At 60.2% G+C, this 112,595-nt stretch carries 107 protein-coding genes (2 of these 107 only partly in view); 40 read left to right on the top strand and 67 right to left on the bottom strand.

Annotation, left to right across the window (positions count from 1 at the left end; all coding sequences use genetic code 11):
- From AC5YUO_RS11345 to petA, 4 genes are all read right to left on the bottom strand, one after another.
- Positions 1 to 243 carry the start of an adenine phosphoribosyltransferase gene (locus AC5YUO_RS11345; protein WP_496153369.1) on the bottom strand. The gene continues 300 nt to the left of window position 1, outside the view, so 243 of the gene's 543 nt are visible here — the first part of the coding sequence; its start codon is at positions 241 to 243; its stop codon lies beyond the left edge, outside the window.
- Between the two features lie 206 nt (positions 244 to 449).
- Positions 450 to 1,337 (bottom strand): cytochrome c1, encoded by an 888-nt coding sequence (locus AC5YUO_RS11340; protein WP_496153368.1) that lies wholly within the window; start codon positions 1,335 to 1,337, stop codon positions 450 to 452.
- A gap of 22 nt (positions 1,338 to 1,359) precedes the next feature.
- Positions 1,360 to 2,682: a cytochrome b gene (locus AC5YUO_RS11335; protein WP_496153367.1), complete on the bottom strand. Its 1,323-nt coding sequence runs from the start codon at positions 2,680 to 2,682 to the stop codon at positions 1,360 to 1,362.
- Between the two features lie 14 nt (positions 2,683 to 2,696).
- Positions 2,697 to 3,275: a ubiquinol-cytochrome c reductase iron-sulfur subunit gene (petA, locus tag AC5YUO_RS11330; protein ID WP_196379203.1), complete on the bottom strand. Its 579-nt coding sequence runs from the start codon at positions 3,273 to 3,275 to the stop codon at positions 2,697 to 2,699.
- 309 nt (positions 3,276 to 3,584) lie between these two features.
- Here petA and AC5YUO_RS11325 point away from each other — a divergent pair, with 309 nt between their 5' ends.
- Positions 3,585 to 4,517: an endonuclease/exonuclease/phosphatase family protein gene (locus AC5YUO_RS11325; protein WP_496153366.1), complete on the top strand. Its 933-nt coding sequence runs from the start codon at positions 3,585 to 3,587 to the stop codon at positions 4,515 to 4,517.
- A gap of 176 nt (positions 4,518 to 4,693) precedes the next feature.
- Here AC5YUO_RS11325 and AC5YUO_RS11320 read toward each other — a convergent pair whose 3' ends face one another.
- The 4 genes from AC5YUO_RS11320 to AC5YUO_RS11305 form a co-directional block, all read right to left on the bottom strand.
- Positions 4,694 to 6,607, bottom strand: coding sequence for a methyl-accepting chemotaxis protein (locus AC5YUO_RS11320; RefSeq protein ID WP_496153365.1), 1,914 nt, complete (start codon positions 6,605 to 6,607; stop codon positions 4,694 to 4,696).
- 193 nt (positions 6,608 to 6,800) lie between these two features.
- Entirely contained in the window at positions 6,801 to 8,741 is a 1,941-nt protein-coding gene (locus AC5YUO_RS11315; protein WP_496153364.1) for an ABC transporter ATP-binding protein, read from the bottom strand.
- Positions 8,742 to 9,018: 277 nt separating this feature from the next.
- Positions 9,019 to 10,869, bottom strand: a complete 1,851-nt coding sequence (locus tag AC5YUO_RS11310) for an ABC transporter ATP-binding protein (RefSeq protein ID WP_496153363.1) — start codon at positions 10,867 to 10,869, stop codon at positions 9,019 to 9,021.
- Between the two features lie 382 nt (positions 10,870 to 11,251).
- Complete coding sequence (locus AC5YUO_RS11305) at positions 11,252 to 12,127, bottom strand: phosphodiesterase (RefSeq protein ID WP_400813155.1); 876 nt, start codon at positions 12,125 to 12,127, stop codon at positions 11,252 to 11,254.
- A gap of 236 nt (positions 12,128 to 12,363) precedes the next feature.
- Here AC5YUO_RS11305 and AC5YUO_RS11300 point away from each other — a divergent pair, with 236 nt between their 5' ends.
- Together AC5YUO_RS11300 and AC5YUO_RS11295 are read left to right on the top strand one after the other, a co-directional pair.
- A complete protein-coding gene (locus AC5YUO_RS11300) occupies positions 12,364 to 12,849 on the top strand; it encodes a tRNA (cytidine(34)-2'-O)-methyltransferase (RefSeq protein ID WP_496153362.1) in 486 nt (161 codons plus the stop codon).
- 173 nt (positions 12,850 to 13,022) lie between these two features.
- Positions 13,023 to 14,675: a Na/Pi cotransporter family protein gene (locus AC5YUO_RS11295; RefSeq protein WP_496153361.1), complete on the top strand. Its 1,653-nt coding sequence runs from the start codon at positions 13,023 to 13,025 to the stop codon at positions 14,673 to 14,675.
- Positions 14,676 to 14,778: 103 nt separating this feature from the next.
- Here the strand turns inward: AC5YUO_RS11295 and AC5YUO_RS11290 are convergent, their stop codons facing one another.
- Positions 14,779 to 15,054: a hypothetical protein gene (locus tag AC5YUO_RS11290; protein ID WP_004430221.1), complete on the bottom strand. Its 276-nt coding sequence runs from the start codon at positions 15,052 to 15,054 to the stop codon at positions 14,779 to 14,781.
- 131 nt (positions 15,055 to 15,185) lie between these two features.
- Between AC5YUO_RS11290 and hemF the strand changes: the two genes are divergently transcribed.
- From hemF to AC5YUO_RS11275, 3 genes are all read left to right on the top strand, one after another.
- Complete coding sequence (gene hemF / locus AC5YUO_RS11285; RefSeq protein WP_496153360.1) at positions 15,186 to 16,097, top strand: oxygen-dependent coproporphyrinogen oxidase; 912 nt, start codon at positions 15,186 to 15,188, stop codon at positions 16,095 to 16,097.
- A gap of 122 nt (positions 16,098 to 16,219) precedes the next feature.
- Positions 16,220 to 16,486 (top strand): hypothetical protein, encoded by a 267-nt coding sequence (locus AC5YUO_RS11280; protein ID WP_400813150.1) that lies wholly within the window; start codon positions 16,220 to 16,222, stop codon positions 16,484 to 16,486.
- 118 nt (positions 16,487 to 16,604) lie between these two features.
- Positions 16,605 to 16,790, top strand: a complete 186-nt coding sequence (locus AC5YUO_RS11275; protein WP_004442982.1) for a DUF1059 domain-containing protein — start codon at positions 16,605 to 16,607, stop codon at positions 16,788 to 16,790.
- A gap of 84 nt (positions 16,791 to 16,874) precedes the next feature.
- Here AC5YUO_RS11275 and AC5YUO_RS11270 read toward each other — a convergent pair whose 3' ends face one another.
- The 3 genes from AC5YUO_RS11270 to AC5YUO_RS11260 are packed head-to-tail and all read right to left on the bottom strand — an operon-like array spanning position 16,875 to position 19,410.
- Positions 16,875 to 18,131: a CCA tRNA nucleotidyltransferase gene (locus AC5YUO_RS11270; RefSeq protein WP_496153359.1), complete on the bottom strand. Its 1,257-nt coding sequence runs from the start codon at positions 18,129 to 18,131 to the stop codon at positions 16,875 to 16,877.
- Positions 18,128 to 18,784 (bottom strand): NUDIX hydrolase, encoded by a 657-nt coding sequence (locus tag AC5YUO_RS11265; protein WP_496153358.1) that lies wholly within the window; start codon positions 18,782 to 18,784, stop codon positions 18,128 to 18,130. Before AC5YUO_RS11265 ends, AC5YUO_RS11270 begins: the two co-directional genes overlap by 4 nt.
- Positions 18,781 to 19,410 carry a DUF1285 domain-containing protein gene (locus AC5YUO_RS11260; RefSeq protein ID WP_496153357.1) on the bottom strand — a complete coding sequence of 210 codons (630 nt, stop codon included), beginning with the start codon at positions 19,408 to 19,410 and terminating at the stop codon, positions 18,781 to 18,783. Before AC5YUO_RS11260 ends, AC5YUO_RS11265 begins: the two co-directional genes overlap by 4 nt.
- A 175-nt stretch (positions 19,411 to 19,585) precedes the next feature.
- On the opposite strand from AC5YUO_RS11260, the gene AC5YUO_RS11255 reads away from it, so the two are divergent.
- The 5 genes from AC5YUO_RS11255 to AC5YUO_RS11235 all read left to right on the top strand — a co-directional run bounded on the left by AC5YUO_RS11255 (position 19,586) and on the right by AC5YUO_RS11235 (position 26,943).
- Entirely contained in the window at positions 19,586 to 20,596 is a 1,011-nt protein-coding gene (locus tag AC5YUO_RS11255; protein WP_065655696.1) for an AAA family ATPase, read from the top strand.
- A gap of 36 nt (positions 20,597 to 20,632) precedes the next feature.
- Complete coding sequence (locus AC5YUO_RS11250; protein WP_496153356.1) at positions 20,633 to 21,547, top strand: DUF58 domain-containing protein; 915 nt, start codon at positions 20,633 to 20,635, stop codon at positions 21,545 to 21,547.
- A complete protein-coding gene (locus AC5YUO_RS11245; RefSeq protein ID WP_496153355.1) occupies positions 21,544 to 24,354 on the top strand; it encodes a DUF4159 domain-containing protein in 2,811 nt (936 codons plus the stop codon). Before AC5YUO_RS11250 ends, AC5YUO_RS11245 begins: the two co-directional genes overlap by 4 nt.
- 1 nt (position 24,355) lies before the next feature.
- Positions 24,356 to 26,440, top strand: coding sequence for a hypothetical protein (locus AC5YUO_RS11240; RefSeq protein ID WP_496153354.1), 2,085 nt, complete (start codon positions 24,356 to 24,358; stop codon positions 26,438 to 26,440).
- A gap of 89 nt (positions 26,441 to 26,529) precedes the next feature.
- Positions 26,530 to 26,943 carry a GNAT family N-acetyltransferase gene (locus AC5YUO_RS11235; protein ID WP_400813138.1) on the top strand — a complete coding sequence of 138 codons (414 nt, stop codon included), beginning with the start codon at positions 26,530 to 26,532 and terminating at the stop codon, positions 26,941 to 26,943.
- A 10-nt stretch (positions 26,944 to 26,953) separates the two neighbouring features.
- Here AC5YUO_RS11235 and AC5YUO_RS11230 read toward each other — a convergent pair whose 3' ends face one another.
- Together AC5YUO_RS11230 and AC5YUO_RS11225 are read right to left on the bottom strand one after the other, a co-directional pair.
- Complete coding sequence (locus tag AC5YUO_RS11230; RefSeq protein ID WP_496153353.1) at positions 26,954 to 28,267, bottom strand: MFS transporter; 1,314 nt, start codon at positions 28,265 to 28,267, stop codon at positions 26,954 to 26,956.
- Between the two features lie 302 nt (positions 28,268 to 28,569).
- Positions 28,570 to 29,139: a GNAT family N-acetyltransferase gene (locus AC5YUO_RS11225; protein WP_496153352.1), complete on the bottom strand. Its 570-nt coding sequence runs from the start codon at positions 29,137 to 29,139 to the stop codon at positions 28,570 to 28,572.
- Between the two features lie 296 nt (positions 29,140 to 29,435).
- Between AC5YUO_RS11225 and AC5YUO_RS11220 the strand changes: the two genes are divergently transcribed.
- A complete protein-coding gene (locus tag AC5YUO_RS11220; protein ID WP_496153351.1) occupies positions 29,436 to 30,428 on the top strand; it encodes a glutathione S-transferase family protein in 993 nt (330 codons plus the stop codon).
- Positions 30,429 to 30,445: 17 nt separating this feature from the next.
- On the opposite strand, the gene AC5YUO_RS11215 is transcribed toward AC5YUO_RS11220, so the two are convergent.
- On the bottom strand, positions 30,446 to 30,937 hold the full coding sequence (locus tag AC5YUO_RS11215) for an NUDIX domain-containing protein (RefSeq protein ID WP_496153350.1): 492 nt from the start codon (positions 30,935 to 30,937) through the stop codon (positions 30,446 to 30,448).
- A 66-nt stretch (positions 30,938 to 31,003) separates the two neighbouring features.
- On the opposite strand from AC5YUO_RS11215, the gene AC5YUO_RS11210 reads away from it, so the two are divergent.
- A complete protein-coding gene (locus AC5YUO_RS11210) occupies positions 31,004 to 31,954 on the top strand; it encodes a metallophosphoesterase family protein (RefSeq protein ID WP_496153349.1) in 951 nt (316 codons plus the stop codon).
- A gap of 213 nt (positions 31,955 to 32,167) precedes the next feature.
- Here AC5YUO_RS11210 and leuA read toward each other — a convergent pair whose 3' ends face one another.
- The 4 genes from leuA to AC5YUO_RS11190 form a co-directional block, all read right to left on the bottom strand.
- Positions 32,168 to 33,877 (bottom strand): 2-isopropylmalate synthase, encoded by a 1,710-nt coding sequence (gene leuA / locus AC5YUO_RS11205; protein ID WP_496153348.1) that lies wholly within the window; start codon positions 33,875 to 33,877, stop codon positions 32,168 to 32,170.
- Between the two features lie 318 nt (positions 33,878 to 34,195).
- Positions 34,196 to 34,438 carry a type II toxin-antitoxin system BrnA family antitoxin gene (gene brnA / locus AC5YUO_RS11200; protein WP_496153347.1) on the bottom strand — a complete coding sequence of 81 codons (243 nt, stop codon included), beginning with the start codon at positions 34,436 to 34,438 and terminating at the stop codon, positions 34,196 to 34,198.
- Positions 34,395 to 34,688, bottom strand: a complete 294-nt coding sequence (locus tag AC5YUO_RS11195) for a BrnT family toxin (protein ID WP_496153346.1) — start codon at positions 34,686 to 34,688, stop codon at positions 34,395 to 34,397. Before AC5YUO_RS11195 ends, brnA begins: the two co-directional genes overlap by 44 nt.
- Before the next feature lie 36 nt (positions 34,689 to 34,724).
- Entirely contained in the window at positions 34,725 to 35,903 is a 1,179-nt protein-coding gene (locus AC5YUO_RS11190) for a benzoate/H(+) symporter BenE family transporter (protein ID WP_496153345.1), read from the bottom strand.
- A gap of 277 nt (positions 35,904 to 36,180) precedes the next feature.
- Between AC5YUO_RS11190 and AC5YUO_RS11185 the strand changes: the two genes are divergently transcribed.
- Positions 36,181 to 37,266: an esterase-like activity of phytase family protein gene (locus AC5YUO_RS11185; protein WP_496153344.1), complete on the top strand. Its 1,086-nt coding sequence runs from the start codon at positions 36,181 to 36,183 to the stop codon at positions 37,264 to 37,266.
- Between the two features lie 72 nt (positions 37,267 to 37,338).
- On the opposite strand, the gene AC5YUO_RS11180 is transcribed toward AC5YUO_RS11185, so the two are convergent.
- Positions 37,339 to 37,983 (bottom strand): NrsF family protein, encoded by a 645-nt coding sequence (locus AC5YUO_RS11180; RefSeq protein WP_496153343.1) that lies wholly within the window; start codon positions 37,981 to 37,983, stop codon positions 37,339 to 37,341.
- Positions 37,980 to 38,528 (bottom strand): sigma-70 family RNA polymerase sigma factor, encoded by a 549-nt coding sequence (locus AC5YUO_RS11175; protein WP_400813110.1) that lies wholly within the window; start codon positions 38,526 to 38,528, stop codon positions 37,980 to 37,982. Before AC5YUO_RS11175 ends, AC5YUO_RS11180 begins: the two co-directional genes overlap by 4 nt.
- Before the next feature lie 185 nt (positions 38,529 to 38,713).
- Between AC5YUO_RS11175 and AC5YUO_RS11170 the strand changes: the two genes are divergently transcribed.
- Positions 38,714 to 38,971 carry a pentapeptide MXKDX repeat protein gene (locus tag AC5YUO_RS11170; protein ID WP_400813109.1) on the top strand — a complete coding sequence of 86 codons (258 nt, stop codon included), beginning with the start codon at positions 38,714 to 38,716 and terminating at the stop codon, positions 38,969 to 38,971.
- Positions 38,972 to 39,043: 72 nt separating this feature from the next.
- On the opposite strand, the gene AC5YUO_RS11165 is transcribed toward AC5YUO_RS11170, so the two are convergent.
- Entirely contained in the window at positions 39,044 to 39,625 is a 582-nt protein-coding gene (locus tag AC5YUO_RS11165) for an ATP-dependent Clp protease proteolytic subunit (RefSeq protein ID WP_003523060.1), read from the bottom strand.
- A 236-nt stretch (positions 39,626 to 39,861) separates the two neighbouring features.
- Between AC5YUO_RS11165 and AC5YUO_RS11160 the strand changes: the two genes are divergently transcribed.
- The gene (locus tag AC5YUO_RS11160; protein WP_496153342.1) at positions 39,862 to 40,452 is read left to right on the top strand and encodes a HupE/UreJ family protein; all 591 of its coding nucleotides are present in this window, start codon (positions 39,862 to 39,864) and stop codon (positions 40,450 to 40,452) included.
- A 100-nt stretch (positions 40,453 to 40,552) separates the two neighbouring features.
- Positions 40,553 to 41,302 carry a DUF2076 domain-containing protein gene (locus AC5YUO_RS11155; protein ID WP_496153341.1) on the top strand — a complete coding sequence of 250 codons (750 nt, stop codon included), beginning with the start codon at positions 40,553 to 40,555 and terminating at the stop codon, positions 41,300 to 41,302.
- 25 nt (positions 41,303 to 41,327) lie between these two features.
- On the opposite strand, the gene queF is transcribed toward AC5YUO_RS11155, so the two are convergent.
- The 4 genes from queF to AC5YUO_RS11135 form a co-directional block, all read right to left on the bottom strand.
- Positions 41,328 to 41,792 (bottom strand): preQ(1) synthase, encoded by a 465-nt coding sequence (gene queF, locus AC5YUO_RS11150; protein WP_400813101.1) that lies wholly within the window; start codon positions 41,790 to 41,792, stop codon positions 41,328 to 41,330.
- 15 nt (positions 41,793 to 41,807) lie between these two features.
- Positions 41,808 to 42,710: a cation diffusion facilitator family transporter gene (locus AC5YUO_RS11145; protein WP_400813098.1), complete on the bottom strand. Its 903-nt coding sequence runs from the start codon at positions 42,708 to 42,710 to the stop codon at positions 41,808 to 41,810.
- A 154-nt stretch (positions 42,711 to 42,864) separates the two neighbouring features.
- Entirely contained in the window at positions 42,865 to 43,266 is a 402-nt protein-coding gene (locus AC5YUO_RS11140; protein WP_496153340.1) for a glyoxalase superfamily protein, read from the bottom strand.
- A gap of 68 nt (positions 43,267 to 43,334) precedes the next feature.
- Positions 43,335 to 44,441 (bottom strand): branched-chain amino acid ABC transporter substrate-binding protein, encoded by a 1,107-nt coding sequence (locus tag AC5YUO_RS11135; protein WP_400813093.1) that lies wholly within the window; start codon positions 44,439 to 44,441, stop codon positions 43,335 to 43,337.
- A gap of 284 nt (positions 44,442 to 44,725) precedes the next feature.
- Between AC5YUO_RS11135 and AC5YUO_RS11130 the strand changes: the two genes are divergently transcribed.
- Entirely contained in the window at positions 44,726 to 45,901 is a 1,176-nt protein-coding gene (locus tag AC5YUO_RS11130) for a DUF3095 domain-containing protein (RefSeq protein ID WP_496153339.1), read from the top strand.
- 130 nt (positions 45,902 to 46,031) lie between these two features.
- Here the strand turns inward: AC5YUO_RS11130 and AC5YUO_RS11125 are convergent, their stop codons facing one another.
- The 4 genes from AC5YUO_RS11125 to AC5YUO_RS11110 form a co-directional block, all read right to left on the bottom strand.
- The gene (locus AC5YUO_RS11125; protein ID WP_400813088.1) at positions 46,032 to 46,352 is read right to left on the bottom strand and encodes an ArsR/SmtB family transcription factor; all 321 of its coding nucleotides are present in this window, start codon (positions 46,350 to 46,352) and stop codon (positions 46,032 to 46,034) included.
- A gap of 542 nt (positions 46,353 to 46,894) precedes the next feature.
- A complete protein-coding gene (choV, locus tag AC5YUO_RS11120) occupies positions 46,895 to 47,941 on the bottom strand; it encodes a choline ABC transporter ATP-binding protein (protein ID WP_496153338.1) in 1,047 nt (348 codons plus the stop codon).
- Positions 47,938 to 48,789 carry a choline ABC transporter permease subunit gene (gene choW, locus AC5YUO_RS11115; RefSeq protein ID WP_496153337.1) on the bottom strand — a complete coding sequence of 284 codons (852 nt, stop codon included), beginning with the start codon at positions 48,787 to 48,789 and terminating at the stop codon, positions 47,938 to 47,940. The genes choV and choW overlap by 4 nt, the downstream gene beginning before the upstream one ends.
- Positions 48,790 to 49,074: 285 nt before the next feature.
- The gene (locus AC5YUO_RS11110; RefSeq protein ID WP_400156389.1) at positions 49,075 to 49,977 is read right to left on the bottom strand and encodes a choline ABC transporter substrate-binding protein; all 903 of its coding nucleotides are present in this window, start codon (positions 49,975 to 49,977) and stop codon (positions 49,075 to 49,077) included.
- Positions 49,978 to 50,361: 384 nt separating this feature from the next.
- On the opposite strand from AC5YUO_RS11110, the gene AC5YUO_RS11105 reads away from it, so the two are divergent.
- From AC5YUO_RS11105 to AC5YUO_RS11095, 3 genes are all read left to right on the top strand, one after another.
- Positions 50,362 to 50,943, top strand: a complete 582-nt coding sequence (locus AC5YUO_RS11105; RefSeq protein WP_400813081.1) for a thymidine kinase — start codon at positions 50,362 to 50,364, stop codon at positions 50,941 to 50,943.
- A 113-nt stretch (positions 50,944 to 51,056) separates the two neighbouring features.
- Complete coding sequence (locus AC5YUO_RS11100) at positions 51,057 to 51,509, top strand: pseudoazurin (RefSeq protein WP_400813078.1); 453 nt, start codon at positions 51,057 to 51,059, stop codon at positions 51,507 to 51,509.
- A 235-nt stretch (positions 51,510 to 51,744) separates the two neighbouring features.
- On the top strand, positions 51,745 to 52,896 hold the full coding sequence (locus tag AC5YUO_RS11095) for a DUF2333 family protein (RefSeq protein WP_496153336.1): 1,152 nt from the start codon (positions 51,745 to 51,747) through the stop codon (positions 52,894 to 52,896).
- Positions 52,897 to 52,926: 30 nt separating this feature from the next.
- Here AC5YUO_RS11095 and AC5YUO_RS11090 read toward each other — a convergent pair whose 3' ends face one another.
- Together AC5YUO_RS11090 and AC5YUO_RS11085 are read right to left on the bottom strand one after the other, a co-directional pair.
- Positions 52,927 to 53,643 carry a helix-turn-helix transcriptional regulator gene (locus AC5YUO_RS11090; RefSeq protein WP_496153335.1) on the bottom strand — a complete coding sequence of 239 codons (717 nt, stop codon included), beginning with the start codon at positions 53,641 to 53,643 and terminating at the stop codon, positions 52,927 to 52,929.
- Between the two features lie 99 nt (positions 53,644 to 53,742).
- On the bottom strand, positions 53,743 to 54,264 hold the full coding sequence (locus AC5YUO_RS11085; protein ID WP_003524933.1) for a TIGR00645 family protein: 522 nt from the start codon (positions 54,262 to 54,264) through the stop codon (positions 53,743 to 53,745).
- A gap of 356 nt (positions 54,265 to 54,620) precedes the next feature.
- On the opposite strand from AC5YUO_RS11085, the gene AC5YUO_RS11080 reads away from it, so the two are divergent.
- Positions 54,621 to 56,861 carry a TonB-dependent hemoglobin/transferrin/lactoferrin family receptor gene (locus tag AC5YUO_RS11080; RefSeq protein WP_496153334.1) on the top strand — a complete coding sequence of 747 codons (2,241 nt, stop codon included), beginning with the start codon at positions 54,621 to 54,623 and terminating at the stop codon, positions 56,859 to 56,861.
- A gap of 57 nt (positions 56,862 to 56,918) precedes the next feature.
- Here AC5YUO_RS11080 and AC5YUO_RS11075 read toward each other — a convergent pair whose 3' ends face one another.
- The gene (locus AC5YUO_RS11075) at positions 56,919 to 57,899 is read right to left on the bottom strand and encodes an extensin-like domain-containing protein (RefSeq protein ID WP_496153333.1); all 981 of its coding nucleotides are present in this window, start codon (positions 57,897 to 57,899) and stop codon (positions 56,919 to 56,921) included.
- A 336-nt stretch (positions 57,900 to 58,235) separates the two neighbouring features.
- Here AC5YUO_RS11075 and AC5YUO_RS11070 point away from each other — a divergent pair, with 336 nt between their 5' ends.
- Positions 58,236 to 60,425 (top strand): anthranilate synthase, encoded by a 2,190-nt coding sequence (locus AC5YUO_RS11070; RefSeq protein WP_496154850.1) that lies wholly within the window; start codon positions 58,236 to 58,238, stop codon positions 60,423 to 60,425.
- Positions 60,422 to 60,934 carry a GNAT family N-acetyltransferase gene (locus AC5YUO_RS11065; protein WP_496153332.1) on the top strand — a complete coding sequence of 171 codons (513 nt, stop codon included), beginning with the start codon at positions 60,422 to 60,424 and terminating at the stop codon, positions 60,932 to 60,934. Before AC5YUO_RS11070 ends, AC5YUO_RS11065 begins: the two co-directional genes overlap by 4 nt.
- A 100-nt stretch (positions 60,935 to 61,034) precedes the next feature.
- Here the strand turns inward: AC5YUO_RS11065 and AC5YUO_RS11060 are convergent, their stop codons facing one another.
- The gene (locus AC5YUO_RS11060) at positions 61,035 to 61,979 is read right to left on the bottom strand and encodes an HD-GYP domain-containing protein (RefSeq protein WP_496153331.1); all 945 of its coding nucleotides are present in this window, start codon (positions 61,977 to 61,979) and stop codon (positions 61,035 to 61,037) included.
- 278 nt (positions 61,980 to 62,257) lie between these two features.
- On the opposite strand from AC5YUO_RS11060, the gene ade reads away from it, so the two are divergent.
- Complete coding sequence (gene ade, locus AC5YUO_RS11055) at positions 62,258 to 63,952, top strand: adenine deaminase (RefSeq protein ID WP_496153330.1); 1,695 nt, start codon at positions 62,258 to 62,260, stop codon at positions 63,950 to 63,952.
- A 60-nt stretch (positions 63,953 to 64,012) separates the two neighbouring features.
- On the opposite strand, the gene AC5YUO_RS11050 is transcribed toward ade, so the two are convergent.
- The 3 genes from AC5YUO_RS11050 to bglA all read right to left on the bottom strand — a co-directional run bounded on the left by AC5YUO_RS11050 (position 64,013) and on the right by bglA (position 66,930).
- Positions 64,013 to 64,564: a hypothetical protein gene (locus AC5YUO_RS11050; RefSeq protein ID WP_496153329.1), complete on the bottom strand. Its 552-nt coding sequence runs from the start codon at positions 64,562 to 64,564 to the stop codon at positions 64,013 to 64,015.
- A gap of 249 nt (positions 64,565 to 64,813) precedes the next feature.
- Complete coding sequence (gene aac(6'), locus AC5YUO_RS11045; RefSeq protein WP_496153328.1) at positions 64,814 to 65,269, bottom strand: aminoglycoside 6'-N-acetyltransferase; 456 nt, start codon at positions 65,267 to 65,269, stop codon at positions 64,814 to 64,816.
- The gene (gene bglA, locus AC5YUO_RS11040) at positions 65,266 to 66,930 is read right to left on the bottom strand and encodes a beta-galactosidase BglA (RefSeq protein ID WP_496153327.1); all 1,665 of its coding nucleotides are present in this window, start codon (positions 66,928 to 66,930) and stop codon (positions 65,266 to 65,268) included. The genes aac(6') and bglA overlap by 4 nt, the downstream gene beginning before the upstream one ends.
- A 155-nt stretch (positions 66,931 to 67,085) precedes the next feature.
- Here bglA and AC5YUO_RS11035 point away from each other — a divergent pair, with 155 nt between their 5' ends.
- The gene (locus tag AC5YUO_RS11035) at positions 67,086 to 68,006 is read left to right on the top strand and encodes a sugar kinase (RefSeq protein WP_496154849.1); all 921 of its coding nucleotides are present in this window, start codon (positions 67,086 to 67,088) and stop codon (positions 68,004 to 68,006) included.
- Positions 68,007 to 68,355: 349 nt separating this feature from the next.
- Positions 68,356 to 69,405, top strand: a complete 1,050-nt coding sequence (locus AC5YUO_RS11030) for a bifunctional monoglucosyl/glucuronosyl diacylglycerol synthase (protein WP_400813062.1) — start codon at positions 68,356 to 68,358, stop codon at positions 69,403 to 69,405.
- 194 nt (positions 69,406 to 69,599) lie between these two features.
- Here the strand turns inward: AC5YUO_RS11030 and AC5YUO_RS11025 are convergent, their stop codons facing one another.
- The 5 genes from AC5YUO_RS11025 to AC5YUO_RS11005 all read right to left on the bottom strand — a co-directional run bounded on the left by AC5YUO_RS11025 (position 69,600) and on the right by AC5YUO_RS11005 (position 74,120).
- Positions 69,600 to 70,262: a hypothetical protein gene (locus AC5YUO_RS11025; protein ID WP_496153326.1), complete on the bottom strand. Its 663-nt coding sequence runs from the start codon at positions 70,260 to 70,262 to the stop codon at positions 69,600 to 69,602.
- Positions 70,263 to 70,333: 71 nt separating this feature from the next.
- Positions 70,334 to 70,942 (bottom strand): DUF2026 domain-containing protein, encoded by a 609-nt coding sequence (locus AC5YUO_RS11020; protein ID WP_496153325.1) that lies wholly within the window; start codon positions 70,940 to 70,942, stop codon positions 70,334 to 70,336.
- 203 nt (positions 70,943 to 71,145) lie between these two features.
- On the bottom strand, positions 71,146 to 72,576 hold the full coding sequence (gene der, locus AC5YUO_RS11015; RefSeq protein WP_496153324.1) for a ribosome biogenesis GTPase Der: 1,431 nt from the start codon (positions 72,574 to 72,576) through the stop codon (positions 71,146 to 71,148).
- Positions 72,577 to 72,708: 132 nt separating this feature from the next.
- Positions 72,709 to 73,380: a tetratricopeptide repeat protein gene (locus AC5YUO_RS11010; RefSeq protein ID WP_496153323.1), complete on the bottom strand. Its 672-nt coding sequence runs from the start codon at positions 73,378 to 73,380 to the stop codon at positions 72,709 to 72,711.
- 155 nt (positions 73,381 to 73,535) lie between these two features.
- Entirely contained in the window at positions 73,536 to 74,120 is a 585-nt protein-coding gene (locus AC5YUO_RS11005; protein WP_496153322.1) for an NnrU family protein, read from the bottom strand.
- Between the two features lie 149 nt (positions 74,121 to 74,269).
- Here AC5YUO_RS11005 and AC5YUO_RS11000 point away from each other — a divergent pair, with 149 nt between their 5' ends.
- Complete coding sequence (locus AC5YUO_RS11000; protein ID WP_496153321.1) at positions 74,270 to 75,253, top strand: polysaccharide deacetylase family protein; 984 nt, start codon at positions 74,270 to 74,272, stop codon at positions 75,251 to 75,253.
- Positions 75,254 to 75,306: 53 nt separating this feature from the next.
- Here the strand turns inward: AC5YUO_RS11000 and sbmA are convergent, their stop codons facing one another.
- The 4 genes from sbmA to AC5YUO_RS10980 form a co-directional block, all read right to left on the bottom strand.
- Positions 75,307 to 76,575: a peptide antibiotic transporter SbmA gene (sbmA, locus tag AC5YUO_RS10995; protein ID WP_269701989.1), complete on the bottom strand. Its 1,269-nt coding sequence runs from the start codon at positions 76,573 to 76,575 to the stop codon at positions 75,307 to 75,309.
- A gap of 182 nt (positions 76,576 to 76,757) precedes the next feature.
- Positions 76,758 to 77,948, bottom strand: a complete 1,191-nt coding sequence (locus AC5YUO_RS10990) for an MFS transporter (protein WP_496153320.1) — start codon at positions 77,946 to 77,948, stop codon at positions 76,758 to 76,760.
- A 300-nt stretch (positions 77,949 to 78,248) separates the two neighbouring features.
- Positions 78,249 to 79,001 carry a type I methionyl aminopeptidase gene (map, locus tag AC5YUO_RS10985; RefSeq protein ID WP_496153319.1) on the bottom strand — a complete coding sequence of 251 codons (753 nt, stop codon included), beginning with the start codon at positions 78,999 to 79,001 and terminating at the stop codon, positions 78,249 to 78,251.
- A 54-nt stretch (positions 79,002 to 79,055) separates the two neighbouring features.
- Positions 79,056 to 80,117, bottom strand: coding sequence for an LLM class flavin-dependent oxidoreductase (locus AC5YUO_RS10980; RefSeq protein WP_003524232.1), 1,062 nt, complete (start codon positions 80,115 to 80,117; stop codon positions 79,056 to 79,058).
- Positions 80,118 to 80,325: 208 nt separating this feature from the next.
- Here AC5YUO_RS10980 and AC5YUO_RS10975 point away from each other — a divergent pair, with 208 nt between their 5' ends.
- The 5 genes from AC5YUO_RS10975 (at position 80,326) to AC5YUO_RS10955 (ending at position 87,474) form a co-directional block, all read left to right on the top strand.
- A complete protein-coding gene (locus AC5YUO_RS10975) occupies positions 80,326 to 81,102 on the top strand; it encodes a 3-hydroxybutyrate dehydrogenase (protein ID WP_400813052.1) in 777 nt (258 codons plus the stop codon).
- 136 nt (positions 81,103 to 81,238) lie between these two features.
- Positions 81,239 to 82,708: a xanthine dehydrogenase small subunit gene (xdhA, locus tag AC5YUO_RS10970; protein ID WP_496153318.1), complete on the top strand. Its 1,470-nt coding sequence runs from the start codon at positions 81,239 to 81,241 to the stop codon at positions 82,706 to 82,708.
- 212 nt (positions 82,709 to 82,920) lie between these two features.
- Positions 82,921 to 85,260 (top strand): xanthine dehydrogenase molybdopterin binding subunit, encoded by a 2,340-nt coding sequence (gene xdhB, locus AC5YUO_RS10965; protein ID WP_496153317.1) that lies wholly within the window; start codon positions 82,921 to 82,923, stop codon positions 85,258 to 85,260.
- Between the two features lie 195 nt (positions 85,261 to 85,455).
- On the top strand, positions 85,456 to 86,307 hold the full coding sequence (xdhC, locus tag AC5YUO_RS10960) for a xanthine dehydrogenase accessory protein XdhC (RefSeq protein ID WP_496153316.1): 852 nt from the start codon (positions 85,456 to 85,458) through the stop codon (positions 86,305 to 86,307).
- A gap of 237 nt (positions 86,308 to 86,544) precedes the next feature.
- Positions 86,545 to 87,474, top strand: coding sequence for a LysR substrate-binding domain-containing protein (locus tag AC5YUO_RS10955; RefSeq protein ID WP_496153315.1), 930 nt, complete (start codon positions 86,545 to 86,547; stop codon positions 87,472 to 87,474).
- Here AC5YUO_RS10955 and AC5YUO_RS10950 read toward each other — a convergent pair.
- The gene (locus AC5YUO_RS10950) at positions 87,450 to 87,788 is read right to left on the bottom strand and encodes a hypothetical protein (RefSeq protein ID WP_400813047.1); all 339 of its coding nucleotides are present in this window, start codon (positions 87,786 to 87,788) and stop codon (positions 87,450 to 87,452) included. The two genes, AC5YUO_RS10955 and AC5YUO_RS10950, sit on opposite strands and share 25 nt — an antisense overlap.
- 505 nt (positions 87,789 to 88,293) lie before the next feature.
- On the opposite strand from AC5YUO_RS10950, the gene puuD reads away from it, so the two are divergent.
- The 4 genes from puuD to AC5YUO_RS10930 all read left to right on the top strand — a co-directional run bounded on the left by puuD (position 88,294) and on the right by AC5YUO_RS10930 (position 93,099).
- Complete coding sequence (gene puuD / locus AC5YUO_RS10945; protein ID WP_496153314.1) at positions 88,294 to 89,556, top strand: urate hydroxylase PuuD; 1,263 nt, start codon at positions 88,294 to 88,296, stop codon at positions 89,554 to 89,556.
- Positions 89,553 to 90,863 carry a guanine deaminase gene (gene guaD, locus AC5YUO_RS10940; RefSeq protein WP_496153313.1) on the top strand — a complete coding sequence of 437 codons (1,311 nt, stop codon included), beginning with the start codon at positions 89,553 to 89,555 and terminating at the stop codon, positions 90,861 to 90,863. The genes puuD and guaD overlap by 4 nt, the downstream gene beginning before the upstream one ends.
- A gap of 302 nt (positions 90,864 to 91,165) precedes the next feature.
- Entirely contained in the window at positions 91,166 to 91,885 is a 720-nt protein-coding gene (locus tag AC5YUO_RS10935; RefSeq protein ID WP_496154848.1) for a sulfite exporter TauE/SafE family protein, read from the top strand.
- A gap of 80 nt (positions 91,886 to 91,965) precedes the next feature.
- Positions 91,966 to 93,099: an alpha-hydroxy acid oxidase gene (locus AC5YUO_RS10930; protein WP_496153312.1), complete on the top strand. Its 1,134-nt coding sequence runs from the start codon at positions 91,966 to 91,968 to the stop codon at positions 93,097 to 93,099.
- 184 nt (positions 93,100 to 93,283) lie between these two features.
- Here AC5YUO_RS10930 and AC5YUO_RS10925 read toward each other — a convergent pair whose 3' ends face one another.
- Together AC5YUO_RS10925 and AC5YUO_RS10920 are read right to left on the bottom strand one after the other, a co-directional pair.
- Complete coding sequence (locus tag AC5YUO_RS10925; protein ID WP_003509523.1) at positions 93,284 to 93,628, bottom strand: DMT family transporter; 345 nt, start codon at positions 93,626 to 93,628, stop codon at positions 93,284 to 93,286.
- Positions 93,625 to 94,197, bottom strand: a complete 573-nt coding sequence (locus AC5YUO_RS10920; protein WP_496153311.1) for a TetR/AcrR family transcriptional regulator — start codon at positions 94,195 to 94,197, stop codon at positions 93,625 to 93,627. Before AC5YUO_RS10920 ends, AC5YUO_RS10925 begins: the two co-directional genes overlap by 4 nt.
- A 201-nt stretch (positions 94,198 to 94,398) precedes the next feature.
- Here AC5YUO_RS10920 and AC5YUO_RS10915 point away from each other — a divergent pair, with 201 nt between their 5' ends.
- The gene (locus AC5YUO_RS10915; protein WP_496154847.1) at positions 94,399 to 95,703 is read left to right on the top strand and encodes a serine hydrolase; all 1,305 of its coding nucleotides are present in this window, start codon (positions 94,399 to 94,401) and stop codon (positions 95,701 to 95,703) included.
- A 3-nt stretch (positions 95,704 to 95,706) separates the two neighbouring features.
- On the opposite strand, the gene AC5YUO_RS10910 is transcribed toward AC5YUO_RS10915, so the two are convergent.
- The 13 genes from AC5YUO_RS10910 to AC5YUO_RS10850 form a co-directional block, all read right to left on the bottom strand.
- Complete coding sequence (locus tag AC5YUO_RS10910) at positions 95,707 to 95,991, bottom strand: Txe/YoeB family addiction module toxin (protein WP_496153310.1); 285 nt, start codon at positions 95,989 to 95,991, stop codon at positions 95,707 to 95,709.
- 51 nt (positions 95,992 to 96,042) lie between these two features.
- The gene (locus AC5YUO_RS10905) at positions 96,043 to 96,294 is read right to left on the bottom strand and encodes a type II toxin-antitoxin system Phd/YefM family antitoxin (protein ID WP_035220091.1); all 252 of its coding nucleotides are present in this window, start codon (positions 96,292 to 96,294) and stop codon (positions 96,043 to 96,045) included.
- A 52-nt stretch (positions 96,295 to 96,346) separates the two neighbouring features.
- A complete protein-coding gene (locus tag AC5YUO_RS10900) occupies positions 96,347 to 97,096 on the bottom strand; it encodes a metallophosphoesterase family protein (RefSeq protein WP_496154846.1) in 750 nt (249 codons plus the stop codon).
- 5 nt (positions 97,097 to 97,101) lie between these two features.
- The gene (uraH, locus tag AC5YUO_RS10895; RefSeq protein ID WP_496153309.1) at positions 97,102 to 97,458 is read right to left on the bottom strand and encodes a hydroxyisourate hydrolase; all 357 of its coding nucleotides are present in this window, start codon (positions 97,456 to 97,458) and stop codon (positions 97,102 to 97,104) included.
- Positions 97,455 to 97,955, bottom strand: coding sequence for an ureidoglycolate lyase (locus AC5YUO_RS10890; RefSeq protein ID WP_496153308.1), 501 nt, complete (start codon positions 97,953 to 97,955; stop codon positions 97,455 to 97,457). The genes uraH and AC5YUO_RS10890 overlap by 4 nt, the downstream gene beginning before the upstream one ends.
- 3 nt (positions 97,956 to 97,958) lie before the next feature.
- Positions 97,959 to 98,321, bottom strand: a complete 363-nt coding sequence (locus AC5YUO_RS10885; RefSeq protein WP_496153307.1) for a HepT-like ribonuclease domain-containing protein — start codon at positions 98,319 to 98,321, stop codon at positions 97,959 to 97,961.
- Entirely contained in the window at positions 98,318 to 98,611 is a 294-nt protein-coding gene (locus AC5YUO_RS10880; RefSeq protein ID WP_003509513.1) for a nucleotidyltransferase family protein, read from the bottom strand. Before AC5YUO_RS10880 ends, AC5YUO_RS10885 begins: the two co-directional genes overlap by 4 nt.
- A gap of 68 nt (positions 98,612 to 98,679) precedes the next feature.
- Entirely contained in the window at positions 98,680 to 99,042 is a 363-nt protein-coding gene (locus AC5YUO_RS10875) for a HepT-like ribonuclease domain-containing protein (RefSeq protein WP_496153306.1), read from the bottom strand.
- Positions 99,039 to 99,329, bottom strand: a complete 291-nt coding sequence (locus tag AC5YUO_RS10870; RefSeq protein ID WP_035220685.1) for a nucleotidyltransferase family protein — start codon at positions 99,327 to 99,329, stop codon at positions 99,039 to 99,041. The genes AC5YUO_RS10875 and AC5YUO_RS10870 overlap by 4 nt, the downstream gene beginning before the upstream one ends.
- A gap of 53 nt (positions 99,330 to 99,382) precedes the next feature.
- Complete coding sequence (gene uraD / locus AC5YUO_RS10865) at positions 99,383 to 99,880, bottom strand: 2-oxo-4-hydroxy-4-carboxy-5-ureidoimidazoline decarboxylase (protein WP_496153305.1); 498 nt, start codon at positions 99,878 to 99,880, stop codon at positions 99,383 to 99,385.
- Entirely contained in the window at positions 99,880 to 100,803 is a 924-nt protein-coding gene (gene puuE / locus AC5YUO_RS10860) for an allantoinase PuuE (RefSeq protein ID WP_496153304.1), read from the bottom strand. The genes uraD and puuE overlap by 1 nt, the downstream gene beginning before the upstream one ends.
- Positions 100,804 to 101,007: 204 nt before the next feature.
- Entirely contained in the window at positions 101,008 to 101,715 is a 708-nt protein-coding gene (locus AC5YUO_RS10855; RefSeq protein WP_400813035.1) for a DUF1045 domain-containing protein, read from the bottom strand.
- A gap of 96 nt (positions 101,716 to 101,811) precedes the next feature.
- Positions 101,812 to 103,020, bottom strand: a complete 1,209-nt coding sequence (locus AC5YUO_RS10850) for an NAD(P)/FAD-dependent oxidoreductase (protein ID WP_496153303.1) — start codon at positions 103,018 to 103,020, stop codon at positions 101,812 to 101,814.
- On the opposite strand from AC5YUO_RS10850, the gene mnmC2 reads away from it, so the two are divergent.
- Positions 103,019 to 103,807, top strand: a complete 789-nt coding sequence (gene mnmC2 / locus AC5YUO_RS10845; RefSeq protein WP_496153302.1) for a tRNA (5-methylaminomethyl-2-thiouridine)(34)-methyltransferase MnmC2 — start codon at positions 103,019 to 103,021, stop codon at positions 103,805 to 103,807. The two genes, AC5YUO_RS10850 and mnmC2, sit on opposite strands and share 2 nt — an antisense overlap.
- An 82-nt stretch (positions 103,808 to 103,889) precedes the next feature.
- On the opposite strand, the gene AC5YUO_RS10840 is transcribed toward mnmC2, so the two are convergent.
- The gene (locus AC5YUO_RS10840) at positions 103,890 to 107,564 is read right to left on the bottom strand and encodes a response regulator (protein WP_496153301.1); all 3,675 of its coding nucleotides are present in this window, start codon (positions 107,562 to 107,564) and stop codon (positions 103,890 to 103,892) included.
- Between the two features lie 504 nt (positions 107,565 to 108,068).
- Here AC5YUO_RS10840 and AC5YUO_RS10835 point away from each other — a divergent pair.
- Entirely contained in the window at positions 108,069 to 109,541 is a 1,473-nt protein-coding gene (locus tag AC5YUO_RS10835; RefSeq protein WP_400813031.1) for a DEAD/DEAH box helicase, read from the top strand.
- 223 nt (positions 109,542 to 109,764) lie between these two features.
- On the opposite strand, the gene AC5YUO_RS10830 is transcribed toward AC5YUO_RS10835, so the two are convergent.
- The 4 genes from AC5YUO_RS10830 to AC5YUO_RS10815 form a co-directional block, all read right to left on the bottom strand.
- Positions 109,765 to 110,673, bottom strand: a complete 909-nt coding sequence (locus AC5YUO_RS10830) for a DMT family transporter (RefSeq protein WP_496153300.1) — start codon at positions 110,671 to 110,673, stop codon at positions 109,765 to 109,767.
- A 164-nt stretch (positions 110,674 to 110,837) separates the two neighbouring features.
- Complete coding sequence (locus AC5YUO_RS10825; protein WP_031234117.1) at positions 110,838 to 111,227, bottom strand: DoxX family protein; 390 nt, start codon at positions 111,225 to 111,227, stop codon at positions 110,838 to 110,840.
- Between the two features lie 241 nt (positions 111,228 to 111,468).
- Positions 111,469 to 112,086, bottom strand: a complete 618-nt coding sequence (locus AC5YUO_RS10820) for a L,D-transpeptidase (RefSeq protein WP_003520529.1) — start codon at positions 112,084 to 112,086, stop codon at positions 111,469 to 111,471.
- Positions 112,087 to 112,265: 179 nt separating this feature from the next.
- On the bottom strand, positions 112,266 to 112,595 hold the 3' end of the coding sequence (locus AC5YUO_RS10815) for a DMT family transporter (protein ID WP_496153299.1). 567 nt of this gene lie beyond the right edge of the window; the window shows 330 of its 897 coding nt (coding positions 568-897); its start codon lies beyond the right edge, outside the window — the gene reads right to left on this strand; its stop codon occupies positions 112,266 to 112,268.

Here is a 112,595-nt window from a genome sequence, read left to right as displayed (position 1 = left end):
CGGCACGAAACCGGCCGATAGCTGGTGCGCCACCGCGCCACCCAGGATGAAGCCGCGTGCTTCCATGCCGGCGATCTTGTCGATCTTCGTTCCCGCATAGGGCTGCACGAGTTCGTCGACAGCACGACGAAAGGCGCGGGGATTGCCGAGCAGCGTCGTGATGTCCCGGAAAATGATGCCCGGCTTCGGATAGTCGGGAATGGAACGGATGGCGGCAGAAAGCTCCGAAGCAATAACGGTCATGGTATTTCCAGTTGAGACAAGGGAAATGGATGAGATGGTTCGGGCCACCCTACCAATTTGACGGCGGCTGACCAACAAAAAAGGACCGGCACCCTTGCCCGCGCCTCTCCTGTCCTGCGGTGGACCGCTGGGTGGCCACACGACTAAATAAAAAAGCCCCCACGGAGACCGTGGGGGCCAATGACTGCCGGCAACGGGATTGCCGATCAATGTTCCTTGTTGGCGTAGACCGATTTCTTGGTGAGATAGATCAGCGCCGTAAAGATGAACAGGAACACCATGACCATGAAGCCGGTGCGCTTGCGCTGTTCCAGATGCGGTTCTGCGGCCCACATCAGGAACGCAGCCACGTCCTTGGAATATTGGTCCACGGTCTGCGGTGCGCCGTCGTCGTAAGTCACCTGATCGGCACTGATCGGCGGCGCCATCTTCAGCGCGACCGCGCTGACGAAATATGGGTTGAAATGTGTGCCTTCGGCCACTTCAACACCGGCCGGCGGGTCCTGATAACCAGTCAGCAGCGCATGGATGTAATCCGGACCGCCTTCCTGGTAACCGCCGACGATCGGGATCATGTCGATGAGGAATTGCGGGAAACCACGCTCCACACCGCGCGCCTTGGCCAGCAGCGACATGTCAGGCGGCGCGGCGCCACCATTGGCAGCGGCGGCCGCCTCATGGTTCGGGAATGGCGAGGGGAAATGATCTGATGGTACCGCCTTGCGATTATACATTTCGCCGTCGGCATTCGGGCCATCCTGCACTTCGTATTCGGCAGCGAAAGCCTTTACCTGCTCGTCCGAATAGCCAAGGTCCCCGAGCGTGCGGAAGGAAACGAGGCTCATGGAATGGCAGGCGGAGCAGACTTCCTTATAGACCTTCAGACCGCGCTGCAGCTGGCCCTTGTCGTATTTGCCGAAGGGTCCGGCAAAGGACCAGCTCTGCTCCTCGGGCTTGATGACCGGGAAGTGTCCCCCGGCAACCGCGTGCTCCGTCTGGGCGGCGAGATCATGGCTCTCCTCCGCCGCCGAGGCGACGGTGAAGGAACAGCCCATGGCGGCGATAAACGCGATGCTCGTTACAAGCTTCTTCATTGTCGTCATCCTTCCTTCGCGCTCAGACTTCGGCAGCCGCAGATGCGGCACCCGTCTTGGCGGCGTTCTTTTCGAGAACGGCCTCGGTAATCGAATTCGGAATACGCCGGGGCGTTTCGACCAGACCGAGGATCGGCATGATGACGAGGAAGAAACCGAAGTAATAAAGCGTGCCGAGCTGAGAATAGCCGACATAATTGCCTTTCAGATCGCCGGTGAGCAGGCCGATCAGGCCGGTCCCTTCCGCCGGGCGCGAACCCAGCCAGCCGAGCATGATGGCATTCACCACGAACAGCCAGAAGAACATCTTGTACCAGGGACGATAGACGGCGGAACGAACCTTCGACGTATCGAGCCAGGGCAGGAAGAACAGCACCACGATCGCGCCGAACATCACGAGAACGCCACCGAGCTTGGAATCGATGATCCAGATATTGAAGGTGATGGCGCGCAGCATGGCGTAGAACGGCAGGAAGTACCATTCCGGAACGATATGCGCCGGCGTCTTCAGCGGATCGGCCATGATGTAGTTGTCGGGATGGCCGAGGAAGTTCGGCATGTAGAAGACGAACCAGGCATAACCGATCAGGAACACGGAGACACCGAGCGCATCCTTCAGCGTCGCATAGGGCGTAAACGGCACGGTGTCGGTCTTGCTCTTCACTTCAACGCCGGTCGGATTGGTCTGGCCGGTCACATGCAGTGCCCAGATGTGCAGGATCACGACGCCCGCGATCATGAAGGGCAGAAGATAGTGAAGCGCAAAGAAGCGGTTCAGGGTCGGCTGGTCGACGGCAAAGCCGCCAAGCAGGAACTGCTGGATCCATTCGCCGACGGCGGGGAACGCCGTGAAGAAACCGGTGATGACGGTTGCACCCCAGAAGGACATCTGGCCCCAGGGCAGAACGTAGCCCATGAAGCCCGTCGCCATCATCAGCAGGAAGATCACACAGCCGAGAATCCAGAGGATTTCGCGCGGTGCTTTGTAGGAGCCGTAATAAAGGCCACGGGCGATGTGCAGATAAACCGCGATGAAGAAGAACGACGCGCCGTTGGCATGCATGTAGCGCAGCAGCCAACCGTGATTGACGTCGCGCATGATCTTTTCGACGGAATTGAAGGCGACCGTCGTTTCGGCCGCATAATGCATGGCCAGCACGACGCCGGTGAGGATCTGCACCAGCAGCATGACGGAAAGCATCGCGCCGAAGGTGTAGGCGTAGTTCAGGTTACGCGGGACAGGATAGGCAACGAAGCTGTCATAGATCATGCGCGGCAAGGGAAGCCGCGAATCGATCCACCTCTCGATGCCGGTGGACGGCTGATAACTGGAATGGCCACTCATGAATATCTGTCCCCTTATCCGATCTTGATCACGGTATCGGATGTGAATGCAAATGTCGGGATGGCGAGGTTCTGCGGCGCCGGACCCTTACGTATGCGGCCCGCCGTATCGTAGTGCGAGCCATGGCAGGGACAGAACCAGCCGCCGAAATCGCCGGCCTGGCCGAGCGGAATGCAACCGAGATGGGTACAGGAACCGACCATGACGATCCAGTTTTCCTTGCCCTCGCCGGCGGAGCGGTCGATATCCGTCGCCTGCGCGTCGGCGGCGATGTTGGCATTGCGTGCCACGGGATCTTTCAGATCGCCGAGAGCGACAGCCTTGGCTTCCTCGATTTCCTTTTCCGTGCGGTTGCGGATGAAAATCGGCTTGCCGCGCCACTTGACGGTGAGCGACATGCCCGGCTCGACGGCCGCGACATCCACCTCGATGGAGGCGAGCGCCAGCGTCGATGCATCGGGACGCATCTGGTCAATAAAAGGCCATGCAACGGCTGCGGCACCGACGGCGCCCGCCATTCCCGTCACTAGATAAAGAAAATCGCGACGGGTCGGTTCACCCGAAGCGTCGTGATTGGTTACGTGCTCGCTCACCGCTACACCATCCTCTGCGCTGTTTTTGCCGTAAATCGCATGAGTCCTCCCGCTATGATTTGATCCAGGACAAACTCCGTCCCATCGTCCTGGACACAACTGCGGCATTAAGAAACCGCGTCACTCTGTGTGATCGCAAAATATTGACTGACTTGGCAAGAGCAAAGCACACAAAGCTGCCGTAATTCTGCCTGAGGGGGCCGATTTGGTCGTCATTTTTTCGCCGTCCTTGGCAGGCGGGCAACATTGTGCGCATCCATGCACCATGTTAGGAGACTTCAAGGGAGAGCTTGGAAAGCAGGGATTCGGATGACGGCGAAGCTCTCTTGCATGGTCTCCACGGCGGTGGCTGCCGTTCTTGTCATCGCCAGCCTGCGCTACCTCACCGATTTCTGGCTTCTCGCCTTCGTCACCAGCTTCCAGCTGCACATCGCCATCGCCTGTATACTGCTGTCCTGCCTCGTCTTCTGGCTGACGCGTGATGCGATTTCAGCCGCGCTTCTCGTCTGGTCGTTCGCGCTCGCCATCCATGCCGTTGCGATGCTGATGGAATTTTCCACATCCACCACCGCTGCGCCAGGCGCAAAGCCATTTCGGCTGCTGTCTTTCAATATATTGATGGATAATGCCGCCAATGCGGATGCGATTGCCGACGCCATTGTCGAATCGGGCGCGGATGCCGTCTATCTCTTCGAAGCGGCGGCGTTGCAATCGGCCCTGCCGCGCCTTCAGGAAACCTATCCGCACAGGCTCGGCTGTTATACCGGGACACCGACCTGCGATCTCGTAATCCTGTCGAAGCGGCCATTGCTGGAAGGCCGTTTCCACAGCCTCAGCGATCTTCGGCGGGATCGGTTTGCCATAGCCCATATCGACTTCGACGGCACGGAACTGACGCTCGCCGCAGGCCATATCACCAAGCCCTATTTCGACGATTATCATCGCGATGAGCTGGATGAAGTGAGCGAAATTCTCTTTCGCGTCACCGGCCCGCTCATTCTCGCCGGAGATTTCAATTCGGCCAGTATCGCCCCCGACATGCGCGCCTTTCTCTCCGCCAACGATCTGAAGAAAGCGACCTTCGAACCCGCCACATGGCCAACGGAGGCCGGCCGCTTCGGCATCGCCATCGACCACATCTTCGCCCGCGCACCGGCGACGCTGATGAAAACCACCAGACTGCCCGACAGCCTCGGCTCCAATCATTATGGCCTGATGGCTGATTTCATGATCGGCCGCTAGCGTATTTCCAGCAAAGCAAAAACGCTCCAAGGGCTCATGCCCGGCGCCGACGGGGCGGGCCTGCGGAAACGGCGGCCCGAAAGCCGCCGTTGCCAGTGTATTTTTTTAAAAAACAGCTCCGATGTGCCATCCGGCACGCGATGAAACACGTCAACGTCCGGGCGGCGAAGCGTCCCTCAGGCCTCGGACCATTCCTTTATCGCCGCGGCCTGTCGGCTGCCCCCGAAGGCGGCGGCAATTTTCTGGCCCATGGCGCGCGCCGGTGAGACCCGCGGAATGGCCGTCGGATCGGCGATGGCGACGGCACCGGACTTTTCCTGCAGGATGAATTGCGAAAGAAGCACGTTGAGAGCGCTTGCCTGCGAGGCCAGACTGTCGCTGGCCGCCGTGGTCTGTTCCACCATGGCCGCGTTTTTCTGGGTGCCCTGGTCCATCAGATTCACCGCCGAGCTGATTTCCGAAAGCCCGGTCGACTGTTCCCGCGTGGAGACGACGATGGAGGAGACATGACGGTTGATTTCCCGCACCTCCTCGACGATTCCCGCAAGCGCCTCCCCGGTCTTGCCAACCAGCGTGACACCCTCGCGCACCTGCTCGCCAGAGCGATGGATGAGAACCTTGATCTCCTTGGCGGCATTGGCCGAGCGCTGCGCCAGTTCGCGCACCTCCTGCGCCACCACCGCAAAACCCTTGCCGGCGGCACCCGCACGTGCGGCTTCCACGCCGGCATTCAGCGCAAGAAGATTGGTCTGGAAGGCGATTTCATCGATGACGCTGATGATATTGCTGATTTCATTGGCGGATTTCTCGATATCCTGCACCGCCAGCACCGTTTGCGAGACGATGTGACCGGACATTTCCGCACTTTCGCGCGCCCGCTCCACGATCCGGCCGGCCTCGGCGGCACGATGGGCCGAATCCTTCACCGCGGTCGTTACCTGTTCGAGCGCGGCTGCGGTTTCCTCGACCGACGAAGCCTGCTGCTCGGTGCGGCGGGAAAGATCGCCCGCCGCCATCAGGATTTCGCCCGCGCCGGCATCGATCGCCCGGGCGTTTTCACCCACCGAGCGCAGCGCCGCCTGCAGCGTGGCGAGCGATTCGTTGAAATCGCCGCGAAGACCGTCGAGCCGGGGCGCGAAGGCCGCGTCGAGACGAAAGGTCATGTCACCCTGCGAAAGCCTCCGCAGTCCCGCGCCGAGGTTTTCGACCACAAAACGAACCTCCTCGGCCTCACGCGCCTTTTCTGCCTCATGCACCAGCCGCTCTCGCTCGCCAAGGCTGCGATTGGCCTCGGTTTCCCGTTCCAGTCGCTCGCGTTCGATGGCATTGTCACGGAAGACGGCAACGGCGGCGGCCATGTCGCCGATCTCGTCCCGGCGGCCGGAATGCGGAATGGCGCTGCCATTGTCGCCTGCGGCCAGACCATTCATGGCGCGGGTAATTTCGTCGATCGGACGCGAAATCCGCAGGAAGCTGAAGAGCGCCGCGGCAAGTGCGACCACGGTGGCGATTAACATTGCGCCAAGCGAGATGAAAAAGGCGAATTGTCCGGCGGCTTCCGCCGCTTGATTGTCCGCAAGGCCCCGCTGGCGATTGTCTTCAATCATGTCCTTCATCAGCGCGCCGGCGGCGTTGCCCACCGGCGTCATGCGGGCGGCCAGCGCCCGCACCGTGTCCGCATCGGCGGCGACGATGGCTTTTTTCAGCTCCGCGCCCATGGTCTCGTAATTCGTGACCATACCGGTCAGACGCTGGAATTTTTCAATTGTGGCAGGTAGCCGTATCTGCGCGGCATAGGCGTCGAAAGCTTCCGTGCGCTCCTGCTGGGCTTTGAGGATACGCTGGAAAAGGGCGTTCCTGGCCTCCGGTGTTTCGGTGCTCATGACCGCCAGATAGTTGCGGCGGATATCATTGAGCCTGTCGCCGAGATCGGCGATGACGAGCGACCGTTCCATGCGGCGAACGATATTGCTGGCCTGCTGCTCCATTTCCCCGACCGATCGCATGCTCGCAATACCCTGAGCGAGAGAAAAGAGAATGGTGACGCCGAACAAAGCCGGCAAAAGAAAACGAATTCTGACAATATGCATTGTTTTCGACCCAGAGATTGAGCGGCATGTCCACCGCGGTCCTTTGCACGCGTTCACGAACAGGTAACTACCGGGAAATCATGAATTTAAGGTTGAATAATATGACATATAACCGTCATATTTGGCAATATTACAACTTTTGATTTTACTTATATAGCAAGCTCGGGAGTTTCCGCCTGTCGCCGCCGCGCGCTCAGACGGGCTCGTCCGCAGCGAGAAAACCGCCCGATTGCCGCGCCCAGAGCTCGGAGTAGAGGCCGCCCCGCGAGACCAGCTCGGAATGGCTGCCCTGTTCGACAATGCGGCCCTGATCCATCACGATCAGCCGGTCGAGAGCCGCGATGGTCGACAGGCGGTGGGCGATGGCCAGCACCGTCTTGCCGTGCATCAGCTCGTCCAGATTGCTCTGGATCGCCGCCTCTACCTCCGAATCGAGCGCCGACGTCGCCTCGTCGAGCACGAGGATGGGTGCATCCTTCAACATCACACGGGCAATGGCGATGCGCTGGCGCTGGCCGCCGGAAAGTTTCACGCCGCGTTCACCCACATGCGCATCGAACCCCTTGCGGCCGCGCTGATCCTCGAGCCTGGCGATGAAATCATCCGCCTTGGCGCGGCGTGTCGCCTCCTGCAATTGCGCTTCGGTGGCGTCGGTGCGGCCGAACAGGATGTTGTCTCTGATAGAACGGTGCAGCAGCGACGTATCCTGCGTGACCATGCCGATATGGGCGCGCAACGATTCCTGGCTGACAAGGGCGATATCCTGCCCATCGATCAGAATACGGCCTTTTTCGACATCGTAAAAACGCAGGAGCAGATTGACGAGGGTGGATTTTCCCGCCCCGGAGCGTCCGACGATACCCACCTTTTCACCCGCTCTGATATCGAGATTGAGATGGTCGATGACACCATTCGTCCGCCCGTAATGGAAGCTGACATTTTCGAAACGAATGCTCGGCTTTTTGACCTCCAGCACCGACGACGCCGGCGCATCGACGAGACCGATCGGCTGCGAGATCAGCTCGGCGGCATTCTGCACCGTGCCGAAATTGCGCATGATGCCGTTGAACTGCGTCATCAACCGGCCGAGCAGGAAATTGAGCCGCAGCACCAGCGCCAGCGTGAAAGCCACCGCACCCGAACTGATTTTTCCGGATAGCCACAGATCGATGCAGAGCGCCGCCATGGAGGTGATCATCACGCCTGACAGCAGCGCCATGGAGGCGCGCACGCCGGTGATGAACCGGGTGAATGTCATGGTCGCATGCTGGAAAATGTCAAAGCCCTGCCGCATGTAGCGGTCATTGGCATCATCGCGCCCGAACAGCCGCAGCGTCTGGATATTGCTATAGGCATCCACCATGCGGCCCGACAGCATCGAGGCGGCTTCCGCCGTCTCCTTGGAATGGTAGCGGATGCGCGGCACGAAATACCGCGCCAGCAGCGAAAAGATCGCCACCCAGAGGACAACGACGACCGCAAGCCGCCAGTCCAGCCCGCCGATCAGGAACAGCATGGAAACCGAGTAGATACCGACGAACCAGACACTTTCCATCAGCGAGGTGACGAGATCGCCCGCTGCCTGGCCGCCGGACCAGACCTTGGTGACGATGCGGCCGGAAAAATCATTCTGAAAGAAGGTCAGCGATTGCCGCGCCACATGCATATAGGATTGCCAGCGCACCAGATTGTAAAAACCGGGCGTAATGATCTGCTGATCCACCAGCGCCGTGATCATGGTGACGATAAACCGCACGATGCCGATCAGCACCAACATGCCGACGAGTTCACCGCCATGGGCGGCAAGCAGGCCCGCCCAGCCCTCTTCCGGTTTCACGGTGGAGAGAATATCCACCAGCCGCCCGACGAACCAGAACAACGCCGCCTCGATGGCCGCCGTCAACCCGCCAAGCACCAGCATGGCGAAAAACGGCGCCTTGGCCTGCGCGATATAAAACCAGATGAAAGCGAATGTGCTTTCAGGCGGCCGCAAATCGTCCTTGCGGGCGAAGGGCTTTATCCAGTTCTCGAAATACTCGAAGATGCGGGTAATGACCATGATCCGGATATAGGCGGATTCCCGGAGCGGGAACAGCCGCGGAGGCTTCGGGAAGAGATTATATTTCGGTAACATTCGGGGAATGCAGGAGGGCGGGGAATGTTCCTCCCGCGCTTAAATCGACCCAACCAGATTTTACGCACTCGTAGCATCCTGATTCCGTCACCCCGGACTAGATCCGGGGTCCAGCGCGATCAAGTCTTTGATCGCAATAGACTCCTTTCACGGCGCAGACGCGCCGTGGCTGGATGCCGGCTCATCCTCGGACTTGTTCCGGGGACCGGCATGACGGAAGGTGAGGCTTTGGCCAATAAGCAAAAAGGGCGGGATCACTCCCGCCCTCTCGCTTTCCTTACTCCGCCGCCACTTCCGCCTCGTGGTCGGCGATGAAGCCGCCGGACTGGCGCCGCCACAGATCGGCATAGATGCCGCCCATCGCCACCAGTTCCGCATGGCTGCCCGCTTCCACGATCCGGCCTTTGTCGAGAATGATGAGCCGGTCCATTTCGGTCAGCGTCGAAAGGCGGTGGGCGATCGCGATCACCGTCTTGCCTTCCATCAGCGAGAACAGGTTCTCCTGGATCGCTGCCTCGACTTCGCTATCAAGCGCCGAGGTCGCCTCATCAAGCACCAGAATCGGCGCGTTCTTGAGGAAGACGCGGGCAATCGCAATGCGCTGGCGCTGACCGCCCGAAAGCTTGACACCACGCTCACCCACCTGGGCATCGAGGCCCTGGCGACCGTGCATGTCGACAAGCGCTTCGATGAAGTCCCAGGCATTCGCTCGCTTCGCCGCCGCGATCACCTGCTCGTCGGTCGCCTCGGGATGACCATAGGCGATGTTGTCGCGGATCGAACGGTGCAGCAGCGAGGTATCCTGCGTCACGACGCCGATGAGCTCGCGCAGGCTATCCTGCGACACCCTGGAAATGTCCTGCCCGTCAATGGTGATCCTGCCGCCTTCCAGATCATAGAAGCGCAAAAGCAGGTTCATCAGCGTCGTCTTGCCCGCACCGGAGCGGCCGACAAGGCCGACCTTCTCGCCCGGCTTGATGTCGAGCGTCAGCCCGTCGATCACGCCCTTGTTCTTGCCATAGTGGAAGCGGACGTTGTCATAGTGGATGGCGCCCTGCGGGGCGGCAAGCTCAGGTGCCTTCGGAACGTCGACGATATCGTGCGGCTTCGTCATCATCGACATGCCGTCATAGACCGTGCCGATATTTTCGAACAGCGACGTGACTTCCCACATGATCCACTGCGACATGCCATTGACGCGCATGGCAAGGCTGATGGCGATGGCAACCGAACCGGCCGTCACCGAACCCTGCATCCAGAAATAGAGACCGAGCGCCGCCGTGGAAAACAGAACCACGGCATTGTTGAGATCGATCAGGATGTTGAAGCCGGAAATCTTGCGCATCTGGCGGTGAACCGTGCCGAGAAACACGTTCATGCCCTCACGCGCATATCTCTCCTCGCGTCCCGCATGGGAAAACAGCTTGATCGTCGAGATATTGGTGTAACTGTCGACGATCCGGCCCGTCATCATCGAACGTGCGTCGGCCTGTTCCTGCGCCAGCCGGCCGAGCTTCGGCACGAAATAAGCGAGAATTCCCATATAGATGCCGAGCCAGGCCAGCAGCGGAATGACCAGCCGCCAGTCCGCCGCCGCGACCATGAACAGCATCGAAACGACGAAGCTGATGGCGTAGACGAAGACGTCGATAACCTTCAGCGCCACTTCGCGGATCGCCAGCGCCGTCTGCATCACCTTGGTGGAAACCCGGCCGGCAAACTCGTTGGCGAAGAAGTTCATGGAATGGCGCAGCAGGAAGCGGTGCATTTTCCAGCGCGCGATCATGCCGAAATTGCCGGCAAGCGTCTGGTGCATCGTCATGGTGTGGATCGCACCCATCAGCGGCAGCAGGAACAGCACCAGCCCCGCCATGACGATCAGGTGCCAGCCCTCATCGGCAAAAAACGTCTCGCGATTGGCCGTGGACAACCAGTCGACGATATTGCCGAGGAATTTGTAGAGCATGGCTTCCGCAATGGCGATGCCCATCGACATCAGGCCGAGCAGCAGCAGCCACGGCCAGGCGGGCTTTACATAATGCCACAGGAACGGCAGCAATTTCTTCGGCGGCACGGAAGGCGCCGAAGAGGGAAAAGGATCGAGGCGTTTTTCAAACCAGCCAAACATAGGCCAAGCTCCGGCAATCGATCGCTCCATCGTGACATGGTGAGCGGACACAAATATGGCTCACGACGGAACGGAAAAGTCTTTGAACATGGCCGCAACAGCCACATGGTGAATCAAACTATGGGAAACGCGGCCAGGCCGCGGAGGTATCACCTAAGCCAGCAGACGAACCGCTGGGGCCGGGAGGCGAATACGAATGTCATTTGGCATGAGAACCTCCCTTGGCTGGTGTTGAAGATATGGCCTTGTAGCGCAAAAATTAAGCAATGACCAGCCGGAAAGACACCGATGTTCGCGAAAACTCAAGATTGTGCCGAGTAGTGCAAAAAGGGCGGATTTACCCGCAAAGGTTTCCGCCCGCCTCTGACCGTGAGGTATCGCCTTATTCGGCTGCGTCCTGCGCCCCGGCGCTCTCATATTCCGTGATCAGCTCGGCCATGCCAGCCTGCGTATGACGCTTCAATTCCCGGCGATCGCTGGGCTGCGGCGCGAAGGTGACGGTGAGGCCCGTATCCCTTATCGTGCCGATGGCGAAGGATGCGCCGGACAACATGCGCACGCCTTCATGCAGCCACAGCGGATCGGTGGCGAAATGCTGGCCGATGCCGACCACCACGGGAATGCCCTGCCAGTGCGACATGCGGTCATAATGGATATGACCCGCCAGAATGCCGATGACATCATGTTCGAACAACAGTTCGTCCAGCGCTTCGGTATCGTCAAAGGACAGGGATTCCCACTCCGCCTCTGGACGGTCGAAATCGAGCGCCGGCGCATGGTGCATCACCAGAAGCTTGGGCAGTTCAGGGTGGTTTTCCAGTTCATCCTCGAGCCACTCGATCTGACCGGGTTCGAAAGCGCCACCGACCTTGCCCGGAACGCTGGTGTCCATGACGATGACATGGATGCCGGCAACGACCTCGGCATGGTCATAGGGCTCGTCCATATCCTCATGACGGTCGAGCATGACAGGGTAGAACCCGTCGCGGCGGTCATGATTGCCAAGCGCGAAAAGCACCGGCACATCCAGTTCCGCCTCGGCCATCAGCCGCTTGAGTTCCTCATAGCTGCCGGCATCGCCGCGATTGGTCAGGTCGCCGCTGACGACGATGAATTCGGGCGGCGGCACCAGCGCCTTGATCTGCGCGAGCGTTTCGGACAGCGTGGCCGAAGTCTCGGAATAGAGATCATCATCCTGCACCTGCGGATTGCCGATATGCAGATCGGTCAGATGGACGAAATTGACCCGTTCGGACATGGCTTGCTTCCTGTTTTGCTGCGCGCAGAAATCCCGCCCGAAACCGCCCCGTCGGCGCTTCCGGACCTTTTGATTTATCTGACGATAGGTTGGTTATTGGGTAGCCTGCCTATGTGTCATGCGAATGAAGATCCGGTGGCCAACCGTCTTAAAAAGGGACTTTTCCCAGCCGCATCTGTCACAGGTCATTCACCCGTGATAATCGGTCCGGCATTGCCGAATGCGAAGAGAAGACCATGCCCGATATTTTGCCTGAAACAGGGTCCAACATCCGGATCGCCCTCTACCAGCCGGATATTCCCGGCAATACGGGGACCATCCTGCGGCTGGCCGCCTGTCTCGGCCTTGGCGTCGACATCATCGAACCGGCCGGCTTCGATATTTCCGACCGCAACCTGAAACGGGCGGGCATGGATTATATCGCGGCGGCGGCGCTGACGCGCCATGTCAGCTGGGACCGTTTCGAGGAATGGCGGGCAAGCACCGGCCGCCGCCTCGTTCTCGCCTCCACCAAGGCCGCCCTCCCCTATACTGATATCACCTATCGCGCCGATGACATCCTGCTTTTCGGTCGTGAAAGCGCCGGCGTGCCTGATCATGTGCATGACAAGGCGGATGAACGAATCATCATCCCGATGGTGGCCGGACAGCGCTCCATCAACGTCGCCATGTCAGCCGCGATGGTCACCGGCGAGGCCCTGCGCCAGACGGTATGGTCGTGACCTGCCATCTTTGCAGCCAATTTTTCAGGCAAATATGAAAATTGACTGCTTTTACCGCGAAACTGTCGCAACCCGGCCTGTACGGTGAGCGTTCGCGCTCCTATACTGATTAGCCGGACAATAAAAATCGCTCTCGCCGGGACCGTGCGCCGGCGGGTGTGAGGAGACGTCGCATGCAATCCACAATTGTCATCGTCAACCTTCTCGGCGCCGTCGCGCTGCTGCTCTTCGGGCTTGCCCAGGTGAAGGACGGCGTCACCCGCGCTTTCGGCATGAAACTCCGAAGCGTGCTGGCCACCGGCACCCAGAACAGACCGCGCTCCTTCTTTTCCGGCTTCTTCGCCACCGTCGCCCTGCAAAGTTCGACGGCGACGGCGCTGACGGTCGCCTCCTTCGCCGAACGGGACCTCATCAAGCCGCGCATGGCGCAGGTGGTGTTGCTCGGCGCCAATGTCGGTACCGCCGTTACCGCCTGGATCGTCGCGGCTGGCGTCGAATGGCTGTCGCCGCTGCTGATACTGGCGGGCATCATCCTCAAAAAAGGCAGTTCCAATGCCAGACAGGGCGGCGGAACCGCCGTCATCGGCATCGGCCTGATGCTTCTGTCGCTGCATCTCCTAAGCGGCGCGACCGAACCCATGCGCGCCTCGCCGGCACTCGGCGTCTTCATTGGATTGCTGGATGGCGCATGGCCCGTCGCGCTGATCTTTTCCGCCGTGCTGGCCTTCGTCTCTTCTTCCAGTCTCGCCGTCGTGGTGCTCATCCTGTCGCTGGCCGCCACCGGCACGCTGTCCACCGGACTCATCATCGTCCTTATTCTCGGCGCCAATCTCGGCGGCGCCATCCCGCCCGTCATCGCCACGCTCTCCGGCCCGGCATCGGCGCGGCGCATCACCATCGGCAATCTTGTCGTTCGCACCATCGGCTGCCTGATTGCCATGCCGCTCGCCTCCTATGGCGCAACGTATTTGCAGCAATTGCCGCTTTCGCCCGCCAAACTGCCTGTTGATGCGCATCTCATCTTCAACGTCATTCTGGCGGCGCTGGCGTGGCCCTTCTCCGGCCTGATATCCGATTTGATGGCAAAGCTCGTGCCGGGCGATCCGAAGGCTGAAGACGGCCCGAATTTCCTCGACCAGCAGGCGCTGGACATGCCGGTCGTGGCGCTTGCCAACGCCACCCGCGAAGTCCTGAGCGTCGGCGACAGCATCGAGCGGATGCTGATCCGCGCCGAAAACGCCTTCAAGCACAATGATCTGGCGCCGCTTCAGGAAGTGTCCCTGCTGGAAAAGAAGGTCGACCGCCGCCAGCAGGAGGTGAAGGTCTATCTTTCCCAACTGGGCCGCAAGGGGCTGACTGACGAGGAAGCGCGCCGTTCGATCGCCATCATCGATTATGCGATCAATCTCGAACATATCGGCGACATCATCGAAAAGGGCATCTGCGAACAGATCCGCAAGAAGGTGCTGAACAGCTTCAAATTTTCCGATGACGGTTATGAGGAACTGAAGACCCTGTTCGACATGACCATCGAGAACCTGCGCGCCGCCCAGAGCATTCTGGTGACCGGCGATTTCGAGCTTGCCCGCCGGCTGATGGAGAGCAAGGTGGATATACGCCGCCTCGAAAAACAATCCTCCAACCGCCATCTGGAGCGGCTGCGCGACGGGCTGGCGGAAAGCATGCAGACCAGCTCGCTGCATCTCGACATGCTGCGGGACTTAAAGCGCATCAACGCCCATATCGTGACGGTGGCGCACCCCATTCTGGATGAGAGCGGCGTGCTGATCGAAAGCCGCCTGCGTTACGCCGAACCGCGCGCCTAAAGCATTTCCAGGAAAAGTGGCCCCGGTTTTCCGTCCGGAAATGCGACAAACAAAAAATTAGAGCGTTTTCGCGATTCGAAGAAAAGCGAAGACGCTCTAAAATTCAATCGGCAGAGGGCAGACGCCGCATGGTGAATTCGATGCGGTCGCCTTCGAGCTGCCGCCAGCTTTCCACTTCCGTCCAATAGGCGGCCTTGGGAAAGCTGTCGAACCATTCGCGCGCCTTGGCGCGGGCCTCTTCGCGGCCGAGACAGAAGGTCTGGCGCACGAACATGCCGTCGCGCTTTTGTTCACCGCCGGCGCTTTCGCGCTCCTTGCGGTGATTGGCGATCCTGCGCTTCAGCCCGTCAAGGGGCGGCGGTCCGGCAAATTTCGTCATGATATTCACCTCTGGCACCTACATCGATAAAGATAGTGTCGGCGCGCCGCCTTGGCGAGTCGAATTTGTGCGCGGCGCAAACACCTGCTAGACGCGGCAGGAAACAGACTTCACCGCAGGAGAAAGACGATATGGAACGGCCAATCTTGCCGAAGGGCTTGCCCGAGGACATCGAAGACAAGAAGGCCGCAGCTGAAGCCTGGTTCCAGCATCTGCGCGACACCATCGTCACCTCTTTCGAAACCCTTGAAAATGAGCTCAGCGGCCCTCTTTCGGATCAGGAGCCCGGCCGTTTCGTGCAGACGGACTGGCTGCGCGACAATGGCGAAGGCGGCGGCGGTAAGATGTCGATGATGGAAGGTCGCGTCTTCGAGAAGGTCGGCGTCCACACCTCCACCGTCTATGGCGAATTCTCGCCCGAGTTCCGCAAGCAGATACCGGGTGCGGAAGAAGACCCGCGTTTCTGGGCGTCGGGCATTTCGCTCATCGCCCATCCCGTCAACCCCAATGTGCCGGCGGTGCACATGAACACCCGCATGGTCGTCACCACCAGCCACTGGTTCGGCGGCGGTGCCGATCTGACACCGGTGCTGGGCCGCAGGCGGACGCAGCAGGACCCGGATACCCAGCTGTTCCATCGCGCTTTCGAGATCACCTGCAACCGCCATCCGGTTGCGGATTATCCGCGATACAAGACGTGGTGCGACGAGTATTTTTTCCTGAAGCACCGCAACGAACCGCGCGGCACCGGCGGAATCTTCTTCGACTGGCTGCATCCGCAAGAGGAAAAAGGCGGCTGGGACGCCAATTTCACCTTCGTGCAGGATGTCGGCCGCGCCTTCAATCTGGTCTATCCGAAGATCGTCCGCGCCAATTTCAGCCAGAACTGGACGGAAGAGGACCGTGACGAGCAGCTCATCCGCCGTGGCCGCTATGTGGAATTCAACCTGCTTTATGACCGCGGCACAATCTTCGGCCTGAAGACCGGCGGCAATGTCGAATCGATTCTCTCCTCCCTGCCGCCGGTGGTGCGCTGGCCTTAAAAAACCTCACGCAAATTTGACGCTCATCAGCCATTTCGTCGCAAATAGCGCAAATTAGGACTTATGGAAAAACCAAGGCAGTGGTAGTCTCCTCCCGCAGACGTACTGGAGGAGCTATCGTCATGATTACTTCGAACAGCATGCCTATTTCTGCTTCCCCCGAGGCAGCACCGCAATCCATCGATACCCCCGAATTGATCGACCGCCTGGCAGCTGAAATGCGCGCCACGGGCGATCGCGAACTGCCGCATTCCTTTTATGTCGAACAGGTAAAACGCACGCTGGCCGGAAAGACGGTAAAGCGCGCCGACAATGACGAAATGCCTCGTACAAAAATCCCGGCAGCCGGCACATCCTCTGTTTTCCAGTGCTGGGCAATGCCCGAATAGGGACCTGAACAGGCTCGGCGGACGCCGCTCGGGAACATAAGCGGCGAACGTTCGTTTCCAGTCGGAGGGACAGCATTCACATCAATGCTGTCCCCCGCTTGAACAGGGAGGCAAGACCATGAGACTGTTTGAATGTGGAACGCTCGTGCCCGGCTGCGCCTGGCACACCCGCGCAGACGACGATGCAGAAGTCGTGCGCCGCACCGTCGAACATATGCGCTCGGCCCATGGCGAAACCGTCATCCGCGAAAACATGATCGAAAACATCAAGGCCCGCATCCGCGACGAGGCGAATGCGGCTTAGCGCATTTGCCCAAAGGCGCCATTTCGGGTGCTACCACCAACCCTCATCCCTGTGCTTGTCACAGGAATGAGGTGGAACACGGCTTCAATTCCCCAGCAAATCCTTCAGCCGGGCGGTCAGCGCTGCCCGATCCAGCGAGAAATTGACATCGATCCACTTCTCCTCGAGGCTTTTCAGCACCTCGCCGACCCTCGGACCGGCCTCGATCCCAGCGGCCATCACATCGGCGCCGCTCAACGGGAAGCCGGGCTTCTGGAATTTCTCCGCCCTCGCCAGCAGCGTCGAAAAACGCGCAACCCTCTGCATGGCCACATCACCGGCCGAAAGATCGGCACGGGCGGCGGCAAGCGCGAGTTTCAGCCGCGCCTTCACGCCTTCAACGCCCTGACGGTAAAGCAACCGGTCAAGCGCCGTTTCCTTCATGTCGGGGTCGGCGGCGGGCGCGGAGGCCCAATGGGTCAGATACCCCGCTTCGGCCTTCGACAGCCTCAGCCTTGTGGCAAGGGCAGCCAGCCTGTCCCGGTCCGGCGGCACGATGGCGGCAAGCCGCAGCATCGGGTCCACCGCCCAGCCGAGTGCCTGTTCCGTCGCCACCAGCCCGTGAATGGCGTCGATACCCCATTTTTCCGTTTCGGGAAGAATTTCGGCGAGCACACCCGATTGCCGCATCCAGAGAAGAGCGCGCGAGGGATCACGCGCGGAAAGCAGCTTCTTTACCTCGCTCCACACCCGTTCGGCCGAAAGCGTCGCCAGCTTGTCCTTGGCGCGGGCGCTTGCCCTCAGGCCATCCGCATCCGGACGGCCGGAACCGTAATGGGCAAAGAAACGGAAAAAGCGGAGAATCCGCAGGTAATCTTCCGAAATCCGCGTCGCGGCATCACCGATGAAGCGCACGGTTCCGGTTTCGATATCGGGCAACCCATTGATGAGATCGATGATCTCGCCCGTCTGATCGGCATAAAGGGCATTGATGGTGAGGTCGCGCCGCTCGGCATCGGTCTGCCAGTCGGTGCCGAAGGCCACCTGCGCGTGGCGGCCATTGGTCTCGACATCACGGCGAAGCGTCGTGACTTCAAAACCTTCGCCGTCGATCACCAGCGTCACCGTGCCATGATCGATGCCGGTCGGCACCACCTTGATACCCGCCGCCTTGGCCCGCGCAACAACGACATCAGGGGTCAGCGTCGTCGCCATGTCGACATCGACCACCGGCAGGTCCATCAGCGCATTGCGCACTGCGCCGCCGACGATCCGCACCTCGCCGCCCTCCGCATTCAAAAGTGCGAAGATGCGCTTCAGCGCCGGTTTTTCAAACCAGTCCCGCCCGGCAAGGCTGCTCATGAATAAAACCTCTCGTAAATCGTCCTGACGATGCCCGCCGTAATGCCCCAAATGTAGCGCTCGCCATAGGGCATTTCGTAGAAAAACCGCTCCTTCCCCTGAAAGATGCGGCTGCCGCGCCCATGGTTCGCCGGGTCCATCAGGAAGGACAGCGGCACCTCGAAAACCTCATCCACCTCCGTCGGATTGAGCGTCAGGTCAAAGCCCGGACGGACGACCGACAGCACCGGCTTGATGCGAAAACCCGTCCCGGAAATATAATCCGGCAGGCGGCCGACCGTTTCAACGAAAGACCGCGAAAGCCCGATTTCCTCTTCCGTCTCGCGCAGAGCCGCTTCCTCCGGCGTGCGGTCTTCCGCATCGATGCCACCGCCCGGGAATGAAATCTGGCCGGAATGCTTGCGCAGGGTTGCGGTACGCTGCGTAAAGATCACCCGCGCATCATTGCCGTCATCGATAACGGGCACCAGCACGGCGGCATCCTTCAGCTTAATGCCGTTTCCAGACAGCACCACGCCCGGATTGAGCACATGGTCGCCATGCTCCCTCTCGGCCACGCCCTCGCCTTCCTGCAACACCCGGCGGCGGAAGTCGGCGGCAGTAAAAGTCTTGAACCCTGTTGTCGTCACATTCCCGATTGTCGTCATTGTCATTGCGAAAGCCGTTCCAATTCATTGGCGGGCATGACCGGAAAAGTCACCCCGCCCGAGCGCACGGCGAACATGTCGACGCCATCCACGTCGATCACCTCGCCCAGTGCGACAAGATCATACATCACCGCCCGCGAGATGAGCGCCTCCAGCCTGCCGCGTACCAGAAGATAGGGTTTCAATTCGCGGTTCTCACCGAAAATCTCAAACCGTAGCGGATGTTCCGGTCCCGCCTCCACCACATCGCCAACATTGGTGCGGAAGGTCAGCAGCGGCTCGCCACCTTCCTCCCCCGCAGTCACCTTCATTTCCACGGCGACGAAAGGCGCATCCACCACGCGGATGCCGACTTTTTCCACAGGAGTTACGAGATAGGTCCTACCGTCCTCATCCTTGCGCAGAACGGTGGAAAACAGCCGCACCAAAGGTGCCCTTCCGATGGGTGTCCCGAGGTAGAACCATGTGCCGTCGGCACGGATTTCCATGTCGAGATCGCCGCAAAAGGGTGGATTCCAGCGCTCCACCGGGGCCGGCCCGCGCTTGGCGTCACCGGTCTGCTCGGAGGCACGCGAAATCATCGCCGCAAGCCCCGCCGCATCATCAGCCGAATTTATCGTCTCCGCTGCCATATTCGAGTCTCGCTTTGCCGATAAGGAAATACTAAGTCACGACATAGTCATTCGAATGGCGCTTGTCAGCGGCCAAGAGAGCAATAAGCTAGATGCAGCGCAAAATCCGCCCCGGTTGGCAACCAGCAAAACCGGGATGCGACTGTGACAGCGGCGAAGGTATGAGGAGAGCGACATGGGCGTGATGAATACCGGCGAAACCCTCGATGAAAAGGCCATCGTCGCCTCGGCCGAAAAGGCGCTTTCCGACATTGCGGCCATCCGCACGGAGGTCTCCAAGGTCATTTTCGGCCAGGAAAAAGTGGTGCAGAACACGCTTCTCGCCATCCTCTCCGGCGGCCATGCGCTGCTCGTTGGCGTTCCAGGCCTTGCCAAGACCAAGCTCGTCACCACGCTCGGCACCGTGCTCGGCCTCGATGCCAACCGCATCCAGTTCACACCGGACCTGATGCCGTCGGACATTCTCGGTTCCGAAGTCATGGATCAGGACGAGAACGGCCGCCGTTCCTTCCGTTTCATCAAGGGTCCGATTTTCGGCCAGCTGCTGATGGCCGACGAAATCAACCGCGCCAGCCCGCGCACGCAGTCCGCACTTTTGCAGGCCATGCAGGAATATCACATCACCATGGCCGGCCAGACCTATGAGCTGCCGAAGCCGTTCCACGTTCTCGCCACCCAGAACCCGCTGGAACAGGAAGGCACCTATCCGCTGCCAGAAGCCCAGCTCGACCGTTTCCTGCTGCAGGTCGATGTCGGTTATCCCGAGCTTGCCGCCGAACGCCAGATCCTGCTCGACACGACGGGCACCGCCTCCGGCGAAGCACGCGGCGTGATCGATGCCGGGCGCCTGATGGAAATCCAGGCCCTCATCCGCCAGATGCCGGTCAGCGACAAGGTCGTGGATGCGATCCTCTCGCTCGTCCGCTCCGCCCGCCCCGGCCATGGCAACAAATTGACCGACAAACACGTTGTCTGGGGTCCGGGCCCGCGCGCCGGCCAGTCGCTGATGCTGACCGCCCGCGCCCGTGCGCTCTACGAAGGCCGCCTCGCCCCGTCGCTGGACGACGTCCATGCGCTGGCCGAGCCAGTGCTGGAACACCGCATGGCGCTGACCTTTGCGGCCCGCGCCGAAGGTATGTCGGTGCGCGATGTGATTGCGGCCCTCGTGGAGCAGGCGAAGAATTAAAAGACGCGTGCCTAACCTTTCGCGAAAGGAGTGCCTGTGGCATCCATCGGCCAGATCGTAGACAAGACGCCGGGTAGCGAAGTTCTGGCGCGTGCGCGCCAGCGTGCCGCACTGGTGCCGGACTGCATGGTCGAGGCAAAACGCATCGCCAACACCGTCACCGCCGGCTGGCACGGCCGCCGCAAACGCGGCATCGGCGAAAATTTCTGGCAGTTCCGCCCCTATGCCGAAGGCGAAAGCCTGTCGCGCATCGACTGGCGGCGCTCGGCCCGCGACGACCATACCTATGTGCGCGACCGGGAGTGGGAGGCAGCCCACACCATCTGGCTCTGGGCGGACATGTCGCCGTCGATGATGTTCAAATCCACCCTCGGCTCCGTCTCCAAGGAAAGCCGGGCGCTGGTGCTGATGCTGGCGCTGGCGGAAATCCTGGCGCGCTCGGGTGAACGCATCGGCTGCCCGGGCATCATGGAGCCGATTTCGGCCAGAAACGCCGCCGAACGGCTCGCCGCCGCCATCATGCACGCGCCGCTGACCACGGGTATGCCGGAAACGGGCATGATCCGCGGCGCAAGCGATATCGTCCTGATCGGCGATTTTCTCGATGATGCGAAAAATGTGATGGAGCGGATTTCGCCTCTGGCGCGACGTGGCCTGCGCGGCCATGTGGTGGAAATTGCCGATCCGGCCGAAGAAACCTTCCCCTATTCCGGCCGCACCGAGTTCACCGATCCGGAAACCGGCGAAAAACTGGTTTCCGGCCGCGCCGAGACCATTCGTGAGGATTACACCCGCGCCTATCTCGCAAGACGCGAGGCGCTGTCCTCGTCGCTGCGCCGTCTCGGCTGGAACTTCGTCTTCCACCGCACCGATCATCTGGCTTCCGAGGCGCTTGTGGCCGTTCACATGTATCTTTCCGGCGCGCCCGCGCAAAGCGGTGGGCACCGATGAGCGCATTGCCTTTCGTCTTCACCAGCCCCTACATCCTCTTCGGCCTGCTGGCGCTGCCCGCCATCTGGTGGCTGCTGCGGCTCACCCCGCCGCGCCCCAAGGCGGAGGTCTTTCCGCCGCTGAAGATTCTGGCGACGGTGCTGAAGCGCGAGGAAACACCGTCGAAAAGCCCGTGGTGGCTGACCCTTTTGCGCATGGCGCTTGCCGCCGCCGTAATTTTTGCGCTGGCCGATCCGGTGGTGAACCCGCGCAACAACAGCATCGCCGGCAGCGGCCCGCTGGTGCTGGTGGTCGACAATAGCTGGGCCTCCGCGCCCGACTGGGAAAGACGCGTGGCCACCGCGCAGGCCCTGATCGGCGATGCGGAGCGGGCCGACCGCCCCGTCTCCATCAGCTTCACCGCCGATGCAGAAAATGATCCCGTGCCGGCAACAACGGCCGTGGCGCTGGACAAGCTCGCCGCCGCCAAGCCGAAGCCGCTGGTGCCCGACCGCGTACGCACGGCAGAAGCCATCACGGAAGCGCTGAACGGCGCAGCCCCCGGCACGCTTGCCTATATTGCCGACGGCGTTCAAACCGCGCAGGACGAAAGCGCAATGAGAACGCTCGCCGCCCTCTCGCCCACCGAATTCCGCATCGTCAGGGGCGACGGCAAGGCGATCACCGCCATTACCGGCGCTACCAACAATGCCGATGCCATGAGCGTCACCCTTTCGCGGCTCGACACGGCCGAAGCCGCCCGGCTGACCGTCAATGCCCAGGACAGCCAGGGCCGCATTCTCGCCAATGGCACGGCCAGCTTCGCCCCCGGCGAGGCCGAAACAACCGCAACGGTGGAAGCCCCCTTCGAACTGCGCAACGATTTCGCCCGCCTCTCCCTCGAAGGCGTTTCGACGGCGGGCGCCGTGCATCTGCTGGATGACGGTTTCCGCCGCCGCCGCGTGGCCCTGCTGGCCGGCGAAACCGGCAATGATTTCCAGCCGCTGCTGCAGCCGCTTTATTATATCAGCCGCGCGCTTCAGCCTTTTGTCGATCTCATTCCGCAGCGGCAGGCCGATCTGGCGCAGGCAATCCCGGAGATCCTGCAATCCAACCCGTCGGTCATCGTCATGGCCGATATTGGCCGACTGCCACAGGAAACCTATGAGCCGATGCAGCGCTGGCTTGCAGCCGGCGGCACGCTGATCCGCTTTGCCGGGCCGCGCCTTGCAGCGGCCCCGGCCGACGATCCACTGGTGCCGGTGACGCTCCGGCAGGGTGAACGGGCGCTTGGCGGCGCGCTCTCCTGGGCGGAGCCGCAGCCGCTTGCCGATTTCCCGAGCTTCGGCGCCTTTGCCGGCATGGCAAAGGCCGATGGCATTCTCGTCAAACGTCAGGTTCTGGCCGAACCGACGCCCGACCTGGCGGAACGCACCTGGGCCAGCCTCGCCGATGGCACGCCGCTTGTGACCACCCGCACTGTCGAGGCTGGCCGCATCGTGCTCTTCCATGTCAGCGCCGAAGCGAGCTGGTCCGACTTGCCGATCTCAGGCCATTTCGTCGATATGCTGCGCCGTATCGTGCAATTGTCGAAAGCGGGCGGCGCTTCGGCCTCCGCCAATGCCCCGGCCGCAGCCCTGCCCCCGTTCCGCCTCTTGACGGCCGAAGGCGCGCTATCCGCCGAAATTGGCACTGCCCGGCCGCTGGAAATGCGCGCCGGCCAGCCACCGCGCACCGGTTTCGACAATCCCCCCGGCCTTTACGGCACAGAGGATGGTTTCGTGGCTCTCAATCTCCTGCCCGCAGGTGCGACGCTACGCCCGCTCGACGCATCCGTCGCCGGCGTCAGCACCACCAGTGAAGCCCTGATCGGCGAAACCGCGAAATCGCTGCGCCCTGCTTTGTTCATCGCCGCCTTCCTGATGCTGATTGCCGATAGCCTGATCGTGCTCTTCATGAACGGCGCTTTCGCACGCCTGCCGAAAGCCCGCAGCGCGACAGTCGCCACCCTGCTGCTGGCGCTTGGCGCCTTCGCCGCGATGTCCCCAACGGACGCGCGCGCCGATGACCCAAAACCGGGCGACGAGCAGATTTTCGATCGGCTGGACACCACCCATCTCGCCTATGTCCGCACCGGTGAAGACGATGTCGACCGCATTTCCGAGCAGGGTTTGCAGGGGCTGAGCGAGTTCCTCACCTGGCGCACGACGCTGGAACCCGGCCAGCCGGTCGGGCTCGATATCTCCAAGGATGAATTGTCGTTCTACCCGATCATCTACTGGCCGGTTTCCGCCTCCGCACCCATGCCGTCGAGCGCCGCCATTTCGCGCATCGATGCCTATATGCGCGCCGGCGGCACCGTGCTGTTCGACACACGCGACCAGTTCTCCTCGCTCGACACCGGCGCGACCAGCGCCAATGGTGAACGTTTGCAGGCGATCCTCGCCAATATCGATATTCCGCCGCTGGAGCCTGTCCCGGAAGACCACGTTCTGACGCGGTCCTTCTATCTGCTCACCAATTTCCCCGGCCGTTACAATGGTTCGCCGCTCTGGGTGGAATCGCGACAGGGAGCCGCCAAGACCACCTCGGGCCTCTCCTCTTCCGGTGATGGCGTGACGCCGATCATGATAACGGGCAATGATTTCGCCGGCGCATGGGCCGTCGATCCGCAGGGCGCGCCGGTTCTGCCCACTGTACCCCCGGATGAGATGCAGCGCGAACACGCCTTCCGCTCCGGCGTCAACATCATGATGTATATGCTGACTGGCAACTACAAGGCCGATCAGGTTCACGTTCCCGCACTTCTCGAACGGTTGGGGCAGTGACATGACATTGACCTTCTCCCCATTCCTGCCGTGGATCGTGATTGCCGTTCTGGCGGTCGCCGCTCTTGCGCTTTCCTTCATCGGCCTGTGGCGCGGGGTGCGTGGCGCATGGCTGCGCGGGCTGGCGCTTGCCGCCCTCCTGGCTGCCATCGCCAATCCGCTTCTGACGCAGGAGGAGCGCGAGCCGCTTTCCACCATCGTGCCCGTCATCGTCGACCGTTCGCAGAGCCAGGACGTGCAGGACCGGCCGCAAATGACCGATACGGCGCTGGAGACGCTGAAAGACCGGCTCTCCCGCTTCCCCCGCATCGAACCGCGCATCGTGGAGGTGCGCGACGATGGGGAGAGTGATTCGCCCTCGACCCAGCTTTTCTCGGCCCTTTCCTCCGCCGTTTCCGATGTCTCACCGTCACGCGTCGGCGGCGCGATCTTCCTCAGCGACGGCCAGATTCACGATATCCCGAATGCCCTGCCCAATGCCGAACAGGCGCTCGGCTTCCGCGCCCCCGTGCATGGGCTGATCACCGGCAAGGCCGACGAATTCGACCGCCGCATCGAGATCGTCCGCGCCCCGCGCTTCGGCATCGTCAATGAAGAGCAGCAGCTGACGCTGCGTGTCTTTGATGACGGCCGCCCCGCAGGCGGCGGCTCGGCGGAAGTGACCGTGAAGATGAACGGCGAAGAAATCGCCGCGCTTCAGGCCACACCCGGCCAGCCGACGCCGTTCAGCTTCAAGGTTCCGCGTGGCGGCAACAATGTCATGGAATTTTCCGTCGCCGAGCTTCCCGGCGAAGTGACTGCTGCGAACAACCGCGCCGTTCACCTGATCGAAGGCATCCGCCAGAACCTGCGTGTACTGCTCGTCTCAGGTGAACCCCATGCCGGCGAACGGGCGTGGCGTAACCTGCTTAAATCCGACGCCTCGGTCGATCTGGTGCATTTCACCATTCTGCGCCCGCCGGAAAAACAGGACGGCACGCCGATCAACGAATTATCGCTGATCGCCTTCCCCACCCGCGAATTGTTCGTCGAGAAGATCAACGATTTTGATCTCATCATTTTCGACCGCTACCAGCATCGCGGTGTGCTGCCGATCCTCTATTACGACTACATCGCCCAATATGTCGAAAAGGGCGGCGCGCTCTTGATCGCAGCCGGCCCCGAACATGCCGGTCAGGATTCAATTGCCATGACGCCGCTCGCCTCCGTGCTGCCGGCCCAACCCACGGGTCAGGTGCACCAGGCGGCATTCTATCCCCGCCTTTCGGAAGCCGGCAAGAAGCACCCTGTCACCCGTGGTCTCGATGGCTCCGGCAACGAGCCGCCGCAATGGGGCCGCTGGTTCCGCACCATCAGCGTCGACCCGCCGCAGGGCCAGACCGTGATGCTGGGCGACGGGCAGGACCCGCTTCTGGTGCTGAACCGTCAGGGCGAAGGCCGTGTCGCCATGCTTCTGTCCGATCAGGGCTGGCTATGGGCGCGTGGTTTTGAAGGCGGTGGCCCGCATGTGGCGCTTTATCGCCGCATCGCCCACTGGCTGATGAAGGAGCCCGAGCTTGAGGAAGAGGCGCTGACGGCGCGGGCCAATGGCCGCACATTGGAAATTACCCGCCAGACCATCGGCGACGATCCCGGTCAGGCCAGCGTGCGTTTCCCTTCCGGCAAGACCGAAAACATGGCCTTCACCACCACCGAGCCCGGTCTTTACAAGATCGAGCGCCGCATGGATGAAACCGGGCTGTTCGAGATCAAGAATGGTGATTTCACCACCCTCGTCCATGTCGGCGCGGTGGATGCGCCGGAATTCAAGGCGATGATTTCGACGACCGAAACGCTGAAACCGCTGGCCGATGCCACCAAGGGCAGTGTGCACCGTGTCGCCGATAATTCCGGCCGCATCGCGCTGCCTGATATATTGCCGGTGCGGGGTGACATCAGGGTTGCGGACGAGGACCGCATGCTGATACGCCTGACCGACGAGACGGTGCTGAAAGGCGTCAACACCCTGCCGCTGTTTGCCGGTTTTGCCGGGCTTGGCGCGCTGCTGCTTGCCTTCTCCGCACTCTGGTGGCGCGAGGGCCGGTAAAGGTGCTTCAACCCGGCGACAGCGCCGGGCTTCTCCGTCTCCGATTGAAACCCAAATCGGTCGCCGCCCGGCGTCTGGAGAAGAACAGCATGAATTTCGTTTTGAGTGATGTCGCGGATGCAGAAGCCGAAAAGGCCATCCGCGATCCGCTGATAGCCTATAATCTCGCCCGTTTCGGCGAAAGCGACAAACGCGACCTCAACATCACCATTCGTGACGAGGACAATGCCGTCACCGGTGGTCTGGTGGGATATACCGCGCGCGGCTGGCTTTACGTGCAGCTTCTTTTCGTGCCCGAAGCCATGCGCGGCCAGGGCGCCGGCCCGAAGCTGCTGGCAATGGCGGAGGCGGAAGCAAAAAAACGCGGCTGCATGGGCGCCTATATCGACACGATGAACCCGGACGCCTTGAGGACCTACGAACGCTTCGGTTTCACGAAGATCGGTTCGCTTGCGCCGCTTTCCACCGGCCAGTCGATTACGTGGCTGGAGAAACGCTACTGATAGCGTACGGTCAGGTCAGCGCCACCTGCCGCGTTTCCGCATTGATCATGGTCGCCGCGATGGCGGCCAGTACCAGCAGCCCGGCAAAGATGCCGATCGCGACCCCAAACCCCTGCGCAATGGCATAACCGAGCAAAGACGGCGCCAGCAGGCCGCCGAGCCTTGCCATGGCGCCTGCAGCGCCCATGCCGGTCGCGCGCGATTCCGTCGGGTAAAGTTCCGGCGTAAAGGCATAAAGCGCGCCCCAGGTGCCGAGCAGCGCAAAGCTCATGATGAGAAGCGAGGCGGCAATCATTCCGCCACCGGTGGCAAGGGTGAAGAGCAGGCAGCCGAGTGCGGAGAGCAGGCAGAAACCGATCAGCGTCGGCCTGCGGCCCCATTTTTCGACACCATAGGCGGCAAGCGCATAACCGGGGATCTGCGCCAGCGCCACCAGTACCAGAAACCCGTAACCGCGCACGAAACCGAAACCGTCTCCCGCCAGCTTTGCCGGCATCCAGGTGAAGACACCATAATAAGAGACGGAGACGAGAAACCAGATGGCGAGGATCATGATGCTGCGCTGCCGGAGCGCCGGTGAAAATATCCCCTGCCCCTTGGTCACGTCAGGCTGGAAGAGCCCGGTTCCGGCATCGAGCGGCGCACGACCATTCACCACCAGCATGCGGTTGACGACGGCCTTGGCTTCTTCGGATCGCCCCGTGCGCAGCAGGTAGAGCGGCGATTCCGGCACCAGAAAGCGAAGCCCGAGACCAAGAACAGCCGGGAAAGCCGTCACGGCGAAAATATAACGCCAGGCATCGGCCACGCCCGCAAGGCTTGCACCCCAGGCCGCCAGCGCCACGATCAGCGTCCCGACAGCCCAGAAACCTTCGAGAAAGACCAGCCAACGCCCGCGATTTTTGGCAGGCAGGAATTCGGCCATCATCGCATAATCCACCGGCAAAGTGCCGCCAACCGCAGCTCCGGTAAGGAAACGCAGGACAAGCAGAATGGTGAAATCGGGCGAAAATATCGAAAGCACGCCGAACAGGGCATCGCAGGCCACGGTGATGATCAGCACCCGGCGACGCCCATAACGATCCGCCAGCCGTCCGAAACCGGCGGCGCCTAAAAGCATGCCGAAAAAGAATGCCGTGCCGGTCTGCAGCGCCTGCGGCACCGTCAGGCCAAAAGTCGCAGCAATCGAGGCGGCTGTGAAACCGACAGCCAGAACCTGCATGGCATCCGCCGCCCAGACAAGGCCGAATATGCCCATCAGCCGGCGCTGATAAGCGCCTGCGCCCGCGCGCTCCAGCGCATCGTTCATGGTGATTGCCGTCATGCCCCGCCCCTTTGCCCTACTCGACTTTCACTTGCTATCGTATAGGGGGAGGAAACGGAATTGAATTCTGTGGAAGGGTGGGCACGGTTGGAACGAAATGCTCGGCGCAACGATAGGCGAGCTCCCACGCCTCCACCCTCATCCCTGTGCTTGTCACAGGGATCCAGCCAGCCCAAGTCCTTGGGCTGAAAGGGCTCTTTCCGCCACGCAGACGCGCGTCGGCTAGATTCCTGTGACAAGCACAGGAATGAGGGAGACAGAGGGACTGGCGAGAAAAGGCAAAGCTGCCTTGCAGGAAACCCTCAGCCGTAAACCCTGAGCGGCTCCTCAAAACCCTCATCTTCCGCCGTAGCGGCCGGCATCACGTCCTCGCATTTGCGCCAGCCGATCTTGCCCTTCAGCCGCTGGTGCACGTCGGCGCCAATGGGCACCACCAGCACCCGGTTCGGGTCAACCGGACCCGGAAAATCGAGCGCCGCATAAGCGACCTTCTCGAAACCGAGCGGCATGTAATAGGGCGGATCGCCGATCAGGATGACGGCCTCGGAACCCTTGCGCCGGGCCGCCGCAATGGCGATCCGGACGAGTTCCCGGCCAATGCCCTTGTTCTTGTGCGAGGGCCGCACCGCGAGCGGGCCAAGCATATGGCCCTTGACCCCACCGGCCAGAACCGGCGTCATGCGCACCGAAGCAATCGTTTCGCCATCATCGGCGCAGACGAAGGACAGCGACCGGTCATGCGGCCCCTGCTCGCGAATGCGCGCCGCCGCACGGGTGTGCCGGCCGGGACCAAATGCTTCTTCGTTGATGACGTCGATGATGGCGTCGTGGGACGCGTCCTCGGTGAGGTAGACAAGATCGTGCTTGGACATGAAGAGACCGAAACTTCCAGAATGCGGATGCGACAATAAATGACGTCTGCGCCGGTAAGGGCGTTCAGGAGCGTCAGCGTCGTCGGAGCATCCGTGGTTCGATCATAATCAAAAATTCCCTCAGATTTGTGAAAATCGCAATTATCAGGAAAATCACCACCCGTCCAGAACAAATCTCGGCGCTTCTTCATTCAGCCTGTGCGTGGCCGGAGACGCATTGTTCAATGCCTTGCGGGTTCGCGGCATGGAGCGAAACGGGTAATATCGCGGCCAGGGAAACAATCAAGGAGATCATCATGGGCATGCTGGTGGAAGGCGTATGGAAAGACATCTGGTACGACACCAAGGAAACCAAGGGCCATTTCAAGCGCAGCGCCTCGCAGTTCCGCAACTGGGTGACGGCCGATGGCGGACCCGGCCCTTCCGGCGAAGGCGGTTTCGAAGCGGAAAAAGGTCGTTACCACCTCTATGTCTCCTTCGCCTGCCCCTGGGCGCACCGCACGCTGATCTTCCGCAAGCTGAAAAAGCTGGAAGATCTGATCTCCGTCTCCGTGGTCGATCCGCTGATGCTGGAAAACGGCTGGGAATTCAAGCCTGAGGGAGAACGCACACCGGGCGCGACGGAAGATCACCTGTTCGGCTCCTCCACGCTCTGGCAGGTCTACACGAAAGCGGACCCCAACTATTCCGGGCGCGTCACCGTGCCGGTTTTGTGGGATAAAAAGCGCGGTACCATCGTCTCCAATGAATCGGCGGAAATCATCCGCATGTTCAACGTGGCCTTCAACGATCTCACCGGATCGGACGCGGATTATTACCCTGAAGCGCTGCGTGCCGAGATCGATGCGCTGAACGACGTTATCTACGACACCGTCAATAACGGCGTCTACAAGGCCGGTTTCGCCACCACGCAGGATGCCTACCAGCAGAATGCCGTGAAAGTGTTCGAAACGCTGGATATGCTGGAAGACCGCCTGAAGGACCGGCGCTTCCTGTTCGGCTCAGAGCAGACGGAAGCGGACTGGCGCCTGTTCACCACGCTGGTGCGGTTCGATCCGGTCTATGTCGGCCATTTCAAATGCAACATCCGCCGCATCCACGATTATCCGCATCTGACGGGTTACCTGCGCGATCTCTACCAGACGCCGGGCGTGCCTGACACGGTCGATATGCGCCACATCAAGGAGCATTATTACCGCAGCCACCGCACCATCAACCCGACCGGCATCGTGCCCGTCGGCCCGGAGCTGGATCTGACCATGGCCCATGGCCGCGAGACGCTCTCCTGACGGAAAACCTCCCGCCGCTACCAGTGGTCGACAACCGCCGCTTCGCCGGCAAGTTCGGCAAGGCGGCGGCGGGTGGCGGCCGTCACCCCTTCCGGCAGGCCTGAAAGCTCGAAAAAGCCGCTCTCGGCAATTTCATGGTCAGGCTTTTTCGGCCGGGTCTGGGTGACATCAAGCCGGTAAAGCGCGACATGATCGCGATTGCTGCCCTCCAGATTGAGGTAGACGTGGAAAAGCTCCGGCCTGCAGGCCGCTTCGAGATTGCCTTCCTCGCGGATTTCCTTGTGCAGCGCCTCAAGCAGGGTTTCGCCGCGCTCCACGCCGCCGCCCGGCAGATACCAGCCGGGCAGATAGGTGTGCCGCACCAGAAAAATCCTGCCTTTTTCATCGTAGCAGGCGGCACGCACGCCAAGAGTTGCGCCGCGCGTGAACAGAAAAACAAAATGCAGGAAGCGGATGAAGACACGCATATGGAACGGACGGGCCTGCCGCCCGGTTGTTTCGTCATTCACCCTGGTTTCTCCCCGCCTGCCGGCTTTTGTTGGACGCGCGGCATATCATAGGTTATCTCTGCCGCCATGTTCAAACTTGCCCATATTTCAGACGTCCATTTAGGGCCACTGCCAAAACTCACTTTCCGGGAACTCGCATCGAAACGGATCACCGGTTTCGTCAACTGGCACCGCAACCGCCGCAAGCATCTCTTCACCGATACGCTGGAAAAGCTGCTCGACGATCTCGATACAAAATCGCCGGATCATCTGGCTATTACCGGCGATCTCGTCAATCTTGCGACCGGCATCGAAATCCGCGCCGCCGCCGACTGGCTGGAGGAAGTGGGCGATCCCGAAAGAACCTCCGTCGTTCCCGGCAATCACGACGCCTACGTATCCGGCGCGCATGACAAGGCCATGCAGGCCTGGTACCCCTATGTGCGCGGCGATGGCGATCCGCCGGAATGGGACGACGACCGCAAGATTTTTCCCTATATGCGCGTGCGCGGCCCCGTCGCGCTGATCGGCTGCTCCACCTCGATTGCGACTCCGCCCTTTTCGGCCACCGGTTATTTCGGCAACCGGCAGGCGCGCGCCACGGCGGAGCTTTTGAAAAAAGCCGGTGAACAGGGGCTATTTCGGGTGGTGATGATCCATCATCCGCCGATCCGCGGAGCGGCCGCCACCCACAAGCGCATGATCGGTATCCGCCGTTTCGCCGCAGCCCTCGGCGTTGGCGGCGCGGAGCTTGTGCTGCATGGTCATACCCATTTGAACACGGTTTATTGGCTGAATACCCATCACGGGCTGGAACACATCCCGGTCGTCGGCATCGCGTCGGCCAGCCAGGGGCCGGGCGGGGAAAAACCGCGTGCGGCTTACAATCTTTTCAACATTTCCGGCGGGCCGGGCACGTGGAACGTAACCTGCGAACGGCATAGCCTCGATGAGACGGGGACGGGCGTGGCGCTTGAGGATATCAGGGTGTTTTATGAGAATGGGCGGCCGCTGGGGTTTCCGCGGATGGGGGAATAGAAGCCGGAGTGGTTAGGTTGGTGGGTGTGGTTCACCCCCCTCTGTCCTGCCGGGCATCTCCCCCACAAGGAGGGAGATCGACTCGTGGTTGGGCCTCGCCCATCTCAACGTTGCGAATGAAGTGGTGGTAGCGCCTCCTGCCGATCTCCCCCCTTGAGGGGGAGATGTCCGGCAGGACAGAGGGGGGTGCCCTGCCCCACCCTCAAGGCCCAGTTACTTAGCCCGCTCTTCCAGCACCCGATTGGCCGCCGAAACAATCGCCTCCAGCGATGCCGCCACGATATTCGTATTAACCCCTGCCCCGAACAGCTTACCACCCGGATGCTCCATCTCGACATAAGCAATCGCCGAGGCATTCGAGCCGTGCTGCAGCGAATGCTCCGAATAATCATTCACCGACAGATCAACCCCGAGATAGACCGACAGCGCATTGATGAACCCGTCGATCGGACCCGTCCCCTTGCCCTCGATGCGCTTCACCTCGCCATTATCGGTGATCTCGGCGGCAACGATGCGCACGCCCTTGAAATCGCCGGCCGGATAGGTGTGGTGATCCACGAACTTGATGCGTGCGTTCGGCTGCGTCACATAACGCTCGATAAAGCGCTCGTAGATGCGCTTGGCCGGCAGTTCCACACCCTCCTCATCGGTGATGCGCTGGATGTCTTCGCGGAATTCCACCTGCAGGTTGCGCGGCAGGTTGATGCCGTAATCCTGTTGCAGAATATAGGCGATGCCGCCCTTGCCGGATTGCGAGTTGATGCGGATGATCGCCTCGTAGGAACGGCCGACATCCTTCGGATCGATCGGCAGATAGGGCACTTCCCAGACGGGATGGTTGGCGACCTTGATCGCCTTCATACCCTTATTGATGGCATCCTGATGCGAGCCGGAGAAGGCCGTGTAAACCAGTTCGCCGACATAAGGATGGCGCTCGGGGATCGTCATTTCGTTGGAATATTCATAAACCGCCTTGATACGCTCGATATCGCGGCAATCCAGCTCCGGATCGACACCCTGCGTATACATGTTCAGCGCCAGCGTCACGACGTCGACATTGCCGGTGCGCTCGCCATTGCCGAACAGCGTGCCTTCGACGCGGTCCGCACCGGCCATCAGGCCCAGCTCGGTCGCGGCGATGCCCGTGCCACGGTCATTATGCGGATGCAGCGAGATGATGACATTTTCGCGATTGTCGATATTGCGGCACATCCATTCGATCTGGTCGGCATAGATGTTCGGCGTCGCCATTTCCACCGTCGAAGGCAGGTTGAGGATCAGCTTGTTGTCGGCCGTCGGCTTCACCACCTCGACCACGGCGTTGCAGATTTCCAGCGCCACTTCCAGCTCCGTGCCGGTAAAGCTCTCAGGCGAATATTCGAAGCGGTAACCGCCGCCGGCCTTGGCTGCCATGTCGGTGATCATCTTGGCGGCATCGACGGCGATCTGCTTGATGCCGTGCACATCCTTTCCGAACACCACGCGGCGCTGCAGTTCCGAGGTGGAATTGTAAAAATGGATGATCGGCTTGTTGGCGCCTTCCAGCGCCTCGAAGGTGCGGGTGATCAGCTCCGGGCGGCACTGCACCAGCACCTGCAGGGACACATCATCAGGCACATTGCCTTCTTCCACACACCAGCGGGCGAAATCGAAGTCCGTCTGCGAGGCGGAGGGGAAACCGATCTCGATTTCCTTGAAGCCCATTTCGAGCAGCAGCTTGAACATGCGGGCCTTGCGATCGTGGCCCATGGGGTTGACCAGCGACTGGTTGCCGTCGCGCAGATCCACCGAACACCAGATCGGCGCCTTGTCGATGGTCTTGCCGGGCCAGGTGCGGTCAGGGATGTTGATGGTCGGGTAAGGGCGATACTTCACGCTCGCGTCGGTCATGCCCTTGGAAATAGTGGTGATCTTGCCGTCCATTTCGCTTCCTCCTTGCGCAGTCCGCAGGCTTCTTCAAGCCATCGGCGGATGCGCGGCCCTTGAGGGCCTAAATCCAGTATAAAATGAGATTTCGAGATGAGGAGCGTTTGCGCCAGCGGGCTTTCGGCCGCCGGGCGCTCCTCACTGGACCCGGCAACCGCGTGTAAGGTCGAGGCTAAGAAGCGAGAGTGCACCGCACGGCGAGGCCTTCGCAGAAATCTGCGCGCTCATGCCGGAAATGGTTGCGATGCGGTTGCTCATGGCGACGTGTATAAACAGCGGCTGGCGGTCTGACAAGTGATCTTGTGAGGCGCAGACTTATTTTGCTCGGCGGCCAGTCTCCAGCCTTTCAGCGATCCACAATTTGACAAGCGACTGCCGGGTCACCCCGAGACGACGTGCTTCGTTGTCGAGATCGTTGACGACCCATGTCGGAAAATCGATGTTGACGCGCTTGGGTTCGATGTTCAGATGCCGTGCCGTCGACCAGTCGAGATATTCGCTGATGTCTTCGCCATCATCGGCCATCCTGTCGAATTCTTCTGCGCTTATTGTCTTCATAGTAATACCTCTCTAATTCTCGGACACGTCGCACGGAAATGATGCGAATACGGCTGCCCCGCACTGTATGGACAGCCAACCACAACTTCTCCCCGAGAAGTGCGATGAGGGGGAACCGCTCTTCTCCAATATTGTGCGCTGTAACCGTCAAACCGTATTTATCGTGCCACAATGCCTGAGCATCGACAAAATCGATGCCGTGTTTGTCTTTATTGCCAGCACTCTTTATCGGATCAAATTCGAATACCATGAGAATATAATATAAAAACTATACCATTTCCACTATTTAACCACGCTTCACCGCCCGCTGCAACGCCATCATCAACCCGCCGCCGATCAACCCCCAGAAGGCCCCGGAAACGCCGCCGAAGGAAAGGCCGGAAGCCGTGATGAGAAAGGTGATCGCCGCAGCCTCACGGGTCTCGGGTTCCCTGAACGCCGCAACGGCGGACCCGGAAAAGGCGCCAACCAGCGCCAGCCCCGCCACCGCCTGAATGAGGATGGGCGGCGCCAGCGCCACGAAGGCCGTGACCACGCCGGCCAAAAGCCCGAAGATGATGTAACCGACACCACCGATGATCGCCGCCCAGTAACGCCGCCTGGGGTCCACATGGGCGTCCTCGCCCGCGCACATGGCCGCCGTGATGGCGGCGAGGTTGACGGCATGGCCGCCAAAGGGAGCGGAAAGCAGCGAGAAAAAGCCGGTCGTGGCGAAAAGCGGCCCGGGCTGCGGATCGTAATGATTGACCTTCAGCACCGCGATGCCGGGAATGTTCTGCGAGGCCATGGTGACGATGAAGAGCGGCAGGGCGATGGAGACGACGGCGTGCAGGCTGAAGGTGGGCGTCACCCATTCCATCGGCGGTGTCAGCGATTGCGCCACGCTGTCCAGCGCGCCGGCGGGAATATCGACGCCGAAAATCATGACAAACACGAAAGCGGCAAGCGCTGCAGGCACGGCAAACAGCCGCTTGAAGGCCCCCACCACGATCCAGGCAAGAATGATCGGCAGGCCGAGTGCCGGGTTGAAACCGATCGCCTTGATGGGGGCGAAACACAGGCCGATGATGACGCCTGACAGCATGGCATTGGCAAGCGGCGCGGGAATGGAGGCGACCGCCTTTCCGAGTGGCCTGAACAGGCCCGCAATGATGATCAGGATGGCGCAGATGATGAAACCGCCGACGGCTGCCGGAAAGCCACCCTCGATGACGCCGGTGGTCGCAAGCAGCGCCGCGCCCGGCGTCGACCATGCGATACTGATGGGAAGCCGGGTGGTGGCGGAAAGAACGATAGCGCAAAGCCCCATCGCCACCGAAAGCGCCATCAGACCCGACGCCGCCTCGAAATCCGTCGCGCCGACGGCTTTCAGCCCCTGCAGCACGACGGCAAACGAGCTGGCGAAGCCGACAAAGGCGGTGAGGCAGCCCATGAACAGGCTCTGGACGGAAAAATCTTTCAGCATGAAGCACTCTGCGGCCTGCGGCCTGTCGCAAACAACCGCAGCGATCTGGATTGGCGACAGGCAGAAACAAAACGGAAGCGTGAGGCGCGAATCCGGGGATGGCGACACGCTTTGGATGAAGCATGATCATATTCAGGATCAAAAAAGACACGGCTTGGCAAGATGAGCCACCAGACTTCAGGTACGGCAGCATGGAAAACGTCATCAAAGTTTAGCGGCAGGGCGCTAATCCTCCCTGCGTCACAACAGGTCATCCGCCACAAGAGGGACCCTCGCCATGCTCCGCACCGTCACCATCGTCGCCTGCTGTTTTGCGGCTCTGCCAGCCGCCGCCCAGACCCCGCCGCCGCCGGCCTTCCTCGGCCAGATCGTCGTTCCGTCTGGCCTCTCCATCAATGGCGTCACCTTCGGCGGCATTTCCGATCTCGCATTTGACAGCGAAACCGGCCGTTATCTCGCAATCTCCGATGACCGCGTGGAAAAAGGCCCGGCCCGTTATTACGAGCTGGAACTGGCCGTAACGGAAGGCGCCGCCACGCTCGATATCGCCGCCACCCGCGAGTTGAAAGACGAGACCGGCGCGGCTTTTGCACCCAAGAGCATCGATGCGGAAGGTATCGCGCTCGACCGCAAGGGCGGCAAGCTCTACTGGTCTTCCGAACGCGACCTGAAGAACCAGCCCGCGCTTTATGTGTCAAACCTCGACGGAAGCGATGTCAAACGGCTGGAACTGCCCGCTGCCTATCTCGTCGATGACGCGAAGACCAAGGGCGTGCAGAACAATCTCGGCTTCGAAGGCCTGACGATGACGCCCGGCAGACTGATCGCCGCCACGGAAAATGCACTGACCCAGGATGGCCAGAAGGCGACGCCGCAGGCCGGCAGCCCGGCGCGCATCCTGGTGATCGACACGGCGACGCTGAAGCCGGTCGCCGAACACGTCTATGTCACGGAGGCGATCTCCAAGACACCGACGGCCGCTGCCGAGCCGAAATATAACGATAACGGCCTCTCCGCCCTCACCGCCATGCCGGATGGCCGCTTCGTGGCCGTGGAACGCAATTTCGCGTCCGGCGTCGGCAATCATATCCGCTTTTTCATCGTCGACCTCACCGGCGCGGAAAATATCCTCGGCAAGGACAAAATCGACGCGGCAAATGTGCGCGCCGTATCAAAAACGCCGTGGTTCGAAATCAATGAGGGCGATTTCGGCCTCGATATCGATAATATCGAGAGCTTCGCCTTCGGCCCTGTGGTGGATGGCAAGCAGCTCTTCATCATCGCCTCCGACGACAATTTCAATACTGGCAAGCAGTTCACCCAGTTCGCTGCATTCGCAGTTCCCGCCAATCTGGGTCAGTGAAATCCGCCAAAACAGATGCCGGCTCTGGACCATGTCCGGGCCGGCACCGGCAAGCGAGCCGATTTACATCACTCACCAGCGCAGCAGACGCGAACCGACAAAAGCGCCGATGATGCCGGTCAATAGAATGCCCAGCGAATACCAGATCAATACGAAAGCCATGCCGTTTTCCGTGCAGAACCACGAATAGACCCACGCCCCGGCCGCACCCGCGGCGATGCCTGCGGCAAAACCCGCAAGCATGGGATCAGCGGGGGCCGAACGCCTGAGAACCGCGAAATTCGCCAGAAACAGCGGCAGCGCGAAAGCAACGATTAAAAACGGGCAATGCAGCGCCGACGATCCGAGAATGAGGGTGTGATAGGTGCCCGGCACGGCAAATCCAAGCTGGACGAGCGCAATCACCGCCATGGCGACAAAAATCACCGCAAGCCAGGCGAACAGGCCACCCCTTTCGCCCTCCGGCCGCGCAAGACGCATGACGGCGAGAAATGCAATCAGGGCCAGCAGGGCATTATAGGCGGATTTGACCCAGAAACCCGGTTCGGTCATGGCGTCGCTCATGTCGACGCGAAGCCCCAGAATGGCGAACATCAGCAGCAGCGAAACGCCGAGCGCGGGCAAGGCGGCAAGCGCCAGCCTGCGCTCCAGCGCAAAAGCCGGCACGGGCTTCAGATCACCCGCCAGTCGTTCGATGATGTCTTCCGTCTTTCTCACCTGTCCCCCCGCAACTTTGCCGCCAGGACTTTCAGCGTTCTGTGAATACCAACTCTCGCCGCGAGTTCCGTCTGACCGGATTTTTCCGCTGCTTCGGCAATTGACTGACCTTCGAGTTTCACCCTTCGAATGAGATCCCGTTGCCGCTCGGGCAAGCCGTCGAGCAACCGTTCCACATCCATGCGGGCCACGACAGCATCGACGGGAGACTCCGCCTCCAGCGTCTCATCGAGTTCGACTTCCGCCATCATTCGGGAGCCCCTGCCCCGATAGTGATCGATGAGCTTGTAGCGCGCTATCGAGAAAAACCACGCCGTAAACGGCCTCGCGCGATCATAGGTCTCCCGTTTGGCGTGAAGCGACAACAGCGTCTCCTGCACGAGATCTTCGACATCGCCTCTGGCGGCGGCGGCCATGCGCCGGCCGTAATAGGCGATCAGCAGCCGTCTCAGGGCATGAAGCAAATGCCTGTAGGCGCCTTCGTCCCCATCGAGGGAACGCAGCATCAGCATTTTTAATGTCTCTTCCGAAGGGCTGCCTGTCATCGTCACTATCGGGTTATTCGCAATCGGCAGGGTATTGTTACATAGTGGCTTTAAAAAAATCTCGCCCGAACTTGTCCTCACAAGCGCGTGAAGATGTAACGGCCGGCCGTTCCCGGACGAATGGACAATCGTGAGCCCCGGCGCGATGCCGGCGGACATTCAACGACGTCCAGAGGAGACCCTTCATGACCCGCATTTTTACCGCCATTGCCGCCGCTTCCCTTCTGTCCGCTCTTTCCTTCGCAGGCATCGCCCATGCCGACAGCATGAAAACCGATACGATGAAGAAGGATACCATGCATACCGACACCATGAAGACGGAGACGATGAAAAAGGATGGCATGTCCATGGCCAGCAAGAAGGACTGCATGCACAAGGCCGGCATGGAAATGGACAAGATGAAAAAGGCCGACATGATGAAGGCCTGCGACATGATGAAATAATACCGACCCAAAAGGAAAAAGCCCGCACCGGTTTCCACCGATACGGGCTTTCTCAACTGAAAAATCGAAAACTCAGAGTTCCGACTGGCTCTCGACGATCTTGCCGACGAGGCCGTAATCCTTGGCCTCTTCCGCGCCGAGCCAGTAATCGCGATCGATATCCTTGGCGATCTTTTCTTCGCTCTGGCCGGTGGCCTTGGAGAAGATCTTGATCAGGCGCTGGTTCATCTTGATGATTTCGCGGGCCTGGATTTCGATGTCGGATGCCATGCCGCGCGTGCCGCCGGAGGGTTGGTGCAGCAGGAAGCGGGTGTTCGGCAGGCAAAGGCGGCGTTCCTTCGGCACCGAAACGTAAATCAGCGCGCCGGCGGAAGCGACCCAGCCCGTGCCGATGATATAGACCTTCGGCTTGATGAACTTGATCATGTCGTGGATGGAATCACCCGATTCGACATGGCCGCCCGGCGAATTGACGTAAACCCGAATGTCGTCGTCGCTGGCGGCGGCAAGAGCCACGAGCTGCGTGCAGACCTTCTGCGCCAGTTCCTGCGTGATGCCACCATAGATGAAGATCGAACGCGACTTGAAAAGATTCGCTTCCGTTTCCTTGCCGATCGGCAGTTCCTTGCTCTTGTCGTCTTCGTCTTCGTTCATCAACGGCTCTCTCCAGCAAAATTCGTGCATGCCCTTCGGACATAGTGCGACTTGTTACGTAAGGCAATGAGAGAAAAAGGCAAGGTTTGCCCGCCAACAATAAACACCACCCCCGGCAGATGACGCATGGACAGCCTGTCGGCCTTCGCGATATCGTCAGCGCCTCATTGCAGCGCCGCCTGCCGCGGGAAGCCCCAAGATTCCGTTGCGGAGAGCCATAATTTCAAGAGGGAACCATGCTGAAAAGACTAAGCCTCACTGCCGCCGCACTGGGCGTTACCGCCCTGCCCGCTTTCGCCCATCTGAACCCGGAAGAACACGGTTCCTTCATGGCCGGTGTCTCCCACCCCTTCTTCGGTGCGGACCACATTCTGGCGATGGTGGCCGTCGGCATCTGGGCCTCGCAGATCGCCGTGGCGCAGAATGACCGCAAGGCGCTGTGGATCGTGCCTTCCGCCTTCGTCGGCACCATGGCGGCCGGTTTCCTGATGGCGGTTTATGGCATCGGGATTCCCTTCGTCGAACCCGCCATTCTCGCCTCCGTCATCGGTCTCGGCCTGCTGGTCGCCATGGCGGCAAGGCTTCCCACGGCAGCGGCGGCGGCCGTTGTCGGCGCTTTCGCGCTTTTCCACGGCCATGCCCATGGCGGTGAACTCGGCAGCGCCGGCGCGCTTCAATTCGGTATCGGCTTCATGATCGCCACCGCCATCCTGCATGTGGCCGGCATCGCGCTCGGCCTCGGCATTGCCCGTTTCGGCTCAGTAGCCAGCCGCACCGTCGGCGCGCTGACGGCAATTGCGGGCCTCTCGCTCGCCTTCGGCGGCTGACGATCATTACCGAAATTTAAAATTCGGACCGCTTTGAAAAGCCGGAATTGAGGCCTACCTCCTTATCGTGGATTTTCGCTTCACGGTAAGGAGGCATCATATGTCACCGGAAGAAAGCCAGCTTCTCAAGGGCCTGTTCGAAAGAACCAAGGCCGCATCCGCCACCCCGCGTGACCGCGAGGCGGAAACATTGATCGCAGACGCCGTGCGCGATCAGCCCGCAGCCCCCTATTATCTCGCCCAGGCGGTCATCGTTCAGGAAAAGGGTCTGGAGGCGGCGGCAGCCCATATCAAGCAGCTCGAAGACCGTATCCATACGCTGGAAAGCGGTAACAGCGCCCCGCAGGCCGCAGCGCAGGGCGGCTTTCTGAGTTCCATCTTCGGAACCGGCCAGTCACAGCCGCCAGCACCGGCACCCGCCCCTGCCCCGCAAACGTCATGGCGCAACGATACCGCAGGCCAGACGGCCGGCCCCTGGGGATCGCCGGCAGGCCAGCAACCCGGTGGCCCCTGGAGCCAGCAGCAGCCCGCCGCATTCGGGCGTTCTTCAGGCGGTGGTTTTCTGCAGGGCGCGCTCGGCACCGCCGCGGGTGTCGCCGGCGGCATGCTGCTCGCCAATTCGCTGAGCGGCATTTTCGGCAGCCACATGTCGTCGCTCGGCCTTGGCTCGCCCTTCGGCGGCGGTAATGCTGCCGGCAACGCGCCTGTCGAGGAAACCGTCATCAACAACTACTACGGTGACAGCGCTAGCCCGCAGAACAATGACGATGACGATATCCAGCAGGCCGATTACGATGACAGCGCCGACGACATGGATTCCGATTCAGGCGATGACGGTTCGTTCGCCTGAACCTTAAAGCGCCTAAAAAGCCGGATCAGCCGCGGCCCCGATAAGGTGCAACGCCCTGATCCGGTAGCCATACGCCTTCAGGCGCCGGTCCGGTCTGCCAGAATACGTCGATCGGAATGCCGCCGCGCGGATACCAGTAGGCGCCGATGCGCAGCCATTTCGGCTGAAGCAATTCCACCAGACGCTTGGCGATATAGACCGAGCAATCCTCGTGGAAGGCGCCGTGATTGCGGAAGGACTGCAGGAAGAGCTTCAGCGACTTCGATTCCACCAGAAAATCGCCGGGAATATAGTCGATGACGATATGGGCGAAGTCCGGCTGCCCGGTCATCGGGCAAAGCGAGGTGAATTCGGGCGCGGTAAAGCGCACCACATAATCGGTGCCGGCATTGCCGTTCGGCACTTTTTCGAGAACGGCCTTTTCCGGGCTCTCAGGCGTATCGACCTTCGTGCCCAGCTGCGACAGGCCGGAAACATCCGTCACGGACATGGAAACTCCTGTTTTTCAAACAATCACTTTGACGCCATGCGCCTTTTCGCCCTCAGGCTCGACGTGAATGGCAAGGCTGGCGCCCGGTATGACGTCCCTTATGGCATCTTCAAGGCGGTCGCAAATATCATGCGCCTCGCGCACCGTCATGACGGCTGGAACAACCACGTGAAAATCGATGAAGGCGGCCGAGCCCGCGCGGCGTGTCCTCAGATCATGGACGCCAATGACGCCGCCGGAATGTTCGGCAATGGCCTTCTTGATCGCCTCGTCCTCTTCCGGCTCCACGGCCCGATCCATCAGCCCGCCCAGCGAATGCAGAATGACCTTGGAACCCTGGAACAGGATGTTGATGGCCACCAGAATGGCGAGCAGCGGATCGAGAATGGCATAACCCGTCAGAAGCGCCAGAATAAGGCCGACGAGAACGCCTGCCGAGGTGACGACGTCGGACATGATGTGATGGCCGTCGGCCGCGAGCGCCGGGGAAGCATATTTTTTGCCGACACGGATCAGGATCGTCGCCCAGATGGCGTTGATGACGCCCGCCGCCGCATTGATGGCAAGACCAAGAGCCGGCGCTTCCGGCAGCCTCGGGTTGAAAAGACCGCCCCAGGCCTCCTGCACGATCAGGAGCGCGGCAACGACGATCAGCACGCCCTCCACGACGGCGGAAATATATTCCGCCTTGTGGTGGCCGAACTGGTGGTCGTCATCGGCGGGCTTCTGCGCGTAACGAATGACGAAATAGGCGATGAAGGCCGCGACCACATTGACGGTCGATTCCAGACCGTCCGATAAAAGCGCGACCGAGCCGGTGACCCACCAGGCCACGAGCTTGAGGCCCAGCACGCCGAAAGAAAGCGGAATGCTCCAGAATGCCAGTTTCCGGACCAGCGCATTGCCTTCACTGTTCATTTTTGCCCCCGTGCGGATGCGAACGAATTGCATGACCGATTGCCAAAACGCACGAACCGCGCGCACGGGGTCTCCGTGCGCGCGGTTCGCTATTGGCGTCTCTATCGTTCAAACAACCGGCGAGGTCAAGAGCCATGCGGCGCCAGCCTGGATCTCAGTCCTTACCTTTTTGCTCGCAGAAACGGATGCGGTTGCCGAACGGATCAATGACTTCCATGACATCACCCCAGGGCAGTTCTTCAACACCGGGATTGAGGAAGCGATATTTTTTGCCCACCAGTTCCTTCTGATAGGCGTGAACTCCCCGCATTGTGACGAAGATATTCGAACCCGGCGTCGCATCGCCGTGATGGCCGCTGAGGTGAAGCCCCATTCCGGCCCGCGAAACCTGCATGTAAAGCGGGAAGTTCTCGCCAAAGCGGTGTTCCCAGTCGACCTCGAAACCGAGAAAGTCGACATAGAACTCCCGTGCCTTGGCCTCGTCGAAAATTCTGACGATCGGGAATATCCGCTCGAAGCCGATTTCCCTGTCCGTTTGCGTTCCCGCATCGGCCATGCTGCCCTGCCTCTTTTCAGACCGTAAAATGAAACCGGCGGCAACGGGTGCGGCCGGTTAGGATCAGCTTATTCGGCTGCGACGATCTTGCCGTCCTGCCACTTGAACAGCGAGAAGGCCTGCGAGGTCAGGTCGCCGCTCTCACCATAGGTGACCTTGCCGATTGCGGTCGGGAAAGCCTCGCCGCTTTTCAGAACCTTGGCGACCGCTTCGGAATCCTTGGCGCTGCCGGCCTTCTCGATACCACCCTTCAAGACTTCGACGGCGGCATAGGCGTTGAGCGTGAAGGCTTCCGCCGGAATGTTGGCGGCCTTCAGGGCTTCGGCAGCGGCCTTTGAATCGTCGTTCTTCAGCGCGTCGGAAGCATTGGTGAAGATCGTGCCTTCGCCAGCCTGCGAACCGATGTTCCAGAACTCGCTGTTCGACAGGCCGTCACCGCCGATGACGGCAGCCTTGGAACCGATATCCTTCAGCTGGCGCACCAGAAGACCCGCTTCCGGGTGGTAACCGCCGAAATAGACGATGTCGGCATTGTCGGCCTTCAGACGGGCCGTCAGCGCGCCGAGATCCTTTTCGCCGGGGGTCAGCGCATCATAGAGAACTTCGGTCACGCCGCCGGCATTCAGCGTCGCCTTGAAGGAATCCGCAAGGCCCTTACCGTAAGCACCCTTGTCGTGAATGATGGCGATCTTCTTGTCCTTGAGGTTGGCGAGAACATATTTCGCCGCAACCTCGGCCTGCTGGTCGTCACGACCGCAGGTGCGGAAAACGTTGGAAAGGCCACGGTTGGTGAGGCCCGGCGCGGTCGCTGTCGGGGTGACCATCAGCACGCCGTTTTCGGCAAAGACATCCGATGCCGGAATGGCGACGCCCGAGGTTACCGGGCCTACAACGAAGTGGATGCCTTCGGCAACCAGCTGGTTGGCCGCGGAAACGCCCTGCTTCGGCTCGCCGCCATCGTCGGCAAGCTTCAGCACGACCTGTTCGCCGAGGATGCCGCCCTTTTTGTTGATTTCATTGACTGCCGTCTGGGCGCCGTTCTTCACCTGGTCGCCATAGGCGGCGACAGGACCGGTGAGCGGCGCAATCAGGCCGATAACGATCTCGGCATGAGCAAGGGGTGCGAATGCGAAGGACGCTGCAAGCGTCACGCTGGTCAATGTCTTCAGTTTCATCCTGGTGTCTCCTTAAAGGGGGTCGCGGACCCGGTGAGCGCCATGGGCGCCGACCGAATGAAACTATCGGACGCCTCCCGGCGAAAACTCGTTCCATTTTTGAATTCCGAGCCTTCCACTCAACTCATACGGAAGGTTTGATGATTTATGCAAGTCACCTTTGCTGGATTAGCTCTATTAGCGGTAAATCAATCGCCGGATCGGCCCTGATTGCGCCGTCTGAACGGACAAATCGACCTTCCGTAAACGCTTGGCGTTTGGCCGCCGCTGGAGGATAATACGCCATGATCGCAGCAGATGAAGAATTTCTGGCGGGCCTGCCCGTCTTCCGGCATTTTGAAGACGTGGCCGACCCGGCGCTTTATCGCGCCCTGCCGCCGGGATGGGGGCTGGCCATCGCCGATATCATTGATTCGACCACGGCAATCGGCACCGGCCGCTACAAGGCCGTCAACATGGCGGGTGCGGCGGTCATTTCAGGCGTATCGAACAGTCTCGGGCGTCACGACCTGCCCTTCGTTTTCGGCGGCGATGGTGCCGCTGTCGCGGTGCCGCCCCAGGGGCTCTCTGTCGCACGCACCGCGCTTTCGAATGTGCAGCGCTGGGTGAAGGACGATCTCGATCTTGCCATGCGTGTGGCGCTGGTTCCCGTCGAGGATATTCGTCAGAATGGCTTCGATATTCGTGTCGCGCGCTTTCAGGCGAGCGAGGATGTTTCCTACGCCATGTTTTCGGGCGGCGGCAACAGCTGGGCGGAAGCGCGGATGAAGGAGGGGCAATATGCCCTGCCCGCAGCCGAAACGGGCGAGCGCCCCGATCTCACCGGTCTTTCATGCCGCTGGAACCCCATTCCGGCCACCCACGGCAAGGTGGTGTCGATCATCGCCGTGCCGGGGCCGTCGCGGGACATGCCGGCATTCCGACAACTGGTCATCGATCTCGTCGATCTTGCCGAGCAGGATGCAAGACACGGCCACCCCGTGCCGGAGGATGGGCCGAAACTCGGCTTCGTGCGCGAGGGTCTCGGCCTCGAGGCCCGGGCCGGCGCTGCCTATCACGATGTCTGGGGCAAGGTACGCCGCTCGTTTCGCATTCTCGGCGAATCCCTGCTCGTCAATCTCTTGAGCGTGACGGGGCTCTCGTTCGGGCCGTTCAATGCGATACGCTACCGGCGTTCGGTCGCCAGCAATACGGATTTCAGGAAATTCGATGACGGTCTGAAGATGACGGTGGATATCGACGCCGCACGGCTCGAAAAAATCCGCGCCCGGCTGGAACAGGGCCGTCTATCGGGAAGCTGTTATTACGGCCTGCATGAGCAGGATGCCGCCTTGATGACCTGTATCGTGCCATCCCCGCTTTCGAAAGACCACATGCATTTCGTGGATGGGGCAGACGGCGGATACGCGGCTGCGGCAAGCCTTCTGAAGCAACAGATGCAATCTGCTGCACCGGGCTGAACGCGGCGCCGATGCCAAACCTCAATCCCGGTGCCGGATGCATTGCGGCGAAGGCCGTTGAACAGAAAAACCGGCGTCGTGCGCCGGTTTCAATCGGGTGATGCTGCCGGGCCTTAACAGGGCCGTGGGATCAGGCTGCGGTCTTGCTGCTCTTCTGCGTCTGGCAGTAAATTTCCTCGAGGGAGGCGAGGATTTTTTTCACGGATTCGGAATTGCTGGAATAATAGATGGTCTGCGCATCCCGTCGTGTCTTCACCAGCCGCTGGGCACGCAGTTTCGAAAGATGCTGCGAGAGAGCGGACTGGCTGAGACCAACCTGTGAAGCGAGAACACCAACCGGCACTTCCGTATCCACCAGCGTACACAAGATCATCAGGCGCTTGGGATTCGCCATGGCTGAGAGCAAGTCTGCAGCGGCGATGCTATGTTCCGACAGAGATTGGTTATCCATACGCTCAAGTCTCCTGATGACAGTCGAAAAAGACGGTCATGGTGGCTATTATAGGTGTTCCAAAAGGTGTTTTTATAATTCAGTTGATACGTTGTATATACCTAAATCTTGCTTATATCGTGTCCCTTCCAAAGACTATTCTTCATCGGTTATTTACTTAAGACAGTGTGACTAAATTATCAGCTTTTTGCCTGTTTTTTGTCAGTTTAATGATAAATACATGTATTAGCAGCAGTATTTATAAGCAATAAACGATCAAAAGTTGAGCGCTTCAATCTTAATTCCCGATGCCGGTTTTTAGGGTGACAATCTATTACCACCTTAAATTTAGCAGCGAGCTAAAGAATCTAGATTAACTTTGCGCAATTTTCTCTAAGTTTGCAATATGATTTTTATTAGTAATTATTTTCATGCATAACTTATGATATCAAAAATATTCTTTTCTACCGTGGGAAGGTATAACTTGCGCCGCAAATATCTTGCCGGAACAAAAAAGGGCCCTCCATGACGGAAGGCCCTTTCTTTTTCAGACAGGCGAATCATTATTTTTTGCGGTGACGCGTCAGCCCCGCCACAACTTCATCGGCGGAAATCGTGCCTATGATCGCGCCATTGTCGACGACGCCGATCGCCCCTGAGTGTTTCGACAGCGCGTCGAGAATATCGATCAGCGGCGACGTTGGACGGGCGGTGGCGGCGACAGCCATCTGGCCATTGCGTTCGTCCACGCCCCGCTTCATCACGTCGGCAGCGGTCAGCATGGAGATCGGGTTCATGTTCTGCACGAAATCCGCGACATAGGGCGTGGCCGGCTGCTTGACGATCTGTTGCGGCGTTCCGCACTGGATGATGCGTCCGCCCTCCATCATGGCGATACGGTTGCCGATACGGAACGCCTCGTCCAGATCGTGGCTGACGAAGAGAATCGTTTTTTTCAACCGGCTCTGGAATTCCAGAAGCTCGTCCTGCAGGCGGCTTCTGATCAGGGGGTCGAGCGCCGAGAACGGCTCGTCCATCAACAGGATTGGCGCGCCGGTGGCAAAGGCTCTCGCCAGCCCCACGCGCTGCTGCATGCCGCCGGAAAGCTCTCCCACCTTGCGGTCGGCCCAGGCGGAAAGGTTCACCAGTTCCAGCTGCTCGGCCACCATGCGCTTGCGCTCGGCTTCCGGCACGCCGGAAAGTTCAAGCCCGAAGCCGACATTGTCGGCCACATTGCGCCAGGGCAGAAGACCGAATTGCTGGAAGACCATGGAGACCGTGTGCATGCGAAGGTCGCGCAGCGCTTTCGCCGGGCAGCGATAGGGATCGACATAACCGGACTTGGTCTTCACGCTGACATTGCCGCGCACGACGGGCGCAAGCCCGTTGACGGCCCTGACCAGAGTCGACTTGCCCGAACCGGAAAGCCCCATCAGCACGAGGATTTCGCCTTCGCTGACCGAGAGCGAGGCATTGGCGACGCCGAGGACCAACCCGGTCTCGGCATTGATCTCGTCACGCGTGCTGCCCTTGTCGATCATCGGCAGCGCCGCATCGGGCCGGTCGCCGAAAACGATATCGACATTTCCGAAAATGATGGCGTCACTCATAGATCATCCTCCGCGCCGGGAAGGCGGAAAAGCCGGTCGAGAACGATCGCCAAAATGACGATGCACAGTCCCGCCTCGAAGCCCATGGCGATATTGACGGTGTTCAAGGCGCGCACGACAGGCACACCGAGACCATTGGCGCCCACGAGCGCCGAAATGACCACCATCGACAGCGACAGCATGATCGTCTGGGTGAGGCCGGCCATGATCTGCGGCGCGGCGAAGGGAAGCTCCACCTTGCGTAATACCTGCGAAGGCGTCGCACCGAAGGCGACGGCCGCCTCCACCAGCGCCGGCGGCGTCGAAACGATGCCGAGGCGGGTGAGCCGCACGGGAGCCGGAATGGCGAAGATGACGGTGGCGATGAGCCCCGGAACCATGCCGAGACCGAACAGCACCAGCGCCGGGATGAGATAAACGAAGGTGGGAATGGTCTGCATCAGATCTAGCACCGGGCGCATGCCGGCATAGATCCACTTGCGCCGGGCCGCCAATATGCCGAGCGGTATGCCGATGATCATGCACACGGCGCTGGCCGCGATGACGAGCGCCAGCGTTTCCGTCGTCGCCTTCCAGTAGCCCAGATTGATGATGAGCAGCAGGCCAAGCGCGGTGAAGAGCGGCATGCCGACGGAGCGGCGCGTCCAGGCGGAAAGCGCCGTCAGGATCGCCACGATGATCAACGGATGCGGCGCCTGCAGCACATAAAGCAGGGCGTTGATGACGCTTTGGAAAATGAAGGAAAGCCAATCGAAGAAAAAAGCGAGATTGCCGGTCAGCCAGTCAATGGCCTCCTTGGCATATCGGCCGACGGGCAGGCGGTTTTCAGGAGCGCTGAGCCATTCCACGGTAAGAAAAGACCTTTCGTGAACTAAAACAATTCCGGCAAAAATGCAGAGCGGTTTTGCGTCCGGAACTGCGCAGACAACAAAGAACTGGAGCATCGTCATCCCGTTTCACCGGAATTGCTCCAATGCAGACATGACGGCCGGCAGCAAAACTGCCGGACGCGGTGCTGGCGCATGACCTTCAATGTCTGAAAATTCACAGGCAAGGTCATGCATGGGCATCGTTATTTCCCGCTGATCCGGCCTGCCGCGCAGGCCGGATGCAGTCATGCATCGTCTTGCAGCTTAAAGGCCGAGCGCCTTCTTGGCAGCAGGCAGGGCATCGGCGCTGCCGTCCTTGGTCTTGACGTTGGCGAGCCAGGGCTCGATCGCCGCCGGATTGGCCTTCAGCCAAGCGGTTGCGGCCGCCTCGCCCTCAAGGCCGTCATTCAGGATCTTGCCCATGATCTCGTTTTCCATGGGCAGGGAAAATTGCAGGTTCTTGAGGAAGGCGCCGACATTCGGGCACTCCTCAACGTAACCCTTGCGGACATTGGTATGGATCGTCGCGCCGCCGAGATTGGGGCCGAAGACCTCGTCGCCGCCGGTCAGATAGGTCAGCTTGAAATTCGCATTCATGGGATGCGGTTCCCAGCCGAGGAAGACGATCGGCTCACCGGATTTTTCGGCGCGGGCCACCTGGGAGAGCATCCCCTGTTCGGAGGACTCGACCACCTCGAATGACTTCAGTCCGAAACTGTCCTTGGCCACCATGTCGAGGATCAGGCGATTGCCGTCATTGCCCGGTTCGATACCATAGATCTTGCCGCCGAGATCAGCGCTATGGGCGGCGATGTCCTTGAAATCCTTGATGCCGAGTTCCGCGCCCTTGGCGTTGGTCGCCAGCGTGTATTTCGCGCCGGTCAGGTTTTCCCTGAGCGTCTCGACGGATTTGTCTTCGCGATAAGGCGCGATATCGCCTTCCATGGTCGGCATCCAGTTGCCGAGGAAGACGTCGATATCCTTGTTTTTTAGCGATGTGTAGGTAACGGGCACCGAGAGCAGCTTGACGTCGGTTTCATAGCCAAGGCTTTTCAGAAGCACGGTGGCGGTCGCCGTCGTGGCGGTGATGTCGGTCCAGCCCACATCGGAAAAGCGCACCGTGCCACAGCTTGCCGGTTCCGCAGCGCCGGCCGCACTGAACGTCATGGAGGAGATTGCTGCGGCGAGCGCCAGACAGCGACTTCTATTTGCAAACATTGTTTGCTCCCTTTTTTTTCGTTCCCTTGCCATTATCAATATCTGCCGGCCACAATCAACTCGCGTGCATTTGCGTGCTTTGGCGCACCGTTTGCGACAAAATCGTGAAAATAACCGGATTTCAGCGCCCGGGGCGACGAAAAGGCGGGTTGCGGAAATCTGTGTTTTTCCCATTGCGGCACTTTTCAACCCGCTTCTTCGCCGTCAAAAGACGCTGGCTGCAGCATCGGCATAAACGAGAATCGGTTTTGCGCGGCGTGATGTGCCGATTCAACAGGTTGGAGCATTGTTGCGAAGCGTCGGAAGGACGCGAAGGCGCTCCGGGAGTGGATAATGGCAAAACTCTATTTCAATTATTCGACGATGAATGCCGGCAAATCGACCATGCTGCTGCAGGCATCCTATAATTATCAGGAGCGCGGCATGCGCACGCTGATCTTCACGGCGGCCTTTGACGACCGGGCCGGCGTCGGCCGTGTTGCCTCGCGCATTGGCCTGTCCTCCGACGCCCTGACCTTCGATGACAGTACCGATTTGTTCGCCGAGGTATCGGCCCTCCACGCCGAAGCGCCCGTCGCCTGCGTTTTCATCGATGAAGCCAACTTCCTCTCCGAACACCATGTCTGGCAGCTTGCCGACATCGTCGACAGGCTGGACATTCCGGTCATGACCTATGGCCTGCGCACGGATTTTCAGGGAAAGCTTTTTCCCGCCTCGAAAGAGCTGCTCGCCATTGCCGACGAGCTTCGCGAAATCCGCACCATCTGCCATTGCGGCCGCAAGGCGACGATGGTGGCCCGCTTCGACAATGAAGGAAAAGTCGTGACGGAAGGCGCGCAGATCGATGTCGGCGGCAACGAGAAATACGTTTCCTTCTGCCGCCGCCACTGGGTGGAGATGTTCAAGGGCGACTGAACATCTGCGTCCGGTTGCCGCATTTGATTTTTCGCAAAGATGGCTCCCCCGCTCCTGGGCTAAGACGACGGCGACACATTCGCGTGGATGTGCTTTCTCTCAGGAGCAAAACTATGCAGAACAGAACTGCCAAATTCGCCGGTCTTGCCATCATTGCGGGCCTCTTCGCCTTTCCCGCCCTTTCTGCCGAAATCGAAGTGAAGATGCTCAACAAGGGCAGCGACGGTCAGGCGATGGTCTTCGAACCCGCAACCGTCAAGGCCGCCGTTGGCGATGTCATCACCTTCGTCCCGGTCGACAAGGGCCATGATGCGGCAGCCGTGAAGGACATGATCCCCGAGGGTGTCACCGAATTCAAGGGCAAGATGAACGAGACGGTGAAGGTCACGGTCGAGAAGGAAGGCGCCTACGTCGTCAAATGCACACCGCATCTCGGCATGGGCATGATCGCGCTCGTCGTCGTCGGCGATGCCGCCCCGGCCAATCTGGACGCCGTCAAGAACGGCAAACTGCCGAAAAAGGCACGTGACCGGCTGAACGACGAGATCGCCAAGCTCGGCCTCTAAGCGCATACCCCTTCGGTTCCGCGGCGGCTACCCTCCATAATCGACATGGAAAGCCATAACGGCCGGCGCGGACCGCAGGTTGAGAAAAGTTTCGCAATCATGTTGTATCCCGGTTGACCGGGACATATCTGGAAGACAGTAAAGGACCGCGGTTATACGAAGCGCCGAAGGGCGCGGGCGGACTGCGCGTTTTCTTCCGGCGTCCAGCCCCACGGGCAGAGGAGACTATGACGACATGATCGACCGGATCACCGCTTTGATTCAGGCAGCCTTCAGCGCCATCGGCAGGGCCGCCGGTCTTCTCGTCGCCTGGCTTTTGTGGCCCTTCATGGCCGCCCATGGCTGGTATAGCGGCCGCAACTGGCTCATCAAGGGCCCCATCGCCCTCATCACCATTCTTCTCGTCGGCTTTTACGGATATTTCATCTGGCAAACCCAGGTCTGGACGAATTTCGACCCGGATTACGTCGCGCGCTACAAGCTTGAAGAGCGCACCGTGCCCGCCGGGCAGGAATTGCCCGCCGCCGCCCCGGCAGGCGGTGCGACTGGCGTTGCCGCAAACACCTCCGCACCCGTGTGCCAGCGTTCGGCCATCGTCGACGCCGCCGCCGACCTCACCGATTTCAACGTCAACCAGAACGCCTGGATTTCCTCCATGCTGCTCTATCGTCTCGGCCTCTTCGGCATGGACTGGGACAGCACGCCGTTTCTGGACAACAAGGCGTCTTTCCAGCGTGGCGTGAACCAGGCCGTGCGCCGCACCTCGGTGGAACTGGTGGATACGCTCGGCCGCGTGCGCGGAACCTCCGGCATCAACAATAATCTTCAGGAAGCCCGCGGGAACATGCAGTTCAGCGAATATTCCTGGTATTTCGGCCTCGATCCCTTTGGCCCGAAGACGCCGACCCCCAGCTACTACCGTGCCGCCATCCGCAGCTTCCAGGCCTTCAACGGCGAGCTCGCGGCCTGCAAGGCCGTCTTCGATACCCGCGCCGACAACCTCATCCAGTTCATCGACCGTATCGCCGGCGATATCGGCTCCACGTCCGCAATTCTGCGCGAGCGTTCGGAAAACTATAATGGCGGCTGGTTCGACACCCGCGCCGACGACCGCTTCTGGTTCGCTTATGGCCAGCTCTACGGTTATTACGGCGTGCTTTCCGCCGCCGGATCGGACTTCGCGCAGGTCATCCGTGAACGCAACCTGACCAACCTGTGGAACGACACGCTGCTGCAGACCCGCGCGGCCCTGCGCATCCAGCCGGCAATCATCTCCAATGGTGAGGAAAGCGGCTGGATCATGCCGTCGCACCTCGCCACAATGGGATTTTACGTCCTGCGGGTTCGCTCGAACCTCGTCGAGCTTCGTTCCGTTCTCGACCGGTAAGGCAGAGGCCTTCCCGGAACGAGGGGATCGTCACTCTATCAGGCCAAGGCGTATGGTCTTGGCCACGAGCTGCGTGCGGTTGACGCAGTCAAGCTTGCGAATGGCGTTGTTCATATAGGTATTGACGGTATGTTCCGAGATGGACAGAAGCTCGGCGATCTCCACGGAGGTCTTGCCCTGCGCCGTCCAGCGCACCACGTCGAGTTCCCGTTTCGTCAGCGGTGAAGGCCCTCTGGAGCCGGCGCGGCAAAGGCGGTCATAAACCTCCAGCGCATGCAGCACGATCATGCTCAATTCGTTCAGCGAGGCTTGCGGCAGGATATCCCGATCGCCCGCGAAATTCATCAGATGCCGGTTGCCGTACATGCCATGCACCGGCACCATGAGACCGGCCGTGATGCCCATGCTGCTCAGTGAGGCCGCCGCGTCCACCAGCGGCCCGCAGGCGATATCCGCATCCTGCAGCGACCAATATTGCGGCATCATCGATGACGCGCCACGCTTGATGACGGGACAGTCCCCCAATGCGCCATCCTTGGTCATCGCATTCACGACCCAGATGGGCAGGCTGCTTTCGACGACCGTTGGCAAGGCATAGGCATTTGGGCCGCCGGGTAACCGCAAAAGGGTCACATAGGCATAACCGAAGGCGCGCATCACTTCCCGCAGCGCCCCCAGCCATTGGGATTTGTCGGCCGCCGCCGACAGATCGTCGCAAAGTCTGGCCTGACGCTCCGTCTTCACCATTCACGCGCCCTCGCCACCCCGGGCGCAGCGCCCGGAGCGAGAAACATGCAGCATGGCCGGGACGGGATTGCGACCTTCATATCGGCTGGGCCATCCTGATCAAAGCACCGGCTTTTCGGATTTGTCCTTCGGCTTGGCCATCAGTTTTTCGAGGAAACCGAGCATGACCGCCGAGACGACAAAAGCCAGATGAATGATGGTGAACCACATCAGCTTGCTGTCCGAATATTGACTGGCGTTGAGGAAGATTTGCAGCAGGTGGATCGACGAGATCGCCACGATCGACGATGCGACCTTGATTTTCAGGCTGCCGGAATCGAGCTTGCCCAGAAAGGACACCTCGGCATCGGCATCATCGAAGCGGCTGACGAAGTTCTCGTAACCGGAGATCATCACCATGACGATCAGGCTGGCGACCAGCGCCGCATCGATCAGACCCAGCATGGCGAGGATCATGTCCGCTTCGTCGTAGGTGAAAACGTTCTTCGCAACTTTCAGAAACTTGAGCGCGAAGGAAAACGCATAAACCGCCAGTGCCGCGACGAGCCCGAGATAAAAAACGACGAGCAGCCAGCGGCTGGAGAGGATGATCCGCTCGACGAGCAGTTCAAGAGACTTCATTTCCGTATCCGATTAATAATCTGTTTATTGTCAGGTCATGTTGTTTTGCCATGTAAACTGGCTGCGAATATCCTAGCAAGCGGCAATGTCGGGACTTTGACCGCACCGTGGCGTTTTCACACCCATTCACCCGTCAGCTTCGAGGGCGGATAAGCGTAACATTTCTGCAACAAACTGTTATGCTTTAAAACATGATGTAAAAAGTCATATATAATATGTTGACAGTTATCATCATGTTTTTTAGTCCTCGCTTATCGGCTCGCCCGTAACAATCAAAACAGTTTCAGCCGCGGCGGCAAGCGCGGCGTGCTTTCGCACGCCGTGGCCCATTCGCGCGCCTACCCTGGGGGTACTTAATGTCCATTTCGCGCACGCATTCCGCGCTGCTTCTGTGCACTGCCATTTCTCTTCTGCCGCTTGCCGGCCCCGCGCTGGCACAGGATGCCGCATCGCAGGCGGACGGCGCCACCACGCTTGAAAGGATCGTCGTCAAGGGCAAGCGCGTCAAAAGCGCCAATGCCGCCGCCGACACGCCGCTGGCCAGCCAGACCACGGCGGAAGATATCCGCAAGAAAGACATCGGCAGCATCAAGGACCTCGGCAACAGCACGGAACCGGGCGTCGACTACGTTGATTCCAAGCCCGGCCGGCCCGGCGGCCTGTTCATTCGCGGCCTCGGCGGTGCGCGCGTCGTCACTTTGATCGACAACATTCCCGTTCCCTTCTTCGAAAACTTCGCTCGGCAGGGTCAGGCCACCACCACGCTGAGCAATACGAATTCGAGCTTCGATTTTTCCTCGCTTTCGACTGTTGACGTTGTGCGCGGCGCAGATTCCAGCCGTATCGGCTCCGGTGCCCTCGGCGGCGCGCTGGTGCTGCGCACGCTCGAGCCGGAAGACCTGATCGGCGAAGGCAGGGACTGGGGCGGCGTGGCCAAGACCACCTATGACAGCGAAGACAGAAGCGTCGGCGGATCGCTTGCCGTCGCCAAGAAGATCGAGAACACATCGGTCCTGTTCCAGGGCTCCTACAAGCGCGGCAACGAGACGGACAATAAGGGCACGGCCGATGTCTACGGAACGCGCCGCACCAAGCCCAATCCCGCCGATACCTATGAAAGCAACCTGATGTTCAAGATCCGCCAGTATCTTGAAGGCGGTCACCGCATCGGTCTTACGGCCGAGCGTTATTCGCTGAGAAACCGCAGCGACATGAAGACCCTGCAGGGCGTCAGCGTTTCGGGCTCGACTTACCGCATCGGCGATTACCGCGGCTACGAGGATACCGAACGCGATCGCGTATCGCTCGACTACGAATACGAAGCGCCCTCGACCGACGGCTTCATCGATGCAGCCAATCTCTCGCTCTATTGGACGCGTCTTTCCAAGGAATCCGGCGCCGGCGACCGCCTGACCAACAATTCGCTCTATATTCGCGAAGACAGCATGCGCAACAGCGCATTCGGCATCGTCGGCGGCCTTGAATCCGGCTTCGAGCTTGGCGGCGTGCAGCACACGGTCCGTTTCGGCGGCAACGCCATGACGACCGATTTCAGCCAGGAGCTTTACGCCAACACGGCCGGCGTGACGTCTTCGTCCCAGTCCGACATGCCTGACGTGAGCGGCAAGAGCCTCGGCCTTTATCTGGATGACGAAATCGCCTTCGGCAACGGCTTCCGCCTGACGCCCGGCCTGCGCTTCGATTCCTACGACTACGACCCGGACGGCTCGGTATCCAGCAACAGCGGTTACAGAACCTTCGGCCTGCCAACCGGCAACAGTGGCTCGCGCTTCTCGCCGAAGCTTCTCGCGACCTATGACGTCACGCCGGAACTGCAGCTCTTTGCACAATGGTCGATGGCCTATCGCGCCCCGACGATCAACGAACTTTACCTGAACTTCTCCAACATCAGCTCCGGTTACGCGGTGGTCGGCAATTCCGCCCTCAACCCCGAGACCAGCAACGGTTTCGAAATCGGCGCGAACTACGCCTCCGGCGACCTGACGGGAAGCCTGACGCTGTTCCACAACAAGTACAAGAACTTCATCGAGCAGTACACGACCTCGACGACGCTCTTCCCCGGCTTCGGCGGCAGGGGCAACGGATCGCTCTTCACCTATCGCAACCGTAACAATGTCGAAATCTCCGGCGTGGAAGCCAAGGTCCGCAAGGACCTCGCAAACGGCTTCTTCGCCCATGCCTCGCTCGCTTACGCCTATGGCAAGGACACCGACACCAACGAATTCATTCGCACGGTCGCGCCCTTCAAGTCCGTCGTCGGCATCGGCTACGAACAGGACGTCTGGGGCACGGAATTTACCGGTGTCTTCTCCTCCGGCATGCGTGACGACAGGGTGGCCAACACCTTCGACGCTCCCGGCTACGGCGTCTTCAACCTGACCGGCTGGTGGGAGCCGGAACAGACCAAGGGCCTGCGCATCCAGGCAGGCATCTACAACCTGTTCGACAGGAAATACTGGAACGCCGTCGGCGTCCGCGACGTGAACCCGAATTCGGTCAGCACCGTCAACCAGCCGGTCGACTTCTACACGGAAGCCGGACGCACCTTCAAAATCTCTCTGACCCAGAAATTCTAAAACCGGGCAGAAACAATCATCTCCAGTCGGGGCGGCCTTCGGGTCGCCCCTTTTTTGTCAGCGGCAATAGAGATAGCCGCCTTTTCGCTGCAGCACGTCGAGATGCAGGTGGTCCTGATGGGTCGCGTCGCTGCCAGGCGAAAGAACCGTGCGAAAGAACAGGCAGGCGGCGGCGGTGATGGTGCGCTGGAAAGCGCCTTCCGGCGTCCCGTCCTCGCCGCGCGGCTTCATCACCAGTGGCTCGCCCTTGTCGAAGGAAATCGTGGAAATATCCACGGCATTGCCCTTGGCATGTTCGGAAATCTTGCCGTTTTCGGCACTATTGCGGTTGCGGCAGATATAGGTCGAGGCATTGGCGATGGCCGTCACCTTTCTCTCCGGCAAAGCCAGGGCCGCCGCCGGCAGCATCATCTCCTTTGTCCAGCGGGAAAGGGCAAGCGCGGTTTCGCAGCGCATGGTGCCCGCAGGTTCCAGCTTGATGCCGGGCAGAACCACGGAAAGCTCGACAGGCGCTTCGATGCCGCATCCCTGCTCCGCATCGCGGATCGGCTCAAGCTGCCTGAACTCCGCGCCGATCTCTTTCAATGCGCCAAGGCATGCCTGAAGCGCGGCCGGATCCTCCGGCTTCACCGGCTCAGGCGGCTTCTCGTCGGGTTTGGCCGCCTCGTCGCCGGGTTTCTGCCGCTCACTGCCGTCCTTGCTCTCGCCTTCCTTTCCGGCGTCGCCGGAGCCTCTCTCAGCGGGTGTCTTTTCACCCTCCGGTTTCTGTTCTTCCGAAGCCTGCGGCTTCGAAGCCGGTTTCTGTTCTTCCAAAGCCTGCGGTTTCGGGGCTGGCTTCTGCTCTTCCGGAGGCTCAGGCTTCGGGGCCGGTTTCGGCGCTTCCGCCGGGCCTTGCGGCGTCTCCTCCGATGGCTTTTCCGAGGGGGTGGCGGATTGCCCCTCACCCGGTTTCGGTTGCGGCACCGGCACCTGCGCCGGCGGTTCAGAGGCGGAAATCAATGCGAGGGTGGTTACCAGAAGACACAGGCGATGAAGCATTTTTCGGGGCACTCCTGACCGTTTCGGCAGGAGTGCAACGCCGCGGCGGCCCGTAAGGTTCATTCCCTCACCGAAATCCGCTTGCCAAGGCGGATCGTGCGCGCTAACAATTTTCCCATGAACATCGTGTCTAAGAACATTGCTAACTGGTGGTGGGGCAGCTTTTCGCGGCCTTGACCAGTCATGTCTTCAGACAAAGTCCAAGCCGCCCGAATTTTCAGGCGGCTTTTTTGTTATTTTGCCGCCTGTCATCGGGCTTGAACAACAGAAAGCATGCGCGCAAAAGTGCTTGGCGGTTTTGCGATAACGACATGCGACAAAATGAGTACGAAAGAAATGGTAACGATCATTCAGGATGACGGAGCGGAAACCTACGAGACGAAAGGCGGCATCAAGGTCAGCCGAAAGCGCCGGCCCGCCGATTATGCGAGCGCCATCGATAATTACATCGAAAAGCTCGATTCCCATCGCGGCGCGGTGTTCTCGTCCAACTATGAATATCCCGGCCGTTACACCCGCTGGGATACGGCCATCGTCGACCCGCCGCTCGGCATTTCCTGTTTCGGCCGCAAGATGTGGATCGAAGCCTATAATGGCCGCGGCGAAGTGCTGCTGGATTTCATCACCGAAAAGCTGAAGGCGACGCCCGATCTTACCCTCGGCGCTTCCACCACGCGCCGTCTCGATCTGACCGTCAACGAGCCGGACCGCGTCTTTACCGAAGAAGAACGTTCGAAAATCCCGACCGTCTTCACCGCCCTGCGCGCCATCGTCGATCTGTTCTATTCCAATGCGGATTCGGCCATCGGCCTGTTCGGCGCCTTCGGTTACGATCTCGCCTTCCAGTTCGACGCGATCAAGCTGTCGCTGGCGCGCCCGGAAGACCAGCGCGACATGGTGCTGTTCCTGCCCGACGAAATCCTCGTCGTTGACCACTATTCCGCCAAGGCCTGGATCGACCGCTACGATTTCGAAAAGGCCGGCGTGACGACGGATGGCAAGCCCTCCGACATCGCGCCCGAGCCCTTCAAGACTACGGACACGATCCCGCCCAAGGGCGATCACCGCCCCGGCGAATATTCCGAACTGGTGGTGAAGGCTAAGGAAAGCTTCCGCCGCGGCGATCTGTTCGAGGTCGTTCCCGGCCAGAAGTTCATGGAGCGTTGCGAGAGCAATCCGTCGGCGATCTCCCGCCGCCTGAAGGCGATCAACCCCTCGCCCTATTCCTTCTTCATCAATCTCGGCCATCAGGAATATCTGGTCGGCGCCTCGCCGGAAATGTTCGTGCGCGTCTCCGGCCGCCGTATCGAGACCTGCCCGATTTCCGGCACGATCAAGCGCGGCGACGATCCGATTGCCGATAGCGAGCAGATCCTGAAACTGCTCAATTCGAAAAAGGACGAATCCGAACTCACCATGTGCTCGGATGTGGACCGTAACGACAAGAGCCGTGTCTGCGAGCCGGGTTCGGTGAAGGTCATCGGCCGCCGCCAGATCGAGATGTATTCGCGCCTCATCCACACGGTGGACCATATTGAGGGCCGCCTGCGCGACGACATGGATGCCTTTGATGGTTTCCTCAGCCACGCCTGGGCCGTCACCGTCACCGGTGCACCGAAGCTCTGGGCCATGCGTTTCATCGAAGGTCATGAAAAGAGCCCGCGCGCCTGGTATGGCGGCGCGATCGGCATGGTCGGCTTTAATGGTGACATGAATACCGGCCTGACGCTCCGCACCATCCGCATCAAGGATGGCATTGCCGAGGTGCGCGCCGGTGCGACCCTGCTCAACGATTCCAATCCGCAGGAAGAAGAAGCCGAAACCGAACTGAAGGCCTCTGCCATGATCGCCGCCATCCGTGACGCGAAGGGCACCAACGCCGCTGCCACCAAGCGCGATGCCGCCAAGGTGGGCACCGGCGTCAATATCCTGCTCGTCGACCATGAGGACAGCTTCGTGCACACGCTGGCGAATTATTTCCGCCAGACGGGTGCAACCGTCTCGACCGTCAGAACTCCGGTCGCGGCCGATGTGTTCGATCGTTTCCAGCCCGATCTCGTCGTCTTGTCTCCCGGACCGGGCAGCCCGACCGATTTCGACTGCAAGGCAACGATAAAGGCCGCCCGCGCCCGTGACCTGCCGATCTTCGGCGTCTGCCTCGGCCTTCAGGCTCTGGCGGAAGCCTATGGCGGCGAGCTTCGCCAGCTTGCGGTGCCGATGCACGGCAAGCCCTCACGTATCCGCGTGCTGGAACCGGGTCTCGTCTTCTCCGGTCTCGGCAAGGAAGTGACCGTCGGCCGTTACCACTCGATCTTCGCCGACCCCTCCACCCTTCCGCGTGATTTCATCATCACGGCGGAAAGCGAGGATGGCACGATCATGGGCATCGAACACGCCAAGGAGCCGGTGGCTGCCGTTCAGTTCCACCCGGAATCGATCATGACGCTTGGCCAGGACGCCGGTATGCGCATGATCGAAAATGTCGTGGTGCATCTGACCCGCAAGGCGAAGACGAAGGCGGCATGATGGCCGCTTCCGACGCCATCAGCATCGAACCCATCCGGGCGGAGCACGTTGAAAGCTTTCACCGTGCTCTCGATGCGGTGTCGCGCGAGCGGAAATATCTGAGCTTTCTGGAGGCGCCGCCGCTCTTTTCGGTTCGCGCCTTCGTTCTCGACATGATCGAAAACGACCATCCGCAATTCGTGGCGATTGCGGATGGCGAGGTGGCCGGCTGGTGCGATATTCGCCGCCAGGACAGGGCAACCCGCGCCCATTGCGGCACGCTCGGCATGGGCATCCTGCCCGCCTATCGCGACAAGGGGCTGGGTGGACGGCTGATGCGGCAGACGCTCGATGCCGCGCGCGAATTCGGGCTGCATCGTGTGGAACTGAGCGTGCATGCGGACAATGCGAGAGCAATTGCGCTTTATGAAAAGATCGGCTTCGTGCATGAGGGCCGGGCCCGTGATGCCGTTTCGATCGACGGGCGTTACATAGACAGCCTGAACATGGCGATCGTCTTCGGCAACTAAAGCGCGTCGCGTTTGACCGGATTCATGCGACGCGCTTTATCTCTTTGTTTTTATGCATGTCGTGATCCCGAAACCGCTGCACACTTTCGGGCGACATGCATTAACCTCTCGGCAGCGAGGCGGAAATGCACAGGGCGAATTTCTTCAGCAGCTGCATGTCGAAATGCCCTTCCCGCCGCAGCATCCACGTCAGTGCGTCATTCGCCGTCCAGGGCTTCTTGTAGGGTCTGACGGAGGTGACGGCGTCATAGACGTCGCAGATCGCCGCGATACGCGCATAAAGGCTGATCTCGCTGCCCGCACGGCCGCTCGGATAACCGCCGCCGTCCATCCGCTCATGATGATTGAAACAGACATCGAGCACCATGTCAGGCATCTGCGGGTTGCGCGACACTATATCCCGGCCGAATGCGGGATGAAGATTGATGATCTCCCGCTCATTTGCGCTCAGCCCTTCCGCCTTGTTGAGGATCGAAGAGGGGATTTCCACCTTGCCGATATCGTGCAGCAACCCGCTGATGCCGAGCAGATTGACCGTTCCCCTGTCGAGCCCGAGATAATTACCGAAGAGGATCATCAGCCCGCTGACGGAGACCGAGTGCACGAAGGTCGTTTCGTCTTTCGATTTCAGGCGGGTAACACCGATGAAAATCGCCGGGTTCGACTGCACGGCATCGGAAATCTTGCCCGCTGCCGCAGCCATGCCCTTCAGCGAAACACTGCCGCCCGCTTCCGCGGCGACAAAGGTCTCGGCTATCGTATCGGCAGCCGAGCGTACGGCATGCGTAATGGCGGCGATGGTTTCCGGGCAATTGTCCGATTGTGGCGAAACGGCTGGGGAACGCCTGCCGGCTTCGGTGTCATATCCCTTGGCTGTGTTGATGACGATGCTTTCAGCGCCACTCAATTTCAATTGACGCATCAATTCCTCATGCCGCAAAAGAAAGCGGTGCCCCTTAAAAAATCCCTGGTTCGAAAGCGTTCCTTCGACCGCCTCGATAAACATGCCAAGCGTCAATTGCTGGGTGGAAATTCGTTTGAGCATCAGATGCTTTTATTTTCCTTCCCGGGAATGATAACCTGAAACCGTAATTCGTAAAAATGTCGGCGCGCAACCGGCTAAACTATAAAAGTGAAGTCAAGCCTTCCCAACTCCGCCTAAACTTGCACCTCGGAAGATTAGATAACACAAATATGAAAATTTTTTACTCAGCATATCTTTAAAACTCAAAGAATCAATCCGAATAGACCAAGAAACAACCTTAGAATGTAAATAGTGAAAATTCTCGCATACGACGTAAATCAGGAGCCGAAGAAACCCGCATGAATTCCAGACTTGAAACGCGCATCGATCAGGGTACCGGCCGTGAACCGGCGGACATGGTTCTCAAGGGCGGACGCTTCTTCGACCTCGTGACCGGAGAACTCGTCGCTTCGGATATCGCCATCTGTGGCGACACCATCGTCGGCACCGGCGAGAACTACAAGGGGCGACAGGAAATCGACATTTCCGGAAAGATCGTCGTTCCGGGTTTCATCGATACGCATCTCCATATCGAATCGTCGCTGGTGACACCGCACGAATTCGACCGCTGCGTTTTGCCCTATGGCGTTACCACCGCCATTTGCGATCCGCATGAGATCGCCAATGTTCTCGGTGTGGAGGGGCTTCAGTTCTTCCTCGACAGCGCCATGGAAACCATCATGGACATCCGCGTGCAGCTCTCCTCCTGCGTGCCCGCGACCCATCTGGAAACATCGGGCGCCGATCTGCCGATCGAAAAGCTGCTGCCGTTCCGGGATCACCCAAAGGTCATCGGGCTTGCCGAATTCATGAATTTTCCGGGTGTCATCCACAAGGACCCGGTGTGCATGGCGAAGCTCGAGGCCTTTCAGGGCCAGCATATCGACGGGCATGCACCGCTTCTGTCCGGAACGGCGCTCAACGGTTATCTCGCCGCCGGCATCCGCACCGAACATGAATGCACGAGCGCGGCAGAAGCGCTGGAGAAAATCCGCAAGGGCATGCATATTCTGGTGCGCGAGGGCTCGGTTTCGAAAGATTTGCACGCCCTGATGCCTGTTATCACCGAGCGCCTGTCGCCCTATCTGGCGCTTTGTACGGATGATCGCAACCCGCTCGATATCGCCGAACAGGGCCATCTCGACTATATGATCCGCACGGCGATCGCCAGCGGCGTGGAACCGCTCGCCATTTACCGCGCCGCCTCGATTTCCGCCGCAAAAGCCTTCGGCCTGCGCGATCGCGGTCTCGTCGCACCGGGCTGGCGCGCCGATCTCGTGGTGGTCGACAGCCTGCAGAACTGCAAGGCCAGCATGGTGCTTTCCGGCGGCCGGATCGTCGATGACGCCCTTTTTGCCACGCGCAAGCCGGTCGCGCCCGTCGGTCTCGACAGCGTCAAGGCAAGGCCGGTGCTGGCGGCTCATTTCGGCGTGCCGGTCACGGAAGGCGAAAGCCCCGTCATGGGTGTGCTTCCCGGCAAGATCATTACCGAGCACCGCCGCTACAAGCTGCCGACGGATGGCAACCAGACCACCGTCGATCTCGAGAACGACATCATCAAGGTCGCCGTCATCGAACGCCACGGCAAGAACGGCAACCACGCCAATGGTTTCGTGCAGGGCTTCGGCCTGAAGAAGGGCGCCATCGCTTCCACCGTCGGCCATGACAGCCACAATATCTGCATCGTCGGTGTCAATGAAGACGATATGGCGCTGGCGGCCAACCGGCTCGGCGAAATCAAGGGCGGCTTCGTGGTGGTGGAAGATGGCAGAGTGACCGGCGAGATCGCGCTCCCCGTCGCCGGGCTGATGAGCCTCGAACCCTATGAGACGGTGCGCGATACGCTGCACACCCTGCGCAAGGCCGCATATGCGCTCGGCACGACGCTGGAGGAACCCTTCCTGCAGGTGGCCTTCCTGCCGCTGCCCGTCATTCCGCATCTGAAGATTTCGGATATGGGCATGGTGGATGTGGACCGGTTTGCGCTGATCTGACGATGCTTTACCGGTGGCAGGCAGCGGAAAACGCTCTGCTTTGAGGCCGTAAATGCGGCCTCATGCTTTGGTCTCTGCGGGCCATGTCACATAATAATATTTGCCCGCGACCCTGCCGAAATAGGCGTTGCCGCCCGTCGCTTTGTCCACATAGCTGCCGTTACCGTCCCTGGAAAGCGTACCGTTCTCATTGCGCTTGAGTTGGGTGTTCAGGAAATCCACCCAGTTGGTCTTGGCGATGTCCGTGGCAACTGACGGCTTGGCGTTTTTCTGGCTCGGATCCCACGCGCTGACCGATTTACCCTGCGTCGGGTCCGAAATTTTCAGGCGCCCGCGCTCGAGCGCGTCCATCATCGCCCGGGCACGCAGATATTGCGCCGGATCATCCCCTGCCGTCGAAAGCTTGACCTTCAGATTCCGCATGAAGGCGGATGAGGTTATATAGCCGCTTGAAGAGGTTTTCGGTGCCTGAACCGTGGTCGATGCGCGGGCCGATGACTGCCCGGCAAGGAAAACCTCTCTGACGGATGGAAGGGCGGGCTTGGCCTTGGTGCGGGAAGAGCCGGAATTGCCAGCAGGAGACTGGCTGAAATTGTTGATTGAAACGGACATGACAACGATCCTTGCTCCGCCTCATGGTTGGCGGCTGAAAAATCTGTGACGCCTGAATATTTGGCAGATAAAGCTTGCCCAAAGCTCGCGAAACAATCGAATAACGCAATAAATACTTTTCGCAATCAATAAACATCAGAAATAATAGGACTTATGCACATTTTAATAAAATATATCAGTGTTTAAATATATAATTATACTTAATAATATTATTTTCAGCCTAAAAACCCAATCCCCTGCCACCCGTCGTCATCTGCCTGCGCCCAGACGCCTGCGGAAATAAACCACCCGCTCTGTTTCCTCAAATCCCAGCGCCGCATGCATGCGATGGGAATCGACATTTTTAATATCGGCGTCGGACGCAAGCTCGCTGACGCCCTGGCCGATGGCCCAGCGGGTCACTTCGGCCACGAGTGCCGCTGCAACGCCCTGCCTGCGAAACGCCTCCTCGACATAAATTCCCTCAAGAAACGCCACGGGCGATGTATCGCAGCCGTTGACGTAATCCCGCCGCAGACTGACCTCGGCAAAACCGATGGCCACGCCGGCGGGATCGTGGACAATCAATCCAGCCCCGGCTTCGGAAACGTCCTGCAACTCCGCCATATGTTCGGCGGGCGAAGTATCTGGCCACAGGCGGTGCCGCAACAGGCACCAGTCGTCCCGATGGTCGGCGGCGTTTCCGATGGCAAATTGACCGCTCATGCAATGATCCCGCAAAACACGTCCAGCCCCTCAAGCTTCACAATACCCGCATCGAACAGCGGTGTGAAACCCGGCATCGGCACTATATCCGTGACGTGCATGGCCTTCGGTATCGGGAATTCCAGCGCATCACGGGTCAGATTGAAGACGAACAGCAGTTTTTCATCACCCTTCTGGCGCGTGAAGGCCAGCACATCGAGATTGGTCCTGATGAAATGCATATCCCCGTCGCGCAGCGCGCCATGGCTTTTGCGGAAGGACAGGACGGCGCGATAATGGTTGAGAACCGAATCCGGCTTGCGCTCCTGCGCATCCACGGCCTGCATGGCATGAACGTAGGGCACCGGCAGCCAGGGTTTTTCAGCACTGGAAAAACCGGCATTCGGCTTGCCGGTCTCCCACACCATCGGCGTGCGGCATCCGTCCCGCCCCTTGAAGGCGGGCCAGAAGCGGATGCCATAGGGATCGCGCAAATCCTCGAAGGCAAGCTCGGCCTCGGTCAGCCCCAGTTCTTCGCCTTGATAGAGGCATATGGAGCCGCGCAGGCTGGCGAGAACGCAGATGGCGAGCTTCGCCACCCGCACCTGCTCCTCTGCGCTTTCGGCAAAACGGCTAAGATGGCGCACCACATCATGGTTGGAAAAGGCCCAGCAGACCCAACCATCCTTGACCGCCTTGCCGAAGGTCTCGACCGAGCCGCGCAGGTGTTTTGCGCTGAAATCCGGCCCCAGCAGATCGAAGGTGTAGCACATGTTGAGCTTGTCATTGCCGGACGTATAGGCCGCAACGGTCTTCAGCGACCGAGCCCCGTCGCCCACCTCGCCGACGGTGGCGCGGCCCTCATACTCATCGAGCAGCACGCGGAAACGCTTGAGGAAAGCGACGTTTTCCGGGCGCGTCTTGTCGTAGAGGTGATCCTGCATGCCATAGGGATTGACGTCGGACGCATCGAGGCCAAAGCTTTCCTCGTCGAAAAGCGGCGGGTTGTCGCGCAAAAGCCTGTCGTGGAAATAATGGTTGACGGTATCGAGCCGGAAGCCATCCACGCCGCGATCCAGCCAGAAGCGCACCGTTTCGAGAAGCGCGTCCTGAACGTCCGGATTGTGGAAATTCAGATCCGGCTGCGAGGCGAGGAAGCTGTGCATGTAATATTGCTTGCGCACGCCGTCCCATTCCCATGCCGGCCCGCCGAACACGGAAAGCCAGTTTGTCGGCGCCGTGCCGTCCGGCTTGGGATTGGCCCAGACATACCAGTCGGCCTTGCTGTTCGTCCGGCTTGCCCGGCTGTCCAAGAACCATGGGTGCTGATCTGACGTGTGCGAAATGACCTGGTCGATGATGACCTTCAGCCCCAGCCGATGCGCTTCGGCCATCAGCGCGTCAAAATCGGCAAGCGTGCCGAACATCGGATCGACATTGCAATAATCGGAAACATCATAGCCCATATCGGCCATGGGCGAGGTGAAGAAGGGCGAAAGCCAGATGCCATCGACGCCGAGCGAGGCGATATAGGGCAGACGTTTCGTCACCCCGGCAAGATCGCCATAACCGTCCCCCGTCGTATCCTGAAACGAGCGCGGATAGACCTGATAGATCACCGCCCCCTTCCACCAGTCCGATTGCGCTTGAGGTTTGTGGACCGGGGCATGGGGCAGCGTCATCGGCGATCTCCTGAGGGTGTCTGGCCGGAGAATATAAAGCCATCGCGGCCGCGTAAACCGGAACTTCGCACATGCACAAACGGCTCGAACCGCCCTTGTCAGCGGCGCGCACTCGTCGTAAGCCGCATGGCTGGAAAAAACGGGAGGATGACGGCGTGGGCGGACGGTTTCTGTCGATTGGCGAATGCATGGTGGAACTGTCGCAGGCCGGCAACGGGCTGCTGCGCAAGGGTTTTGCCGGCGATACCTTCAACACCGCCTGGTATGCCCGTGCCTGCCTCCCGGAGGACTGGTCCGTCGATTATTTTACCGCGCTCGGCGATGATCCGCTTTCCGAAGACATGCTGGCCTTCATTTCGGAAGCCGGCATCGGCACGGAAAAAATCCGCCGCATCAAGGGTGGAACGCCCGGCCTTTACCTCATCAACCTGAAGGACGGCGAACGCACCTTCAGCTACTGGCGCAACGCCGCCGCGGCAAGACAGCTGGCCGCGGACGCGGATCACCTGCGCAGGACGGTGGAAAGCGCCGATGTGGTCTATTTCTCCGGCATCACGCTCGCCATCCTCGCCTCCGCCCATGATGTCGATACGTTTCTGGCGGAGCTGCGTCGCGCCAGGGCGGCGGGCAAGCTGGTGGTCTTCGATCCCAACATCCGCCCGCGCCTCTGGGCCGACAGGGATACGATGCTTGAGACGATCTCCAATGGCGCGCGCGCGGCAACACTCGTCATGCCGAGCTTCGATGACGAGGCGAGCCATTTCGGCGACGGCTCCGTGGAGGCGACCATCGACCGCTACCGCTCGCTCGGCGTCGAGAACATCGTCGTGAAAGATGGCGCCAAGGGTGCGACGCTCGATTTCGCCGGCAGCCGGAGCCATGCGCCGGCGGTGAAGGCCGTCGATGTGGTGGATACGACAAGCGCCGGCGACAGCTTCAACGGTGCCTTCCTCGCCCGTTACGTGACCGGCAGCTCTCCCGAAGAGGCCGCCACCTTCGCGGCAAGGGCTGCGGCAACCGTCATCGGCCATCATGGCGCGCTGATCAGCCCCGAGTTGCTTCCGCTGGTGGGATAAGGCTCGCCACACTGCGCGAACGTGGATTTTCGCATGCAGCCACCTCGGTTTCCCTCATTCCTGTGCTTGTCACAGGAATCCAGCCGACGCGCGTCTGCGCGGCGAGAAGTGCCCTTTCAGCCCAAGGACTTGGGCTGGCTGGATCCCTGTGACATCCTCGGACTTGTTCCGGGGAACAGGGATGAGGACAGGAGGCCGCGCCGCGGACAACAGCAAAATTTTGAGCGCAAACCACGATACGCCACCGTCACAGACCCTGACATGATCCTGTAACACGCACGCCGCATATACGGGCAGAAGCCGGGCAATGGGGATTCGCCCGTGCGCAGATGAGCAGGATCAGTGTTTCATGACGAGAATCACGATTGTCACAGATGCCTGGCACCCGCAGGTCAACGGCGTGGTTCGCTCGATAGAAAACACCAATACCGAACTGGCGCGGCTGGGCGTCGATGTGCGCATGGTCACGCCGCAGAGTTTCTACAGCATTCCCTGCCCCACCTATCCGGAAATCCGCCTGTCGGTCGCCAGCTATCGCCGTGTGGCGGCGGAGATCGAAAAAAGCCAGCCATCCTTCGTGCATATTGCCACGGAAGGGCCGCTCGGCTTCATGGCGCGGCGCTGGTGTGTGAAGAACCACATGCGGTTTTCGACCAGCTATCATACCCGCTTTCCCGAATATGTGGCGGCGCGTTTTCCTGTTCCGGAAAGCTGGCTTTATGCTTTCGTGCGCTGGTTCCACAATGGCGGCAACACCTGCATGGTGGCCACCCCGAGCCTTGAGACCGAACTGGAAGCCCGCGGCGTGCGCAACCTGAAGCGCTGGAGCCGCGGCATCGATGCCGAGCTTTTCCACCCCCGTCCCAAAGCAAAACTACCCTTCGACCTGCCGCGGCCGATCTTCATGACGGTGGGCCGTGTGGCGGTGGAGAAGAACCTGCCCGAATTCCTGGAACTGGACCTGCCGGGCTCGAAGATCGTCATCGGCGACGGCCCCGCCCGTCAGGAATTGCAGGAAAAATATCCTGATGTCCTCTTCACCGGCGTCAAGACCGGCGAGGAACTCGCCGACGCCTATGCGCAGGCCGATGTCTTCGTTTTCCCGTCGAAAACGGACACCTTCGGCAATACCATTCTCGAAGCGCTGGCAAGCGGCGTGCCCGTGGCCGCCTTCCCCGTCACCGGGCCGATCGATATCCTCGGCGGAAACCCCGCCGCCGGCGCGCTGGACAATAATCTGCGTGATGCCTGTCTTGCCGCACTTCATTGCTCGCCGCAGGCGGCGCTGGCGCTGTCCAAGAGCTACAGCTGGGAAAAGGCCTCTCGGCAATTCCTCGACAATGTCATCCACGCCGCCGGAAAATCGCTGCCGCTGCTGTCCCGCTCTCAACTCGCATGACGCAAATTCGCAGGGATTCTGTTCGGAAACGATGGACGAAACAGTGCGGGAGTGTCACAAGGCGATCAGGACGCGACTGCCGTTATCTTTAGAACGGGGTCGGGCTGCTGATTGACGTCAGGCGGCTGCCGCGAGACCACGCTGGCCGTCCTGTTTCCGGATGATACCCCCGCCACAGCCCTTGAGATCCCGCTTCATGACAAAGGAAGAAGTTCCTTTTGCTGGGCCGCGCACCATTGATTGATTTTCTCGACAACATCCTTTGACGCCATCGGCAAGGCGCTGTCGGGTATGACCACCACCGTGCCGTGGAAAACCAGCACCAGACTGTCCGGCGGCGTGATGGCGAGATGATAACGTGCCCAGCTCAGCTGCACCGTGTCCAGTCGTGTGACCTGTTTGTAGCCCTCGGGCCCGATCTCGATCTGTGTGTGAGGCGAATACATCAGCTCGTTGGCGATATTCCAGTGTGCCAGAACCTCGTAATAGGATTTCGCCTCCCGTCTCGCGCCCTGCCAGATGATGCACCAGACAGCGAGAGCTACAAACGGTGCGGGGGCAAACACCCAATAACCGACCACCGGCCAGACGCCCGGAAACCACGGCAGGCTTAAGGAATAGATGAAACCGGCAGCCAGTCCCGCAAACAAGGATAGATGCGCTCTTGCCGAGGCAAAATGGCGCTTCCAGGACTTGTCGAAAATCATGCTGTAATTTTCATAGGCCTGATTTTGATAGCCGTAGACATAGGCAGGGACATGTTTCGGGTCTGGCGTGAAGCTTATTGAAATAGTGTCATCAGCCATCCGAGCACGTCCATCCCGTCCCTGTTGCAGCCCGGCCTTTGTAACAGCCATTGCCCCTTTAAATCAAAAGGCCCTTTGCTGCCAAAACCGTCGGGATCGACATCGTGCGACGGAATCGGCCGTCACCATGCCCCGACGAGTGTTTGACCGGACAGCGGCACGGTCCGCGCCTTGCCCTCCCGGTCGGTCACCGAAAGCGATGCAGCCATCTGCTTCGGTGACTTGCGGAACCAGTTGGCGGCAACGCTCGCCATGTCACCGATCATCGCCTGTTTATGCCAGTCGGCAAAGCGTCTGGCCGTGGCCTCCGGCTCGGAACGGTAGAAGAAATCGCCGGATCGCCCGAGATCGTTGATGGACGTCGCCATGGCGACAAGCGGCCGCTGGAACATCTTTGCCGGCACCGAAAGCCCATCGGCACCCTCAGAAAAAGCGGGCGCCATGAAATCGATCGCCCAGCCATCCGCTTCCACCCAGCAATGGAAATTCTCGCCCGCACCCGTCACATAACCGTCTTCGCGATGATCTGCGAACAGCAGCACCGTTCCACCGAGATTATAGGCGGCAAGCCCGCCCTTCGGCACCGCCTTCACCTTGTAATGCTGCTGCAGGATGAAGGCGCCGAAGGTGCTGAAATACATGGAGGCCGAGGCGGGATCGGCATTCTGGCTGATGAGCAGGCTGTTGATGACCCGGTAAATCCGGTGATAGTCGGTCTGCTTGATCAGCATGGTTTTTTACTCTTCAAAGCCGGACAGTGAAATTGGAACGAACGGGTGCCCCTTGTTTCTTCTCCCCGAGGGGGAGAAGTCCGCGGCAGCGGGATGAGGGGGGAGGCCAACAGTATACGGAGAGCTAGCCCCCTCATCCGACCCTGCGGGCCACCTTCTCCCCGGCGGGGAGAAGAAATATGCCGCGACCCTTCACGTCAAAATCAACGCCGCTTCTTCGCCTTGCTCTCGAACGGATTGTCCGACCCGCGATAATGCACCCGGATCGGCACGCCCGGCATGTCAAAGTCCTTGCGCAGGCCATTGACCAGATAACGCGTATAGCTCTCCGGAATGGCTTCCGGCCGGGTGCAGGAAATCATGAAGGCCGGCGGACGGGCCTTGACCTGCGTCATATATTTCAGCTTCAGACGACGGCCGGAAACGGCCGGCGGCGGATGCTGCGTGGTCTGCCCATCCAGCCAGCGGTTGAGCCTGGCGGTCGAGATGCGGCGGTTCCAGACCTTGTCCGTATCGATGATGTTCTGCATCAACCGGTCGAGCCCATAACCGGTCTGGCCGGAAATCGGCACGGCGCGGATGCCGCGCGCCTGCGGCAAGAGACGCTCGGTCTTTTCGCGCAGGTCGGCCAGATAGGCCTGCGGGTCTTCGACCAGATCCCATTTGTTGAAGGCGAGCACGGCGGCCCGGCCTTCGCGGATGACGAGATCGACGAGCTGCAGATCCTGCTTTTCAAACGGAATGGTGCTGTCGAACACGATCACCACGGTTTCGGCAAAACGGATGGAGCGCAGTGAATCCGCGACCGAGAGCTTTTCGAGCTTCTCCGTGACCTTGGCCTTGCGGCGCATACCGGCCGTATCGAACATCTTGATGGTGCGGCCGCGCCAGTCCCACTCGACCGAGATACTGTCGCGGGTAATGCCGGCTTCCGGGCCGGTCAAAAGGCGGTCTTCACCGAGGAAACGGTTGATCAGCGTGGACTTGCCCGCATTCGGCCGGCCGATAATGGCGACGCGTAGCGGCTTGGTCTCGTCATAAACCGGCTCTTCGTCTTCCTCGTCCTCGCTGCCCGGTTCGCTGCGCGGCAGAACGATATCCGTCTCGGCCTCATCGACTTCGGGGGGGAAGGCCACGTCCTCGCCGATTGCCTCGACGATGGCGTCGCGCAGGTCGATCATGCCCTGGCCGTGTTCGGCCGAGATCGGGCAGGGATCACCGAGACCGAGCGTGAAGGCATCGTAGAAACCGGCATCGGAACCGCGCGCCTCGGACTTGTTGGCCACCAGCACCACCGGCTTGCCGCGACGGCGCAGCATTTCCGCCAGCGTCTCGTCGGCCGGCGTCAGGCCCGCCTTGGCGTCCACGACGAACAGCGTCACATCGGCATCGTCGATCGCCGCTTCGGTCTGCGCCCACATGCGACCCTGAAGCGTTTCCGGCCCGGATTGCTCCAGACCGGCGGTATCGATGATGGTGAAACGCAGGTCGACGAGCTTTGCCTCGCCGGGGCGGCGGTCGCGGGTCACGCCCGGCGTGTCATCCACCAGCGCCAGCTTCTTTCCGACGAGACGGTTGAAAAGCGTGGACTTGCCGACATTGGGGCGCCCGACTATGGCGACGGTGAAGCTCATTGATCCTGATTCCCTAAAGCACGTCTGCCCAAAACGTTACCTGTTTTGGGCAAAGGACATGCGTAAAATAATGAGTTGGATCGCTTTGGCAATCCAAAGAAATGCCGGGGCGATCTCGCGTGGCGAAGCGGCTTAAGCAGCCTTGCCCGAAGCGGTGATGTTGTCGAGCATGATCTGCGCGCGGTTCGTCACGTTGCGCGGGGCCTGCGTGTCGCTGACGATCTGTTCGAACCATTGTTTGGCCTTGGCAAAATCGCCGGCCTTGTAGGCGGCGAGACCGAGAGCCTCGCGCGCGGAAGCGCGCATGGTCTGGCCCTCAGTGCTGAGCGGCTCGGCAAGCGCCACGACCTGATCATAGGTGCCGTTGTCGACCAGCAGCCAGGCGGCGCGCACCTTGGCGGTGTCGCGGAAGACCTGCGGTGCGGAGGTGTCGTTGCCAATGGCGGTGAAGGCGGCAATCGCGCCGGCCGCATCGCCCTTCTGCGACAGCAGCGTCGCCGAGCGGAACTTCGCCAGCACTGGATAATTGCCGTGACCGGAAGTTTCGAGATCGGCGAAGGCCTTCAGCGCCTCATCCGTCTTGTTTTCCGAAGCAAGCTTCAGCGCCGCAAGAAACTGGTCGCCGGAGTTGGAAGCACGGCTGGTGTTCCAATATTCGTAGATGCCGGCGCCGGCAGCGCCGACAACCACGAGAATGGCGGCGCCCACGACCACGATACCGTACCGGCCCCAGAAGCGCGACAGCTGCTCGGAGCGGATCTGCTCGTTCACTTCGCGGATAAAGGTATCATTTTCGTTTGCCATCAAATTCTCCGTTACCCGCGCGGAGATCGCATCCGATCCATCCGTCCGCGGACATACCAAGCCGCTTACCCGGATCAACAAAAAAGCGGCCGACCGGGTCTTGGTCGGCCTTCTAGCCTATTTTGCCTGATATGTAAGGGGGAAACGTCGATTTCCTACATCGCGATGGGCTGAACGCCGATCAACCATTCGTGCAGTTTCAGGATGAAAGCCCCCCAGAGAACAATGCCGCCGACAACAGCCACCAGATCGTAGCGGCTTGAAACGAAGTCCCGGACCACTTTTTCACCCGCTCGCTCCCGGCGCTTCAGCGAAATCCGCATCACCACGCCCCAGGCAAGGAACGACGCAAAGAGCAGGATCGAAGACGTTTCGCCATTGGCCAGAAGATGCGCAAGCGCCCAGATCTTGACCGAAAGAACCATCGGATGCTTGGTCTTGGTTGCGATATGGCCAGCCGGGATAAGGCTGGCGATGAGACAGATCATCGCCGGCAGCATCAGGGTCACGGCAATATGGCTCATAAGGATCGGCGGATACCAGAGCATGCCCGTCTCCTGTCGCGCTTCGCCGAAAGCGTAGATGACGAGGCCGAGCGTGATGAGGCTGACGAGGGAATAAACGCCCTTGAAGGGCCCCTCCCCCATCGTTGCGATCATGCGGGCGCGAAATTGCGGCGCCACCACCTTCAAAAGATGGGTCAGCAGGAACAAGGCAAGACAGAGTGCGAGAAAAAGCATGGAACACGGTCCCCCGGTGGAACGAAGCGGCCCTATCACCGCGGTTAAGAAAAGGAATTAGGCTGAAAGTCATGAAAACGCCAGACTATTCAAAGCTTCGCCTTATTCCACCCGCAAAAGGCCACGGTGTTTCATATGACGGATGACTGATGTTTCGCCCACTTGCCGCTTTTTCCCTTTCGCTTCTCGCCGCCCTTCCCGCTTTTGCGCAAGAGGCTGAGAAGCCGAAGCAGCTCGTCATCGTGTCCTTCGACGGTGCGGGCGACAATACGTTGTGGGAAAGAAGCCGGGCGACGGGCAAGCAGGTCGGCGCGCATTTCACCTATTTTCTCGCCTGCACGCTTGTCATGGACAGGAAAACCAGCGCCAAGACCTATCAGGGACCCGGCCAGAAGGCCGGCCGCTCCAATGTCGGTTTCGGCCAGTCGCCGGAAGAGGTGGAGGCCAGACTCAGAAACATCTGGGCGGCCTATCGCGAAGGTCACGAGATCGGCAACCACACCTGCGGCCATTTCGATGGCGGGCAGTGGACCGCCGAACAATGGGACGGCGAATTCACAACCTTCACCAGCACGCTGGAAAATGCCTGGCAGATGATCGGCAAGAAGGGCGAGGAGCCCGAAGGCTGGCGCGAGATGGTGAAGAAGATCAACGGTTTCCGCGCGCCCTATCTGTCGCAGGGACCGGCGCTGACCGCCGCGCAGAAAAAGCACGGCTTCGTTTATGATGCCACCAGCATCACCAAGGGGCCGGAATGGCCGGTGGAGCGCGAAGGCATCCAGCATTTCGGCCTGCCGCTCATTCCCGAAGGCCCGGGCAATCGCCCGATCATCGCCATGGACTACAATCTCTTCATCCGCCACTCCATCGGCGTCGAAACGCCTGACCGTGCCGGGGAATTTGAGGAGCGCGCCTATACGGCCTTCCGCAATGCATTCGACAGGCAATATAATGGCGAGCGCATTCCGCTGCAGATGGGTTTTCACTTCGTGAAGATGAATGGCGGCGCCTATTGGAACGCCTATGAGCGGCTGCTGCGCGAAGTCTGCCAGAAACGGGATGTCGCTTGTGTGAGCTATGCCGAGGCGATGCCGATGATCGAGGCACGCAAGAAGCAGAAGACAGAGGGTTAAGCGAGTCTTGTTTTACGAAAAAGGCGGCCGATTGGCCGCCTTTTTATATGTTTTTAGGGCTTATTTGCCGCCAGTTCACCAGCTTCCGCTTCCCGTTGCAGATAGCGCTCATCGATATCCGGCAGGGGCTTGTCGTCGATCGCTGCTTCGAACGCCACGAGACGTTTATGAATGGAAAGCAACTCGATGATCGTCGTCCAGGAATTGACCAGATACTGGAACGAATTGCTGACCTGGCCGAAGGCCGTAGCGATCTGCTGGTAGATACCGTAGGTGATTTTGCCCGCCACGATGGTTGGAACAAGCATTAAAAGCAGGAACACCGCATCGGCCTGAATGTAGAAATACCGTGCGACGTTGAAATAGAGATAGTGCCAATACATGCGGAAATAGTTTTTCCGCACATTGGAATACAGTTCCTTCACTGTCGGCGGCTGGGCACGGTCGGCGTGATCCTCGCCATAGACCAGTTCTTTACGATAGGCAGCTTCCACGCGCTGGTTGCGGAAGTTCAAACCGGGCAGTTTGATACCGACCGTCGCCAGAAGCACCGTACCGAATATCGACCAGACGATCGCCAGCCAGAACAGCGCATGCGGCACTTCACCGATGATCGGCAATTCGGAGACGTAGGACGACAGCGCAAACAGGATCGGCAGGAAAACAACGAGCGTCATCACCGAATTGATCAGGGTGATGCCCAATGCCTCCAGCGTGGAGGAGAACCGCATCGTATCTTCCTGAACGCGCTGGGAAGCACCTTCGATATGGCGCAGCTTTTCCCATTTGGACATGTAAAAGTCGTTCATCGCGGTTCGCCAGCGGAAGATGTAATGGCTGGTGAAGAAATCCGTCAGGATCGAAACCGCCATGCTGAGAAAGGCAATCTTGGCGAAGACTATCTGGAGGCTGTAGAAATCCCAGACTTCGATACCCGGTTGTTTGGAAAGGGCATTTTGCAGAAGGTCACCGAAAGGCCGCCGAAAATTGTTGATGACGACGGAAATCTGAACGCCGAAATAGGTCACCGCGATAATCAGCAGCGATCCCCAGATAGACCAGAGCTTCCAGGGGTGATCCTTGGCTATGACGGTCCAGACAACGCCGAATAACGCCAGGCACGATGCGAGATAGCCGTAAAAGAACAGATTTGCTGGAACCAGAAAATAGCTGAGATCGTAGGGTTCCTGCTCGGGCATTACATAACCCCAGGACGCCCCTAGCCTTTCAAAGATGAAATACCAGGCAAGAATGGCGAAGAAGGCCCAAACGATGGCGGAGGTAAAGAAGGCTTTCGGCCTGGGGAAGAAGGAATGAAACACGTTTTCGAACTCACGCGCGTTTGAAATCAGCCATTATTGGCGAAGCACTCGATGGCCCGAACCTAGGGCAGAAATTTGTGCACAGCAACGGAGAAGCGCTGACCTTAACAAGATGTAAGGCGCAGTTATCGAAACGAACCGTGATGAAACACCGGTGAAAGACCGAAAAGACGACCGACTGCCTAGCGCCGCCCTTCCATGGCAAGCACCGGCAGCATCAGGAGAATACTGACGACGAGCACGGCGGAAGCGAGAATGCTGGGGGCGGTGAAACTTCCCGTCACCTCGGCAATCCAGCCGGCGGCCAGAGGCCCGACGATCTGGCCCGTGCCGAAGGCGGCCGTCATCAGCGCGAAGGCACGACGCGGGCTCGGTCCGGCAAATTCCCGGCCGAGTTGCAGGCCATAGGCGGTGATGACCATGAAGGTCAGCCCGAGAAGCAGGCCGCCGGCCAGCACGCCGGCCACCGGCGGCAACATCACGGAGGCGAAAACACCCACGGCTTCCACGGCGAGAACGATGACGAAGGCCCGCTTCAGCCCCTGTGACCTCAACACCGGTTTCCAGAGGAAAAGCGAAACGGCGGCGGCGCAGCCGGTGATGAACCAGGCGAGGAACTCCACGAAAGCACCGGCGGCCGCCATGCGGGCAATCGCCACGATGAAGGTGGCAGTGATGACGTAACCGAAACCGAACAGCCCATAGGCCAGCGTCGTCAGGAACAGCGGCCGCGTCCAGCGAAGCGTCGGTTCCGCGGCGGAAGATGCATGCCGCGGCGGGCCTGCGGGCAGCACCCGGAAGACGAGGAGAAATGTAACGAAGGAAAAGACGGCACCGGCGATCCATTCCTCTCTCCACGAGGACCCGCCGCCGTCAAAAACGACGCCGATCAGATAGACCGCCAGCGAGGAAATCGCGATGCCGGCGCCGACACCGCCATAATGCAGCGCCTGCACACTGTCCCTGCCGGCTTTTGCGGCATGGCCGATGACGATCTGCGAGGTGAAGATCATGGTCATCGCACTGGCGACGCCCGCCAGAAACCGGATGACGGTGAAGGCCGCGACCGAGTTGAAGGCGGCCATGGCAAGCAGCAGCGCCGCCGTGGAAAACAGGCCGCAAAGGGCAACCAGCCGCTCCCGCCCCGACCCCCATGAAGAGGCGGCGAGAACCGCACCGGCGAGATAACCGGCGAAATTTCCGGCCGCGACGATCCCCGCATCCCCCGCCGAAAGCGGCACATCGGCCATCATGCCCGGCAGGATGGGGGTAAAGGAAAAACGGCCGAAACCCATGGCGGAGGCCATCATGAGGGCGCCTGCGAAACCGAGCGCGATCAGATGTCTGGCGGAAAGTGGCTTGTCGATGCTCATGCATGGCTTATCGCAACCGGGCGGATGAGCGACAAGCGAGTTATTTTGATCGGCGTTATAAGCGGCCGTTATCGGTCGCGTGGCGAGCGGCGATGCGTTCCTACGTCGCCGCTTGTTTCTTCTCCCCGCCGGGGAGAAGGTGGCCCGAAGGGTCGGGATGAGGGGGCAACGTTGCCGGATTTCGGAGAGCTTGCCCCCCTCATCCCGCTGCCGCGGACTTCTCCCCGGCGGGGAGAAGAAACACGCTGCAACCACTCGCTCCAACGTTGGGAGCAAGGGTGACGGAGAGGAGGTTAGCGGTCACTCCGCAAGCGTCAGCACCAGCGGCCCGTTCTTCGTCGCCACTACCGTGTGCTCATATTGCACCGTCGGCGCGCTCGGGTCGCTATAGAGCGTCCACGGATCGTCATCGCCATCTTCCGCCCAATAAGCACCCGTCGAAAGAAACGGCTCGACGGTAAACACCATGCCTTCCTGCATGATGCGGCGCTCGTCCTTGTCCGGCCAGGTGGCCAGCTCCTTCGGCTCCTCATGCAGCGAACGGCCGATGCCGTGGCTGGCGAGATTGGTGATCAGCGTATAGCGGTTCTTTTTGGCAAAAGCGCCGATGGCATTGCCGATATCGGCGAAGGGCCGGCCGGTTTTCACCTGCTGCAGGCCCGTCCACATCGCGCGCTTGCCATCACGGCACAGGCGCTCGATATCCTTCTTCACCGGCGGCACGGCGAAGGACGACCCCGTATCACCGAAAAAGCCGTTCTTCACCGCCGAGACATCGATATTGACGAGATCGCCCGCCTTGATGATGCGCGGGCCGGGAATGCCGTGGGCCACTTCCTCGTTGACGCTGATGCAGGTCGCGCCGGGAAACTTGTAGCAGAATTCCGGCGCCGATTGCGCGCCATTATCCTCCAGCACCTTGCGGCCGATCGCATCCAGCTCGGCCGTGGTGACACCGGGTTCCAGCGCGTCCGCCATGGTCTGCATGGCAACGGCGCACAAACGGCCGATATCCTTGAGCAAAACCAGTTCTTCTTCGGTGGAAATGACCATGTCGCTGTCCGTCGTTCTAAATGGCGGGTCTGAAAACGCCCGCCTTGGTAATCATCAGGCCGTGGCTTTCACCGGATCGGCACTCCCCGTCAATTCTTTTCTGACGATCGGCGCGACTTTCGTACCATAAAGCTCGATGCCGCGCATGATCTGGTCGTGCGGCATCAGGCCGATGGCCATCTGCAGCAGGAACCGATCATTCCTGAACACGCCATGCGCCTTGATGATCTTTTCCGCCACCAGTTCCGGCTCACCGAGGAAAAGATTGCCCTCCGGCCCGCGCGCCGCGTCGAAATGGGCACGGTTCGTCGGCCCCCAGCCACGCTCGCGACCGATGCGGTTCATCACCTCCGCCTGCGGGCCGTAAAACTGGTCCGCCGCCTTGTCGGTGGTGTCGGCAATGAAGCCATGCACATTGATGCTGGTGCGCAGTTTCGTCTTTTCCTGGCCCGCCCGGCGCGCAGCCTCATGGTAGAGATCGAACAGCGGCGCGAAACGGCGATATTCGCCGCCGATGATGGCAAGCGCCACCGGCAGGCCCATGGCCCCGGCCCGCGCCACCGATTGCGGCGTGCCACCAACCGCGATCCACACCGGCAGACGTTCCTGCAGCGGACGCGGATAAACGCCGCGCCCGTTGATGGCCGGGTGTTTGGTGCCGGACCAGGTGACGATTTCCTGTTCGCGCAGCGCCAGAAGCAGATCGAGCTTTTCAGCGAAGAGCACGTCGTAATCTTCGAGATCGTAACCGAACAGCGGATAGGATTCGATGAAGGAACCGCGCCCGGCCATGATCTCGGCACGACCGTTCGACAGGAGATCGACAGTCGAGAATTGCTGGAACACCCGCACCGGATCGTCCGAGCTCAGCACCGAGACGGCGCTCGTCAGGCGGATGTTCTTCGTCTTCACCGCCGCAGCCGCAAGCACGGTGGAGGGAGAGGAAACGACATAATCCGGGCGGTGATGTTCCCCCAGCCCGAACACATCGAGCCCGACCTGATCGGCGAGTTCGATTTCCTCGATGAGTTCCCGCAGCCGGCGCGCGCCTTCCGGCCCGCGGCCGTCGGCGGGGTTGGGATTGACATCCGCGAATGTGTAAAGACCGAGTTCCATAATCGATACCTCTGTTTGCTTGTCTGAGAGATAGGGACGGAGACCCCCGCAGACAAACGCAAAATCTGGAAGCTTAGCTTCGAAAAATTGGATGGGCGCAGCCGGATTCTCCACTGTGACACCCTCCCCCGAAATGGCGATTGCCAGCCAGCCCCCTTTGGGCATAACCTGCCTAAACATGTGCGAAGTAATGCAAAAAGGGGAAAGCATGCATCGGACAGTTATCGTGACAGGCTCCACAAGCGGTATTGGCCTCGGCATTGCCCAGCGATTTGCGCGCGACGGCGCCAATATCGTGCTGAACGGCTTCGGCGACGAAGACGAGATCGAAAAACTGCGCCTTCTGCTGGAAGCCGAAAGCGGCGGGCGCGTGCTTTACCACCCCGCGGATATGACGAAACCGGACGAGATCGCCGATCTCATCCAGTCCTCGCACGAAAAACTCGGCTCGGTGGATGTGCTCGTCAACAATGCCGGTATCCAGCACATCGCGCCCATCGAAGAATTCCCGACGGAAAAATGGGACTGGATCATCGCCATCAATCTGACCAGTTCCTTCCATACCATGCGGGCCGCAATACCGCTGATGAAGAAGGCCGGCAAAGGTCGCATCATCAACATTTCCTCGGCCCACGGCCTTGTCGCCTCGCCGTACAAATCGGCCTATGTGGCGGCCAAACACGGCATCATGGGCCTGACGAAGACGGCAGCGCTGGAGCTTGCGCAGACCGGCGTCACCGTCAATGCCATCTGTCCCGGTTACGTGCTGACGCCGCTGGTTGAAAAGCAGATACCCGAGATGGCCAAGGTGCGCGGCATCAGCGAAGAGGCGGTGAAGAACGACGTGATGCTGGAATTGCAGGCGACCAAACAATTCGTCACCGTCGATGACGTGGCCGCCGCCGCCCTGTTTCTGGCAAGCGAGGCGGCAAGCAACATAACCGGCACGCATATTTCCGTGGATGGCGGCTGGACGGCGCAATAATTGCCGCATTTTCTTTCCGTTATGGAAACAATGAATTGCCAAAACGGAAATCGATATACGCGCGCGGGCGTGCATAGATGTGCACAGATAATCACAAGAAACCGGCTCGGCAGCCGGACAAAAAGCAAGGCATTGCATGAAAGACGCGATCAGCTTCATCCTCAACAGCGAAACCGTTTCGCTTAAGGATTTCGGACCGACAGACACGCTTCTCGATTACCTCCGCATCGGCAAGCGGTTGACGGGGACGAAGGAAGGCTGCGCCGAAGGCGACTGCGGCGCCTGCACCGTGCTGGTCGGGCGGCTGCTTGATGGTTCGCTGCGGTACGAAAGCGTCAACGCCTGCATCCGTTTTTTAGGCTCGCTGCACGGCACCCATATCGTCACGGTGGAGCATCTGGCCGCCCGCGACGGCACGCTGCATCCCGTGCAGCAGGCCATGGTGGATTTCCACGGTTCGCAATGCGGTTTCTGCACGCCGGGCTTCATCATGTCGCTTTATGGCCTCTGGCTATCAAGCGAAAATCCCGGTCGCGCCGATATCGAAAAGGCGCTGCAAGGCAATCTCTGTCGATGCACGGGCTATGAGCCGATCGTGAAGGCCGCCGAAAAAATCGCCGCGGCGCGCCCGAGCGCGCTGTTCGACCCGCTGCAACGGGACCGGACCGATATCATGGCGAGGCTCTGGGCGATCCGCGAAAACGAGACGATCACCGTGGTCAGAGGTGAGGATCGCACGATTATTCCCGCAACGCTTGCTGATTTGACCGAGATTTACGCCGCTGAACCGAAAGCCACCATCGTCGCCGGTTCCACCGATGTCGGCCTGTGGGTGACGAAGCAGATGCGGGCGCTGAACCCTGTCATCTTCATCAACAATCTCGGCGATCTGCAAACCATCACCGTGGATGAGGAGGGCGTGACACTCGGTGCCGGCGTCACCTACAGCCAGGCCTTCAAGACCATCGCAGAGCACATCCCGCCGCTTGCCCGGCTGTTCGACCGCCTTGGCGGCGAGCAGGTGCGCAATATGGGCACCATCGGCGGCAATATCGCCAACGGCTCGCCCATCGGCGACACACCGCCGGCGCTGATCGCGCTTGGCGCGACGCTCACCCTGCGCTCGTCTTCCGGCAATCGCAGCCTGACGCTGGAAAGCTATTTCATCGACTACGGCAAACAGGACCGGCTGAGCGGCGAATTCGTCGAAAAGCTTTTCATTCCGTTCCAGAAGCCGGAGAGCCACTACGCCGTCTACAAGATTTCCAAGCGCCGCGACGAGGATATTTCCGCGCTGTGTGCCGCCTTCAATCTGATGCTCGGCGCTGACGGCACCATCGAGGACATCCGCATCGCCTTCGGCGGCATGGCCGGCACACCGAAACGCGCCGCACATCTGGAGGCAGCCCTGCTCGGCAAGGCGTGGTCGCAGGACACCATCGATGCCGCGCGCGACACGCTGGATGAGGATTTCACCCCGCTGACGGACTGGCGTGCGACTGCCGAATATCGGCAGCTGACGGCCAAGAACCTGCTGACGCGGTTCTTTCTGGAGACTTCCGGAGAGAAGCAGGAACTCAGCCGTTTCTCGCTGGAGGAGGCGTGATGATGGCGATGGCGACACCCGCACCCTCCCTCATTCCTGTGCTTGTCACAGGAATCCAGCCAGCCCAAGTCCTTGGGCTGGAAGGACTCTCTCGCCGCGCAGACGCGCGTCGGCTGGATTCCTGTGACATCCTCGGGCTTGTTCCGGGGAACAGGAATGAGGGGTCATTGTCACTGCCCCATGCCATCATTCACCAGGAAGGAGCTTGAACCATGGACACCACAAGCTTCGACAAGACCAAGACTGAAATCGACGGCCCGATGCACACCTCGCTCCGGCACGATTCCGCCCATAAGCATGTGACCGGCAGCGCCGAATATATCGATGACATCCCCGAACCCGCCGGCCTCGTTCACGGCGCACTCGGCCTTTCCGACCGGGCGCATGCCGAGATCGTCGCCATGGACCTTTCCGAAGTGGAGGCCACACCGGGTGTGCTCTGGGTCATGGTTGGCAAGGACGTGCCCGGCGAAAACGACATCTCCTCCGGCGGTCGCCACGACGAACCTTTGCTGGCCGAAACAAAGGTCGAATTCCACGGCCAGCCGATCTTCGCGGTCTTCGCCGAAACCCGCGATATCGCCAGAAAGGCGGCCCGCAAGGCGAAAATCGTCTACAAGGACCTGCCGCATTTCACCGATATCGATACGGCGATTGAAAATGGCGGCGCGCTCGTCATCGATCCCATGACGCTGAAACGCGGCGATGCCAAGATCGAAATGGATGTCGCACCCCGCCGCCTCACCGGCACGATGCGGATCGGCGGACAGGAGCATTTTTATCTCGAAAGCCACATCGCCATGGCCGTGCCGGGCGAGGATGACGAGGTGACGCTGTGGAGTTCCACCCAGCATCCGAGCGAAATCCAGCACATCGTCAGCCACATCCTGCAGGTGCCGTCCAACGCCGTCACGGTGCAGGTGCGCCGCATGGGTGGCGGTTTCGGCGGCAAGGAAACGCAGGGCAACCAGTTCGCCGCCCTCTGTGCCATCGCCGCCAAGAAGCTGAACCGGGCCGTGAAAATCCGCCCGGACCGCGACGAGGACATGAGAGCCACAGGCAAACGCCATGATTTCCGCGTCGATTACGAGTTGGGCTTCGACGAGGAAGGCCGCATCCACGCCGTCGATGCCACCTATGCCGCGCGCTGCGGTTTTTCCTCCGATCTGTCCGGCCCGGTGACGGATCGTGCGCTGTTTCATGCGGATTCCAGCTATTTCTACCCGCATGTGCATCTGACCTCGCGGCCGCTGAAAACCCACACGGTCTCCAACACCGCCTTTCGCGGCTTCGGCGGCCCGCAGGGCATGCTGGGGGCGGAACGGTTCATCGAGGAAATCGCCTATGCCGTCGGCAAGGACCCGCTCGATGTCCGCAAGCTGAATTTCTACGGCGAGACCGGTTCCGGCCGCACCACGACGCCCTATCATCAGGAAATCGAGGACAACATCATCGCCCGCGTCGTCGAGGAGCTGGAAACCTCTAGTGACTACCGCGCGCGGCGAGAGGCGATCATCGAGTTCAACAAAACCAGCCCGATCATCCGCAAGGGCATTGCACTCACCCCTGTCAAATTCGGCATCTCCTTCACCATGACCGCCTTCAACCAGGCGGGCGCACTGGTGCATATCTACAATGACGGCTCCATTCACCTGAACCATGGCGGCACCGAAATGGGCCAGGGCCTCTACACCAAGGTGGCGCAGGTGGTTGCCGATGCCTTCCAGGTGGATATCGGCCGGGTGAAGATCACAGCCACGACAACGGGCAAGGTGCCGAACACGTCAGCCACCGCCGCCTCCTCCGGCACGGACCTTAACGGCATGGCCGCCTATGACGCCGCCCGTCAGATCCGCGAGCGGCTCGTCAAATTCGCCGCTGAGAACTGGAACGTGCCGGAAGAAGAAGTCGTCTTCCTGCCGAACCGAGTGCGCATCGGCCTTGAGGAAATCGCCTTCAACGACTTCATCAAAAAGGCCTATTTCGCCCGCGTGCAGCTTTCCGCCGCCGGTTTTTACAAGACGCCGAAAATCCACTGGGACCGCGCCGCCGGCCGTGGCACGCCGTTTTATTATTTCGCCTATGGCGCGGCCTGCTCGGAAGTATCGATCGATACGCTGACCGGCGAATATCTGATGGAACGCACCGATATTCTCCACGATGTCGGCAAGTCGCTGAACCCGGCCATCGATATCGGCCAGATAGAGGGCGCCTTCGTACAGGGCATGGGCTGGCTGACCACGGAGGAATTGTGGTGGGACGGCAAGGGGCGGCTGCGCACCCACGCGCCTTCCACCTACAAGATCCCGCTCGCCTCCGACCGGCCGAAGAGCTTTAACGTCAGGCTGGCGGAATGGGCGGAAAATGCCGAACCCACCATCGGCCGCTCCAAGGCCGTGGGCGAACCGCCCTTCATGCTGGCGATCTCGGTTCTCGAAGCCCTCTCCATGGCCGTCGCCTCCGTCGCCGATTACAAGGTCTGCCCGCGCCTCGATGCACCGGCAACGCCGGAGCGGGTGCTGATGGCAGTGGAACGGCTGAAGAAGGTGTGAGGGAGGACGTACCCATGTGGCCGAGCCCCCTCATCCGTCCCTTCGGGCCACCTTCTCCCCGGCGGGGAGAAGAAATATGCCGCGCCGACTCGCCTTTCCTGAAAGCATGTAAGGTGGGCGGAGCCAGTGCTCCGGGTTTCTTCTCCCCGCCGGGGAGAAGGTGGCGCGCAGCGCCGGATGAGGGGGCCAGCCCCAATGCCTGACACCTCCTTGCCCTCTTTCCTCGCCCGCTCCCCCGCAATCCTCGTGGAAATCGAGGCCGTGAAAGGCTCCTCGCCGCGCGAGGCCGGCACCTTCATGCTGGTCAGCCAGGAAGCCCTGTGGGAAACCATCGGCGGCGGGCAGTTCGAATATATGGCGATAGACCACGCCCGCGCCATGTTGCGAACCGGCACTGCCGAAGACCGCATGGACATCCCGCTCGGCCCGGAGATCGGCCAGTGCTGCGGCGGCCGCACCTTGCTCCGCTTCCAGCTGATAACGGCGGAAATCGCCGCCGCACTTGAAGCGCGGATCAAGGGCGAAACCGAACAGCAGCCCGCCGTGTTCATTTTCGGGGCCGGTCATGTCGGCAAGGCACTGGCCGAGGCCCTGTCGCTGCTGCCTTTGACGCTGACCGTGGTGGAAACCCGTGAAAGTGAGCTGCGCGACCTTCCATCGGCGGTGGCCTCCGTGTTGACACCCGTACCGGAGGCGCTCGTTACGAAAATCCCGGCAAACGGCGCGGCCATCATCGTCACCCACGATCACGCGCTCGATTTCCTCATCGCGAAGGAAGCGCTTGCCCGCGATGACCTCGCCTATGTCGGCATGATCGGTTCGAAGACCAAACGCGCCACCTTCGCCCATTGGCTGGCGGATCAGGGAGAGCCCCCTTCCCGCCTTGCAAAACTCGTCCTGCCCATCGGCGGCAACAGCGTCAGGGACAAGCGGCCCGCCATCATAGCGGCCCTTGTGGCAGCCGAGTTGCTGCAAGCATTTTCCGCTGCCGAAACCCGTCGCAACGAAAATCGACACGGCCATCCTCAAGGCCAAGATCACGCTTGAGCCCCTCCGGCAGGCTTTCGTCGGCCAGATTGTCGGGTTGAAGGCTTTCAAGAGTAAAGCGTTCCGCTGTCCGCAGGCCCGCGCGCAGGCGGGACCACGCGCGCAAGAGTGCTGTGCGCATGTTCGTCTCCATTCAGAAATGTCAGAAGCTCAGTTGATGAATTGCGCTAAAAATGCTCTGTTTTCCGGATAAAAACCAATAAAACCTTTGGCAGTTTGCATAAAGAGAACTTATCCATGAAAATGTCCCGCCAGTTCCCCCTGAACGCCCTGCGCGTGTTCGAAGCCGCAGCCAGACATCTGAGTTTCACCAGGGCCGACGAAGAGTTGGGCATGACGCAGACGGCGGTGAGTTATCAGGTGAAACTGCTGGAGGAGAATATTGGCGAGCCGCTCTTTATCAGAAAGGCGCGGCAGGTCTCGCTGACAGAGGCGGGGCAAAAACTTGCGCCGAAAGTCGCGGAAGCCTTCAATAATCTGCGGGAGGCCGTCGACAATGTGCGCGACACGTCCGACGCGACACTGACAATTCATTCCACCGCCACCTTCGCCTCACGCTGGCTTTCGCGGCATCTGGGTGCTTTCCAGCTCGAACATCCCTCGATTGCCGTGCGGCTCGATACATCAAGCGCATTGATCGATTTTTCCCAGTCCGACTGCGATGTCGCCATTCGCTGGAGCAAAGACAACGGCAAAGGGCTGATCTACCATCAATTGCTGCGCGGCGTTTATACGCCAATGCTGCATCCGGGCCTTGCCGAAAGCATCGGCGGATTGCACAAACCGGAAGACCTGCTGCGTCTGCGCATCATCGATCCCGGCGACATCTGGTGGAGCCAATGGTTTCGGGAAGTGGGCGTTGAAAATCCAGGCCTCGACCGTTATCCCCGCAGCCGCCTCAATGTGCAGGCCTTCGAAGCCGCCGCCGCAATTGCCAGCCAGGGGGTGGCCATGCTCACCCCTGAACTCTATGCCGACGAGATTGCGCTCGGCCGTCTTTATCAACCCTTCGAGCACCTCAGCAGCGAAGGAAAGAACTACTGGCTGGTCTATCCCGAAAACCGCAGGAACATTCGTAAGATCAGGCTGTTCCGCGACTGGATACTGAAGCGGATCGAGGAAAGCCGGCAGCAACAACCGCCTCAATACCCCATATCCGGCGCGTAGAAGCAGCGCGGCGTATCCTCGTCCGGAAACAGACAGAGATGATATTCGCCATCCTCGGACCGTCTTGCCTCGCGCTGCGACCAGCTGAACACATGGCGTCGCGTGACCATGCGGTGATCGCCCGGGGCGAGCGATACCTCGTAACCGTCAGGCGTGACACGAACGCTGCGCGTGGGGATCATCTGGCAGTCGCCGGTTTCGGCGTCGCCATTGCAACAGTAGCTTTCATATTTGAACCCCTTGTGGGATTCATGGGCAAGTGCCGTGGCGCTGAACGCCAGAGATAGGAAGAGGACCGTCAGAACAAGGCGCATCGGCATGGTCTCCGTTGAAACAACGGCGGCTGCCGGAAGATCATTGCGTCCCTTTATTCAAATTTCACATCAAAACCCACCCGGACACAACGGCGCCGGGAACTGCGATACCTGCCCCCTGATCTGCCCCCACCCAGGGTTCGCAGCGCCCGCTTTCGGAATAACCGCCAGCGAAACATGTCATCAAAGCCCAGTTCTTCGGCGCGAAAACCGGAATTGATTTTCGACGAGGCGCCCCGAGGCTCCGCAGCCCTATATTTTAGCACATCGGCTGACTGCACAAAGGATAATAGCTGAGTCGCGTTAGCCAGCTAAGCACAAACTATGCGACAGGAATGAGCTGCTGCAACTTCACCGGGCCAACCCATGCACAGGGACGACCGCAAGCAAGATTGCGGACACAAAGGCAGCGGATTGTGAACAATCGTGCCCCGACCTCTGCTTTTCCCTTTCCTAACGGTCAAATTTCTCGCAAGGTGCGCTGCACAAGGATCAGGGGAACCGCATGTACGAATACGCCATTGCGTGGGAATGGATGGCCTTTGCCGTCCGCTGGCTCCACGTCATCACCGCCATCGCCTGGATCGGCTCGTCCTTCTATTTCATCGCGCTCGATCTCGGGCTGGTCAAACGGGCGCATCTGCCGCCGGGGGCTTATGGCGAGGAGTGGCAGGTGCATGGCGGCGGTTTTTACCACATCCAGAAATATCTGGTTGCGCCTGCCCAGATGCCTGAGCACCTGACATGGTTCAAATGGGAAAGCTACGTCACCTGGCTTTCCGGTTTCGCCATGCTCTGCATCGTTTATTATGGCGGGGCGGATCTCTTCCTGATCGATCATTCCGTGCTTGATCTCACCCAGTTCCAGGCCATCTGTCTGTCGCTGGCATCGCTTGCCATCGGCTGGCTGTTTTATGATTTCCTCTGTAAATCGCCACTCGGCAACAATACCTGGGGCCTGATGATCGTGCTTTACGTCGCGCTGGTGGCGATGGCATGGGGTTATACGCAGGTCTTCACCGGCCGTGCCGCTTTCCTGCATCTCGGTGCGTTTACCGCCACCATCATGTCGGCGAATGTGTTTTTCATCATCATTCCCAACCAGAAGATCGTCGTCGCAGACCTGATCGCCGGGCGCACGCCGGACCCGAAATATGGCCGCATCGCCAAGCAGCGCTCATTGCACAACAACTACCTGACGCTGCCCGTCATCTTCTTCATGCTGTCGAACCACTACCCGCTGGCTTTCGCCACGCAGTTTAACTGGATCATCGCCGCACTGGTCTTCCTGATGGGCGTCACCATCCGCCACTGGTTCAACACCACCCATGCCCGCAAGGGCAAGCCGACATGGACCTGGCTTGCGACCGTCCTGATCTTCATCGTCATCATGTGGCTTTCCACCGTGCCGAAAGTGCTGACCGGCGAGGAGGAACAGAAGGCCGCCGCCCTCTCCCCCATGCAGCAGCAATTCGTCAGCGACGCTCATTTTACCAAGGCGCGCGATGTGGTTCAGGGCCGCTGTTCCATGTGCCATGCGGCCGAGCCTGTCTGGGAAGGCGTGCCCTTCACACCAAAATCGGTGAAGCTCGAAACCGACGAGCAGATCGCCGCCCATGCGCGCGAAATCTATTTGCAAGCCGGCCGCAGCCATGCCATGCCTCCCGGCAACATCACCGCCATCACCCCGGATGAGCGCAAGGTGCTGACCGCATGGTATGAAAGTGCGGTTTCCGGGGCCGGAAAAGCCGAAGGAAAGACTGAATGAGCATGGTTCTGCTGCGTGGCCGCCTGCTGAGCTTCCGCCGCGCGCCGCTCGCAATCGACGATACGCAAAGCTATCTCTATATCGAAGATGGCGGCCTGCTGATCGAAAATGGCAGGATCGCCGCCATCGGCGAATACGCCGATATCCGTAAGACGGCACCGGAAGAGATCGAGGAAAAGGACCATCGCCCGCATCTCATCGTGCCCGGCCTCATCGACATGCACCTGCATTTTCCGCAGATGCAGGTTATCGGCTCCTATGCCGCCAACCTGCTGGAATGGCTGAACACCTATACCTTCCCGGAAGAATGCCGTTTCGTCGAAAGCGCCCATGCTCAGCGCATCGCCACGCATTTTTACGACGAGCTGCTGCGCCACGGCACCACCACGGCCGCTGCCTATTGCTCGGTGCACAAGACCTCCGCTGACGCCTTTTTCACTGAGGCCATGAAGCGCAACATGCTGATGGTCGGTGGCAAGGTGATGATGGACCGCAACGCCCCACAAGGCTTGCTGGATACGCCGGAAACCTCCTATGACGAGACGCGCCAGGTGATTGCCGACTGGCACGGCAAGGGCCGCAACCACGTCGCCATCACCCCCCGTTTCGCCATCACCTCCACCCCGAAACAGATGGAAGCGGCACAGGCGCTGGCGCAGGAATTTCCCGATCTCTTCATCCAGACGCATCTGTCCGAAAATCTGGACGAGATCAAATATACCTGCGAGCTTTACCCCGAAGCGACCGACTATACCGATATCTATGTGCGTTACGGCCTGATGGGCAACAAGACCCTGCTCGGCCACGCCATCCACCTCTCGGACCGCGAAGCGGACGTGCTCTCGGAAACCGGCGCGGTGGCCGTGCATTGCCCCACCTCCAACCTCTTCATCGGCTCCGGCCTGTTCCCGATGAAGAAACTGCAACGCCGCGAAAAGCCGGTGCGGATCGCCGTCGCCACCGATATCGGTGGCGGATCGAGCTATTCCATGCTGCGCACCATGGACGAAGCCTACAAGATCCAACAATTGCTGGGCGAGCGCCTGAACCCGCTGGAAAGCTGGTATTTGATGACGCGCGGCAATGCCGAAGCACTGTCCATGGTTGACCGCATCGGCACGCTGGAGGCCGGCACGGATGCCGACATCACGGTGCTGAATGCTTCCTCCACACCCGCCATGGCCCTTAAGATGGAAGTGGTGAAAAGCCTGACGGAAGAACTGTTCCTGATGCTGACCATGGGCGATGACCGCACCGTGGTGGAGACCTATGTGGCCGGCAGGGCGATGAAGAGCGTGCTGGCATAGTTCGACTGCGGCCGAAACATCGGACCGCATCCTCATTTATACCAAGGCTATGGAGCGAGTGGTCGCCGCTTGTTTCTTCTCCCCGCCGGGGAGAAGTCCGCGGCAGCGGGATGAGGGGGCAAGGGCAGTGAGATACGGCAACGTTGCCCCCTCATCCGACCCTTCGGGCCACCTTCTCCCCGGCGGGGAGAAGAAAAGAACCGCACCGCTGTGCTTCAAATGATTGCCGGACGCCATCCCGGCCGAAACGCGAATGACCTCTGGAGTGCCCCGTGCCGGCTTTAGACACAACCACCCTGCTCATGGTTCTCACGACTTTCACCGTCGCCGGCATCGTCAAGGGCGTGACCGGCATGGGATTGCCCACCGTCGCCATGGGCATGCTCGGCCTCTTCATGCCGCCGGTCGTCGCCGCCGGCCTGCTCATCCTGCCTTCCTTCATCACCAATATCTGGCAATTGCTGGCCGGACCTGATTTCCGGGCCATCGTGAAGCGGCTGTGGCCGATGATGATCGCCATTACGGTCGGCACCCTCATCGGCATCCGGCTGATGACGGCAGGCACCGGCGTCTGGACCACCTCGGCTCTCGGCCTGTGCCTCGCGGCTTACGCGGCCTATAGCCTTTTTGCCAAACCCCTATCTGTTCCGGCACGGCTGGAATCCAGGCTCTCTCCGGCCATAGGGCTGACAACCGGCCTGCTGACCGGCGGCACCGGAATTTTCGTTGTTCCCGCCGTGCCCTATATCCAGTCGCTCGGCTTCAACCGCGACGATCTCGTCCAGGCTCTCGGCCTTTCCTTCACCGTTTCGACCATTGCGCTCGCCGCCGGCCTTGCCTCGCAAGATGCCTTCCGTGTCGAGCACCTGTCGCTTTCCGCACTCGCCGTCCTGCCCGCACTTCTGGGTATGTGGCTCGGTCAGAAAATTCGTAACATCGTCAGCCCGGCAACATTCCGGCGCTGGTTCCTCATCTGCCTGCTTGTCTTGGGCACTGAACTGTTCCTGCGGGCTTTCTGGTGATCAAACCGCGTCGATTTTAATGTCGCAGCCGTGACATCCGTGCTATGTGAAGCCATCATTCAAATGTGAAGGCTTTATCCATGGGCAAAATCCTGACCATAGCGGACCTGAAAAAACAGGCGCAGCGCCGTGTACCGAAGATGTTTTTCGACTACGCCGATAGCGGCGCCTGGACCGAAGGCACCTACCGCGCCAATGAAGAGGATTTTTCGAAGATAAAACTGCGCCAGCGCGTGCTGGTGGACATGACCGACCGGTCTCTCGCCACCGAGATGATCGGCGAAAAAGTCTCGATGCCGGTGGCGCTCTCCCCCACCGGTCTCACGGGTATGCAGCATGCCGATGGCGAAATGCTGGCTGCCAAGGCGGCGGAAGAATTCGGCGTGCCTTTCACGCTTTCCACCATGAGCATCTGCTCCATCGAGGATGTCGCCTCCGTCACCTCGAGACCCTTCTGGTTCCAGCTTTACGTGATGAAGGACCGGGATTTCGTCAATAATCTCATCGACCGCGCCAAGGCCGCCGGATGCTCGGCACTGGTGCTGACGCTCGACCTGCAAATCCTCGGCCAGCGCCACAAGGACCTGCGCAACGGCCTGTCCGCACCGCCGAAATTCACCCCGAAGCACATCTGGCAGATGGCAACCCGGCCGAAATGGTGCCTGGACATGGCGCGCACCAAACGCCGCAGCTTCGGCAATATCGTCGGCCACGCCAAAAATGTCTCGGACCTCTCGTCGCTCTCCTCATGGACGGCGGAGCAGTTCGATCCGCGCCTGTCGTGGAAGGATGTCGAATGGATCAAGGAGCGCTGGGGCGGCAAGCTGATCCTCAAGGGCATCCTTGACGAGGAGGATGCACGCGCCTCGCTCGACACCGGCGCCGACGCCATCATCGTCTCCAACCATGGCGGCCGCCAGCTCGATGGCGCGCATTCCTCCATCGCCATGCTGCCGAAGATCGTCGATGCCGTCGGCGACAGGGTGGAGGTGCACATGGATGGCGGCATCCGCTCCGGTCAGGATGTGCTGAAGGCCGTGGCGCTCGGCGCCAAAGGCACCTATATCGGCCGGCCCTTCCTCTACGGCCTCGGCGCTGATGGAAAACAGGGCGTGACGACAGCGCTGGAGATCATCCGCAAGGAGATGGATATCAGCATGGCGCTTTGCGGCAAAAGGCTGCTGACGGATGTGGATCGCAGTATTCTGGCTTGATGGTGATGGGCGAAGGTCGAACCGATGCGTCGGTAACTCTTGCCGATACGCTTCCTCCCTCATCCCTGTGCTCGTCACAGGGATCCAGCCAGCCCAAGTCCTTGGGGTGAGAGGAGTCTTTCCGTCGCGCAGACGCGCGCCGGCTGGATTCCTGTGACAAGCACAGGAATGAGGACAAGAGAGCCTAGTGCCCCACGGTCTTCGAAAACACATTCACAATCACCACCCCGGTAATGATAAACCCGAGACCGACAACGGCGGCGAGATCCAGCGTCTGGCGAAACACGAAATAGCCGATCCCGGAAATCAGCACGATGCCGAGCCCGCTCCAGATCGCATAGGCCACACCCACAGGCAGCGCCCGCAGCGTGAACGACAGCAGATAAAAGGCCGCACCGTAAAACAGCGCCATCAGCACCGTCGGCAGCAGCCGGGTGAATTGTTGCGACTGCTGCAGGAACGAGGTGGCGATGACCTCGCAGACAATGGCCGCGACAAGCGCCCCATAGGTAAAAATTGCCGCGTTCATTGTTCCATTTCCTTTTTCGTCTGCGCGATCATCCGGGCTCGGAGAGCCGCCCTGTCGCCACCTGCCCTGCCGTCATCGGCCAGCAGATCGGCAAACCAGATGCCGTCAGCCGCAAGCCGTATGAGTTCCAATACCACCCCCTCATCCGTTTCCTTATGACGGATGAGACGCCCTTCGAACCAACTGGTCCACATGCGCCGAAGCGACGGTTCCCCGACCATCGACACCGATAACGCCGCCCATTGCCTGCCCGATTCCCGGTCGCGATCGGCAAAAACCGCGTTCACATAGGCCCGCGTGAAGCATCCGTAAGCTTCACAATCCTGTGAGATGAGCGTGTCGATTTCCGCATCCAGCGCCGAAAGAAGGTCCGCCATCACCGCCTCCAGCAGGGCCTGCTTGGAAGCGAAATGATGAAACAACCCACCCTTCGTCACCCCGGCGGCATCGGCCACCGCCTGCACGGAAAGTGCCGCAACACCCTGCTCGGCAGCGAGTTTCGCCGCACAGTCGAGAAGACTGCGACGAACGATCTCAGGCTGCTTCTTCCGTTCATGTGCATTTTTCATGCATCAAAACATACCGGATGGTTGGTTTCTTTGCAAGGAAATTGTGAGGGCGGCCATCGGCTTGAAATTCATACTTAATTAAGCATGAAAGCGATCTCTAAAGTTTTAGCGGTTTTGTTGCCGGAAAGTGTCAGTAAAACTTCGCTCATCGTGGCGGTCGAACAAAAGGGGCGGAGTATGTCGGGAACGGTCAAACGGGGAATGGCGGGTGCATGGGTCTTCGCACTCACCTTCTTTTGCGCGATCCTTTCATTGCAGGCGTCGCCTGCCCAGGCCGGCTACGCCCATTTCATCATGGATGCCAATACCGGCAAGGTTCTGGCCGCCCACAATGCCGATGTGCTGAACCACCCGGCCTCGCTCACCAAGATGATGACGCTTTACATGACCTTCGAGGCCCTGCATGCCGGCCGGCTTCGCTGGGACCAGAAAATAAAGATGTCCAGGAACGGCGCAGCCGTTATCCCCTCGAAGCTCTATGTGCGCCAGGGACAGACCTTTACCGTGCGCGAGGCCGTTTATGGCATGATCGTCAAATCCGCCAATGACATGGCGGAAGGCATGGGCGATCATCTCGGCGGCTCCGAGGCAAGGTTCGCCGAGATGATGACCCGCAAGGCCCGCCAGCTCGGCATGACGAAAACGGTCTTCCGCAACGCGTCGGGCCTGCCCAGCAAATCGCAGGTGACGACAGCCCGCGACATGGCGAAGCTCGGCCTTGCGCTGCAGCGTGACTTTCCCAAGGAATACGACCTCTTCGCCATGCAATCCTTCAGTTTCCGGGGAAAGCGCATCCGCGGCCATAACAATCTGATGTATCGTTATCAGGGCATGGACGGCATCAAGACCGGTTATACCAATGCCTCCGGCTTCAACCTCGTCAGCGCCGTCAATCACAATGGCCGCCGCGTCGTCGGCGTCGTGCTCGGCGGCAAGACCGCGCGCAGCCGCGATGCCCAGATGGCCGCCCTTCTCGACAAGGCCGTGCCGCAGGCATCGAGAAGCCGCAACACCGAACAGCTCGTTGCCAGCGCCAATGTCAGCCGCACCTTCGATGTGACGCCCGCAACCGCGCCCACCGCTTCCGTGCCCCCCGCCTCCGTACCCCCCGCCTCCGTACCATTGCCGATGTTCGCCGAACGCCGCACCGATCCGGTCGCCATGCAGATCGCCACGGCGAACAACCAGATGGCCGACATGATGCAGGTTTCGGCCATTCCTCGACCGGCTCCCGCTGCGGCCTCCGCCGGCCAGAGAAGCCGCTGGGAAGTGCAGATCGCCGCCACCGACAGCGAAGCCGCCGCCCGCTCGCTGCTCGCCAATGCCCGCTCCAACATCGGCAGCTATACCGGGATCGCTCCCTATACCGAAGCGGTGAAAAGCGGATCGGCAACCCTCTACCGCGCCCGTTTCACCGGCTTCGAAGACCAGTCTTCGGCGGTTTCCGCCTGCAAGGAACTGAAGGCGCAATCTTATTCCTGCGTGGTTATGACCAGCGAGGGGTGAGGATCAGTAGTGGAAACGGCATTGGTGAATAACCAGGACCGTCTTTTCGCCTTCGCCGCGCAACTCGTAGACAAGCCGATGCTCCTGCGAAATCCTGCGTGACCATAGGCCCTTCAACTGAAAACGCAGTGGCTCAGGTTTTCCGATTCCTTCAAATGGATGTCGTCGACAATCCTTGATGAGTTCATTGATGCGTTCGAGCATCTTGCGATCATAGTGTTGCCAGTGAAGATAGTCTTCCCAGCCCTGATGACTCCAGCCGAGAGCAATCGCGCCCTTTTGCTGCATGAGAGTTTCTCCTGATGGAAGCTCGCACTCATGCGCGATGGGTTTGAAAAATCAGTCGATAAGATCGTGGCTTTCGAAAGTACCCGCATCCACATCGGACATCGACTTTTTAAGTCTGGCGAAGTTCTCCGGCGACGAGCAGAGATGCAAGGTCTCCATCAAGCCTTCATACTCGTCCTTATCGATAAGAACGGCGGACGGCTTGTCGCGGCGCACGATTTCCACAGCCACCCGGTCCTGCGACACTTCATCCAGAAGCGATGCAAGGGATTCGCGTGCTTTTGAAAACATAACCGTGCGCATGATTGAACCTCGACAAGAGTTGTACAACAAATAGTACAACTATCTGAGCAATTCAAGACGGTTTGCGAAGCCACCCATCCGTCAGCGCATCCGCCAGATAAGGAATGCCATTGACGTTCGCCATCTCGGCCATTGCCAGATTGTCGTAACGGATATTGCGGAAATAGACCTGCCAGCCGCGCCCGGTTTCTTCGAGCACCGCATAGGTGGCGAGCGGATGACCGGCCTCGACGTGATGGTCGAAAGGTGTGTCGTCCTTCCAGCCGGGGCAACCGACGCTGCCGGGATTGACGATCAGCCGGCCGTCGGAAAGCTGCACCGCGCGAGGGATATGGGTATGGCCGCACAGCATCAGCGGCTGGGTGATGCCATCAGCCATGGCTTCGATTTCGGCCAGCGGCCGCAATTTCAGAACGCCTTCCGGCGACAGCGTTTCCAGCCAATATTCCAGATCGTCCCGCGGCGAGCCATGGCAGCAATAGGCGACATCCTTGAACACCATGCTGAACGGCAGGGTCTGCAGCCAATCCAGATGCGCGGCACTCAACTGCGCATGCGCCGGCTTCTCCCAGCTCCCCATCTCCTCCGGGTCACGCTCGATCAGTTCCCGGTCATGATTACCGCGAATGCTCGGAATCCAGTTGCTAACAAGCACATCGCCGGTAAAGCCCGCTTCCAGCGGACCGCTGAAACAATCGCCGAGATTGACGATGTCCTTGATGCCAAGCCTGGCGATATCCTCCAGCACAGCTTCGAGCGCTGCGCAGTTTCCGTGAATATCGGCAATGGCGGCAAAGATCATGGCCATCAGCTTCCTCGATAGGTGGAGTAGCTATAGGGCGAAAGCAGCAGCGGCACATGGTAATGGCCGCTCTCATCGGCAATACCGAAGCGGATGGGGATGATGTCGAGAAAGGCCGGTTCCGCCAATTGAACGCCGCTGCCACGCAGATAATCGCCGGCATGGAAAACCAGTTCGTATTCGCCGGCCTTGAAACTGTCGCCGACGAGCAGCGGCCCGCCATCGACACGGCCGTCGCTGTTGGTTTTCACGGTCTTGAGCTTCTCACGACGATCACCGGAGAGCCGGTAGAGCTCGATCGTCAGCCCTTCGGCCGGCGTGCCATGGGCGGCATCGAGAACATGGGTGGTCAAACCGGTCATGGCTTGGGCTCCGCGATCATGAAGGGTTCATCGAAAAAATACTCTTCCAGATTGTTACCCGGCCCATCGCGGTCGGCAACCAGAAAATCCGAAACCGCCTGCAATGGCATCAGCGGATAGTGCCAGACATTGCGACGGTAATTCACGCCCTGATCGCCACGCGCCAGAAACACCTGCGGCCGGCCGGGTTTGCCGCCATCGTCATCGGCAACGACCACGAGGAAGGGCCGGCCGGAAAGCGGCGAAAAACTCTGGCTGCCGAGCGGATGCCGCTCCATCATTTCAATCTTATGCGGAAAGGCCCGCGGCTGCCCACGGAAAATATTGAGGATGATACGCGCCCCCTCGCCCGCCGCCTCCGGGGCTGCAAGCGCATGATGCCGCTCGGTCTGGCCGCCATTGATGTGCCGCATCGAAGAGGGTGTCGTTTCGATCACATCACCGAAGGATGCGAACGCCTCCCTGGTGAGAGGTTTTATGTCGAGAAAATCAGTCAAATGTCATTCACCTTGGGCATGCCAGTTTTGCAAAAGTGAGAGTCTATCCAGAAGGTCCGGTATCGCCGTCTGTGTCGTATCCCAGACGGTTTCCAGATTGATGCTCATATAACCATGCGCGATCCTGTTTCGCATTCCGCGCATCTTGACCCACGGAATATCAGGGAAATCCGCCACGAAAGCAGGAAACTCTTCCATGATGCGCGCGGTGGTTTCGCCGATAATCAGGAGGTTCATCGCAACCGCCCGTTGGCGGACAAGATCAGCCAGAAACTCATCCTTCGTTTTCAGTCGAACAAAGTCGATGGTTTCCGAAGCTACCTGCCTGATATCCTGAAGATAAACGTGCAGCCGCTCGACGCTCATACAGGCTTCGCTTCCTGCAGAACCTTCACACGAACGCGCTCGGGAAAGTCCCCCGGCGTCAACAGATGAATTTCCGTGCCGCGCATGATGGCCGATAACTCTTCCAACAAGCCGCCCAGATCAAACAAGGTTGCCCCCGGCAGCGCATCCACCAGAATATCGAGATCGCTGTCCGGCCGGTCCTCGCCACGGGCGACGGAGCCGAACACGCGCGGGTTTGCCGCGTTGAAGCGTTTCGTCGCTTCGCGGATCGCTTCCCTGTTCTTTTCCAGCACCTCGGAAGGTCTCATGGTATCAATCTCCAGACCAACTATTGTAACGAAACGGCCTCATTTTCTCCGGCGTCATATCAGAAAAGTCACTCACCCTCAGCATGCAAGTTTCGGAGGAGGGAGAGACGCGCCTGCAAATCCGGAATGCTCTGCGTTATCGTTTTCCAGACGACCGAGAGCTCCGCCCGGAAATAATCATGCACGATCAGATTGCGCATACCCTTCATCTTGATCCAGGGAATTTCCGGGTGCTGCTGTAAAAATGCGGGGTAGTGCCTGTCCAGCTTGGCGACCGCCTCGCCAATCAGGGCAAGACCCATCATGACCGCCATCTGCGTCCGCGTGTCGGAAGAAAAAGCGGCCTCATCCATATCGTGAATGAAATCCTGTATTCTGGAGGCGGCAACATCCATCTCCTTCAGATAGAGCAGAAGCCGATCCGTACTCATACCGCTTTGGCTTCCTTCAGAACCCGCGCCCGTATGTCCGAATGCAGGCCGCCTGATGTGACGACGTCGACCTCGACACCAAGCAGCGCCTTCAATTCCTCCAGCAAACCACCGAGATCGAACAGGGTCGTGCCCGGCAGCGCATCCACCAGAATATCGAGATCGCTGTCCGGCCGGTCCTCGCCGCGGGCAACGGAACCGAACACGCGCGGGTTCGCCGCATTGAAGCGTTTCGTCGCTTCGCGGATCGCTTCCCTGTTCTTTTCCAGCACCTCGGAAGGTCTCATGATCTTCATCTCCAGACGGCGCGATTCTAGCAGAACGGCCACCGCTCGCCAATTCAGCCTTCCGGCAGCATCGAGGAAAGACGCAGCCAGGCAATCTTTTCCACCTGCGCCGTCGCAGTCTCAAATTCTTCGGCTGCACCGTTGCCGATGCGCGTCTCGAAGGCGGAAAGAATATCGCGCCTGTTCAACCCCTTGACCGCGATGATGAAAGGAAAACCGAATTTTTCGGTATAGGCGCCGTTCAATTCGGTAAAACGGGCGTGCTCTTCCGCGGTAAGCCGGTCCAGCCCCGCACCGGCCTGTTCGTTGCGGCTGTCTGCGGTCAACTCGCCCGCGATCGCCAGCTTGCCGGCAAGATCGGGATGTGCCCGCAACACGCCGAGCCTTTCCGCTTCGGAAGCCGCGCGAAACTGTGCGCTAAGCGCGGCATGAACCGCCTTCGCCGTCAGTTCCAGGCCCGCTCCGCCGGCGTCATAGGCCCGTTCGGCGATGAAGGGCGAATGCTCGAACACGCCGCCGAAACGGCTGACAAATTCCTCACGCGTCACCATCAAAACGTCTCCGGCCTGTGATGTTCATGCCAGTGACGGGCGATCTCGATGCGCTGCGGGATCCACACTTTCTCGTGGCCGAGCACATATTCGATGAAACGGCGAAGTGCCGCCGCCCGGCCGGGACGGCCGACAAGACGGCAATGCAGGCCAACGCTCATCATCTTCGCCGCACTTTCGGCACCTTCCTGATAAAGCACGTCGAAAGCATCCTTCAGATAGGTGAAGAACTGGTCGCCGGAATTGAAACCCTGCGGCGTGGCGAAACGCATATCGTTGGTTTCAAGCGTATAGGGAATGATCAGGAAAGGCTCGTCGCCTGCGCCCTTCACCCAATAGGGCAGATCGTCGGCATAGGAATCCGACGAATAGAGGAAACCGCCCTCTTCCATGACAAGGCGCAGCGTATTGTCCGAAGGCTTGCCCTGATACATGCCATAGGGACGCTCGCCGGTGACCTCCGTGTGCAGACGCACGGCCTCCAATATATGCTTGCGCTCTTCCTCTTCGGAAAAATCCTTGTACTCCAGCCAGCGATAGCCGTGGCTGGCGATTTCCCATCCCGCTTCCTTCATCGCCGCAACGGCTTCCGGGTTGCGGGCCATGGCGGCGGTCACGCCATAAACGGTGGTGGTGACGCCGAGACCCGTGAACATGCGCCACAGCCGCCAGAAACCGGCGCGCGAGCCATATTCATAGATCGATTCCATATTCAGGTTGCGCTGACCCGGCCAGGGCTGCGCACCGACGATTTCCGACAGCAGCGATTCCGACGCCTTGTCATTGTCGAGAATGCAGCTTTCGCCGCCCTCCTCGTAATTGATGACGAATTGCACGGCGATGCGCGCGCCGCCCGGCCATTTCGGATCGGGAACATTGCGGCCATAGCCCACCAGATTGCGGGAGTAATTTTCGGAAATCATTCAGCCACCCAGACCATCTCTCCCGAGGCGGAAGCCGATTTCGGGAGACATAAAACAGACCTCCGAAGCGCGACGACCCCGAACGGGCACAACACACGCTTCAGATATGCGATATCCGAACGGTAGCATCCGCATCCGGAATGTCGAGATCAATCTTGCCGACATTCCGATGCTTTTTTGTATACGATTGCCGCGAGGCGCCCTTCAGGCAATCTTTCGGGCGGAAACACGGCCCATGGGGTGAAGCGAGTGCACGCGGAAAGGCGCGCCCGGTTCATCCTCGATGAAAAGCGCGAGGCTGGAAAACTGCAGGGACCGGGTGAGCAGCGGCTCGAAAACCTTGCGCACGGCCCGCTCGATCCTCTGGCTGCTGGATGCTTCCACACCGCCGGTCAGCGACATCTGGAACCGGAACTCATCCATCACATGCGGGCTGCCCCAGCGATGCAGATTGGTGAGCTGCGAGGCCGAAAGCCGGTCTGGATCCGCACGCTCGATTTCCGCGTCGGAGAGCGGCGCCCGGTAACGGTCGAATTCCTGCACCACGCGGGCGGCGAAAAAATGCAGCACTTCGCAGGGACGCTCGGGAACGAGGCTGAAGACATTCTCATGCCTTGCCACCACCAGTTGTGGCAGCGTGAAGGGCTCCTGCCGGCCGGAAAAATACATCAGGTCGCGCAGAAGCGCGGCTTCGGAATGGCCCTCCGCAAGACGGAAGGGAGCCTTGATCGTGCCATGGAAACCATAACGGCGCGGCAGGGCCGTATGGTAGGAAATCTCCTGCATGCCGAGATCGATCATGCCCGGCGGCTCCACCGCCTGACCGGAATAGGCATCGCGCCCCAACCACGCGGCAGCCGCCTGCGTCAGGGGGTCATTGGGGGAAGGCGTGAAATGAATGGCGTATCGCATGCGCTGTCACCTCGCCGCAAATGCGGACAAACCGGCCTCGTTGCAGGCCAGCAGATAAGTGATTTGCGTGACAGATTAACGACGTAAGCGGCCTGATCAGAACTTTCTAAAGTCCGCGGCGGCAATATTCACGTGTTGTTGAAGGCGAAAGCCCGGGGGGATGACAGGCGTGTGACCGCACACGGTTTGCATCGCCGCATCGGCGAGAAAATGCGCAAGCCCGAAGCTGACCTTGAAGCCGCCGGTCAGCGCCACGAGCTTCGGATGGGCGTCGAGCGCCCCCACCATCGGGTCCCTCCCGACCGCTTTCGGACGCAGCCCGGCCCAGCGCTCGAGCACCGGTGCACGGGCAAGCGAGGGCACCACCGCGCAGGCATCCGCAAGCAGTTTTTCGAGCTTTTCATCGGTGCCGGAAGGATCGGAAAAACAATCTTCGCTGGTACTGCCGATCGCGACCGTGCCATCCTCGTGCGGAACGATATAGAGGCCGTTCAGGAACACGACCGGCATTGCCGGGTCGGTAGCCGCATCGAGAAGTGCGGCCTGTCCCTTCACCGCCTGTCCGAGTGTCACACCGGCCTCCAGACCAAAGGCGTCGCGGATCAGGGGAAAGGAATCGTGCCCGTTGGCGACGATGACATGGCCGAAAGAAACCGCGTCGCCCGACGACAACACCGCCCGCCCGGCATCCGCATCGAGCGAAAGAACGCGGCAACCTTCCACCAGCCGCACATGCCGCGCCTTGCCGAGAAAAGCCGAAAGAAGGGCGATCATCGCACGCGGCGAAACCCGCGCCGCCAGCGTATCGAACACGAAACCCGCCTCACCCGCAGCACCATCCACCCAGCCCGCGACCGAAGGGCTGTCGCCGACATGCCAATGGAACCGGCGCTCGCCCGACACCCAGTTCTCCAGCGCATCCCGTTCATGCCGTTCGGCAATGGTGCGCAGATGCGGCTTCGGCAGCGGAATGATCCGGCCCGAGCGGCGGTAGCCGGCGGAAAGCCCGGTTTCCGCCTCCAGCCCGGCAATCTCTTTTTCCAGCGCAACGAGGGCATCGAACTGGAACTGTTTCTTGTCCGACCACCGGTCCGGCATATGCGGCATCAACGCGCCCAGCAGCCCGCCGCTGGCGCCGCCGCCGGGGCGATCCGCCTCCACCAGCAAGGTGTCGATGCCGTGCCGTTCCGCCTTGACGCCCGCCCACAGCCCCATGATACCGCCACCGACGATAAGGAGCGGCACGGAAGCCGGCAATCTTGGAGATTGACCCTGTTCGAAAGCGGGATTATCGGCTTTAGCCATGAAACATTCCAACGACACTATCACAGAGACTGGCCCAAAGACCGGCGCAGCGACCGGTTCACCGGCCGGGGAAGCCGCCACCGCGCTCGACTGGCGTGACGGGGATATGCCCTATTCACTGGCCTTTGACGACCATTTTTATTGCCAGACGGATGGCCGGCTGGAATGCGGCCATGTCTTCCTGTCCGGAAACGGCCTGCCAGAGCGTTGGCTCGAACGGGAGGGCACCTTCCGCATCGGTGAGCTGGGCTTCGGCACCGGGCTTAACCTCTGCGAGACATGGCGCCAGTGGAAAGAGATACGGAAAGAGATGCGCAACGGCCGCTCCACGCTGCATTTCATCTCCTTCGAACTCTACCCGATGAAGGCCGAGGAAATCGACCGCGCGCTTTCCCGCTGGCCGGAAGTGGATGCCGAACGCAAGGCGCTCACCGCCCTCTGGCCCGCCGATCCGAAAGGAAAGGTCGATATCCACCTCGATGACGCAACGCGCCTGACGGTGGTCTGCGGCGAGGCGCTCGCCGGCATTTCCGCAAGCGAGGAAAGTTTCGACGCCTGGTTTCTCGATGGCTTCGCGCCGGCGCGCAATCCGGACATGTGGTCGCTGGACATCATGCAGGCGCTTTTCGCAAAGACGGCGCCCGGCGGGACATTCGCCACCTATGCCGCCGCCGGCTTCGTTCGCCGCAACCTCATCGCCGCCGGTTTTGAGCTGGAGCGCCGGAAAGGATTTGCCGGAAAGCGGGAAATGCTCTGTGGAACCAAAGCATTTTCAGCAAAAGCGTGATGCGGTTTTGCGTCTGAAAGTGCGTCATGGAAGATTGCGCTCCGACTGAAGCAATTCAGAGACCCGCAGTCGCGGCGGATATTCACACGCCCGGCACATCGCGGCGCGGCATGTTTTCGCCCAGCCATTGCGCGATCTTGTCTTCGAGCGTTTCCGGGCTGATGGGCTTCGACAGATAATCATCCATGCCCGCCTCCAGGCATAGTTCCCGATCCGCCTCCTGCGTATGGGCGGTAACACCGATGATCGGCACATGCCGGCTGTCGGCGGCGGTCTGCTCTGCGGCGCGGATCGCCTGCGTCGCCTGATGCCCGTTCATGACCGGCATCGAGACATCCATCAGGATGAGGGCGGGATTATTCTCCTGCCATGCCTGCACGGCTTTCTTGCCATTGCCGACGATCAAAAAGCGCAGGCCCGCCTGCTGCAATATCTGGGTGAAGACAATCTGGTTGACATCATTGTCCTCGGCCACCAGCACATCGACAAGGCTGGGCCGATGCCGCGCCGGCACCGGCGTCGACGTATCAGCCCGCTGTTTCTTTTCGACAGAGCCTTTTTCCGGCCGGACGGCACCGTCACTGCGGCCTGTTTCACGCGGGGACGGAGCTTGCCGCGCACGTTTCAGCCGCACATCCCGTACCACATCGAACAGGGTGGAGCGCAACAGCCGCGCCCGCGCCGGCTTCATCAGATGCGCCTGCACATTGAGATCGGTAAACAATGTCTCGTCACCGACAACATCCATCGAGGTCAGGAAAACAATGGCGATGTCATCAAAGCGCGCATCCGCCCGGATCCGCTCCACCACATCCAGCCCGTTCATGACGGGCATATGATAATCGAGAATGATGGCGTCGATGGAAAAACCGAGCGACGCCGCCTCCTCAAGAACGGCGATGCCGGAAGGCCCATCCTCCACCGCGTGGCCGTCTATGCCCCAACTGCGCAATTGCTCCGTCAATATGCGGCGATTGACGTCGTTATCGTCGATGACGAGCACGCGGATATCGTCGATGGCCACGGAAAGAAGCGGGAGGTCGCGCTGCCTCTCGGTGACCTGAAACGGAATATTGACCTCGAAGGTCGATCCCTTGCCGACGTCGCTGACGACGTTGATTGCGCCATCGAACAGGCCGACGAGACCGACCGTGATCGCCAGCCCCAGCCCCGTTCCCTCGTGCCGGCGCGTGGCGGAACCGTCGACCTGGCTGAACTTGTCGAAGATGGTTTCGAGCTTGTCGGCCGGAATGCCGATACCGCTGTCTTCGACGCGCAATGACAGGATGGCTTCGGAGGCTTCCGCCGAACGCGCCGAAAGCTCGACCAGCACATGCCCCATTTCCGTGAACTTGACGGCGTTTCCAACGATATTGGTGACGATCTGGCGAAACCGCCCGGCATCGCCAATCACCTTGCCGAAAACAGAAGCATCGATCCGGACGATCAGCTCTATGTCCTTTTCCAGCGCCGCCGAAGACAGCAGCGACACCACATCTTCCACCGCCTCCGCCGGATCGAAAGGCACGCTGCGCAGTTTCATCTGCCCGGCCTCGATCTTCGAGAAATCGAGAATATCGTTGATGATCGTCAGAAGCGCATTGCCTGACTTGACGATGATATCGGTAAAAGTCTTCTGGCGCGTATCCAGATTGGACTTGGCCAGAAGCTCCGCCATGCCGAGCACGCCGTTCATCGGCGTGCGGATTTCGTGGCTCATATTGGCCAGGAATTCCGATTTGGCGCGATCCGCGGCTTCCGCGCGTGACAAGAGCCGCTGCAATTCCTCTTCACGCAGCTTCATCTCGGTCACATCGGTGACGATGATGAGCCAATAATTGCCGGAGCTGTTGGTGGCCTCCAGATTGAGCCAGCTCTTGCCGGCGACATGGATGAGCCAGGAGAACGGCCGGTTGGCGGCGATATTCTCCCTCCAGGCGCGCAGCGTCTCCGCAGCCTCATCCGCCGTGCCGAAATCCCCGCGTCCGGCGCAATGGGCAAAGAAACCCGACCAGTTGCGGCCCTTTTCCAGGAGATGCGGCGGCACGTCGAACATGCGCGCCATCGCCTCGTTGGACATGATGATCGTGCCCTGCTCGACCAGCACCAGCCCCTGCGCCATGGCGCGCGTGGCGCCCTGCATATATTCGCCGACCCGCTCCAGTTCGGCCTTCGCCTTGCTGATCTCGACATCGCGCATGCGCACATCGGTGACATCGGCATAGGTGCTGAGGATTTTCCCGCCTTCGAGCCGGGTTTTCGAAATGACGGTGACCTTGCCGCTTTTGCTGCGCACTTCGCGGGACGCAAAGACCTCCTCTTTCAGAAGCCGCTGCACCCGCTCGCCATAGACCTCATCGAAAGGCCTGTCGCCATAGTCATAAAGGCCGCTGTCGAAATTCATCTCCATGAATTCACGATAACTTTTGCCGACAAGCGACTTCTCGCCGCCGATCTCTCCCCAGACCTCATAAAAGAACGGATTGACATATTCGATGACGAGATCGGCGCTGAGCAGCAGCACACCGACCGGCAGGGCATGAAGAACCGCTTCAAGCTGGCGGTGCAGGGCCTCAGCCTCGGCCTGCGCGGCGATCAGCGCCTTTTCCCGGTCCTGCAGCAGGCTGGCATCGGTAACCGAGCCCACCAGATAATATTCGTCGTCCGGCGTCGCGACCCGACCGAGCCTTGTGATGACGGGAATGGCGCCGCCATCCGAAAGCGGAACGCTGCCCGTCTTTTCAATGGCTTCCCCGGTTCGCAGAATATGCTCGTTTTCCCGCTGGAACTGCGGACCTTGCTCCGGAAACATCTCGCATTCGGTCTTGCCAACATAGTCGGCGAAACTGCCGCCCAGAAATTTCTCATAGGCCGCATTGGCAAAGGTCAGCCGCCTGTCCTGATCCCTCAGGAACACGCCGACCGGCAATTGCTCGAGCGCGGCGCGCAGCAGCCAAGTCTCGCGGATCTGCGTGCTCAGCAGCGTCTCATGCGCCTTGAACTCGGTGACATCCACCCGCAGCCCCACCAGCATGCCGTTTTCCAGCCGCTTGTTGACCATGCGCACCCAGCGGCCATCGGCAAACTGCTCCACCCTTTCGAGATAGGGCAGGGAAAAATCCCGTAACTGCTCCTGCATCCACCCTTCGAAGGCCGGATCGTCGTCCTGCGCATCGCGATAACCGCTCGAAAAATAAATCGCCCTCATCAGCGTCTCGAGCGGCACGCCGGCCTTCAGTTCGACACCGAGAGCGCTGTAGAATTCCCTGAAGCGGGTATTGCAGTAGACCAGCCGGTTTTCGCGGTCATAAATCACGATACCCGCGTCGACGAGATCGATCACGCCGCTGCCGAACAGCAGGTCCGAAGCGCTGTCGGCGTATGGGAAAACCGCGGCGGCGGCGGATGGCATGTCCTCGAACGCTTCGAACAGGAACAGATTGCCGTCATCACCGGTGAAACGCTCGCAGCGAAGCGTATATGGCCCGGACGAACCCCCGCCATGGCAGGCAATCATCTCATCCGTGGCGAAGACCAGCGAACGGCGCTCCCTGTCCTCACGCTCGGCATCGCGAATATCGGCGGAAAGGGAAAGGCTGGTGTGTCCTTGGAATGCCCCGGAGGGACGCCCCATGACCCGGGCATAGGCGGAATTGACCGCAACATAGCGCAGCTCGCTGTCCTTGATGCACGCGGGCAGGTCCAGGGCGGCCACGGCCCTGCAAGCCTTTTCCAGCAACCCGCAGCCTTCGGTCAATCGATACTCCACACCCTGCAGTCCATTCCTGTCGAATCAAATATTTCCGGACGCCATCTCAAAAAACGTTATGTTAGAAAATCGATCTTTGCTATGTATCCGACGGTGCCGTTACCCTTTTTTAACCATAATTCTTCGCCGGCACCCGCGCCGTCCCGGCAATCGCCGGCTACCGATACGCATGGCTGCCATGCACCCTCCGGTGGCAGCGTTACAAAACTATTGCTTGACTTTGACGCACAAAACGCCCACATGGCCCTCAAGCTTTCACCTTCGGCAGCCGCGTGAGCTGCAGCGTATGACCGGAAAACGTCCTTGAAAAGGAATCTGGCCCGCATGAAGGAAAAGCGCAGAGAATACAGAAGACGGCATATGCCGCACTGATGCGCAGAAAGTTATTCCAACCCACAAGTTCCCAATTCACGCGGGGTTCTTGACGCCGAAACCGCCGGACAGCAGCCCTGTTCCGGACGATTGGTTTTTGGCGCCCCGAAAGGCATTATATTGACCAGTTTTAGCGAACTCGGCCTCTCCGAAAAGATCGTGGCCAGCGTTACCCAGCTTGGCTATACGACCCCTACTCCCATTCAGGCAAAGGCCATTCCGCTGCTGCTCGAAGGCCGCGACCTGATCGGCCTCGCACAGACCGGCACCGGCAAGACCGCCGCTTTCGGCCTGCCGATCATCGAAATGCTGATGAAGCAGGCGGACCGCCCGGCAAACCGCACCTGCCGCACCCTCATCCTCGCCCCCACGCGCGAGCTGGTGAACCAGATCGGCGAAAACCTGCGCTCCTTCGTGAAGAAGACGCCGCTGCGCATCAACCAGGTGGTTGGCGGCGCGTCGATCAACAAGCAGCAGCTCCAGCTCGAAAAGGGCACGGACATTCTGGTGGCGACCCCTGGCCGCCTGCTTGATCTCATCGCCCGCAACGCCATCTCGCTCTCCAAGGTCACCTATCTGGTGCTGGACGAGGCCGACCAGATGCTCGACCTCGGCTTCATCCACGATCTGCGCAAGATTTCGAAGATGGTGCCGGCCAAGCGCCAGACGCTGCTCTTCTCCGCCACAATGCCGAAGGCGATCGCCGATCTGGCCCATAGCTATCTGACCGATCCGCTCAAGGTGGAAGTAACCCCTCCCGGCAAGGCAGCCGACAAGGTGGAGCAATATGTTCACTTCGTCGCCGGCAAGAACGACAAGACCGAGCTTCTGAAGAAGTCGCTCAACGAAAACCCGGATGGCCGCGCCATCGTGTTCCTGCGCACCAAGCACGGCGCCGAGAAGCTCTACAAGCATCTCGAACATATCGGCTTCAAGGTCGCCTCCATCCACGGCAACAAGAGCCAGGGCCAGCGCGAGCGGGCACTGAAAGGCTTCAAGGATGGCGAGATCAAGGTGCTGGTGGCAACCGACGTTGCTGCCCGTGGCATCGACATTCCGGCCGTCACCCACGTCTTTAACTACGACCTGCCGGAAGTGCCCGACGCCTATGTCCACCGCATCGGCCGTACCGCCCGCGCCGGCCGCGACGGCATCGCCATCGCGTTTTGCGCACCGGACGAAACCCGCCTGCTGCACGACATCGAAAAACTGATGAAGATCGATATTCCGGTCGCCTCCGGCGAACGCCCGGCCGGTCTTGCCAGCCCGACGCGCCCCAACAACAACCGCGGCGGCCGCAACAACAATGGCGGCCAGCAGCGTGGTCCCCGCGAAGGCGGACGTCACAATGGCGAATCCCGCCCGTCGCGCCACCATGCGCCGCGCGATGCGGACAACGATCTGGAAGTCACCTCCGATTTCAAGCGCGTCAAGCAGGCTGAAGGCGAAGCAGGCCGCCCGGCCGGCCCGCGCAAGCACCGCCGCCCGGCCCGCAAACCCGGCGGCAGCGGCGCCAACCGCCACGCCCCGGCCGGCGGCAACGGCCAGGAAAAGCGCGCTTCCGGCAACGGCCATCGCGGCCGCAACCGCTAAGTTGCTCTGAGTGGATTGAGGACGTCGCAGCCCGTTTCTTCTCCCCGCCGGGGAGAAGGTGGCCCGAAGGGTCGGATGAGGGGGCAAGCTCTCCATGATCCGGCGAGGGCGCCCCCTCATCCCGCTGCTGCGGACTTCTCCCCCTCGGGGAGAAGAAACAAGCGGCGAGCACTCGCCAATCAAGCCCCGCAGCCATATGGCCCAGCGGGGCTTTTCTTTCCCCTCACCCGCCCTGCGCGGCCGGCCGACGCCTTGACGGCAGGGTCATGGCCAGCACCCCGGCAATGACGCAGACGAGCCCCACCCACATGGCAGGCGTCGGCATTTCTCCCAGAAACGCCATGCCGATGGCGACGCCGACCGGCACCCTGAGATAGGCCTGCGAGGTGGTGCCGACGGAGCCCAGCGTCTGCATCAGCCGGAAATAGATCATGAAGGCGAGCGCGGTCGAAAAGACGCTGAGGCAAAGGAGCGCCGTCAGTGACGCCGCCGAAGGCGACAATGTCCACGGCCGGTCGACGATCAGGCTCACGGGCAACAGGAAAACAGCGCCGCAGATGAGCGAGCCGGCGGCCGGCATGATCGGATCGAGCCCCTTGAAGTTTTTACTGAAAATGGCCGCACAGGCATAAGAAAAAGCCGCCGTCAGCACGGCGAGCTGGCTCCATATCGCCTCGCCCGCGCCGCTTAGGGCTTCGACGCCGATGATGAGGCACACACCCGTCATGCCGGCAATGGTGCCGAACAGCTTGCGCCCGCTGACCGGCTCGTGCCGGATAACGAGTGCGGTGAGAAGAAAGGTGAAGATCGGCGTCGTTGCATTGAGAATGACGGCGAGACCGGCATCGATGCTCTGTTCCGCCCAGGCGATCAGCGTGAAGGGCAGAACGCTGTTGATGCAGGCCTGAATGAAGAACAGCCGCCACGTCGCCAAATCCCTGGGCAGGCGCAGCCCGCGCAACCGGATCACCGCAAGGAGCAGCAGACCGGCGATCAGGGTTCTCGATGCGATGAAGGTGATGGGCGGTATCGTCTCCACACCAATCTTGATGAAGGTATAGGATGCGGCCCACAGCGTGGACAACAGGGCGAGAAGCAGCAATTCGCGGGCGATGGGGTTTTGAGAGGTCACGGATCGTTTTTCCAACTGCGTTCAGGATGACCCGTTCTTAACCCGAAAACAAGCATCTATGCTTCGGCCGCGGCCGAAGTTTCAATCCTTCCCTCAAAAAAGAAGCTCCGCACGGCGTGACCATGCGGAGCTTCGGCAAGAGAGATCGATGGCGGGTCGGGCAATCAGGCCCGGCGCTCATCCACCGAGAAAGCGCCCGGACCGGCAACGAACAGATAAAGGAAGATGAAGCAGAACAGGATGGCGGCATCGCCACCGTTCAGGGCCGGGAAGAAATTGCTCGGCGCATGCGCCATGAAATAGGCGACCGCCATCTGGCCGGACAGGATGAAGGCGACGGGACGCGTGAACAGCCCGATCAGCACGAGAATGCCGCCGACGAATTCCAGCAGTGCGGCTACAAGCATCAGGGTCGGCAGCGAGCCTTCCATCTGCGATGCCGGAAAGCCGAACAGCTTCTGCGTTCCATGCGCCATGAAAAGCAGCGCCGTCATGATGCGCAGCGCCCCGAGTGCCTGCGGGCGATAGCGGGAGAGAGAGTCGAAAGTTGCCATGTTCATGTGTCCCCGTTGAAGTGGTGCCGCGCTCGATACAGTGCATTTACGCCTTTATGGATACACGTCTCGAACACCGGAAATCACGTTTCCGATATAGCAGAACTCCCTTAAATACAGAAAGGGAGGCATTCTACACATGGTTGATTTTCAAGCATAAAATTGACCATCTGCCGAAAAAATCAACTCAAGGATACAGGCATTTTCTGGCGTGGCAAAGGCGGAAAAATCCGCCTCTTCCTCACGCCTGCAGGACGACGACCTTCGAACCGACCGGCACGCGGCTGTAAAGATCGATGATATCGTGGTTCAGCATGCGGATGCAGCCGCTCGACATGGCATGGCCGATGGATTGCGGCTGGTTGGTGCCATGCAGACGGAACATGGTGTCGTTGCCGCCGCGATAGAGATAGAGCGCGCGTGCGCCGAGCGGATTGTTCGGGCCGCCCGCCATGCCGCCGGCGAATTTCAGATTGCGCGGATCGCGGCGCATCATGTTCGCGGTTGGCGTCCAGGACGGCCATTCCGCCTTGCGGCCGATATAGGCGTCGCCTTTCAGCGCAAGACCCTGCCGGCCGACACCGACGCCGTAACGCATGGCGCGACCATCGCCCATCACGTAATAGAGACGTCGCGCCGGCGTATCCACCACAACCGTTCCGGCCGGATGCCGGGTATCGTAGGTGACTTCCTGCCGGCGAAGCTCCGGCTTGACCTTGTCGAGATGCATGGCGGGAAGCGGGAATTTCTCCTCCGGCTTTGCCGCATAATTCAGCCTCTGCTGGCCGATGCCGGTATTCGCGCAGCCAGCCAGAAACAGCGGCAATCCGAACAGAACACCACGACGTGAAATAGACATGTAACCCCCGCCAAATCTTTGGATTAACGAGAGGTATAATTTTATGGTTAACAAACCGCTAATATGAGGTTGTGATAATGAGAGCATTTCCAGGAAAAGTGGAGGCCGGGTTTCCGTCCGGAAATGCGGCAAAACAAAGAGTTGAACGCTTTCGCCATTCGAAGAAAAGCGAAAACGCCCTAACGTGCGGCAACCGCTGCGGCAGGTCTGCGATTGGCGAGATAAACCCCCGTCACCGCCAGAACAGTGCCGGCAATCATGGCGGGTGTCAGCGTTTCGCCGAACAGCAGTGCTGCTTCCACGGCCGCAAGCGGCGGCACGAGATAGATCAGCGAGGCGGCCCGCGAGACCTGCCCGCGCCGGATCAGATAAAGAAGCAACGCCACGGCGCCGATGGAGATCGCACCCACCGACCAGGCGAGCGTGGCGGCAAGGCCGAGGCTCCAGTCCACATGCCCATCCTCCAGCAGAAGCGCGAAGGGCACGGTCACCAGCAGCGCACCGACATA

Source organism: Agrobacterium sp. LEGMi-208b (assembly GCF_059511785.1).
The sequence above is the reverse complement of the archived record's forward strand: the minus strand, read 5'-3'. Positions and strand labels throughout refer to the sequence as shown.

What these genes read in the sequence shown, in the direction of transcription:
- AC5YUO_RS11070 (WP_496154850.1), top strand. Translation starts at nt 58,236, where the DNA reads ATGGTAACGATCATTCAGGATGACGGAGCGGAAACCTACGAGACGAAA.
- AC5YUO_RS11335 (WP_496153367.1), bottom strand. Translation starts at nt 2,682, where the DNA reads ATGAGTGGCCATTCCAGTTATCAGCCGTCCACCGGCATCGAGAGGTGG.
- AC5YUO_RS11295 (WP_496153361.1), top strand. Translation starts at nt 13,023, where the DNA reads ATGCAATCCACAATTGTCATCGTCAACCTTCTCGGCGCCGTCGCGCTG.
- AC5YUO_RS10855 (WP_400813035.1), bottom strand. Translation starts at nt 101,715, where the DNA reads ATGCGATACGCCATTCATTTCACGCCTTCCCCCAATGACCCCCTGACG.
- AC5YUO_RS11010 (WP_496153323.1), bottom strand. Translation starts at nt 73,380, where the DNA reads ATGGCAAACGAAAATGATACCTTTATCCGCGAAGTGAACGAGCAGATC.
- AC5YUO_RS11185 (WP_496153344.1), top strand. Translation starts at nt 36,181, where the DNA reads ATGCTCCGCACCGTCACCATCGTCGCCTGCTGTTTTGCGGCTCTGCCA.
- AC5YUO_RS11220 (WP_496153351.1), top strand. Translation starts at nt 29,436, where the DNA reads ATGGGCATGCTGGTGGAAGGCGTATGGAAAGACATCTGGTACGACACC.
- leuA (WP_496153348.1), bottom strand. Translation starts at nt 33,877, where the DNA reads ATGGACGGCAAGATCACCACTATTTCCAAGGGCATGACCGACGCGAGC.
- AC5YUO_RS10820 (WP_003520529.1), bottom strand. Translation starts at nt 112,086, where the DNA reads ATGTCTATTTCACGTCGTGGTGTTCTGTTCGGATTGCCGCTGTTTCTG.
- AC5YUO_RS10935 (WP_496154848.1), top strand. Translation starts at nt 91,166, where the DNA reads ATGGTTCTCACGACTTTCACCGTCGCCGGCATCGTCAAGGGCGTGACC.
- AC5YUO_RS11305 (WP_400813155.1), bottom strand. Translation starts at nt 12,127, where the DNA reads ATGTCCGAACGGGTCAATTTCGTCCATCTGACCGATCTGCATATCGGC.
- AC5YUO_RS10930 (WP_496153312.1), top strand. Translation starts at nt 91,966, where the DNA reads ATGGGCAAAATCCTGACCATAGCGGACCTGAAAAAACAGGCGCAGCGC.
- AC5YUO_RS11100 (WP_400813078.1), top strand. Translation starts at nt 51,057, where the DNA reads ATGCAGAACAGAACTGCCAAATTCGCCGGTCTTGCCATCATTGCGGGC.
- xdhB (WP_496153317.1), top strand. Translation starts at nt 82,921, where the DNA reads ATGGACACCACAAGCTTCGACAAGACCAAGACTGAAATCGACGGCCCG.
- AC5YUO_RS10900 (WP_496154846.1), bottom strand. Translation starts at nt 97,096, where the DNA reads ATGATCTTTGCCGCCATTGCCGATATTCACGGAAACTGCGCAGCGCTC.
- AC5YUO_RS11145 (WP_400813098.1), bottom strand. Translation starts at nt 42,710, where the DNA reads ATGAACAGTGAAGGCAATGCGCTGGTCCGGAAACTGGCATTCTGGAGC.
- AC5YUO_RS10880 (WP_003509513.1), bottom strand. Translation starts at nt 98,611, where the DNA reads ATGAGACCTTCCGAGGTGCTGGAAAAGAACAGGGAAGCGATCCGCGAA.
- map (WP_496153319.1), bottom strand. Translation starts at nt 79,001, where the DNA reads ATGGTCATTTCCACCGAAGAAGAACTGGTTTTGCTCAAGGATATCGGC.
- AC5YUO_RS10950 (WP_400813047.1), bottom strand. Translation starts at nt 87,788, where the DNA reads ATGCGCCTTGTTCTGACGGTCCTCTTCCTATCTCTGGCGTTCAGCGCC.
- hemF (WP_496153360.1), top strand. Translation starts at nt 15,186, where the DNA reads ATGGAACGGCCAATCTTGCCGAAGGGCTTGCCCGAGGACATCGAAGAC.
- AC5YUO_RS11270 (WP_496153359.1), bottom strand. Translation starts at nt 18,131, where the DNA reads ATGAGCAGCCTTGCCGGGCGGGACTGGTTTGAAAAACCGGCGCTGAAG.
- AC5YUO_RS10870 (WP_035220685.1), bottom strand. Translation starts at nt 99,329, where the DNA reads ATGAGACCTTCCGAGGTGCTGGAAAAGAACAGGGAAGCGATCCGCGAA.
- AC5YUO_RS11300 (WP_496153362.1), top strand. Translation starts at nt 12,364, where the DNA reads ATGCCCGATATTTTGCCTGAAACAGGGTCCAACATCCGGATCGCCCTC.
- AC5YUO_RS11025 (WP_496153326.1), bottom strand. Translation starts at nt 70,262, where the DNA reads ATGGCTGTTACAAAGGCCGGGCTGCAACAGGGACGGGATGGACGTGCT.
- AC5YUO_RS11325 (WP_496153366.1), top strand. Translation starts at nt 3,585, where the DNA reads ATGACGGCGAAGCTCTCTTGCATGGTCTCCACGGCGGTGGCTGCCGTT.
- AC5YUO_RS10915 (WP_496154847.1), top strand. Translation starts at nt 94,399, where the DNA reads ATGGCGGGTGCATGGGTCTTCGCACTCACCTTCTTTTGCGCGATCCTT.
- AC5YUO_RS11240 (WP_496153354.1), top strand. Translation starts at nt 24,356, where the DNA reads ATGACATTGACCTTCTCCCCATTCCTGCCGTGGATCGTGATTGCCGTT.
- ade (WP_496153330.1), top strand. Translation starts at nt 62,258, where the DNA reads ATGAATTCCAGACTTGAAACGCGCATCGATCAGGGTACCGGCCGTGAA.
- AC5YUO_RS11210 (WP_496153349.1), top strand. Translation starts at nt 31,004, where the DNA reads ATGTTCAAACTTGCCCATATTTCAGACGTCCATTTAGGGCCACTGCCA.
- AC5YUO_RS11195 (WP_496153346.1), bottom strand. Translation starts at nt 34,688, where the DNA reads ATGGTATTCGAATTTGATCCGATAAAGAGTGCTGGCAATAAAGACAAA.
- choV (WP_496153338.1), bottom strand. Translation starts at nt 47,941, where the DNA reads ATGAGTGACGCCATCATTTTCGGAAATGTCGATATCGTTTTCGGCGAC.
- AC5YUO_RS11315 (WP_496153364.1), bottom strand. Translation starts at nt 8,741, where the DNA reads ATGTTACCGAAATATAATCTCTTCCCGAAGCCTCCGCGGCTGTTCCCG.
- AC5YUO_RS10975 (WP_400813052.1), top strand. Translation starts at nt 80,326, where the DNA reads ATGCATCGGACAGTTATCGTGACAGGCTCCACAAGCGGTATTGGCCTC.
- guaD (WP_496153313.1), top strand. Translation starts at nt 89,553, where the DNA reads ATGAGCATGGTTCTGCTGCGTGGCCGCCTGCTGAGCTTCCGCCGCGCG.
- xdhC (WP_496153316.1), top strand. Translation starts at nt 85,456, where the DNA reads ATGCCTGACACCTCCTTGCCCTCTTTCCTCGCCCGCTCCCCCGCAATC.
- AC5YUO_RS11065 (WP_496153332.1), top strand. Translation starts at nt 60,422, where the DNA reads ATGATGGCCGCTTCCGACGCCATCAGCATCGAACCCATCCGGGCGGAG.
- brnA (WP_496153347.1), bottom strand. Translation starts at nt 34,438, where the DNA reads ATGAAGACAATAAGCGCAGAAGAATTCGACAGGATGGCCGATGATGGC.
- AC5YUO_RS11255 (WP_065655696.1), top strand. Translation starts at nt 19,586, where the DNA reads ATGGGCGTGATGAATACCGGCGAAACCCTCGATGAAAAGGCCATCGTC.
- AC5YUO_RS11130 (WP_496153339.1), top strand. Translation starts at nt 44,726, where the DNA reads ATGATCGCAGCAGATGAAGAATTTCTGGCGGGCCTGCCCGTCTTCCGG.
- AC5YUO_RS11340 (WP_496153368.1), bottom strand. Translation starts at nt 1,337, where the DNA reads ATGAAGAAGCTTGTAACGAGCATCGCGTTTATCGCCGCCATGGGCTGT.
- AC5YUO_RS11280 (WP_400813150.1), top strand. Translation starts at nt 16,220, where the DNA reads ATGATTACTTCGAACAGCATGCCTATTTCTGCTTCCCCCGAGGCAGCA.
- AC5YUO_RS11000 (WP_496153321.1), top strand. Translation starts at nt 74,270, where the DNA reads ATGTTTCGCCCACTTGCCGCTTTTTCCCTTTCGCTTCTCGCCGCCCTT.
- AC5YUO_RS10825 (WP_031234117.1), bottom strand. Translation starts at nt 111,227, where the DNA reads ATGGCAACTTTCGACTCTCTCTCCCGCTATCGCCCGCAGGCACTCGGG.
- AC5YUO_RS11320 (WP_496153365.1), bottom strand. Translation starts at nt 6,607, where the DNA reads ATGCATATTGTCAGAATTCGTTTTCTTTTGCCGGCTTTGTTCGGCGTC.
- AC5YUO_RS11005 (WP_496153322.1), bottom strand. Translation starts at nt 74,120, where the DNA reads ATGCTTTTTCTCGCACTCTGTCTTGCCTTGTTCCTGCTGACCCATCTT.
- puuD (WP_496153314.1), top strand. Translation starts at nt 88,294, where the DNA reads ATGTACGAATACGCCATTGCGTGGGAATGGATGGCCTTTGCCGTCCGC.
- mnmC2 (WP_496153302.1), top strand. Translation starts at nt 103,019, where the DNA reads ATGAAACATTCCAACGACACTATCACAGAGACTGGCCCAAAGACCGGC.
- AC5YUO_RS11190 (WP_496153345.1), bottom strand. Translation starts at nt 35,903, where the DNA reads ATGCTGAAAGATTTTTCCGTCCAGAGCCTGTTCATGGGCTGCCTCACC.
- AC5YUO_RS11155 (WP_496153341.1), top strand. Translation starts at nt 40,553, where the DNA reads ATGTCACCGGAAGAAAGCCAGCTTCTCAAGGGCCTGTTCGAAAGAACC.
- AC5YUO_RS11020 (WP_496153325.1), bottom strand. Translation starts at nt 70,942, where the DNA reads ATGCTGATCAAGCAGACCGACTATCACCGGATTTACCGGGTCATCAAC.
- AC5YUO_RS11090 (WP_496153335.1), bottom strand. Translation starts at nt 53,643, where the DNA reads ATGGTGAAGACGGAGCGTCAGGCCAGACTTTGCGACGATCTGTCGGCG.
- AC5YUO_RS10905 (WP_035220091.1), bottom strand. Translation starts at nt 96,294, where the DNA reads ATGCGCACGGTTATGTTTTCAAAAGCACGCGAATCCCTTGCATCGCTT.
- AC5YUO_RS10980 (WP_003524232.1), bottom strand. Translation starts at nt 80,117, where the DNA reads ATGGAACTCGGTCTTTACACATTCGCGGATGTCAATCCCAACCCCGCC.
- AC5YUO_RS11290 (WP_004430221.1), bottom strand. Translation starts at nt 15,054, where the DNA reads ATGACGAAATTTGCCGGACCGCCGCCCCTTGACGGGCTGAAGCGCAGG.
- AC5YUO_RS10955 (WP_496153315.1), top strand. Translation starts at nt 86,545, where the DNA reads ATGAAAATGTCCCGCCAGTTCCCCCTGAACGCCCTGCGCGTGTTCGAA.
- AC5YUO_RS11125 (WP_400813088.1), bottom strand. Translation starts at nt 46,352, where the DNA reads ATGGATAACCAATCTCTGTCGGAACATAGCATCGCCGCTGCAGACTTG.
- AC5YUO_RS10875 (WP_496153306.1), bottom strand. Translation starts at nt 99,042, where the DNA reads ATGAGTACGGATCGGCTTCTGCTCTATCTGAAGGAGATGGATGTTGCC.
- AC5YUO_RS11075 (WP_496153333.1), bottom strand. Translation starts at nt 57,899, where the DNA reads ATGCTTCATCGCCTGTGTCTTCTGGTAACCACCCTCGCATTGATTTCC.
- AC5YUO_RS11030 (WP_400813062.1), top strand. Translation starts at nt 68,356, where the DNA reads ATGACGAGAATCACGATTGTCACAGATGCCTGGCACCCGCAGGTCAAC.
- AC5YUO_RS11235 (WP_400813138.1), top strand. Translation starts at nt 26,530, where the DNA reads ATGAATTTCGTTTTGAGTGATGTCGCGGATGCAGAAGCCGAAAAGGCC.
- AC5YUO_RS10910 (WP_496153310.1), bottom strand. Translation starts at nt 95,991, where the DNA reads ATGCAGCAAAAGGGCGCGATTGCTCTCGGCTGGAGTCATCAGGGCTGG.
- AC5YUO_RS11110 (WP_400156389.1), bottom strand. Translation starts at nt 49,977, where the DNA reads ATGACGTTCAGTGCGGCCGGCGCTGCGGAACCGGCAAGCTGTGGCACG.
- puuE (WP_496153304.1), bottom strand. Translation starts at nt 100,803, where the DNA reads ATGATTTCCGAAAATTACTCCCGCAATCTGGTGGGCTATGGCCGCAAT.
- AC5YUO_RS11265 (WP_496153358.1), bottom strand. Translation starts at nt 18,784, where the DNA reads ATGACAATGACGACAATCGGGAATGTGACGACAACAGGGTTCAAGACT.
- AC5YUO_RS11175 (WP_400813110.1), bottom strand. Translation starts at nt 38,528, where the DNA reads ATGACAGGCAGCCCTTCGGAAGAGACATTAAAAATGCTGATGCTGCGT.
- AC5YUO_RS11140 (WP_496153340.1), bottom strand. Translation starts at nt 43,266, where the DNA reads ATGGCCGATGCGGGAACGCAAACGGACAGGGAAATCGGCTTCGAGCGG.
- AC5YUO_RS11060 (WP_496153331.1), bottom strand. Translation starts at nt 61,979, where the DNA reads ATGCTCAAACGAATTTCCACCCAGCAATTGACGCTTGGCATGTTTATC.
- uraD (WP_496153305.1), bottom strand. Translation starts at nt 99,880, where the DNA reads ATGGTGACGCGTGAGGAATTTGTCAGCCGTTTCGGCGGCGTGTTCGAG.
- AC5YUO_RS11050 (WP_496153329.1), bottom strand. Translation starts at nt 64,564, where the DNA reads ATGTCCGTTTCAATCAACAATTTCAGCCAGTCTCCTGCTGGCAATTCC.
- AC5YUO_RS10925 (WP_003509523.1), bottom strand. Translation starts at nt 93,628, where the DNA reads ATGAACGCGGCAATTTTTACCTATGGGGCGCTTGTCGCGGCCATTGTC.
- bglA (WP_496153327.1), bottom strand. Translation starts at nt 66,930, where the DNA reads ATGACGCTGCCCCATGCCCCGGTCCACAAACCTCAAGCGCAATCGGAC.
- AC5YUO_RS11310 (WP_496153363.1), bottom strand. Translation starts at nt 10,869, where the DNA reads ATGTTTGGCTGGTTTGAAAAACGCCTCGATCCTTTTCCCTCTTCGGCG.
- AC5YUO_RS11225 (WP_496153352.1), bottom strand. Translation starts at nt 29,139, where the DNA reads ATGTCCAAGCACGATCTTGTCTACCTCACCGAGGACGCGTCCCACGAC.
- AC5YUO_RS11275 (WP_004442982.1), top strand. Translation starts at nt 16,605, where the DNA reads ATGAGACTGTTTGAATGTGGAACGCTCGTGCCCGGCTGCGCCTGGCAC.
- AC5YUO_RS11165 (WP_003523060.1), bottom strand. Translation starts at nt 39,625, where the DNA reads ATGAACGAAGACGAAGACGACAAGAGCAAGGAACTGCCGATCGGCAAG.
- AC5YUO_RS11105 (WP_400813081.1), top strand. Translation starts at nt 50,362, where the DNA reads ATGGCAAAACTCTATTTCAATTATTCGACGATGAATGCCGGCAAATCG.
- uraH (WP_496153309.1), bottom strand. Translation starts at nt 97,458, where the DNA reads ATGACCGGTTTGACCACCCATGTTCTCGATGCCGCCCATGGCACGCCG.
- AC5YUO_RS11245 (WP_496153355.1), top strand. Translation starts at nt 21,544, where the DNA reads ATGAGCGCATTGCCTTTCGTCTTCACCAGCCCCTACATCCTCTTCGGC.
- AC5YUO_RS11095 (WP_496153336.1), top strand. Translation starts at nt 51,745, where the DNA reads ATGATCGACCGGATCACCGCTTTGATTCAGGCAGCCTTCAGCGCCATC.
- AC5YUO_RS11260 (WP_496153357.1), bottom strand. Translation starts at nt 19,410, where the DNA reads ATGGCAGCGGAGACGATAAATTCGGCTGATGATGCGGCGGGGCTTGCG.
- AC5YUO_RS11135 (WP_400813093.1), bottom strand. Translation starts at nt 44,441, where the DNA reads ATGAAACTGAAGACATTGACCAGCGTGACGCTTGCAGCGTCCTTCGCA.
- der (WP_496153324.1), bottom strand. Translation starts at nt 72,576, where the DNA reads ATGAGCTTCACCGTCGCCATAGTCGGGCGCCCCAATGTCGGCAAGTCC.
- AC5YUO_RS11080 (WP_496153334.1), top strand. Translation starts at nt 54,621, where the DNA reads ATGTCCATTTCGCGCACGCATTCCGCGCTGCTTCTGTGCACTGCCATT.
- AC5YUO_RS11230 (WP_496153353.1), bottom strand. Translation starts at nt 28,267, where the DNA reads ATGACGGCAATCACCATGAACGATGCGCTGGAGCGCGCGGGCGCAGGC.
- xdhA (WP_496153318.1), top strand. Translation starts at nt 81,239, where the DNA reads ATGAAAGACGCGATCAGCTTCATCCTCAACAGCGAAACCGTTTCGCTT.
- AC5YUO_RS10990 (WP_496153320.1), bottom strand. Translation starts at nt 77,948, where the DNA reads ATGAGCATCGACAAGCCACTTTCCGCCAGACATCTGATCGCGCTCGGT.
- AC5YUO_RS10885 (WP_496153307.1), bottom strand. Translation starts at nt 98,321, where the DNA reads ATGAGCGTCGAGCGGCTGCACGTTTATCTTCAGGATATCAGGCAGGTA.
- AC5YUO_RS11160 (WP_496153342.1), top strand. Translation starts at nt 39,862, where the DNA reads ATGCTGAAAAGACTAAGCCTCACTGCCGCCGCACTGGGCGTTACCGCC.
- AC5YUO_RS11170 (WP_400813109.1), top strand. Translation starts at nt 38,714, where the DNA reads ATGACCCGCATTTTTACCGCCATTGCCGCCGCTTCCCTTCTGTCCGCT.
- AC5YUO_RS10920 (WP_496153311.1), bottom strand. Translation starts at nt 94,197, where the DNA reads ATGAAAAATGCACATGAACGGAAGAAGCAGCCTGAGATCGTTCGTCGC.
- queF (WP_400813101.1), bottom strand. Translation starts at nt 41,792, where the DNA reads ATGTCCGTGACGGATGTTTCCGGCCTGTCGCAGCTGGGCACGAAGGTC.
- AC5YUO_RS10850 (WP_496153303.1), bottom strand. Translation starts at nt 103,020, where the DNA reads ATGGCTAAAGCCGATAATCCCGCTTTCGAACAGGGTCAATCTCCAAGA.
- AC5YUO_RS11085 (WP_003524933.1), bottom strand. Translation starts at nt 54,264, where the DNA reads ATGAAGTCTCTTGAACTGCTCGTCGAGCGGATCATCCTCTCCAGCCGC.